This window comes from Streptomyces sp. NPDC050509 (genome assembly GCF_044457965.1).
Lineage (GTDB): Bacteria > Actinomycetota > Actinomycetes > Streptomycetales > Streptomycetaceae > Streptomyces.
Genome location: NZ_JBITHL010000007.1, coordinates 228,329 through 340,749, shown reverse-complemented (window position 1 = coordinate 340,749; position 112,421 = coordinate 228,329). Strand labels below are relative to the sequence as shown.

At 71.3% G+C, this 112,421-nt stretch carries 101 protein-coding genes, 1 tRNA gene and 2 pseudogenes (2 of these 104 running past the window's edge); 67 read left to right on the top strand and 37 right to left on the bottom strand.

The annotated features are described in order from the left end of the window. Positions 1–423, bottom strand: partial view of an NUDIX domain-containing protein gene (locus tag ACIBJC_RS21925; RefSeq protein WP_399294899.1) — the 5' portion only. The gene continues 150 nt to the left of window position 1, outside the view; the window shows 423 of its 573 coding nt (coding positions 1–423); the start codon lies at positions 421–423; its stop codon lies off the left edge, out of view. Positions 424–508: 85 nt separating this feature from the next. On the opposite strand from ACIBJC_RS21925, the gene ACIBJC_RS21920 reads away from it, so the two are divergent. From ACIBJC_RS21920 to ACIBJC_RS21900, 5 genes are all read left to right on the top strand, one after another. Further along, complete coding sequence (locus tag ACIBJC_RS21920) at positions 509–2,164, top strand: FAD-binding dehydrogenase (RefSeq protein WP_399294897.1); 1,656 nt, start codon at positions 509–511, stop codon at positions 2,162–2,164. A gap of 175 nt (positions 2,165–2,339) precedes the next feature. Then, positions 2,340–3,422: a hypothetical protein gene (locus ACIBJC_RS21915; RefSeq protein ID WP_399294895.1), complete on the top strand. Its 1,083-nt coding sequence runs from the start codon at positions 2,340–2,342 to the stop codon at positions 3,420–3,422. A 33-nt stretch (positions 3,423–3,455) separates the two neighbouring features. Beyond that, positions 3,456–4,997, top strand: a complete 1,542-nt coding sequence (locus ACIBJC_RS21910) for an APC family permease (protein ID WP_399294893.1) — start codon at positions 3,456–3,458, stop codon at positions 4,995–4,997. Positions 4,998–5,118: 121 nt separating this feature from the next. Then, positions 5,119–5,784, top strand: coding sequence for a molybdopterin-dependent oxidoreductase (locus ACIBJC_RS21905; protein WP_399295181.1), 666 nt, complete (start codon positions 5,119–5,121; stop codon positions 5,782–5,784). Continuing rightward, on the top strand, positions 5,726–6,397 hold the full coding sequence (locus ACIBJC_RS21900; protein WP_399294891.1) for a cytochrome b/b6 domain-containing protein: 672 nt from the start codon (positions 5,726–5,728) through the stop codon (positions 6,395–6,397). The genes ACIBJC_RS21905 and ACIBJC_RS21900 overlap by 59 nt, the downstream gene beginning before the upstream one ends. Before the next feature lie 76 nt (positions 6,398–6,473). Here the strand turns inward: ACIBJC_RS21900 and ACIBJC_RS21895 are convergent, their stop codons facing one another. Both ACIBJC_RS21895 and ACIBJC_RS21890 read right to left on the bottom strand, forming a co-directional pair. Then, on the bottom strand, positions 6,474–7,871 hold the full coding sequence (locus tag ACIBJC_RS21895) for a gluconate:H+ symporter (RefSeq protein ID WP_399295179.1): 1,398 nt from the start codon (positions 7,869–7,871) through the stop codon (positions 6,474–6,476). A 5-nt stretch (positions 7,872–7,876) separates the two neighbouring features. Beyond that, positions 7,877–8,413, bottom strand: coding sequence for a gluconokinase (locus ACIBJC_RS21890; RefSeq protein ID WP_399294889.1), 537 nt, complete (start codon positions 8,411–8,413; stop codon positions 7,877–7,879). A gap of 161 nt (positions 8,414–8,574) precedes the next feature. On the opposite strand from ACIBJC_RS21890, the gene ACIBJC_RS21885 reads away from it, so the two are divergent. The 3 genes from ACIBJC_RS21885 to ACIBJC_RS21875 all read left to right on the top strand — a co-directional run bounded on the left by ACIBJC_RS21885 (position 8,575) and on the right by ACIBJC_RS21875 (position 11,133). Next, the gene (locus tag ACIBJC_RS21885; RefSeq protein ID WP_399294887.1) at positions 8,575–9,276 is read left to right on the top strand and encodes a FadR/GntR family transcriptional regulator; all 702 of its coding nucleotides are present in this window, start codon (positions 8,575–8,577) and stop codon (positions 9,274–9,276) included. 142 nt (positions 9,277–9,418) lie between these two features. Next, complete coding sequence (locus ACIBJC_RS21880) at positions 9,419–10,504, top strand: S-(hydroxymethyl)mycothiol dehydrogenase (protein WP_399294885.1); 1,086 nt, start codon at positions 9,419–9,421, stop codon at positions 10,502–10,504. Continuing rightward, positions 10,504–11,133, top strand: coding sequence for an MBL fold metallo-hydrolase (locus ACIBJC_RS21875; RefSeq protein ID WP_399294883.1), 630 nt, complete (start codon positions 10,504–10,506; stop codon positions 11,131–11,133). Before ACIBJC_RS21880 ends, ACIBJC_RS21875 begins: the two co-directional genes overlap by 1 nt. 15 nt (positions 11,134–11,148) lie before the next feature. On the opposite strand, the gene ACIBJC_RS21870 is transcribed toward ACIBJC_RS21875, so the two are convergent. Beyond that, entirely contained in the window at positions 11,149–12,075 is a 927-nt protein-coding gene (locus tag ACIBJC_RS21870; RefSeq protein ID WP_399294881.1) for a pseudouridine synthase, read from the bottom strand. Between the two features lie 116 nt (positions 12,076–12,191). Between ACIBJC_RS21870 and ACIBJC_RS21865 the strand changes: the two genes are divergently transcribed. Then, on the top strand, positions 12,192–13,061 hold the full coding sequence (locus ACIBJC_RS21865) for a DMT family transporter (RefSeq protein ID WP_399294879.1): 870 nt from the start codon (positions 12,192–12,194) through the stop codon (positions 13,059–13,061). Positions 13,062–13,112: 51 nt separating this feature from the next. Here ACIBJC_RS21865 and ribA read toward each other — a convergent pair whose 3' ends face one another. After that, complete coding sequence (ribA, locus tag ACIBJC_RS21860) at positions 13,113–13,814, bottom strand: GTP cyclohydrolase II (RefSeq protein ID WP_399294877.1); 702 nt, start codon at positions 13,812–13,814, stop codon at positions 13,113–13,115. A gap of 159 nt (positions 13,815–13,973) precedes the next feature. On the opposite strand from ribA, the gene ACIBJC_RS21855 reads away from it, so the two are divergent. Together ACIBJC_RS21855 and ACIBJC_RS21850 are read left to right on the top strand one after the other, a co-directional pair. Then, positions 13,974–14,723, top strand: a complete 750-nt coding sequence (locus ACIBJC_RS21855; RefSeq protein WP_399294875.1) for a creatininase family protein — start codon at positions 13,974–13,976, stop codon at positions 14,721–14,723. Then, positions 14,720–15,790, top strand: coding sequence for a RibD family protein (locus tag ACIBJC_RS21850; RefSeq protein ID WP_399295177.1), 1,071 nt, complete (start codon positions 14,720–14,722; stop codon positions 15,788–15,790). Before ACIBJC_RS21855 ends, ACIBJC_RS21850 begins: the two co-directional genes overlap by 4 nt. Here the strand turns inward: ACIBJC_RS21850 and ACIBJC_RS21845 are convergent. The 5 genes and pseudogenes from ACIBJC_RS21845 to ACIBJC_RS21825 all read right to left on the bottom strand — a co-directional run. Continuing rightward, positions 15,716–16,525: pseudogene (locus ACIBJC_RS21845) on the bottom strand (lysylphosphatidylglycerol synthase transmembrane domain-containing protein); the annotation flags it as partial. The gene ACIBJC_RS21850 and the pseudogene ACIBJC_RS21845 overlap by 75 nt on opposite strands. 65 nt (positions 16,526–16,590) lie before the next feature. Next, positions 16,591–17,532 (bottom strand): methyltransferase domain-containing protein, encoded by a 942-nt coding sequence (locus ACIBJC_RS21840; RefSeq protein ID WP_399294873.1) that lies wholly within the window; start codon positions 17,530–17,532, stop codon positions 16,591–16,593. Then, complete coding sequence (locus tag ACIBJC_RS21835) at positions 17,460–18,656, bottom strand: glycosyltransferase family 4 protein (protein ID WP_399294871.1); 1,197 nt, start codon at positions 18,654–18,656, stop codon at positions 17,460–17,462. Before ACIBJC_RS21835 ends, ACIBJC_RS21840 begins: the two co-directional genes overlap by 73 nt. Next, a complete protein-coding gene (locus ACIBJC_RS21830; RefSeq protein ID WP_399294869.1) occupies positions 18,653–19,051 on the bottom strand; it encodes a 6-pyruvoyl trahydropterin synthase family protein in 399 nt (132 codons plus the stop codon). The genes ACIBJC_RS21835 and ACIBJC_RS21830 overlap by 4 nt, the downstream gene beginning before the upstream one ends. 221 nt (positions 19,052–19,272) lie before the next feature. Continuing rightward, a complete protein-coding gene (locus ACIBJC_RS21825) occupies positions 19,273–20,262 on the bottom strand; it encodes a zinc-binding alcohol dehydrogenase (RefSeq protein WP_399294867.1) in 990 nt (329 codons plus the stop codon). A 145-nt stretch (positions 20,263–20,407) separates the two neighbouring features. On the opposite strand from ACIBJC_RS21825, the gene ACIBJC_RS21820 reads away from it, so the two are divergent. Beyond that, positions 20,408–21,241, top strand: coding sequence for a CDP-alcohol phosphatidyltransferase family protein (locus ACIBJC_RS21820; protein ID WP_399295175.1), 834 nt, complete (start codon positions 20,408–20,410; stop codon positions 21,239–21,241). A gap of 34 nt (positions 21,242–21,275) precedes the next feature. Here the strand turns inward: ACIBJC_RS21820 and ACIBJC_RS21815 are convergent, their stop codons facing one another. Further along, a complete protein-coding gene (locus tag ACIBJC_RS21815) occupies positions 21,276–22,295 on the bottom strand; it encodes a DUF5954 family protein (RefSeq protein WP_399294865.1) in 1,020 nt (339 codons plus the stop codon). A gap of 220 nt (positions 22,296–22,515) precedes the next feature. Here ACIBJC_RS21815 and ACIBJC_RS21810 point away from each other — a divergent pair, with 220 nt between their 5' ends. The 5 genes from ACIBJC_RS21810 to ACIBJC_RS21790 all read left to right on the top strand — a co-directional run bounded on the left by ACIBJC_RS21810 (position 22,516) and on the right by ACIBJC_RS21790 (position 27,553). Continuing rightward, the gene (locus ACIBJC_RS21810; protein ID WP_399294863.1) at positions 22,516–23,862 is read left to right on the top strand and encodes an NAD(P)-binding domain-containing protein; all 1,347 of its coding nucleotides are present in this window, start codon (positions 22,516–22,518) and stop codon (positions 23,860–23,862) included. Next, positions 23,862–25,283 carry a TRAP transporter large permease subunit gene (locus tag ACIBJC_RS21805; protein WP_399294861.1) on the top strand — a complete coding sequence of 474 codons (1,422 nt, stop codon included), beginning with the start codon at positions 23,862–23,864 and terminating at the stop codon, positions 25,281–25,283. Before ACIBJC_RS21810 ends, ACIBJC_RS21805 begins: the two co-directional genes overlap by 1 nt. Positions 25,284–25,388: 105 nt before the next feature. Then, positions 25,389–25,694, top strand: a complete 306-nt coding sequence (locus tag ACIBJC_RS21800) for a hypothetical protein (RefSeq protein WP_399294859.1) — start codon at positions 25,389–25,391, stop codon at positions 25,692–25,694. After that, complete coding sequence (locus tag ACIBJC_RS21795; protein ID WP_399294857.1) at positions 25,687–26,670, top strand: cyclase family protein; 984 nt, start codon at positions 25,687–25,689, stop codon at positions 26,668–26,670. Before ACIBJC_RS21800 ends, ACIBJC_RS21795 begins: the two co-directional genes overlap by 8 nt. A gap of 145 nt (positions 26,671–26,815) precedes the next feature. Continuing rightward, positions 26,816–27,553: an IclR family transcriptional regulator gene (locus tag ACIBJC_RS21790; RefSeq protein WP_399294855.1), complete on the top strand. Its 738-nt coding sequence runs from the start codon at positions 26,816–26,818 to the stop codon at positions 27,551–27,553. 128 nt (positions 27,554–27,681) lie between these two features. On the opposite strand, the gene ACIBJC_RS21785 is transcribed toward ACIBJC_RS21790, so the two are convergent. Then, positions 27,682–27,766: transfer RNA gene (locus tag ACIBJC_RS21785), tRNA-Leu, on the bottom strand. Positions 27,767–27,963: 197 nt separating this feature from the next. Here ACIBJC_RS21785 and ACIBJC_RS21780 point away from each other — a divergent pair. From ACIBJC_RS21780 to ACIBJC_RS21770, 3 genes are all read left to right on the top strand, one after another. Further along, the gene (locus ACIBJC_RS21780) at positions 27,964–29,289 is read left to right on the top strand and encodes a M20/M25/M40 family metallo-hydrolase (protein ID WP_399294853.1); all 1,326 of its coding nucleotides are present in this window, start codon (positions 27,964–27,966) and stop codon (positions 29,287–29,289) included. Between the two features lie 142 nt (positions 29,290–29,431). Further along, positions 29,432–29,665, top strand: a complete 234-nt coding sequence (chpH, locus tag ACIBJC_RS21775; RefSeq protein ID WP_399294851.1) for a chaplin ChpH — start codon at positions 29,432–29,434, stop codon at positions 29,663–29,665. A gap of 138 nt (positions 29,666–29,803) precedes the next feature. Then, positions 29,804–30,634 (top strand): chaplin, encoded by an 831-nt coding sequence (locus tag ACIBJC_RS21770; RefSeq protein WP_399294849.1) that lies wholly within the window; start codon positions 29,804–29,806, stop codon positions 30,632–30,634. A 96-nt stretch (positions 30,635–30,730) separates the two neighbouring features. Here the strand turns inward: ACIBJC_RS21770 and ACIBJC_RS21765 are convergent, their stop codons facing one another. Next, entirely contained in the window at positions 30,731–30,919 is a 189-nt protein-coding gene (locus ACIBJC_RS21765; RefSeq protein ID WP_114625034.1) for a DUF5703 family protein, read from the bottom strand. A gap of 47 nt (positions 30,920–30,966) precedes the next feature. On the opposite strand from ACIBJC_RS21765, the gene ACIBJC_RS21760 reads away from it, so the two are divergent. Continuing rightward, positions 30,967–31,617, top strand: a complete 651-nt coding sequence (locus tag ACIBJC_RS21760; protein WP_399294847.1) for a hypothetical protein — start codon at positions 30,967–30,969, stop codon at positions 31,615–31,617. A gap of 52 nt (positions 31,618–31,669) precedes the next feature. Here the strand turns inward: ACIBJC_RS21760 and ACIBJC_RS21755 are convergent, their stop codons facing one another. Continuing rightward, positions 31,670–33,862 (bottom strand): helix-hairpin-helix domain-containing protein, encoded by a 2,193-nt coding sequence (locus ACIBJC_RS21755; protein ID WP_399295173.1) that lies wholly within the window; start codon positions 33,860–33,862, stop codon positions 31,670–31,672. Positions 33,863–33,897: 35 nt separating this feature from the next. After that, positions 33,898–34,881, bottom strand: coding sequence for an aldo/keto reductase (locus ACIBJC_RS21750; RefSeq protein ID WP_329824510.1), 984 nt, complete (start codon positions 34,879–34,881; stop codon positions 33,898–33,900). Positions 34,882–35,091: 210 nt separating this feature from the next. Between ACIBJC_RS21750 and ACIBJC_RS21745 the strand changes: the two genes are divergently transcribed. Both ACIBJC_RS21745 and ACIBJC_RS21740 read left to right on the top strand, forming a co-directional pair. Beyond that, positions 35,092–36,144: an LLM class F420-dependent oxidoreductase gene (locus ACIBJC_RS21745; RefSeq protein ID WP_399294844.1), complete on the top strand. Its 1,053-nt coding sequence runs from the start codon at positions 35,092–35,094 to the stop codon at positions 36,142–36,144. A 237-nt stretch (positions 36,145–36,381) separates the two neighbouring features. Then, positions 36,382–37,167 (top strand): ferritin-like domain-containing protein, encoded by a 786-nt coding sequence (locus ACIBJC_RS21740; protein ID WP_399294842.1) that lies wholly within the window; start codon positions 36,382–36,384, stop codon positions 37,165–37,167. A gap of 103 nt (positions 37,168–37,270) precedes the next feature. On the opposite strand, the gene corA is transcribed toward ACIBJC_RS21740, so the two are convergent. Continuing rightward, positions 37,271–38,263 (bottom strand): magnesium/cobalt transporter CorA, encoded by a 993-nt coding sequence (corA, locus tag ACIBJC_RS21735; RefSeq protein ID WP_399294840.1) that lies wholly within the window; start codon positions 38,261–38,263, stop codon positions 37,271–37,273. A gap of 85 nt (positions 38,264–38,348) precedes the next feature. Here corA and ACIBJC_RS21730 point away from each other — a divergent pair, with 85 nt between their 5' ends. From ACIBJC_RS21730 to mshC, 4 genes are all read left to right on the top strand, one after another. Further along, entirely contained in the window at positions 38,349–39,035 is a 687-nt protein-coding gene (locus ACIBJC_RS21730) for a histidine phosphatase family protein (protein ID WP_329824506.1), read from the top strand. A gap of 121 nt (positions 39,036–39,156) precedes the next feature. Next, the gene (locus ACIBJC_RS21725) at positions 39,157–39,747 is read left to right on the top strand and encodes a DUF3090 domain-containing protein (RefSeq protein WP_329824505.1); all 591 of its coding nucleotides are present in this window, start codon (positions 39,157–39,159) and stop codon (positions 39,745–39,747) included. Continuing rightward, positions 39,711–40,631: an SCO1664 family protein gene (locus ACIBJC_RS21720; RefSeq protein ID WP_399294837.1), complete on the top strand. Its 921-nt coding sequence runs from the start codon at positions 39,711–39,713 to the stop codon at positions 40,629–40,631. The genes ACIBJC_RS21725 and ACIBJC_RS21720 overlap by 37 nt, the downstream gene beginning before the upstream one ends. 137 nt (positions 40,632–40,768) lie before the next feature. Next, a complete protein-coding gene (mshC, locus tag ACIBJC_RS21715) occupies positions 40,769–41,998 on the top strand; it encodes a cysteine--1-D-myo-inosityl 2-amino-2-deoxy-alpha-D-glucopyranoside ligase (RefSeq protein ID WP_399294835.1) in 1,230 nt (409 codons plus the stop codon). A 91-nt stretch (positions 41,999–42,089) separates the two neighbouring features. Here the strand turns inward: mshC and ACIBJC_RS21710 are convergent, their stop codons facing one another. Further along, on the bottom strand, positions 42,090–43,172 hold the full coding sequence (locus ACIBJC_RS21710) for a PAC2 family protein (RefSeq protein WP_399294833.1): 1,083 nt from the start codon (positions 43,170–43,172) through the stop codon (positions 42,090–42,092). Between the two features lie 306 nt (positions 43,173–43,478). On the opposite strand from ACIBJC_RS21710, the gene ACIBJC_RS21705 reads away from it, so the two are divergent. The 5 genes from ACIBJC_RS21705 to ACIBJC_RS21685 are packed head-to-tail and all read left to right on the top strand — an operon-like array spanning position 43,479 to position 49,340. Then, positions 43,479–44,798 carry an enolase C-terminal domain-like protein gene (locus ACIBJC_RS21705; RefSeq protein ID WP_399294831.1) on the top strand — a complete coding sequence of 440 codons (1,320 nt, stop codon included), beginning with the start codon at positions 43,479–43,481 and terminating at the stop codon, positions 44,796–44,798. Beyond that, positions 44,795–45,571, top strand: a complete 777-nt coding sequence (locus ACIBJC_RS21700) for an SDR family NAD(P)-dependent oxidoreductase (protein ID WP_399294829.1) — start codon at positions 44,795–44,797, stop codon at positions 45,569–45,571. The genes ACIBJC_RS21705 and ACIBJC_RS21700 overlap by 4 nt, the downstream gene beginning before the upstream one ends. Before the next feature lie 48 nt (positions 45,572–45,619). Next, complete coding sequence (locus tag ACIBJC_RS21695) at positions 45,620–46,696, top strand: sugar ABC transporter substrate-binding protein (RefSeq protein ID WP_399294827.1); 1,077 nt, start codon at positions 45,620–45,622, stop codon at positions 46,694–46,696. Between the two features lie 2 nt (positions 46,697–46,698). Further along, positions 46,699–48,315 (top strand): sugar ABC transporter ATP-binding protein, encoded by a 1,617-nt coding sequence (locus tag ACIBJC_RS21690; protein ID WP_399294825.1) that lies wholly within the window; start codon positions 46,699–46,701, stop codon positions 48,313–48,315. Next, a complete protein-coding gene (locus ACIBJC_RS21685) occupies positions 48,312–49,340 on the top strand; it encodes an ABC transporter permease (protein WP_399294823.1) in 1,029 nt (342 codons plus the stop codon). Before ACIBJC_RS21690 ends, ACIBJC_RS21685 begins: the two co-directional genes overlap by 4 nt. 24 nt (positions 49,341–49,364) lie before the next feature. On the opposite strand, the gene ACIBJC_RS21680 is transcribed toward ACIBJC_RS21685, so the two are convergent. From ACIBJC_RS21680 to ACIBJC_RS21660, 5 genes are all read right to left on the bottom strand, one after another. Continuing rightward, positions 49,365–50,036, bottom strand: a complete 672-nt coding sequence (locus ACIBJC_RS21680) for a FadR/GntR family transcriptional regulator (RefSeq protein WP_399294821.1) — start codon at positions 50,034–50,036, stop codon at positions 49,365–49,367. A gap of 155 nt (positions 50,037–50,191) precedes the next feature. Then, on the bottom strand, positions 50,192–51,802 hold the full coding sequence (locus tag ACIBJC_RS21675; RefSeq protein WP_399294819.1) for an FAD-dependent oxidoreductase: 1,611 nt from the start codon (positions 51,800–51,802) through the stop codon (positions 50,192–50,194). Positions 51,803–51,856: 54 nt separating this feature from the next. Beyond that, the gene (gene glpK, locus ACIBJC_RS21670) at positions 51,857–53,404 is read right to left on the bottom strand and encodes a glycerol kinase GlpK (RefSeq protein ID WP_399294817.1); all 1,548 of its coding nucleotides are present in this window, start codon (positions 53,402–53,404) and stop codon (positions 51,857–51,859) included. A gap of 35 nt (positions 53,405–53,439) precedes the next feature. After that, entirely contained in the window at positions 53,440–54,231 is a 792-nt protein-coding gene (locus tag ACIBJC_RS21665; RefSeq protein WP_399294815.1) for an MIP/aquaporin family protein, read from the bottom strand. 226 nt (positions 54,232–54,457) lie between these two features. Then, positions 54,458–55,222 carry an IclR family transcriptional regulator gene (locus tag ACIBJC_RS21660; RefSeq protein ID WP_399294813.1) on the bottom strand — a complete coding sequence of 255 codons (765 nt, stop codon included), beginning with the start codon at positions 55,220–55,222 and terminating at the stop codon, positions 54,458–54,460. Between the two features lie 237 nt (positions 55,223–55,459). Here ACIBJC_RS21660 and metH point away from each other — a divergent pair, with 237 nt between their 5' ends. From metH to ACIBJC_RS21645, 3 genes are all read left to right on the top strand, one after another. Then, positions 55,460–58,969 (top strand): methionine synthase, encoded by a 3,510-nt coding sequence (metH, locus tag ACIBJC_RS21655; protein ID WP_399294811.1) that lies wholly within the window; start codon positions 55,460–55,462, stop codon positions 58,967–58,969. A 214-nt stretch (positions 58,970–59,183) separates the two neighbouring features. Next, positions 59,184–59,897, top strand: a complete 714-nt coding sequence (locus ACIBJC_RS21650) for an HAD family hydrolase (protein WP_399294809.1) — start codon at positions 59,184–59,186, stop codon at positions 59,895–59,897. Between the two features lie 492 nt (positions 59,898–60,389). Beyond that, the gene (locus ACIBJC_RS21645) at positions 60,390–61,988 is read left to right on the top strand and encodes an ABC transporter substrate-binding protein (protein ID WP_399294807.1); all 1,599 of its coding nucleotides are present in this window, start codon (positions 60,390–60,392) and stop codon (positions 61,986–61,988) included. 111 nt (positions 61,989–62,099) lie between these two features. Here the strand turns inward: ACIBJC_RS21645 and ACIBJC_RS21640 are convergent, their stop codons facing one another. Together ACIBJC_RS21640 and ACIBJC_RS21635 are read right to left on the bottom strand one after the other, a co-directional pair. Further along, positions 62,100–62,771 carry a response regulator transcription factor gene (locus ACIBJC_RS21640; protein WP_329824488.1) on the bottom strand — a complete coding sequence of 224 codons (672 nt, stop codon included), beginning with the start codon at positions 62,769–62,771 and terminating at the stop codon, positions 62,100–62,102. A gap of 54 nt (positions 62,772–62,825) precedes the next feature. Then, entirely contained in the window at positions 62,826–63,722 is an 897-nt protein-coding gene (locus ACIBJC_RS21635) for a RecB family exonuclease (RefSeq protein WP_399295171.1), read from the bottom strand. Positions 63,723–63,816: 94 nt separating this feature from the next. On the opposite strand from ACIBJC_RS21635, the gene ACIBJC_RS21630 reads away from it, so the two are divergent. From ACIBJC_RS21630 to ACIBJC_RS21620, 3 genes are all read left to right on the top strand, one after another. Beyond that, positions 63,817–65,025 (top strand): site-2 protease family protein, encoded by a 1,209-nt coding sequence (locus tag ACIBJC_RS21630; protein WP_329824660.1) that lies wholly within the window; start codon positions 63,817–63,819, stop codon positions 65,023–65,025. A 424-nt stretch (positions 65,026–65,449) separates the two neighbouring features. Beyond that, complete coding sequence (locus ACIBJC_RS21625) at positions 65,450–66,355, top strand: tRNA (adenine-N1)-methyltransferase (protein WP_329824487.1); 906 nt, start codon at positions 65,450–65,452, stop codon at positions 66,353–66,355. Positions 66,356–66,541: 186 nt separating this feature from the next. Next, on the top strand, positions 66,542–67,135 hold the full coding sequence (locus tag ACIBJC_RS21620) for a hypothetical protein (RefSeq protein WP_399294804.1): 594 nt from the start codon (positions 66,542–66,544) through the stop codon (positions 67,133–67,135). A gap of 33 nt (positions 67,136–67,168) precedes the next feature. Here the strand turns inward: ACIBJC_RS21620 and ACIBJC_RS21615 are convergent, their stop codons facing one another. Beyond that, positions 67,169–67,489, bottom strand: a complete 321-nt coding sequence (locus ACIBJC_RS21615) for a ferredoxin (RefSeq protein WP_329824485.1) — start codon at positions 67,487–67,489, stop codon at positions 67,169–67,171. 254 nt (positions 67,490–67,743) lie between these two features. On the opposite strand from ACIBJC_RS21615, the gene arc reads away from it, so the two are divergent. The 5 genes from arc (at position 67,744) to prcA (ending at position 73,521) form a co-directional block, all read left to right on the top strand. Beyond that, on the top strand, positions 67,744–69,510 hold the full coding sequence (gene arc / locus ACIBJC_RS21610; RefSeq protein WP_399294802.1) for a proteasome ATPase: 1,767 nt from the start codon (positions 67,744–67,746) through the stop codon (positions 69,508–69,510). A gap of 261 nt (positions 69,511–69,771) precedes the next feature. Continuing rightward, entirely contained in the window at positions 69,772–71,283 is a 1,512-nt protein-coding gene (gene dop, locus ACIBJC_RS21605; RefSeq protein WP_399294800.1) for a depupylase/deamidase Dop, read from the top strand. A 134-nt stretch (positions 71,284–71,417) separates the two neighbouring features. Further along, positions 71,418–71,636, top strand: coding sequence for a ubiquitin-like protein Pup (locus tag ACIBJC_RS21600; protein WP_030754525.1), 219 nt, complete (start codon positions 71,418–71,420; stop codon positions 71,634–71,636). 141 nt (positions 71,637–71,777) lie between these two features. Further along, on the top strand, positions 71,778–72,623 hold the full coding sequence (prcB, locus tag ACIBJC_RS21595; RefSeq protein WP_399294798.1) for a proteasome subunit beta: 846 nt from the start codon (positions 71,778–71,780) through the stop codon (positions 72,621–72,623). A gap of 52 nt (positions 72,624–72,675) precedes the next feature. Then, positions 72,676–73,521, top strand: a complete 846-nt coding sequence (gene prcA / locus ACIBJC_RS21590) for a proteasome subunit alpha (protein ID WP_399294796.1) — start codon at positions 72,676–72,678, stop codon at positions 73,519–73,521. A gap of 64 nt (positions 73,522–73,585) precedes the next feature. On the opposite strand, the gene ACIBJC_RS21585 is transcribed toward prcA, so the two are convergent. Next, positions 73,586–74,623 carry a LacI family DNA-binding transcriptional regulator gene (locus ACIBJC_RS21585; RefSeq protein WP_399294794.1) on the bottom strand — a complete coding sequence of 346 codons (1,038 nt, stop codon included), beginning with the start codon at positions 74,621–74,623 and terminating at the stop codon, positions 73,586–73,588. Between the two features lie 135 nt (positions 74,624–74,758). On the opposite strand from ACIBJC_RS21585, the gene ACIBJC_RS21580 reads away from it, so the two are divergent. The 11 genes from ACIBJC_RS21580 (at position 74,759) to ACIBJC_RS21530 (ending at position 86,000) form a co-directional block, all read left to right on the top strand. Then, entirely contained in the window at positions 74,759–76,033 is a 1,275-nt protein-coding gene (locus ACIBJC_RS21580; RefSeq protein ID WP_399294792.1) for an MFS transporter, read from the top strand. A 9-nt stretch (positions 76,034–76,042) separates the two neighbouring features. Further along, complete coding sequence (gene pafA / locus ACIBJC_RS21575; RefSeq protein WP_329824479.1) at positions 76,043–77,404, top strand: Pup--protein ligase; 1,362 nt, start codon at positions 76,043–76,045, stop codon at positions 77,402–77,404. Positions 77,405–77,533: 129 nt separating this feature from the next. Continuing rightward, positions 77,534–78,472 (top strand): FKBP-type peptidyl-prolyl cis-trans isomerase, encoded by a 939-nt coding sequence (locus ACIBJC_RS21570; RefSeq protein WP_399294790.1) that lies wholly within the window; start codon positions 77,534–77,536, stop codon positions 78,470–78,472. Between the two features lie 45 nt (positions 78,473–78,517). Continuing rightward, positions 78,518–78,889 carry an FKBP-type peptidyl-prolyl cis-trans isomerase gene (locus ACIBJC_RS21565; protein ID WP_399294788.1) on the top strand — a complete coding sequence of 124 codons (372 nt, stop codon included), beginning with the start codon at positions 78,518–78,520 and terminating at the stop codon, positions 78,887–78,889. A gap of 145 nt (positions 78,890–79,034) precedes the next feature. Continuing rightward, entirely contained in the window at positions 79,035–79,991 is a 957-nt protein-coding gene (locus ACIBJC_RS21560) for a helix-turn-helix transcriptional regulator (protein WP_399294786.1), read from the top strand. A 16-nt stretch (positions 79,992–80,007) separates the two neighbouring features. Beyond that, positions 80,008–80,961: a helix-turn-helix transcriptional regulator gene (locus tag ACIBJC_RS21555; protein ID WP_399294784.1), complete on the top strand. Its 954-nt coding sequence runs from the start codon at positions 80,008–80,010 to the stop codon at positions 80,959–80,961. A gap of 122 nt (positions 80,962–81,083) precedes the next feature. After that, positions 81,084–81,365 carry a hypothetical protein gene (locus ACIBJC_RS21550; protein ID WP_399294782.1) on the top strand — a complete coding sequence of 94 codons (282 nt, stop codon included), beginning with the start codon at positions 81,084–81,086 and terminating at the stop codon, positions 81,363–81,365. A gap of 4 nt (positions 81,366–81,369) precedes the next feature. Then, positions 81,370–81,567, top strand: coding sequence for a hypothetical protein (locus tag ACIBJC_RS21545; protein WP_399294780.1), 198 nt, complete (start codon positions 81,370–81,372; stop codon positions 81,565–81,567). A 213-nt stretch (positions 81,568–81,780) separates the two neighbouring features. Continuing rightward, entirely contained in the window at positions 81,781–82,071 is a 291-nt protein-coding gene (tatA, locus tag ACIBJC_RS21540; protein ID WP_329824472.1) for a Sec-independent protein translocase subunit TatA, read from the top strand. A gap of 63 nt (positions 82,072–82,134) precedes the next feature. Further along, positions 82,135–83,088 carry a twin-arginine translocase subunit TatC gene (gene tatC, locus ACIBJC_RS21535; RefSeq protein ID WP_399294777.1) on the top strand — a complete coding sequence of 318 codons (954 nt, stop codon included), beginning with the start codon at positions 82,135–82,137 and terminating at the stop codon, positions 83,086–83,088. An 83-nt stretch (positions 83,089–83,171) separates the two neighbouring features. Further along, positions 83,172–86,000 carry a DEAD/DEAH box helicase gene (locus tag ACIBJC_RS21530; RefSeq protein WP_399294775.1) on the top strand — a complete coding sequence of 943 codons (2,829 nt, stop codon included), beginning with the start codon at positions 83,172–83,174 and terminating at the stop codon, positions 85,998–86,000. Positions 86,001–86,128: 128 nt separating this feature from the next. Here the strand turns inward: ACIBJC_RS21530 and ACIBJC_RS21525 are convergent, their stop codons facing one another. Together ACIBJC_RS21525 and ACIBJC_RS21520 are read right to left on the bottom strand one after the other, a co-directional pair. Beyond that, complete coding sequence (locus ACIBJC_RS21525) at positions 86,129–86,782, bottom strand: fasciclin domain-containing protein (RefSeq protein ID WP_399294773.1); 654 nt, start codon at positions 86,780–86,782, stop codon at positions 86,129–86,131. A gap of 111 nt (positions 86,783–86,893) precedes the next feature. Further along, on the bottom strand, positions 86,894–88,516 hold the full coding sequence (locus tag ACIBJC_RS21520) for a sulfite oxidase (RefSeq protein ID WP_399294771.1): 1,623 nt from the start codon (positions 88,514–88,516) through the stop codon (positions 86,894–86,896). Between the two features lie 812 nt (positions 88,517–89,328). Here ACIBJC_RS21520 and ACIBJC_RS21515 point away from each other — a divergent pair. Both ACIBJC_RS21515 and ACIBJC_RS21510 read left to right on the top strand, forming a co-directional pair. Then, positions 89,329–90,063 (top strand): hypothetical protein, encoded by a 735-nt coding sequence (locus ACIBJC_RS21515; protein WP_399294769.1) that lies wholly within the window; start codon positions 89,329–89,331, stop codon positions 90,061–90,063. A gap of 201 nt (positions 90,064–90,264) precedes the next feature. Then, entirely contained in the window at positions 90,265–90,570 is a 306-nt protein-coding gene (locus ACIBJC_RS21510; RefSeq protein ID WP_399294767.1) for a hypothetical protein, read from the top strand. A gap of 39 nt (positions 90,571–90,609) precedes the next feature. On the opposite strand, the pseudogene ACIBJC_RS21505 reads toward ACIBJC_RS21510, so the two are convergent. Continuing rightward, a pseudogene (locus tag ACIBJC_RS21505) lies at positions 90,610–91,408 on the bottom strand (IS5 family transposase). 193 nt (positions 91,409–91,601) lie between these two features. Between ACIBJC_RS21505 and ACIBJC_RS21500 the strand changes: the two are divergent. The 5 genes from ACIBJC_RS21500 (at position 91,602) to ACIBJC_RS21480 (ending at position 97,177) form a co-directional block, all read left to right on the top strand. Then, entirely contained in the window at positions 91,602–92,876 is a 1,275-nt protein-coding gene (locus ACIBJC_RS21500) for an NAD(P)/FAD-dependent oxidoreductase (protein ID WP_399294765.1), read from the top strand. A 71-nt stretch (positions 92,877–92,947) separates the two neighbouring features. After that, positions 92,948–93,670, top strand: coding sequence for a DUF1365 domain-containing protein (locus ACIBJC_RS21495; RefSeq protein ID WP_399295169.1), 723 nt, complete (start codon positions 92,948–92,950; stop codon positions 93,668–93,670). Further along, positions 93,667–94,983 carry a class I SAM-dependent methyltransferase gene (locus ACIBJC_RS21490; protein WP_399294763.1) on the top strand — a complete coding sequence of 439 codons (1,317 nt, stop codon included), beginning with the start codon at positions 93,667–93,669 and terminating at the stop codon, positions 94,981–94,983. The genes ACIBJC_RS21495 and ACIBJC_RS21490 overlap by 4 nt, the downstream gene beginning before the upstream one ends. Next, the gene (locus ACIBJC_RS21485) at positions 94,980–96,344 is read left to right on the top strand and encodes a class I SAM-dependent methyltransferase (protein WP_399294761.1); all 1,365 of its coding nucleotides are present in this window, start codon (positions 94,980–94,982) and stop codon (positions 96,342–96,344) included. Before ACIBJC_RS21490 ends, ACIBJC_RS21485 begins: the two co-directional genes overlap by 4 nt. After that, positions 96,341–97,177, top strand: a complete 837-nt coding sequence (locus ACIBJC_RS21480; RefSeq protein WP_399294759.1) for a DUF1295 domain-containing protein — start codon at positions 96,341–96,343, stop codon at positions 97,175–97,177. The genes ACIBJC_RS21485 and ACIBJC_RS21480 overlap by 4 nt, the downstream gene beginning before the upstream one ends. A 71-nt stretch (positions 97,178–97,248) precedes the next feature. Here the strand turns inward: ACIBJC_RS21480 and ACIBJC_RS21475 are convergent, their stop codons facing one another. The 4 genes from ACIBJC_RS21475 to ACIBJC_RS21460 all read right to left on the bottom strand — a co-directional run bounded on the left by ACIBJC_RS21475 (position 97,249) and on the right by ACIBJC_RS21460 (position 100,684). Further along, complete coding sequence (locus ACIBJC_RS21475; RefSeq protein WP_399294757.1) at positions 97,249–98,004, bottom strand: anti-sigma factor domain-containing protein; 756 nt, start codon at positions 98,002–98,004, stop codon at positions 97,249–97,251. After that, positions 98,001–98,585: a sigma-70 family RNA polymerase sigma factor gene (locus ACIBJC_RS21470; RefSeq protein ID WP_399294755.1), complete on the bottom strand. Its 585-nt coding sequence runs from the start codon at positions 98,583–98,585 to the stop codon at positions 98,001–98,003. The genes ACIBJC_RS21475 and ACIBJC_RS21470 overlap by 4 nt, the downstream gene beginning before the upstream one ends. 292 nt (positions 98,586–98,877) lie before the next feature. Continuing rightward, positions 98,878–99,726 (bottom strand): siderophore-interacting protein, encoded by an 849-nt coding sequence (locus tag ACIBJC_RS21465; protein WP_399294753.1) that lies wholly within the window; start codon positions 99,724–99,726, stop codon positions 98,878–98,880. A gap of 52 nt (positions 99,727–99,778) precedes the next feature. Beyond that, positions 99,779–100,684, bottom strand: coding sequence for a 5'-3' exonuclease H3TH domain-containing protein (locus ACIBJC_RS21460; protein WP_399295167.1), 906 nt, complete (start codon positions 100,682–100,684; stop codon positions 99,779–99,781). Between the two features lie 354 nt (positions 100,685–101,038). On the opposite strand from ACIBJC_RS21460, the gene ACIBJC_RS21455 reads away from it, so the two are divergent. The 3 genes from ACIBJC_RS21455 (at position 101,039) to ACIBJC_RS21445 (ending at position 105,464) form a co-directional block, all read left to right on the top strand. After that, positions 101,039–102,142, top strand: a complete 1,104-nt coding sequence (locus tag ACIBJC_RS21455) for a glycine betaine/L-proline ABC transporter ATP-binding protein (RefSeq protein WP_399294751.1) — start codon at positions 101,039–101,041, stop codon at positions 102,140–102,142. Continuing rightward, the gene (locus tag ACIBJC_RS21450) at positions 102,135–104,753 is read left to right on the top strand and encodes an ABC transporter permease/substrate binding protein (RefSeq protein ID WP_399294749.1); all 2,619 of its coding nucleotides are present in this window, start codon (positions 102,135–102,137) and stop codon (positions 104,751–104,753) included. The genes ACIBJC_RS21455 and ACIBJC_RS21450 overlap by 8 nt, the downstream gene beginning before the upstream one ends. 165 nt (positions 104,754–104,918) lie before the next feature. Beyond that, entirely contained in the window at positions 104,919–105,464 is a 546-nt protein-coding gene (locus ACIBJC_RS21445; protein ID WP_329824457.1) for a helix-turn-helix domain-containing protein, read from the top strand. 21 nt (positions 105,465–105,485) lie between these two features. Here ACIBJC_RS21445 and ACIBJC_RS21440 read toward each other — a convergent pair whose 3' ends face one another. Continuing rightward, complete coding sequence (locus tag ACIBJC_RS21440; protein ID WP_399294746.1) at positions 105,486–106,649, bottom strand: TDT family transporter; 1,164 nt, start codon at positions 106,647–106,649, stop codon at positions 105,486–105,488. A 70-nt stretch (positions 106,650–106,719) separates the two neighbouring features. Here ACIBJC_RS21440 and ACIBJC_RS21435 point away from each other — a divergent pair, with 70 nt between their 5' ends. Beyond that, the gene (locus ACIBJC_RS21435; RefSeq protein ID WP_399294745.1) at positions 106,720–107,667 is read left to right on the top strand and encodes a LysR family transcriptional regulator; all 948 of its coding nucleotides are present in this window, start codon (positions 106,720–106,722) and stop codon (positions 107,665–107,667) included. Here ACIBJC_RS21435 and ACIBJC_RS21430 read toward each other — a convergent pair. The 3 genes from ACIBJC_RS21430 to ACIBJC_RS21420 all read right to left on the bottom strand — a co-directional run bounded on the left by ACIBJC_RS21430 (position 107,623) and on the right by ACIBJC_RS21420 (position 110,811). After that, a complete protein-coding gene (locus tag ACIBJC_RS21430; protein ID WP_399294743.1) occupies positions 107,623–108,387 on the bottom strand; it encodes a gamma-glutamyl-gamma-aminobutyrate hydrolase family protein in 765 nt (254 codons plus the stop codon). The genes ACIBJC_RS21435 and ACIBJC_RS21430 overlap by 45 nt on opposite strands. Before the next feature lie 60 nt (positions 108,388–108,447). Beyond that, positions 108,448–109,917, bottom strand: a complete 1,470-nt coding sequence (gene eat / locus ACIBJC_RS21425; RefSeq protein ID WP_399294741.1) for an ethanolamine permease — start codon at positions 109,915–109,917, stop codon at positions 108,448–108,450. 162 nt (positions 109,918–110,079) lie between these two features. Continuing rightward, positions 110,080–110,811, bottom strand: coding sequence for a FadR/GntR family transcriptional regulator (locus ACIBJC_RS21420; RefSeq protein ID WP_399294739.1), 732 nt, complete (start codon positions 110,809–110,811; stop codon positions 110,080–110,082). Positions 110,812–110,910: 99 nt separating this feature from the next. Here ACIBJC_RS21420 and ACIBJC_RS21415 point away from each other — a divergent pair, with 99 nt between their 5' ends. Then, positions 110,911–112,275, top strand: coding sequence for a glutamine synthetase family protein (locus ACIBJC_RS21415; RefSeq protein WP_399294737.1), 1,365 nt, complete (start codon positions 110,911–110,913; stop codon positions 112,273–112,275). 13 nt (positions 112,276–112,288) lie between these two features. Beyond that, positions 112,289–112,421, top strand: partial view of an aldehyde dehydrogenase family protein gene (locus ACIBJC_RS21410; RefSeq protein WP_399294735.1) — the start only. Its footprint extends 1,253 nt past the window's final position; only the first 133 of its 1,386 coding nucleotides appear in the window; its start codon is at positions 112,289–112,291; the stop codon falls past the right edge of the window.

Genomic DNA, 112,421 nt, shown 5'->3' with positions numbered 1-112,421 from the left:
GACGAAGGCGTGCCAGGCGATCTCCTCCACCTGGGGGCGCACCGGCAGCGCGCAGACCACCTCGTACACCCGCGACCACGAGCGGAACCCGCCGGGCTCCGCGGACACGTAGCGGAACGAGAAGAGCGGTACGGGTCGGTCGAGCCCCGACACCCCCAGCTCCTCCTCCGCCTCGCGCAGCGCCGCCTCGTCGTAGCCCTCGCCCGCGCCGACGACCCCGCCCACGAACATGTCGTACATCGAGGGGAAGGCCAGCTTGACCGGCGTCCTGCGGTGGACGAAGACCCGGCCCTCCAGGTCGCGTACGAACACGAAGACGGAGCGGTGGGTCAGCCCCTTCGCGTACGCCTCACCGCGCGGCGCCTGCCCGATGACGTGGTCGTTCTCGTCGACTATGTCCAGGATCTCGTCTGCGGCACTCATGGCGTCCATCCAACCAGTTGACTCGTTACTCGCCCGTACGGAAGATCGGACCACTCACCCGCCCGGCCCGTGAAGGATGGAAACCATGGCGTACGACGCCGATGTGATCGTGATCGGGGCCGGCCTCGCCGGCCTGGTCGCCACCGCCGAACTGGTGGACGCGGGCCGCTCCGTCATCGTCCTCGACCAGGAGCCCGAGCGGTCCATCGGCGGACAGGCGCACTGGTCCTTCGGCGGGCTGTTCTTCGTCGACTCGCCCGAACAGCGCAGGCTCCGCGTCAAGGACAGCCGCGACCTCGCCCTCCAGGACTGGCTCGGCACGGCCGGGTTCGACCGTCCCGAGGACCACTGGCCGCGCAAGTGGGCCGAGGCGTACGTCGACTTCGCGGCGGGCGAGAAGCGCGCCTGGCTGCACGGGCAGGGCATGCGGTTCTTCCCGGTGGTGGGCTGGGCGGAGCGCGGCGGGTACGACGCGACCGGCCACGGCAACTCCGTACCGCGCTTCCACATCACCTGGGGCACCGGACCCGGCGTCGTGGAGCCCTTCGAGCGGCGGGTGCGCGAGGGCGTCGCGAAGGGCCTGGTGACCTTCCGCTTCCGCCACCGGGTCACCGGGCTCTCCACGACGGCCGGCGCCGTGGACACCGTGACCGGCGAGACCCTGGAGCCCAGCGACGCCGCCCGCGGCACCGCGAGCAGCCGTATCGTCACCGGCGCCTTCTCGCTGCGCGCCCAGGCCGTGATCGTCACCTCGGGCGGCATCGGCGGCAACCACGACCTGGTCCGCGCCCAGTGGCCCGAGCGGCTGGGCACCCCGCCGCGGAAGATGCTTTCCGGGGTGCCCGCGCACGTCGACGGGCTGATGCTCGGCATCGCGGAGGCGGCCGGCGCGCACCACATCAACCGCGACCGGATGTGGCACTACACCGAGGGCATCGAGAACTGGAACCCGATCTGGGCCCGGCACGGCATCCGCATCCTGCCGGGCCCCTCCTCGCTCTGGCTGGACGCGCGCGGCAAACGGCTGCCCGTGCCGCTCTTCCCCGGCTTCGACACGCTCGGCACACTGGAGCACATCATGCGCTCCGGCCACGACCACACCTGGTTCGTGCTCGACCGGCGCATCATCGGCAAGGAGTTCGCGCTCTCGGGCTCCGAGCAGAACCCGGACCTCACCGGCAGGTCCGTCCGCGATGTGCTCGGGCGGGCCCGCGCCGATGTCCCGGGCCCGGTACGGGCGTTCATGGACAAGGGCGCCGACTTCGTCGTCGAGAAGGACCTGAGCGCCCTCGTGCGCGGCATGAACGCGCTCACCGAGGAGCCGCTGATCGACGAGGCCGCGCTGCGCCGTGAGATCACCGCGCGCGACCGCGAGATCGCCAACCCCTTCACCAAGGACCTCCAGGTCACGGCGGTCCGGGGCGCCCGGAAGTATCTCGGCGACCGGCTGATCCGTACGGCGGCCCCGCACCGCATCCTCGATCCGGAGGCGGGCCCGCTCATCGCCGTACGGCTGAACATCCTGACCCGCAAGTCGCTCGGCGGCCTGGAGACCGACCTGTCCTCGCGCGTGCTCACCGCCGGGGGCGATCCGCTGCCCGGTGTGTACGCGGCGGGCGAGGCGGCCGGGTTCGGCGGCGGCGGGGTGCACGGCTACCGCTCGCTGGAGGGCACCTTCCTGGGCGGCTGCATCTTCTCGGGGCGTACGGCGGGCCGGGCGGCGGCCCGCGCCCTCGGCTGACCTCCACGCTCTCGGCCGATCCCCACGTCCGAAGGTGGCTTGTCGACGCCAACAGGGCTGCCCTGTAGGCCAGTTGACGGGGCTGTGTAACAAATACGCTCTTGACGCGGAGCGTTACCTCCGATTGGCTGTGCGCGATCATCGCTCGAACATGTGCCCTGGAGGATTACGCGGAATGCCCCCGCCTCCGCCACCCCTGGGCCGTTCCCGAAGACGGGCCCAACGGAACTTACGCTCCGCCCAGTTCTTCGATCCGGCCCTCGATGACGCCGAACTGGGCGCCGTAAGAGATCAGTTGGCCCAAGGCCGCTGGTCCGAAGCTCGCACCCTGCTCGCCGCCACCGGCGACGACTGGGACCGGCGAGGCCACCGCGTCATCGTGCTCGCCCAGGCCGCGGGCGCCGCCACCTGGGCCGGGGACTGGCTCCTCGCCGAACCCGACAGCGCCGACGCGGCCACCCTGCTCGCCTGCGCCGACGTCCTCGACGTACTCCACGGCAAGGACGGCGGAAAGGACGGCGGCCGGAACAACGCCAGCGACGACGGCAAGGCCCGGGACAGCAAAGCCCGCGACAGCAAAGCCCGCGACGGCAAGGCCCGGGACAGCAAGGACCGGGCGAAGGAACAACGCGCCAGGGACGCCTGCCGCGAAGCGGTACGGCGGGCCCCCGCGGACCCCACCCCCTGGCTCGGCCTGCTGCTCCTCGCCCGTACCCTCGGCACCGAGGAAGAGACCTCCCGCTTCTTCGACGAGGTCAGGACCCGCCACCCCGACCACCATCACGCGCACCACCTGATGGCGGCCCGGCTCGCGGAACGCCACACCGAACCCGGCCACGAAGCCTTCCACGAGGTCTACGACTTCGCGTCCTGGGCCGCCGAACAGGCCCCCGCGGACTCGCCGCTCTCGGTCCTCCCCGTCGTCGCCCACGCCGAGCGCTACCGCGTGCTCGCCGCCGCCGGGCGTGAACCCGCCGACCCCGCGGCCTCGGGGCACTGGACCGGACGGCGCGCCCGCCAGGTGCTCAAGGGCGCGTTCGACTGGTGGCTGGAGTGGGAGGGCGAGGAACATCCGCGCAACCGCGTGGACCTGAACTTCCTCGCCCACGCCCTGTTCCACGACGGGCGCCTCGCCGAGGCCGCGGCGCTCTTCCACCGCATCGGCCGCCACATCACCCCGGCGCCCTGGTCCTACCCGGACCAGGACCCCCACCCCGCGTTCCTCGCCGCGCGCGACACCGCGCTCGGCTCCGCCTGAATCCCACCTGAACTCCGAGAGGACACCCCTGTCATGTCGACGGGCAGACCGAGCAGCACCGCTGAGATCAACACGTACAAAGGGCAGGAGCGCGCACTGCGCGCCAACCGGCTCGGCACGGTGGGCCTGCTGCTCTCCGTGCTCGCCGCGAGCGCGCCGATGCTGGTCGTCGCCGGCGTCATGCCCACCGTCTTCGGTGTCATGGGAATCGTCGGCCAGCCCCTGCTCTACGTGATCCTCGGTATCGTCCTGGTGCTGTTCACCTTCGGGTACGCGGAGATGAGCCGGCACGTCCACAACGCCGGTGCCTTCTACGCGTACATCGCCCGCGGCCTCGGCCCGACCGCGGGCGCCGGCGCCTCCCTCCTCGCGCTCGTCGCGTACAGCGCCATGCAGTTCGCCGTCTACGGCCTGCTCGGATTCGAGGTCTCCGGGCTCTTCGCCACCTATCTGGACCTCTCCGTGCCCTGGTGGGTCCCGGCCCTCGGCGCCGCCGCGGTCGTCGGGTACCTCGGCTGGCTGAAGATCGACCTCAACGCCAAGGTCCTCGGGGTGCTGCTGGCCGTCGAGTGCGTCCTCGTGGTCATCTTCGACGTCGCCACCCTCGCCTCCCCGGGCCCCGAGGGCCTGTCCTTCGCGGCCTTCGACCCCGGCACGCTCACGGGCGCCGGCTTCGGCACCGCCCTCTGCTTCTGCGTCGCCGCCTTCGTCGGCTGCGAACAGGCCCCCGTGTACGCGGAGGAGACCAGCCGCCCCCAGGTCGTCGTCTCCCGCGTGATGTTCCTGGCCGTCGGCTACGCCTCGCTGTTCCTGGCCTTCAGCGCCTGGGCCCTGACCGTCGCCGCGGGACCGGGCTCCATCGTGAAGACCTCGGCGGAACAGGGCCCCGGACTGCTCTTCGGACTCACCGAGGCCCGGCTCGGTGCCACCTTCACCGATGTCCTGCACGTCCTGTTCGTGACGGGCATGTTCGCCGCGCTGCTCAGCTTCCACAACGTCGTCGCCCGCTACGCCTTCGCGATGGGCCGCGAGGGCCTGCTGCCCGCGACCTTCGGCCGTACCACCCGGGCCAGCGGAGCGCCCGCCTCCGGCTCCGTCCTCCAGTCGCTGATCTCCGTGGCCGCGATCGCCGCCTTCGCCCTCACCGACGACAAGCCGACCGGCGACCCGACCGCGCCGGTGCTGCGCCTGTTCACCTGGATGGGCAGCGTCGGCGCGCTCGGCATCATCACCCTGATGGCCCTCGCCTCCTGCGCCGTCATCGCCTTCTTCGTCAAGCGCGGCGCCGGGCGCGCCCACGCCCCGCGTCTGGTCTCCTCCGGGCTGGCCATCGTCCTGCTCCTGGCGATCGCCTTCTACACCGTCAAGGACTTCGGCGTCCTGATCGACGCGGGCCCCGGCTCCTCGCTGAGCTGGATCCTGCCCGCGATCATCGGCGTCGCACTGGTCGCCGGACTGGTGTACGGAGTGGTCCTGCGCTCCGTCAAGCCGGAGGTACACGCCAGGATCGGGCTCGGGAACGAGGCGTTCCAGTTGGAGAAGGCCGCCGAGTCCGCGCAGACGGCCTCCGTGTGAGATCCGGCGTATGACGCCCGCGGCCCTGGTTTCCCGGGGCCGCGGGTGTTCTCCTCGGAGGGTGACCGATCAACGACACGAGCCGGAGGGCACCCCGGTCGGGCGGCGCCTGGTCCTCTCCATGCTCGGCCTGGGCGCCGCCGGACTCGTCGCGGCGCCCGCCCTCCAGCGCGGACTCGAAGGGTTCCTCGGCGCCGCCGCCGACAAGGACCCGACCGGGCTGACCGGACTGCTGCCCAACGGCGGCGGCTTCCGCTACTACTCGGTCACGGCCTCCGTACCGAGAAAAGGCCCGGACACCTACCAGTTGAGGATCGACGGACTGGTCGACCGGCCCGCCACGTACACCCTCGACGCGCTGCGCGCACTGCCGCAGACCCGGATCGTCCGCGACGTGCAGTGCGTCACCGGCTGGCGCGTCCCGCACACCCCGTTCGGCGGCGTACGGCTCGCGCACCTCCTCGACGCGGCCGGGGTACGCCCGGAGGCCAAGGCGGTCCGCTTCACCTGCTTCGACGGCGCGTACAGCGAGAGCCTCACGCTCCAGCAGGCCCGCCGCGCCGATGTCCTGGTCGCGCTCTCGATGCGCGACCGGCCGATCGGGCACGCGCACGGCGGCCCGGTCCGGCTCTACGTGGCGCCGATGTACTTCTACAAGTCGGCGAAATGGCTCTCCGGGATCTCCGTCACCTCCGACGTACGGCCCGGCTACTGGGAGGAGCGCGGCTATGACGTCGACGCCTGGGTCGGCCGGTCCAACGGCCGCGACGACACCCCCACCGTCTGATCCCGGCGTCCCCGCCGGACCGGACCGGCGGCGCTTCACCCCGGCCGAACGCTGGGTGCACCGCACCACGGGCGCGCTGATGCTGGTCTGCGTGGCGAGCGCCGCCTGCCTCTACCTACCGCAGCTCGCCGAACTCGTCGGCCGCCGGCTGTTCGTCGTCACCGTCCACGAGTGGTCGGGGCTGCTGCTCCCGGTGCCCGCACTGCTCGGGCTCGCCTCGCGCGCCTTCCGCGCCGATCTGGGCCGGCTCAACCGTTTCCTGCCGTACGACAGGGAGTGGCTGCGCGCGGTACGGCGCCGCGACCGGCGCCCCGAAGCCCGCCCGGCGGGCAAGTTCAACGCCGGGCAGAAGCTCTACGCGGGATGGATCGCGGGCGCCGTGCTGGTGATGCTCGGCACCGGGCTGCTCATGTGGTTCACCGGGCTCGTCCCGATCGTGTGGCGCACCAGCGCCACCTTCCTCCACGACTGGCTGGCCCTGGCCATCGGCGCCGTACTCGTCGGGCACCTGGTGAGGGCGTACGGGGATCCGCAGGCCCGGCGCGGGATGCGCACCGGGTCGGTGGAACGCCGGTGGGCGGAGCGGGAGCACCCCCACTGGAAAGAGGAGTGAACCCGCCCCGCCCGTCCTGCCCGTCCTGCCCTCAGGGCTGCTTCACGGCTCGGCCCGCCGCCCGGACGATCGCCGCCTAGACGATCAGCGACAGCAGCAGCACGGAGCCGAGACCGACCACCGAGATGATCGTCTCCATCACCGACCACGTCTTCAGCGTCTGCCCCACGCTCATCCCGAAGTACTCCTTCACCAGCCAGAACCCGGCGTCGTTCACATGGCTGAAGAAGACCGAGCCCGCGCCGATCGCCAGCACCAGCAGCGCGGCGTGCGCCGTGGACATGTCCGCGGCCAGCGGCGCCACCAGTCCGGCGGCCGAGATGGTCGCCACCGTCGCCGAGCCGGTGGCCAGCCGGATCGCGACGGCGATCAGCCAGCCCAGCAGCAGCGCGGGGATCGACCAGTCCTTGGAGAGGTCCAGGATCATCTGGCCCACCCCGGAGTCGACCAGCGTCTGCTTGAAGCCGCCGCCCGCGCCGACGATCATCAGCACGCCCGCGATCGGGCCCAGCGACTTCTCCACGGTGGTGGAGATCCGGCCCTTGGTGAACCCGGCCGCGCGGCCCAGCGTGAAGATCCCCACCAGCACGGCGGCCAGCAGTGCGATCAGCGGGGAGCCGACCACGTCCGCGATCCGCTGGACGGTGTGCTCCGGGTCGTCCACGACGATGTCGACGAGCGCCTTGGCCAGCATCATCACCACGGGCAGCAGCACGGTGGCGACGGTCGCGCCGAAGCTGGGGCGCTTCGCCGGATCGTCCGAGGTGCGCTCCGGGATCATCGACTCGGGCGCCGGGAGGTCCACCCAGCGGGCCGCGTAACGCGAGAACAGCGGGCCCGCGATGATCACGGTCGGGATCGCGACGACCACACCCAGCGCCAGCGTGACGCCGAGGTCGGCGCCGATCGCGTCGATCGCGACCAGCGGCCCGGGGTGCGGCGGGATCAGCCCGTGCATCACGGAGAGCCCGGCCAGCGCCGGGATGCCGATCCGCATCAGGGAGTAGTTGCCGCGCTTGGCGACGAGCAGCACCACCGGGATCAGCAGCACGATGCCGACCTCGAAGAAGAGCGGCAGCCCGATCACCGAGGCGATCAGGACCATCGCCCAGGGCATCGCCCGCCCGCTCGTCCTGGCGAGGATCGTGTCGACGATCTGATCCGCGCCGCCGGAGTCCGCGAGCAGCTTGCCGAGGATCGCGCCGAGCGCGATCAGTACGCCCACCCCGGCCACCGTGGAGCCGAGACCGGTGGAGAAGCTGGTGATGACCTTGTCCAGCGGTGCGCCCGCGAAGGCGCCGAGCGCCAGCGAGCCGATGGTCAGGGCCAGGAACGCGTGCAGTTTGAAGAGGGTGATGAGCAGGACGATGACGGCTATGCCGGCGAGGACGGCAAGGCCCAACTGCGCGTTGCCCGCAGAGGTGATGGGCTCGGCGGCGTTCGCTGCCAGTGTCTCGACCCTGAGACCGGTCACGGGTATCACGAGTTACGTCCTTCGGCTTTTGAGCAGCTTTCGAGCCGGCGCAGCGCGGCGACGGCCCGTTCGGTGATGTCCTCGGGGGTGCCCGTCACGTCGACGGTCACCCCTGCCTCGTCGGCCCCCAGGTTCTCCAGCGCCGCGTACTGCGAGTCGAGCAGCGCGGTCGGCATGAAGTGCCCCTTGCGCTCGGACATCCGCTGTTCGACGAGGGAGCGCTCGCCGACGAGATGGAGGAAGAGGGCGCCGGGGGCGGCGGCCCGCAGCCGGTCGCGGTAGGCGCGCTTGAGCGCGGAGCTGCTGGCCACCCCGCCGAGCCCGGCCCGGTCGTGGGCCCACGCTCCGATGGCGTCCAGCCAGGGCCACCGGTCGGCGTCCTCCAGCGGGATGCCGGCGGACATCTTGGCGATGTTCTCCGGCGGATGGAAGTCGTCGCCCTCGGCGTACGGGACGCCCAGCGCGGCGGCGAGCAGGGGACCGACCGTGGTCTTGCCGGTCCCTGCCACGCCCATCACCACGACGACGTGGGGGGTGTTCATCTCATGCCTCGCTGTCTTCTTCGACATCGGTCCTGCGGGTCCTGCGCGGACGCGGACATCCGCCCGTCGCGCCACTGAAACCTATTAGTACGACATATTCAAGAGGCTGTGATGTAAACGTCGTACTTTTTACTCGGCCCGCGTCCCCGTAGGCTGACCCCATGACCACAGAAGGCCGGGGGCTGCATACCCGTGTGCTGGACACCCTCGGTCTCGCGATCACGGCGGGCGAGTACCCCCCGGGCGGCGTCGTGCGTACGGACGAGGTCGCCCACCGTTTCGACGTGTCACGGACCGTCGTCAGGGAAGTGGTCCGCGTCCTCGAATCCATGCACCTGGTGGAGTCCCGGCGCCGCGTCGGTGTGACCGTACGGCCCACCGAGGAGTGGAACGTCTACGATCCGCGCGTCATCCGCTGGCGCCTCGCCGGACCCGACCGCCCCCGCCAGCTCCGCTCGCTGACCACGCTGCGCTCGGCGGTCGAACCGGTCGCGGCCGGTCTCGCCGCCCGGTACGCCACGCCCGAGCAGTGCGCCGCCCTCACCGAGCAGGCGCTCGGCATGGTCGCCACCTCGCGCGGGGGCCGGCTGGGGGAGTACCTGGTGCACGACATCGCCTTCCACCGGGTGGTGCTCAACGCGTCGGGCAACGAGATGTTCGCCCGGCTCGGTGACGTGGTCGCCGAGGTCCTCACCGGACGCACGCGCCATCAGGTGATGTTCGACGATCCCGACCCCGCCGCCGTCACCCTGCACGTGGGGGTCGCGGAGGCGGTACGGGAGGGCGACTCTGCCCGTGCCGAGGAACTGACCAAGGAGATCGCCGTCGGCGCCCTCGAAGAACTGGACCTTCTGGCGCCCTGACGAGCCACCACAGGACCGTCCGTCACTCCGGAACGTCCTCGCACGGGATAGTGGGGGAGGGAACGGAGAGCGCTTGGGGCGCCTCCGGTTCCCGGGTAGGTCATCGGTAGGTCATCAAGCATGACGAAAGGCAGGTCCTGGCATGGCGCAGCAGGTGCAAGGGGTCATCGCGCCCGGCAAGAACGAGCCGGTACGGGTCGAGACGATCGTCGTACCCGACCCCGGCCCCGGCGAGGCCGTGGTACAGGTGCAGGCGTGCGGTGTCTGCCACACCGATCTGCACTACAAGCAGGGCGGGATCAACGACGAGTTCCCCTTCCTCCTCGGCCACGAGGCCGCCGGTGTGGTGGAGTCGGTCGGCGACGGTGTCACGGAGGTCGCCCCCGGTGACTTCGTGATCCTCAACTGGCGTGCGGTGTGCGGTACGTGCCGGGCGTGCCGGCGTGGCCGCCCCCAGTACTGCTTCGACACGCACAACGCCCGGCAGAGGATGACGCTGACCGACGGCACGGAACTCTCCCCGGCGCTGGGCATCGGCGCCTTCGCCGAGAAGACGCTGGTCGCGGCCGGCCAGTGCACCAAGGTCGACCCGACGGTCTCCCCGGCCGTCGCGGGTCTCCTCGGCTGCGGTGTGATGGCGGGCATCGGCGCCGCGATCAACACCGGTCAGGTCGGACGCGGCGACTCCGTCGCGGTCATCGGCTGCGGCGGCGTCGGTGACGCGGCGATCGTCGGCGCGCGGCTCGCGGGCGCCGCCCGGATCATCGCCGTCGACATCGATGACCGCAAGCTGGCGACGGCGGTCTCGATGGGCGCCACCCACACCGTCAACTCCCGTACCCACGACGCCGTCGAGACGATCCGCGAGCTGACCGGCGGCAACGGCGCTGACGTCGTCATCGAGGCGGTCGGCCGCCCGGAGACGTACCGGCAGGCGTTCTACGCCCGCGACCTGGCGGGCACCGTCGTCCTGGTCGGTGTCCCCACCCCCGAGATGAAGCTCGAACTGCCGCTGCTCGACGTGTTCGGCCGCGGCGGGGCCCTCAAGTCGTCCTGGTACGGCGACTGTCTGCCCTCCCGCGACTTCCCGATGCTCGTCGACCTCCACCAGCAGGGCCGGATCGACCTCGCCGCGTTCGTCACCGAGACCATCGGCCTGGACGACGTGGAGAAGGCGTTCGAGCGGATGCACGAGGGTGACGTCCTGCGCTCGGTGGTGGTCTTCTGATGACCGTACGCATCGACCATCTCGTCACCTCCGGCACCTTCGCGCTCGACGGCGGCACCTGGGACGTCGACAACAACGTCTGGATCGTCGGCGACGACTCCGAGGCGATCGTCATCGACGCCGCCCATGACGCCGCCGCCATCGAGGCCGCGCTGAACGGCCGTACGCTGCGCGCGATCGTCTGCACCCACGCGCACAACGACCACATCGACGCGGCCCCCGCGCTCGCCGCCGCCACCGGCGCGCCCGTGCTGCTGCACCCCGACGACCTGCCGCTCTGGAAGCAGACCTTCCCCGAGCAACTGCCGGACGGCGAACTGACCGACGGCGCCACGATCGCCGTCGCCGGCACCACCCTGACCGTGCTCCACACCCCGGGCCACGCGCCCGGCGCGGTCTGCCTGTACGCCCCCGAGCTGGCGACGGTCTTCACCGGCGACACGCTCTTCCAGGGCGGCCCCGGCGCCACCGGACGGTCGTTCTCGCACTTCCCGACCATCATCGACTCGATCCGCGACCGGCTCCTCACCCTGCCGCCCGGGACGGCGGTACGGACCGGCCACGGCGACCCGACGACCATCGGCGCCGAAGCCCCCCAACTGGCCGACTGGATCCGGCGCGGCCACTGAGGCGGGCGGGATCCGTCAGAGCGGACGCAGCCGCAGCCGGCTCTCGAACCGGTGCGGCTCGCCCGTCACCGGATCGGTGAACTCCAGCACCCTGGCGAGGAGTTGCAGTGGCCGGCCGTAGTCGTCGTCGGCAGGCTCCTGGACGACCGGATAGACCGGGTCGTCCAGGAGCGGCAGCCCCAGACCGCACATGTGGACCCGGAGCTGATGGGTACGGCCGGTGACCGGCAGCAGCCGGTAGCGGCCGTACCCGCCCCGGTGCTCCAGCAGTTCGATCCGGCTCTCCGCGTTGGGCACGCCCGCCACCTCCCGCGCGGCGATCACCCCGCGCTCCTTCTCGATCCGGCCGCGCACCGTGACGGGCAGCGCCACCGCCGGGTCGTACGGCGCCACTCCCTCGTACTCCTTGCGCACCAGCCGGTCCCGGAACATCGTCTGGTACGCGCCCCGGTCCCCGGCCCGTACGACGAAGAGCACGAGCCCCGCCGTCAGCCGGTCGAGACGGTGCGCGGGCTGGAGCTCCGGCAGCCCCAGCTCGCGCCGCAGCCGCGCCTGCGCGGTCTCGGTGACATGCCGCCCGCGCGGGGTGGTGGCCAGGAAGTGCGGCTTGTCCGCGACGACGATCCGCTCGTCCCGGTGGACCACCCCGACCTCGAAGGGCACCCGCTCCTCGGGGGCGAAGTCCCGGTGGAACCAGACGTACCGCCCGGCGGTGTACGGCTCGGCGGTCCCGACAGGCCCGTCCTCCCCGACGAACCGCCCCTCCCGCACCATCGCCCCGACGCGCTCCACACCGACGGCGTCCCCGAACCGCGCCACGAGATGGTCCCGTACGGTCGCCCACCGCCCGTCCGGATCAGGGGGCAGCCGCAGCCGTACGGGGTCGACGCCGTCCCGCTGGGGGAGGGGCGAGCGCGGCGGGGCGGAATGTCTGCGGGGCACGGGCCGACAGCGTACCGGGGCCGGCACCGCCGCCGTGTCCCTCGTTCGGCCCCGGACCTGCGGCGCAGCGCCGGGATGAGAACAGATCCGGTGGGCGGCGCCCGCATGATGGGCCGGTGATCAGTGTCCTGTTCGCCGTCCTGACCGCGGTCAGCAACGGCTCCGCGGCGGTGCTCCAGCGCCGTGCCGCGGCCACCGTCCCCGACTCCCAGGCGATGCGTCTCTCGCTGATCGGACGGCTTCTGCGCAAGCCGGTCTGGCTGGCGGGGATCGGTCTGGTGCTGGTGGCCGCCGTCTGCCAGGCGGTGGCGCTCGCGACCGGGCCGATCGCCGTGGTCCAGCCGATCTTCGTCATCGAACTGCCCGCCACCCTGCTGATCGCGGGCCGTCTCTTCAAGGTCCGGCTGCCCCGCCCCGTCTGGTACGGGGCCGCCGCCGTCACCTGCGGCCTGGCCCTGGGGCTGGCCGCCGCGGCCCCCGGCGGCGGCTCGGAGAGCGTCCACGGGACCGCCTGGATCATGGCGCTGCTGCTCACGGGGGTCTTCGAGGCGCTGGTCATCCTCTGGGCGCTGCGGCTGCGCGGCAACGCGCGCGCCGCGCTGCTCGGGCTCGCCGCCGCCTGTGGGTACGCGCTGACCGCCGCCCTGATGAAGGACGCGGTGGCCCGCCTCGACCAGGGCGGGGCCGGCGCGCTGTTCGCCTCCTGGCAGCTCTACGCCATGGCCGTCGCCGGGGTGGGCGCGCTCTTCCTGCTCCAGAACGCCCTTCAGGCAGGCTCGCTGGCCGCCTCCCAGCCGATGCTCACCCTGGGCGACGCGCTGATCAGCATCGCGTACGGGGTGACCCTCTTCGGCGAGAGCGTGCGCACCGGCTGGTGGCTGCTGCCCGAACTCGCCGCGATCGGCCTGATCGCGGCGGGCTGTGTCGCACTGGCCCGCTCCCCGCTGGCCGGGGGAGGACCGCCGCCCCGGCGCCGCGTCCACTGACCGGGGCGGCGCGGGGACGGCGGGGCGGGGACGGCGCTGACGCGGCGTCGCTCAGCCGGACAGGTCGGCGGAGGCGGCGGACGCGGCGTTCGCGGGGACACCCTCCCGCACGAGGCCGTCCAGATGCGGCAGATGGTGGTCCAGCCGCTCCCGCTTGGTCCGCAGATACGAGAGGTTCTCCTCGCACGGCGCTATCAGCAGCGGAACCTGCTCCGCGACCTTGACGCCGTGCCGCAGCAACGCCTCGCTCTTGCGCGGGTTGTTCGACAGCAGCCGTACCGAACGCACCCCCAGATCGAGCAGCATGTCCGCCGCCACCTGATAGTCCCGGGCGTCGGCCGGCAGTCCGAGGGCGAGGTTCGCCTCGACCGTGTCCAGGCCCTCCGCCTGGAGCTGCATCGCCCGCAACTTCGCCAACAGGCCGATTCCGCGCCCCTCGTGGCCCTGGAGATAGATGAGTACGCCGCGCCCCTCGCGCACGATGGCGTCCAGCGCCGCACCGAGCTGCTCACCGCACTCGCAGTGCTTGGATCCGAAGGCGTCCCCGGTCAGACACTCCGAATGCACACGGGTAAGGGCTCCGTCGCCCGCGACATCGCCGTATATCAGGGCTATTTGTTCGTCCCCGCGATTACGGTCCAGGTAGCCGACTGCGAGAAAGTCTCCGTGCACGGTGGACAGCCGTACTTTCGCCGCTCGTTCGACACCTGATGAACGAGTACTTTCGAGGCACACGCCATCACTGTCTGTCATGCCTCAATCATATCCGCTGAACCGCTCCCGGTGTACGGAAAGAAAGATAAAAGGGCATCAACTGACGGTCGTCTTCATCACGTTCGGACGATCACCACGCCATTGCCGCGTAGTCTGCTCCCGTCGGCACGCACACGGAAAGAGAGAGGACCGGAAAACATGAACGGTTCGGGAACGCCACCGGTGACGCCCGGTCTGCTGCCCCGGGAGACGACGCGGGACGTACGGGACGCGCGGCCCAGGGTCGCCGTCCTTCCCGTCGGCAGCTTCGAGCAACACGGCGCGTACCTCCCGCTGGTGACCGACACGGTCGTGGCCTGCGTCATCGCCCGCGAGATAGCCGCCGCGCACCCGGTCCACCTGCTCCCGCCGATCACGGTCTCCTGCTCGCACGAACACGCCGACTGGCCCGGGACCGTGAGCATTTCCGCCGCCACGCTCCACGCCGTCGTCCGGGACATCGCGGGATCGCTGCGCCGGTCCGGAATGAAATCCCTGATTCTGGTGAACGCGCACGGCGGAAATTACGTACTGCGCAACGTGGTTCAGGAATCCGCCGGCAGCGGAACGCGCATGGCGCTTTTCCCCGGCTCGGCCGACTGGGACGCGGCAAGGAGCAGGGCGGGGGTGGAGACCTCCTCGCACAGCGATATGCACGCGGGCGAAGTCGAGACATCCATCCTGCTGCACGCGCATCCCGAACTCGTACGGCCCGGTTATGAGACCGCTGATTGCGTCGCCGACGACCGGAGGCATCTCCTCACGCTCGGCCTGGCCGCCTATACGGAGTCCGGCGTCATAGGCCGGCCGTCGAGGGCGTCCGCCGGGAAGGGAAAGGAACTCCTGGCCGGACTGGTCGACTCCTTCGACGACTACCTCTCCCTTCTCACCCGCCAGGAGTCCCGATGACCGGCCGCCGCTCCACCGAACCGCCACCGCCGCGCACGGAGTTGGACACGGACGAGGCGTGGGAGCTGCTCCGTACGGTCAGGACCGGGGCGGACGCCGAGGCCGCCGGTCTCGTCAGGGACGCCGAGGGCCGGCCGCGCTGGAACCGGGACGCCTCGCCCGGGGCGCGGGAGCTGGCCGACCGCTATCTGCCGCTGTGCCTGGCCGGACCGCGCCTCACCTTCGCCCAGCTCGGCCAGAGCCTGGACGGCTTCATCGCGACCCGTACGGGAGACGCCGACTACGTCACCGGCGAGGAGGACCGCCGTCATCTCCACCGCCTGCGCGCGCTCGCCGACGCGGTGGTCGTCGGAGCCGGTACGGCCGTCGCGGACGACCCCCAGCTGACGGTGCGCGCCTGCACCGGGGCCCACCCCGTACGGGTCGTCCTCGACCCGCACCGCCGGGTACCGCCGCATCGCAAGGTGTTCACCGACGGGTCAGCCCCCACCCTGTGGGTGGTGAGCGCCGGCCGCGAGGGCGGGCACACCCCGGCGGACGGCGACCTCGGCGGCCACGACCTCGACGGGCACGGCTTCGACGGAGCCGGGGTGGAGGTGCTGACCCTTCCGGACAGTGCCGCGTTCGCCCCCGGCAACCTGGTGCGCGTGCTGGCGCGGCGCGGCCTGGGCCGGGTGCTGATCGAGGGCGGCGGCGTCACCGTCTCCCGCTTCCTGCACGAACGCGCCCTGCACCGGCTCTACGTCACGGTCGCGCCCGTCCTGCTCGGCGACGGCGTCCCCGGGCTCCGCTTCGCCGGTACGCCGGTGATGCGCGACGCCCTGCGCCCCCCGACCCGGCGCGCCGCCCTCGGCGAGGACACCCTCTTCGAGCTCGACCTGGGGACGCCGCACCCCGGCCCACCACTGGACGGCGAGCACCCCGAGTCCTGGCAGACTCGCGGCGAGCGAGAGCACCCCGTACACCACGGCGACGGTCAGCCCCTGGGCCGCGCCGAGACCGGCGGCCCCGAAGGCCCAGGCGGTGGCGCCCTCCCGGGGCCCCCAGCCGCCGACGTTCAGCGGTAGCGCCATCGCGAGCAGCGCCAGCACCATCAGGGGCAGCAGCTCGGCCGCGGGCGCCGTCACCCCCGCGGCCCGGGCGGCCAGCAGGAACGTGGCGAGGAACCCGGCCGGCACCACGACCGACGCCAGCACCACCCCCGGCCAGCTCCGCCGGGCGAGCAGCCCGAGCCGCACCTCGGCGAGCGCGGCCCGCACCGCACGGCGCCGCCGCGAGACGGCGGGCGCCGTGCGCAGCCGCCCGGCGGCCACGGCCACCAGGGCGGCGAGCGCGACCAGCACCGTCAGGGCGGCCGGCGTCCCGAGCGTGTCCAGCACGGCCCGGCGGGCCGCCGCCGGAGCCGCGGACGGCCACCAGACCAGCAGCGTCACCCCGAACGCGACCAGCACGACCTGGCCCGCGACCCGTTCCAGGACGACCGCGCGGACGCCCAGGCCGACATCGCCGGCGCTCCGCCCGTGCCGTACCGCACGGTGCACATCGCCGAGGACCCCGCCGGGCAGCGCCGCGTTCAGGAAAAGGGCGCGGTAGTAGTCCGCGACGGCGCCGCGCAGCGGCAGCCGGATCCCCAGACCGCGGGCGACCAGACACCAGCGCCAGGCGCTGAACACGGTGGTGACCAGGCCCAGTCCGACGGCGGCCAGCAGCGTGGGCCCGTCGATCCCGCGCACCCCGTCCAGCAGCGGACCGGTGCCGAGCTGCCACAGCAGCACCCCGAGGATGGCCACCCCGGCGACCATCCCGAGCCGCCCCCGCAGAGGCCCTGTGCTCCTCGGCGTGCGCGGGGGCCCGGTACCCCGCGCCGTCACGTGGCGCCGCCCGTCCGGGGCAGCGCCAGCAGATCACTGTGGTGCACGACCACCCGCAACACGCCCGCCTCGCACTGCTCCAGACGGCGCCGCAGATACTCCTCGGCGCGCGGCGCGAGATCCGGCCGCTGCTCACAGGCCGCGCCGACCCAGCCCCGTAGCCATTCGGCCGTGAGCGCCGACTCGGCGGCGCCGAGCCGCCACGGGCTGGCGTGCACCCGTACGGTCGCCCCGCACCGCGCGAAGGCCGCGGCGGCCACCGCGACGGCGTCGGGCCCCAGCATGCTCCGGCCGTGCTCGGCCCGCCGCTGGTGCGCGTTGAACGCCTCGGCCAGCTCCGCGTCGAGCGGATCGGCCGGGCTCAGCTCGACCCGCCCCACCACGGAGAGCGCCAGCAGCGCCGGGCAGCCCGCGCCGGCACAGGCGGCGGCGAGCGCGTCCACCTCCTCGCGGGTGAGCACGTCCAGCAGCGCGGAGGCCGTCACCAGCGAGGCGCCGGCCAGGCCGTCCGCCGTCAGCTCCGCGAGGTCGCGCCGCTCGGTGGCGACCGTGACCCGGCTGCCGTCGGCGGAGGTACGGGGCGTCCGCGCCGCGGCCAGCTCCAGCAGCTCGGGGTCGTGGTCGTGCAGGATCCAGCGCTGCGCTCCGGCCAGCTTGGGGGCGAGCCAGCGCCCCATGGAGCCGGTGCCGCACCCCAGATCGTGGATAACCAGGGCCCGTTCGCCGTTTCCGGCGGGCCCTGGCAGTCTGCCGCGCAGCGCGTCGAGGAGTTCCGTCGCACGGGCGGCGCCGTCCGGGCCCTCCCGCAGCTCCAGCCACGCGGGGGCGTAGCGGGTCGCTTCCGAACGCGGAGCTTCTGAGGTGGTCACGCGGCCCTCCCGGTTTCCTGACGGAGCTGTTCCAGCGCACCGGCCAGACTCCGTGATGTCGTTGCCCACCCGTCCAGGGCGGTACGCCGTCCCCGTGCGGCGGCCGTCAGCGTCCGCCGTGTGTCCGGCTCACCGAGCCAGCCGCGCAGCGCCGCCGTGAGCGCCGCCGGGTCGTCCGGCGTGACGAGAACGCCCGGTACGGTGCCGTCCGGCGCCCGCCCGACGGCCTCGGGGACCCCGCCCACCTCCGTCGCCAGGACGGGCACGCCCCGCGCCAGTGCCTCGGTCACCGCCATGCCGTACGTCTCGGCGTCCGAGGCGAGCACCAGCAGATCGGCGGCGGCGTACCGGCCGGCCAGCTCCTCGCCGTCCAGCGGGCCGGTCAGCCGCACCCGGTCGCCCAGTCCGTGCCGCTCGATCAGCTCCCGCAGCCCGGCGACATACCCCGGATCCTGGTCGAGCCCGCCCGCGCAGACACAGCTCCACGGCAGGTCACCGAGGGCCGCCAGGGCCTCCACCAGCCGGTGCTGTCCCTTGCGCGGGGAGACGGTGGCCACGCACAGCAGCCGCGAGCCGTCCCCCGATCCGGTCGCCAGGGGCGCGATGTCGGCGCCGGGCGTGGCGACATGGACCCGTTCCGGGGCCAGTCCGTGGTGGTGTACGAGCCGCCGCGCCGCCCAGTCGCTGGTGGCCACGACCACGGGCACCGCGCGCAGCGTCCGGCGCTCGCGGTCGTCGAGATCCGCCGCCTCGCCGGGCGTGAGCCCCGTCTCGTCGGCCAGCGGCAGATGCACCAGTACCGCCAGCCGCAGCCGCGCGGCCTCGGGGGCGATCACGCCGGGGACGCCGCAGGCGACGATCCCGTCGAGCAGGACGACCGCGCCGTCGGCGAACGCGGCCAGCAGCCGCGCCAGTTCGGTACGGGCCGCGTCCCCGGGCCGGGGCCAGGTGCCCGCCACGGTGTGTTCATGGACCCGCCAGCCCGCGCCGGGCAGCTCCCGGCAGACCCGGCGGTCGTACGTGTTGCCGCCGCTGGGCGCGGCCGGATCGTCGATGCCACCGGGCATGACGAGATGCACCGTACGCGCGGAACGCTCCCCGGACACCGGCGGGACGGCGTCGGGCGCGGTGGCATCGACGGTGGTGGCGACGGCCGCGGTGGCGTCGGCGGTGGTGGCGTCGGCACCCCTCACAGGGCGCGCTCGTAACTCGCCCACGCGACATGCGACTCGTGCAGGGTGACCTGGATGGCCGCCAGACCGCGGGCCCCCTCGCCGAGCGCCCCGGCGTGCACCCGCTCCGCGAGCCGGTCCGCGATGACCTGGGCCAGGACCTCGGTGGAGGTGTTGACCCCGGCCAGGGAGGGTTCCTCGTCGAGGTTGCGGTAGGTCAGCTCACCGACCACACCGCCCAGTTCCCGGGTGGCCAGGCCGATGTCGACCACGATGCTGTCGGCGTCCAGCTCGGCGCGGCGGAAGGTGGCGTCCACGAGGAACGTCGCTCCGTGCAGGCGCTGCGCGGGTCCGAAGACCTCGCCGCGCAGACTGTGGGCGATCATGATGTGGTCGCGGACGGTGATGCTGAACAACGGATGACCCTCCAGGTGCGGCACGTCTGGCCTCGGCCCCGGCACGCGAGGCCGGGGCATGGTGTGTAGTACGGCCGATCCGGCCGTCCTGTTCAGACGAGTTCAAGCCATGTCCACCCCCGCGTACCGGCCACCGCCACCCGCCAGGCCGCCCCACCGCCGCCGGCCGCGCGCGTCCGTCACACCAACGCGTCCGTCGCGTCCGTCACACCGGCACGCCGTCACACCGGCGCGTCCGGCCCGTACACCACGCGGTGGCAGAGCCCCGGCAGTTCCCCGGCGGCGATCTCCGGCAGTACCTGCGGCAGTTCCTCGAAGCCGCACTCGCCGGTGACCAGCGCGTCGAAGGCGGGCTCGGCCAGCAGCTCCAGGGAGAGCGCCAGCCGGTCGGCGAAGCTCCGCCGGGCGCTGCGCGCCGGGGACACCGTGCCGACCTGGCTGCCGCGCAGGGTCAGCCGCCGCGAGTGGAACGCCTCGCCCAGCGGCAGTGCGACCCGCCGGTCCCCGTACCAGCTCAGCTCCACCACGGTGCCCTCCGGGGCGAGCAGTTCCAGCGAGCGCGCGAGCCCCGCCTCGGTGGCGCTCGCGTGGACGACCAGGTCGCAGTCGCCCAGCGCGTCCCCGGGGAGCGCGAAGCCGGCCCCGAGCGCCTCGGCGATCGGGGCCCGCGCGGGCTCCGCGTCGACCAACTGGACGCGGACGCCCGGGTAGCGGGCCAGCAGCGCGGCCACGGAGCAGCCGATCATGCCGCCGCCGACCACCGCGACCCGGTCCCCGATCAGCGGCGCCGCGTCCCACAGGGCGTTCACCGCGGTCTCCACCGTCCCGGCCAGAATGGCCCGCCCGGCGGGCACGTCGTCCGGTACGGGGGTCACCGCGCTCGCCGGGACCACGTACCGCGTCTGGTGCGGGTAGAGGCAGAAGACCGTACGCCCCAGCAGCTCGGGCGGGCCCTCCTCGACCAGGCCCACGTTGAGATAGCCGTACTTGACGGGCCCGGGGAACTCACCGTCCTGGAACGGCGCCCGCATCGCGGTGTGCTGACTGCGCGGCACTCCGCCGCGGAAGACCAGGGTCTCCGTACCCCGGCTCACACCGGAGCAGAGCGTACGCACCAGGACGTCGCCGTCGCCGGGCTCCGGCAGGGTGACCTCCCGTATCTCGCCGTGGCCGGGTGAGCGGAGCCAGAAGGCGCGTGCGGCACGCTTCATCGGTGTCCTCCTGAACGCTGGGGTGACGGTTCACGTTCTTAGTTCACGAGGCCGCGCTCGGTACGCGGCGCCAATCGACTCTGTCACACGGCCGGAGGGTGCAACGGTGGCCCTGAACGACACGTACCACCTGAACAAGTACCGCCTGAACAACACGTACGACCTGAACGAGACCGGCGCCACCCGGCTGTTGCGACGCACGGGACTGCTCCGCCAGGAGACCGCCGTGGGCGCGGGCGCCCAACTCCTCCTGCTGGCCCTGATCGGCACGGTGACCGGGCTGGGGCCCGCGGGCTGGCTGGCGGGCCTGGCGTTCACGGCGGGCACCTGGGCCGTGCTCACCCGCGCGCTCTCCCGCACCTGGCCGGGCCCCTTCGGACCGGCCAACGGCGTCACGCTCGCACGGGCGACGCTCGTCGGCGCGGTGACCGCGCTGGTCGCGGACTCCTTCACGCACCGGGCCCCCGTCGCGCTCCTGGTCACGCTCACCACGGTGGCGCTGATCCTGGACGCCGTCGACGGCCAGGTCGCCCGGCGCACCGGCTCCGTCTCCTCTCTCGGAGCCCGCTTCGACATGGAGGTCGACGCCTTCCTGATCCTGGTGCTGAGCGTGTACGTCGCCCTGTCGCTGGGCACCTGGGTGCTGCTGATCGGCGCGATGCGGTACGTCTTCGTCGCGGCGGCCCGGGTCCTCCCGTGGCTGAACGGCGCGCTCCCGCCGAGCATGGCCCGCAAGACGGTGGCCGCGCTCCAGGGCATCGCCCTCCTGGTGGCGACCACCGGATTCCTCCCGCACCTGCCCGCGCTCGCCGTGGTCCTGCTCGCACTGGCGCTGCTGACCTGGTCCTTCACCCGTGACGTCGGCTGGCTGTGGCGCTCGGGCCGCGACCGGCGGACGACGGCGGCCACCCCGCCCGCCGTCGCGCCGCGCGCCCTGGTCGGCGCCGTACGGACCCCGCCGCCCGCACCGGGGGAGTAGCGACCGGGCGGCGGGCGCACAGGGTTCGCCGCCGTCAGTCGTCGTAGTGCAGGGTCCCGTCCTCGTCCATGGTCGGGTGCATCTTCGAGGGTTCGTCCACATCCCGGTCCGACGGGCGGGGCGGCTCCGGTCCGTCCGGGCCGGTACGCAGCAGCCGTTCGATACGGCAGACACGGAACACCACGTCGTCCACGCGCGCCTCGTCGGCCCGGCCGGCGGCCCGGAACCTCTCGGCGGCCCGCGCGTACGCGGCCTTCGTCGGGTCGTCGAACTGGTACAGGAGCGGCCAGGTTGTCGCCATCCCGTGGTACAGCAGCCGCCGTGCGTCGTGCGGCGTGGGCATGAAGGCGCCCCGGGGCCGCCACCCCCTCTCGTCCTGTTCGGTCACCCCGAAGCCCACGGGCAGCATCACGATCTCGGGATGCGTGGTGACCGCCCGCCGCGAATCCTCCCGTACATCGTCGGGGAAGCGCGCGCCGGAGTACGCGAACTCCCGCAGCCCCAGCCGCAGAGCCGCCGCCGAGGGGCCGGTGTCGCCGTACCCGGGATCCAGGACGAAGCCGGGGTCCGGTGACGCGATGGTGTCCGTGCCGGTCCAGGAGAGATCGGCCGGCTCCCGGTCCGTCGGCCGGGGCGGCTCCAGACCGTCCTGCCCGCTCCGGGCGAACTCGTCCCCCCGTACGACCCGGTAGCGCACCCCGAGTACCTCCAGCTCGTTCACCGGCTCCCGTTCGAGAACCGCGACCGCCGCCAGCAACTCCCGCCGCTCCGCGCGGTCGTCGGTGTCGTCCTTGGCCCGGAACCAGAGAAACGAGTGGAGCGCGTCCCGCGCCTGCTGGGGCGTCCCATCGGTCGCCTCCTGGATCAGCCGCCAGCGTCCGTCGGTCCGGGGATCCCGCGCGGCCACCCCGAAGACCGGCCCGCGCAGCGCGAGATACGGATAGCGCTGTGCCGCGTCGACGGCATCGGCCTCGGCCACCCATGCGGCGGGATCGTCGCGCTCCACCAGCCCCGTGTGGAGCCGGTCCAATTGTCGCTTCCAGTCATCAGCCATGCGCACATTGTGGTCGCCGGGGTGCCCGGATCGGTCCCGAACCCTTCACATCACCCGAACTGCGGGCGGAAGGCGATCGGTCCGTGCTCCGGGAGGAGCCGCACGTCGCGCTCCCGGCGCCGGAGGCCGTGCGTGATCCATTGACACTCGTTCCACTGTCTGCCAATACTCTCCACGCAGCGGTAGTGCTTACCACTGTGTGGAACTGCAAGGAGGCAGTATGCGAGCGTCGGTATTGGGCCTCGGCGAGGCCGGGTCGCTGTACTCGGCCGGACTGGTCGAGCGGGGCTGGACGGTGACGGGGTACGACCCGGCCGACAACGTCACCCCGGACGGGGTGAGGCGGGCGGGAACCCCGGAGGCCGCAGTGCGCGACGCCGACGTGGTGCTGAGCCTGGTCGGCGGCCGGGCCGCCGAGCCCGCTGCGCAATCGGTGGCCGCGTTCCTGGCGCGGGGGTCGGTCTACGCCGACATGAACACCACGGATCCCGCCGCCAAGCGCCGGATCGCCGCGTCGGTCGGCGATGACCGGTTCGCCGACGTGTCGGTCATCGGATCCGTACCGGAGTACGGCGCGGCCACCGCCGTGGTGATCAGTGGCGCCGGTTCGCCGCCGGCCGCGCGGCTCTTCGCCGCTCTGGGCGCGCGGGTGGAGGACATCGCCGGTGCGCCCGGGGACGCTTCCGCGCGCAAACTGCTGCGGAGTACGTTCATGAAGGGACTGGGCGCGCTGATCGTCGAGTCGTCGGCCGCGGGTCGCGCGGCGGGTGCCGAGGAATGGGTGCGTACGCAGATCGTGAACGAGCTCGCGGGCGGAGAGGCCGCCCTGGACCGGCTGTACGAGGGCACGCTGCGCCATGCGGCCCGGCGGGCCGGGGAGTCCGCGGCGGCGGCCGAACTGCTCGACTCCCTGGGCCGGCGCCCGGTCATGACCCGCGCCGCGGCCGAGGCCCACCAGGCCCTCGCCGACGCCGCGCTGATGCCGGACGAGGAGCTGCTCGCCGGGTTCTCGGGCCTCGCGGTGGCGAACATCGGCGACGCCCGGGACCGGATGGGCATGCTCGACGGAGGCATCCGCGCGCTGTGGAAGGGCGCCCGGCTGGTCGGCCGCGCCCGGACGGTGTGGGTGCGCAGCGGCGACAACCAGGCCCTCCACCGGGCGATCCGGATCTCCCGCCCCGGCGACGTCCTGGTCGTCAACGGCCAAGGGGACACCACCCGGGCGCTGCTCGGGGAGCTGATGGCCGAGCGCGCCAAGCGCCGCGGTGTGGTCGGGATCGTCGTGGACGGAGCCCTGCGCGACATCGGGGAGCTGGAGGCGATCGGGTTCGCGGCCTGGGCGCGGGCCGTCACGCCCGCGGGACCGTACAAGAACGGTCCCGGCCAGGTCGATGTGCCGGTCGCGGTCGGCGGGGTGGTCGTCCGTCCCGGTGACCTCGTGGTGGCCGACGATGACGGTGTGATCGTCGTACCGGCCGCCGAGGCGGCCGCCAGCCTGCTGGGCGGGCGCGCCGTGGCGACCGACGAGGCACGGCGCCGGGCCGCGATCCTCGCCGGGACCGCGTGATGGCCGGGGTGTGGGCGCTGCTCGCGTTCGTCGGCGTCATCGTCGTGTGGAACGCGGTGTTCAAGCGCAACATCGGCGAGGCGATGATCGTCGGCTTCCTGGCGGTCTGCGGCTTCGTCCTCGTCGCCGGCACCGAGCACGGCGGGTCGGGCCGGCAGGCGATCCGGGAAGCCGTCCTGGAGTCGATGCAGGAGGAGGTCACCTTCGCCGGTCTGGCCTTCGTGTTCATGTCCTACGTGCTGACCCGGACACCGGTTCTGGACAAGCTGATCGACCTGCTCAACTCCGTCCTCGGCCGGTTGCGCGGCGGGCCGGTCTACACCGCGACCGTGGCCGGCGGGATCTTCGGCGCCATCGCCCACGTCGGCGCCGCGGTCACCGCAGCCGTCGGATCGGTGACCGTCCCCTGGATGAAGCGGTCGGGCGTCAAGCCGGAGCTGGCGGCCACCGTGGTGGCCGGCGGAGCCGGGATGGGCGTCAGCTTCCCCTTCTCCGCGACGATGTTCATCCTGGTCGGCGGACTGGCCGCACAGGGGGTCATGCAGCCGGACGAGATCGTCCGCCCCCTGGCCCTGGCCGGCCTGTGGTGCCTGGGCTACCGGCTGGTGCTCGCGTACTTCCTGGTCCGCCGCAACGGCATCGCCCCCATCGCCCCGGAGGACCGGGTCCCGTTCGGACTCAGCCTGCGCAACGGCTGGACGTCCCTGCTGCTCTTCCTCCCGATCCTCGTACCGCTGCTGCTCACCCGGGGCCCGCTCGCCGGCGCGCTGGGCGACCACTCCGGGGTCGGCGACGTACTGAAGAAGCCCGTCGAACTCGCCGACGGCACACTGCTCGCGGCCCAGCCGTACACCATGCCCGACGTGATCAGCCTGATCACCTGGATACCGGTCCTGATGATCGCCCTGGTGCTCTTCCTGGGGCGCAGGCACCTGCCCCGCACCGCCGCGGGCTGGTGGCGGACGATCGGCGGGGCCGCGCCCTCGTTCGGTGTCATCGGCGTCACGATCGTGGCCGCCTTCTCCGCCTCCAACCTCCTCGGCGACCTGGGCCTGGCCAGTCAGCTCCAGACCGTCCTGGCGGGACTCGACGCACCGGGCTGGATCATGGCCATCGCCATCGGGGTGATCATCGTGGCCATCGCCATCCCGCTCACCGCCAGCGCCACGATGGCCGCGGTCGGACCGGTCGCGGTCGTGGCCCTCGCCAACGCCGGGATCCCGGCCCCGGTCGCGGCGGCGGCCGTCCTGATCTTCGCCTCCACCGAGGGGGCCTCCCCGCCGTCGGGCGCGCCGATCTACGTGGCCGCGGGCATCGCCCGCGTCGACCCGGTGAAGACCTTCCTCCCCCTGCTGAAGTACTACTGTCTGCCGATTCTCGGCATGGGAGTCCTCATCGCCGTCGGCGCTCTCCCCGTCTGACCCTCCCCGAACCGCAAACACCTCACGTACCGCACGCACCTCATGTACCGCAAGCGCCTCATGTACCGCAAGCACCGCTCGCACCACAAGCACCAAGGAGCACTGATGAGTTCGACGATGAACTCGCCGGCCCCCGCACCGGCCCCGGCCCGCACGACGCACCTGACGACCTTCCTGTTCGCCGTCGCCGTGGTGTTCTTCCTCCTCGCCGGTGCGGCGATCGTCCTCGGCCAGATCGTGACACTCGCCGCCGGCGACGCCACCGCCGCCCGGAGCTGGGCCACCGAACTGGCCCCCTACGCCTTCGGCGGCGCGTCCGTCGCCGGACTGCTCTCCTTCGCCCTCTCCTACCGCCACCGCGGCGACGGCCACGGGGAGCCGGACGGGGACGGGGAGCGAGACCGTGACTGAACCCGACGGCCGGGACGTGCCCGCGTACGCCGCGCTGCGCGCGCACGTCCCGCCCGGCTCCAGTTGGGGGGTCTTCGCGCGGGATCCCGAGCGCGGGACCGCCAACTTCGCGGGCGCCGCACAGGTCAGGGACGCCGCCTCGGCCGTCGACCGGGGCGCGGTGTTCAGCCTCGACCACGCCCTGGACGCCTTCGACCCGCCGATGGCGCGGGCCCGCTCGGCGCCACGCCACGAACTGCTCGCCGCCCACGCAGAGGCCCGCGACGACGTCCTGCGTGACTTCTACCCCCAGGCCACCTCCCAGCTCGACGGCCTGCGCCACCGCCGCGCCTCCGGCCACGGCTTCTACAACGGCGTCCCCGACGGGGACATCCGCGCCGGGCACCCGGCGCTCGGGATCCAGCGGTGGGCCGAGAACCCCATCGTGGGCCGAGGCGTACTGGTGGACGTCGAACGTCAACTGGCCGCCGAGGGAACACCCCCCGACCACCGCGCGGGACCGGCCCTGGACATCGGCGTCCTCGACCGCGCCCTGGACGCCCAGGGCGCCACGGTCCGACCCGGTGACCTCGTGCTCGTACACACCGGCTGGGCACGCTGGTTCCTCGACGCCGGCCCCGGACCGCGCGCCGAGGTCCGCGACGCCCGCCGGGCCACCGGCTTCCGGCAGAGCCTCGATCTCCCCCGCTGGCTCTGGGACCACCGGGTCGCCCTGTTCGCCACGGACACCTTCGCGGTCGAGGTGCTGCCCGTCGTCGCGGACAGCCCGTTCCACGACAGCGCGCCCGAGGACGCCGGGATGATGCACCAGGAGCTGATCGCCAAACTGGGCGTCCCGCTCGGCGAGCTGTGGAACCTCACCGCCCTGGCCGAGGACAGCCGCCGAACCGGCCGCTGGGACGCCCTCGTCGTGGTCAAACCCCTGCATCTCGTCGGTGGCGTCGGATCGCCGCCGAACGCCACGGCGATCCGCTGACTGTCGATCCGCCGCCCGTGTGACGGGAGCGGGCGGCTCCCGGAACGCGGGCACCTTCACCACTGTGTGGGAAGATGCGGAAAAGCCGCGGACAAGAGGAGGCGTCCCCCCGCCCATGGAGCCGGCCAGGACCCCAGCGACCAGCATGCGCTCTCTCGAACGGGCCATCGACGTCCTCGAAGTGCTCGACACGAGCCACCACGCCCTGCGGCTGAGCGACATCGCGCGCCGGGCGGGACTTCCCGTCGCCACCACCCAGCGCATCCTCACCGTGCTGGAGGCGCGCGGCCGGGTTGAGCGCGACGCCACCGGCTACCGCCCCGGGGTCGGTCTGATCTTCGGGGCGCACGCCTATCTGACGAGCAGCCCGCTGCTCGTCGCCGCCCGTCCCGTCCTCCAGGACCTCGCCGCCGAGACCGGTCTGACCGCGTCGCTGTTCAAACGCATCGGCTGGGTACGGGTGGTGCTCGCCCGCGTCGACGGCGCCCGCCCGCTCCGCTACGAACTGCCCATCGGTGAAAGGCTGCCGCTGCACCTCGGCGCGGGCAAGGCCCTCGCCGCCGGCATGGACGCCGACGAACTCGGCCGGTTCCTCGACCAGCTCACCGACCCCGCCGCCGCGGACGCCGCCCCGTTCGACCGCGACGGCTTCCTCTCCGACCTCAAGCGGATCCGCGACCTCGGCTACTCCCAGGCACGCGGCGAACGCGAACCCGGCATGGCCTCCGTCGCCGCCCCCGTCCCCGACCCTGAACCGGGCAGCCCGGCGACGGCCGCGGTCCAGGTCTCCGGCAACCAGGAGGACATCCCGGCCGAACGCGTCGAACAACTCGGCATCGAGGTGCGCCGCGCAGCCTTCGCCATCGGCCGCCGCGCGTTCTGACGCGTACGGACGGGCCGTGGGCGGACGGGCCGTGGGCGGCCCCGCACACAGAAGAACTCCCAGCCCGGACGAGTCCGTGCTGGGAGTTCTGTGAAGCCGACCAGGGTATTTCCGTGAAATACCCTGAGTGTCCGAGGGGGGACTTGAACCCCCACGCCCGATAAAGGGCACTAGCACCTCAAGCTAGCGCGTCTGCCATTCCGCCACCCGGACAAGGTGTCTGCCGGGAGGCCCTGGGCCGTTCCGACGTGGAAAACCATAGCAAACATTCGACGGTGCCCGATCACGCCCCGATCCGTGTGACGGGCGTGTGACGGGCCGGGTCCGCCCTTGGGTGAGGGGGCCCGGCGCGGGAGGATGGGGAGGACCACCAGCGAGAACCACCAGCGACGACCGTGGGAGTGAGCAGCGTGAGCGAGCCGAACGCGGGCAGGACCGTATCGGGCGAGGACGAGGTCGTCGACCTCTGCCGGGATCTGATCCGGATCGACACCAGCAACTACGGGGACCACTCGGGCCCCGGGGAGCGGGCCGCCGCGGAGTACGTCGCGGAGAAGCTCGCCGAGGTGGGGCTCGAACCGAAGATCATCGAGTCCCACCCGGGCCGTGCCTCCACCGTGGCCAGGATCGAGGGCGAGGACCCGTCGCGGCCCGCCCTGCTCATCCACGGTCACACCGACGTCGTGCCGGCCAACGCCGAGGACTGGACGTACGACCCGTTCGGGGGCGAGATCGCGGACGGCTGCGTGTGGGGCCGGGGCGCCGTCGATATGAAGGACATGGACGCGATGACCCTCGCGGTCGTACGCGACCGCATGCGCAGCGGACGCAAGCCCCCGCGCGACATCGTGCTGGCCTTCCTCGCCGACGAGGAGGCGGGCGGCACGTACGGCGCGCGCCACCTCGTCGACCACCATCCCGGTCTCTTCGAGGGCGTCACGGAGGCGATCAGCGAGGTCGGCGGCTTCTCCTTCACCGTCAACGAGAACCTGCGCCTCTACCTCGTCGAGACGGCCCAGAAGGGCATGCACTGGATGCGGCTGACCGTGGACGGCACCGCGGGCCACGGTTCGATGACCAACAACGACAACGCGATCACCGAGCTGTGCGAGGCCGTGGGCCGGCTCGGCCGCCACCAGTGGCCGGTACGGGTGACCAAGACCGTACGGTCCTTCCTGGACGAGCTGTCCGACGCGCTCGGCACCCCGCTCGACCCGGAGGACATGGAGGCCACGCTCGCCAAGCTCGGCGGCATCGCGAAGATGATCGGCGCCACCCTGCGCAACTCCGCGGCCCCCACCATGCTCGGCGCCGGCTACAAGGTGAACGTCATCCCCGGCCAGGCGACCGCCCATGTCGACGGCCGGTTCCTGCCGGGGTACGAGGAGGAGTTCCTCGCGGACCTCGACCGGATCCTCGGCCCGCGCGTGCGGCGCGAGGACGTGCACGGCGACAAGGCGCTGGAGACCAGCTTCGACGGGAACCTGGTGGACGCCATGCAGAGCGCGCTCTCGGCGGAGGACCCGATCGCGCGGGCCGTGCCGTACATGCTCTCCGGTGGTACCGACGCCAAGTCCTTCGACGACCTCGGGATCCGCGGCTTCGGCTTCGCCCCGCTCAAGCTGCCGCCGGAGCTGGACTTCGCCGGGATGTTCCACGGGGTGGACGAGCGGGTACCGGTGGATGGTCTGACATTCGGTGTGCGGGTACTCGACCGGTTCATCGACCAGAGCTGACTGGCCGAGCGGAAAATCGTCCGCGTGTGCGCCATCGACTGAGAAGAGTGAATGCGCTCATAGGCTCGTAGCCTCATTACTTCCCCTTCGTTACAGGTGTGCGGTCCGCGGCTGGGACCGCGTTTGCCAACAAGGAGGAATAATGATCAAGAAGGTCGTTGCTGCTGCGGCAGTCACTGGTGGTCTGGTGCTCGCGGGTGCGGGCATGGCCGTCGCCGACGCGGGCGCGCAGGGTGCCGCCATCGGTTCCCCCGGTGTGCTCTCGGGCAACGTGGTGCAGGTTCCGCTCCACGTTCCGGTGAACGTGTGCGGTAACACGGTCGACGTGATCGGGCTGCTGAACCCCGCCTTCGGCAACGTGTGCGTCAACAAGTGACGTTGTATCTCTCACCCGTGAGGGTCTGAGCCCGAGCGGCCCCGGAGCGCGTGCCATGCGCTCCGGGGCCGCTGGGCATCCTGCCCCGGCACCGATGCCCAGGGCAGTCCCGCAAGGCAGAAGGCAGGGATCGAAGCTATGAGACAGGTCACGCGCAAGGGCCTGATCACCGTGGTGGCGGCGGGCGGAGTGCTCGCGCTCGGCGGTGGCTACGCACAGGCGGACGCGGGGGCGGGCGGCGCGGCCGTCGGTTCCCCGGGCGTGCTGTCGGGGAACAACGTGCAGGTTCCGGTGCATGTGCCGGTCAACGTGTGCGGCAACACCGTGGATGTCGTCGGGGTGCTCAACCCGGCCTTCGGCAACAAGTGCGGCAACTTCTCGGGCAAGCCGTCCGGCGGCCACGGCAGTGGACACGGCGGCGGGTACGGGGACGACGGCGGCTACGGCGGGGGCGCGCACGCGGGCGGGGGCTCGCACACCGGCGGATCGCACCCCGGAGCCACCCACACCGAGCCGTCCGGCGGCTCCCACGCGGGAGGCGGCGCGATCGACTCCCCCGGAGTCGGCTCCGGCAACTCCGTCGAGGTACCGATCGATGTCCCCGTGAACGTGTGCGGGAACAGCGTCGACCTGATCGGGCTGCTCAACCCGACCTTCGGCAACAACTGCGCCAACGGCTCGGTTCCCACCCGCCCCGGCCCGGAGCACCCCGAGAAGCCGGTCACTCCGGTCACCCCGGGTACGCCGGTCACCCCGGGTACGCCGGGCCCTCCCACCGAGGAACGGGCGATCCCCCCGGCCCCGAGCACCCCTGAGACGCAGCCGGTCTCCCGGACCACCGAGCAGACCGAGGGCACCGAGGTCCTCGCCTCGACCGGAGCCGGCGGGCTCGGGATCGCGATCCCGGCGGGCGCCGGACTGCTGCTCGCGGGCACGATCCTGTACCGCCGCGCCCGTTCCGCGGCCTAGGCACGCGGCAGGCCCGTAGGGCCCGTACCCACGCGTACGGGCGGGACCGGGCAGGCCGGGGCGGGCCTCGCAGCAGCGGGGCCCGCTCCGTCATGTTCACCAGGTGGCGCGCACCTGACGAATGATGCGCCGGCGCAGCCGCACCCTGCGGCTGCCGTCCCGGTGCAGGCTCAGGCGGTCCAGTTCCCAGTGCCCGTACTCGGCATGATCGGTGAGCAGACGGGCCGCATCCTTGCGGGAGACCCCGCGCGGCACGTACACGTCGACAAATTCGTATTCCGGCATCGCATCTATTGTGCGGGCAGAGGCCTGGTACGGATAGCGTCTGCACTATGTCTGATGCTGCGCAGCCCACCGCTGCCGAGGTACGCGCCGCCGCCGAGGCGGTGAAGGTAGCCCTGGACCGCCACCTCGCGGCGGTCGAACATCGCACGGGTGAGGACGACCCGGCCGTCTCCGAAGCGTTCAACGCCCTCGCCGTCGCGGCCGAGGTCTACGACGAGCGGCTCTACAACCGGTACGACGAGGTCACCCCGTTCGAGATCCCGGACCCGGACGATTCCCTGCCCCCGTACAACGGTCCCGAGGAGCCGAACGCCCTCAGCGTGCTGATCCGGCGCGACTACGCGGTGGTGGAGCCGCAGCGGCTGCTCGCACAGGCACAGCGCATCGCCGACGTCGAGGGTGACACCGACACCGGAGGGGTCGTGGGCGGCAGTGTGCACGCGGCGCTCGGTGTGCTCTTCGGCGAGTACGAACCGGACGAGATCGCCTCCCGGCACAAGGAGTTCGGCCTGGAGGAGGGCGACTCCACCCTCTGGGTCTCGGCCACGGACGACCTCCCGGAACCGGGGGAGTGGCTCTCCGCCCCCTTCGACCAGGCCGACCCCCAGCAGGTGGTCTGCCGCTTCGACGTCAGCGCGGTCTTCGACGAGGACGATCTGGACGCGGACCTGGACGACCTGGAGGAACAGGACGCCTGACCCACCGGCCCCGCCGCCGCCCCGCACGGGGCGGCGGCGGACGCCCCGGGTGTCAGCTCGGCTGTGCCGCCGGGGCCAGGAGCGTTTCCAACTGGCCGCGCAGCCGGGTGGTGCGGTCCTGGGAGGGGATGTCCGACACCGCCTTCGGGAGAGCCTGGTCGACCCCGTGGACCACGGAGAGATGACGGTCCCCGCGGCTGAAGGCCGTGTAGACCCAGGGGCGGCTCAGGCCCTGCGCGGCGTCGCCGGGAAGGACCACGACCGCGGCGGGCCAGCGCATCCCCGCCGCCTGGTGCGCGGTGAGCGCCCAGCCGTGGCGTACGGCGTGCTCCACCCGGTCCTTGGGCACGACGACCGCCGCGCCCCCGCACTCCAGCCGCAGCCCCTCGGCGTCGGCGGAGACCACCGCGCCCTGGAGCGTTCTGCCGGGGGAGGGGACGTACGCGACCCGGTCCCCCGGGTCGAAGCCGCCGAACCGGCCGGGGCCGGGGTTGAGTCGCTGCTTGAGCGCCGCGTTCAGCGCGCGGGTGCCGGCCGAGCCGCCGTGGCCCACCGTGATCACCTGCGTCTGCCCGGCCTCCGTACCGAAGGCGCGCGGCACGGACTCGGCGACGAGCTGGACCGTACGGTGCACCGCCTCGCCCGCGTCCCGCACGGGAACGATCACGACCTCCTTGCCGGGCGCCGCCACCTGGTTCAGCTCGCCGATGCCGATCCCCGAGACCAACTCCCCGATCGGGCCCGGGTCGGGCGTACGGGAGCTGATCCGCGGGCACACCCCGGCCGCCAGCAGATCGGCGAAGACCCGGCCCGCGCCCGCCGACCAGAGCACCCCCGGATCGCCGCTGAGCACCAGCCGTCCGCCGTCCGCCAGCGACTCCACCAGCACCGCGGCCGTCTCCACGTCGAGCTGCGGCGCGTCCAGGACCACCAGGAGATCGAGCGCGAACAGGCCGTCCGCGTCCCGCCCCGGGCCCTGCGCGCCGGTGAGCAGCCCGGCGACCGTGACCGCCTCCACGTCGGGCGCCAGCCGGTCGCGGCCGTTCTCGCTGTGGACCGCGACGACCGCGCGCACCCCGAGCGCGCGGGCCGCCACGGCCAGTGCGACCGGCTCGGCGCGCGCCGCCTCCCCGCCCGAGTGCAGGACGAGCCCGTGCCCCGCCACCGCGCGGATCAGCTCGGCCGCCGAGGGCGACGGGGCGCCCGCCGCGGCCTCCTCCCAGGAGGCGTCCTGCCCGGTCCTCGCCAGCCGCGCGAGGCCGTCGGCGAGACTGTCCTCCGCCAGCGCGTACCGGTCGAGCCCCAGCAGCACCGGGACCGGCTCGGCGGCCGGCTCCCCGCCCGCGTCGGCCTCGTCGGGTTCGTCGGGGTCGCTCCCCGCCGGCTCCTCGGCCTCCAGGGACTCGTCCGCGTCCTCCTCCGGGAACCTCAGCACCACGGAGTCCTCCACCGCGTGCCGTACGGCCCCGTCCGGGTCGGGCACGGAGTGACCGGCCAGCGCGCTCCGTACCGCCGACGCCTCCAGCGCGGTGTGCCCCTGGAGGGCGGCGCGCTCCAGCAGCCAGCTCACCAGGGCGGCGGCCCTGCGCTCGTCACCGGGGCCGCAGGCGGCCCCCAGGAGCGCCCGCGCGAACCCGTCGGCCTGCTCGGGCCGCACCCCGGGCACGGCGAGCAACTGCCAGGGGTTCTCCCGCAGCAGCTCCGGGGCCTGCTCCCCGAGCGCCTCGGCGACCTGGCCCGCCAGCGCCTCGGGCGCGCCGCCCTCCGTGAGCACCGCCCGCACGGCGGACACGGTCCCGGGAGCCGCGGCGCGCGGCTCCTGAGCCTGCGACTCCATCCGTGGCGGCTGTGGCTGCGGCTGTGCCGGGGTCCGGAGGCGGTCAGGGGCGGCGGCGGGCGCCGCCGTACGGAGCAGCGCCGGATCGACCGGCTCGCCGCTCTCCATGGCCCGTACGGCCGCGAGCAGGTCGGCGGCCTGCCCGCTCAGCTTCGCCCCGGCGGCGATGGGCCCGGCCTTCTCCGCCTTCCGCTGCTCGATCCGCTCCCGCAGCTCCCGCTGCGCGGCCAGCTCGGCCTGTGCCTCGGAGACCGCGGCGGCTTCGGCGGCCTCGGCGGCGGAGGCCTCGGCGGCGTCCGCCTTGGGTGCGTCGGCCTCGGTCGCGGAGTCGGCGGCGGCACCCGTATCGGTCGCGGCGGCCTCGCCGTCCGACTCCGTACCGCTCTCGGCGGCAGCGGCGTCGGCCATGGGCCCGGCCTCCTCGGCGGGGTCGCGGTCCGTACTCACAGCGTGCTCCAGTCCTGGTCGGGATAGCGGTGCACGGGCGCCGACACATCGTCGAGCGCCTGGCAGATCTCGTCAGGAAGACTAAGGCTCTCCACTGACAGAGCGGCCGTGAGCTGCTGCGCGTTGCGCGCGCCGATGATCGGCGCCACCACGCCCGGCCGGTCCCTGACCCACGCCAGCGCCACTTCCAGTGTCGTCGTCGCGAGCCCTTCCGCGGCTGTCGCGACCGCGTCCACGATCCGGCCCGCCGCCTCGTCGAGATAGGGCTCGACGAACGGCGCCATCTGCTCGGACGCGCCCCGCGAATCGCTCGGCGTGCTGTGCCGGTACTTGCCCGTGAGCACCCCGCGGCCGAGCGGCGACGACGGCAGCAGCCCCACGCCCAGATCGACCGCGGCGGGCAGCACCTCGCGCTCCACCCCGCGCTGGAGCAGCGAGTACTCCATCTGGGTGCTGGCCAGCCGGGTCCGTATCCCGGGTGAGGCGAGCTGCCAGGTGGCGGCCTTGGCGAGCTGCCAGCCGCAGTAGTTCGACACCCCCGCGTACCGCGCGCGGCCCGTGCTGACCGCGATGTCCAGCGCGTGCAGGGTCTCCTCCAGCGGGGTGTCGCTGTCGAAGGCGTGTATCTGCCAGAGATCCACGTAGTCCGTGCCGAGCCGCTCCAGCGACTCGTCCAGCGCGGCGAGCAGATGCCCGCGCGACCCGTCGAAGCGGCGGTACGGATCGGGCACGCTGCCGGCCTTCGTCGCGATGATCAGATCCCGGCGCGGGACCAGCCGCTCGACGAGCTGGCCCAGCAGATATTCGGCCTCCCCGCCGCCGTACACGTCCGCCGTGTCGACCAGCGTTCCGCCCGCCTCCCAGAAGACCTTCAACTGATCGGCGGCGTCATGCTCGTCGGTGTCCCGGCCCCAGGTCAGGGTGCCGAGCCCGATCCGGGACACACGCAGGCCGGTACGGCCGAGATGCCTCTGCTCCATGCGGCTTGAGATTACTGGCCATGGCCCCACGCGGAGAGAGCCTGTGGACAAGCCGCCCCCTGACGGATCCCCGTGTCGCGCGCTAGAGTCCCCGGAACAGGGACGTTACTCATCGGTAATCGCTGGTCGGTCGCCGCCCGTCGTGCACCGGCGACGGACGCGCCGACCGGCCACCGGCCACCGGTGATCGCAATCGGCAAAGGAGTGGTTATGCGGCTCGGCATCAACCTCGGCTACTGGGGCGCGGGGATGGACAGCGACAACCTCGCGGTCGCGCAGGAGGCAGACCGGCTCGGCTACGACGTCTGCTGGGCCGCCGAGGCGTACGGCTCCGACGCCCCGACCGTACTGAGCTGGGTCGCCGCGCAGACGGAGTCCATCGACGTCGGCTCCGCCATCCTCCAGATCCCCGCGCGGCAGCCCGCGATGACCGCCATGACAGCGGCCACCCTCGACTCCCTCTCCGGCGGCCGGTTCCGGCTCGGCCTCGGCGTCTCGGGACCGCAGGTCTCCGAGGGCTGGTACGGCGTGAAGTTCGACAAGCCCCTCGCCCGCACCCGCGAGTACGTCGAGATCGTCCGCAAGGCCATGACCCGCGAACGGCTCGCCTACGAGGGCGAGCACTGGACGCTGCCCCTGCCCGGCGGCCCCGGCAAGCCCCTCAAGCTGACCGTGCACCCGGAGCGCGAGCACATCCCGCTCTACATCGCCGCGATCGGCCCCAGGAACCTGGAACAGACCGGTGAGATCGCCGACGGAGCGCTGCTGATCTTCCCCTCCGCCGAGCACCTGGAGGACACGGCGATCCGCCCGCTCCGGGCGGGCCGCGAGAAGGCGGGCCTCACCATGGACGGTTTCGACGTCTGCCCCACCGTGCCGATCGCCGTCGGCGACGACGTCAACGCCCTGGCCGACGTCTTCCGCCCCTACACGGCCCTCTACGTGGGCGGCATGGGCAGCCGCAAGCAGAACTTCTACAACCAGCTCGCGCGGCGCATGGGGTACGAGAAGGAGGCCACCGAGATCCAGGACAAGTACCTCTCCGGCGACAAGGACGGCGCGGCGGCGGCCGTACCGCACGAGCTGATCGACTCGACCACGCTGCTCGGCCCCGTCGAGCGGATCGCCGACCGGATGAGCGCCTACGCCGCCGCGGGCGTCACCACGCTGACCCTCTCCCCGGCCGGCTTCACCCTCGACGAGCGGATCACGGCGCTGCGCGTCGGCACCCAGGCCCTGGAGCGCGCCGGTCTCGTCTCGTAGGCCGGACGAGAGGCCGCGGGGCGAAGTCCGCGGCCGTGGTGGGGGCTCGGAGGTCTTCCCCGCCACGGCCGTCGCCTACTACAACGCGGCCACGCGCGCCCGGTTACGCGACGGGCGCGCCGTCACGCTCCTTCTTCCGGCTCAGCCTTTCGGCTCAGCGGGGTGCCGCTGCTGTTGCCGCACTTCGCGCGCGCCCGTTGACTCGTTTGGGCGGACGCCTGCAAGGAGGTGGCAGTGATGCTCTCGGCCCGAAGCCTGTTCCAGGAGATCCTGGACGACGATCGTTCCTTCCGGCTGTTCTGCTCCATCGCGGCCAGCGGCGAGGCCCAGGGCGGCTGGGAGAACGGCCGGATCGCGGCCCTGGTGCCCGAGTCCCTGCGGTACCTCGCCCCGAAGATCACCCGCCACGGCGCCGACGAGGACAAGCACGGCCGGATCTTCCACGCCCTCCTGAAGAAGCGCGGTCTCGAACCGGCCGAGGTCCCGCCCGAGGCCGACTACACCATGCTGCTGGAGGGGCGCGGGATCGGACTCACCCATACGAAGCTGCGCCGTGACGAGACGCTGACCGAGGACGACATCCTCGTGTACCTCGCCCACAGCCGGGTCACCGAACAGCGGGCCGCCGACCAGATGGAGATGCTGGTCAGGTACTTCGGTGACCACCCCGAGGTCGGCAAGGCCGTCAGGATGATCCGCGCCGACGAGGACAACCATCTCGCCTACTGCCACGAGGAACTGCTCTGGCTGGCCCGGCGGGGCCACGGCCGCGCCATCCAGCGCGCCCTGCGGGAGTGCGCCCTCGCGGAGATTCAGGTCTACCGCGAGGTGAGTCTCGCGGTGATGGACCGGATGGGCCGGCTGCTCGGCTGGCCGGCGCCGAAGGCCGCACTGCTCGCCGTCGGCATCCACGCCGTGTACGGGTACGAACGGCTCGTCGGCTGGCGCCGGATGGCCGGCCTCACGATGCCGGAGCGCCGCGACCCGCTGGGCGGCCCCGTGACGCCCGCACCGGCCTTCTGAGCGGCTTACGGGACCGTGGGCGGCCCCGGACACGGTCAGGCCCCCGGACATGGTCAGGGGCGCGGACATGGTCAGGGGCGCGGGCGCCCGCGCCCCTGACCGGTCAGAGCCAGCCGCGCCGCTTGAACTGCCGGTGCAGTCCGACGACCGCCACCGCCATCAGGGCGATCACCGTCGGGTACGCCCACACGTACTTCAGCTCCGGCATGTGCTTGAAGTTCATGCCGTAGATGCCCGCGACCATCGTCGGTACGGCGGCCATGGCGGCCCACGCCGAGATCTTCCGCATGTCGTCGTTCTGCCGTACGCCCATCTGCGCCAGATGCGCGGAGAGGATGTCGGTCAGCAGCCGGTCCAACCCCTCCACCTGCTCGTTCACATGCAGCAGATGGTCGTTGACGTCCCGGAAGAACGGCTGCGCGTGCTCGTGGACGAACGGCACGCCCGCGCCCGCCAGCCGCGCCACGGGGGCCGCCAGCGGTCCGGTGGCCCGGCGGAACTCCAGTACCTGCCGCTTGAAGTTGTAGATCCGCGCCGCGGTCGGCGCCGAGGAGCCCGAGTCCGGGGCGAAGACCTCCGCCTCCAGTTCCTCCAGGTCCAACTGGAGTTCGTCGGCGACCTCCACGTAGTGGTCGACGATCGCGTCGCTCACCGCGTACAGCACGGCGGTGGGGCCGTGCTTGAGGACCTCGGGTTCGGCTTCGAGCCGTCTGCGTACGGCCGCCAGCGGGGCGCCCTCGCCGTGCCGCACCGTCACCACGAAGGAGTCGCCTATGAAGACCATCAGCTCACCGGTGGTGACGGTGTCGCCCTCCGGCTCGTACACCACCGGCTTGAGCACCACGAAGAGGGAGTCGTCGTAGACCTCCAGCTTGGGACGCTGGTGTGCGTGGAGCGCGTCCTCCACCGCCAGGGGGTGCAGCCCGAACTCGCTGCTCACCATGGCGAACTCCTTCTCCGTCGCCTCGTGCAGCCCGAGCCAGAGGAACGCGTCCCCTTCGGCGCGCGCCTCGTCGAGGGCGTCGGAGAAGTCGGCGGGCCCGTCGGTGCGGCGTCCGCCGCGGTAGATGGCGCAGTCCACGATCACGGCGGGCATTCTTCCCTTTTCTGACGACGGCCGCATCCCCTCGGCCCTCGGGCGGCCCGGTGCGCTGTCGTACCGACCGCCTACCCTTGCGGACATGGCCACGTTGATCCTCGTACGTCATGGACGGTCCACCGCCAACACCGCGGGGCTGCTCGCCGGCTGGACGCCCGGCATCGCCCTGGACGAGCGGGGCGCCGAGCAGGCCGCCGCGCTGCCCGGGCGGCTCGGGGGCATCCCGCTCGCCGCCGTCGTCAGCAGCCCGCTGCAACGGTGCCGGGAGACCCTTCAGCCGCTGCTGGACGCCCGTCCCGGGCTCGCGGTACGGACCGACGACCGGATCGGCGAGTGCCACTACGGCGACTGGTCGGGGCGCAAGCTGGCCGAGCTGGCCGACGAGCCGCTGATGACGGTCGTGCAGCAGCACCCCTCCGCCGCCGTGTTCCCCGGCGGTGAGTCGATGGCCGCGATGCAGGCGCGCGCCGTCGAGGCGGTCCGGGAGTGGAACGCGCGGATCGACGAGGAGCACGGCGAGGACGCCGTCTTTCTGATGTGCTCGCACGGGGACATCATCAAGGCGCTCGTGGCGGACGCCCTCGGGATGCATCTCGACCTTTTTCAGCGGATCCATGTGGATCCGTGCTCGCTGACCGCCGTCCGTTACACCCGGTTGCGCCCGTTTGTGCTGCGCCTCGGCGACACCGGCGATCTCGCCGGACTGGCGCCGCGCGGGAGCGCGAGCGGCGGCGACGGCGTGGTGGGGGGCGGCGCGGGAGCACCGTGATCGCTCCGCGCAGTAGGGTGGACGGGCCGTCCGAGCGATCCGGGCGGCCCTTCCGGACCTCCGGTCCGCCCCATGCCGTTCCCCCATTGCCTTTTCCGACGATTTCCAAGGGAGACAGGACGTGTCCCGTCAGGTGTTCCTCTACGACCCACCGGACCGTTTCGTGGCCGGTACGGTCGGGCTGCCTGGGCGCCGTACGTTCTTCCTCCAGGCGTCCGGCGCGGGGCGCGTGACCAGCGTCGCCCTGGAGAAGACGCAGGTGGCCGCACTCGCCGAGCGGATCGACGAACTGCTGGACGAGGTGGTCCGCCGCACCGGCGGCAACGCCCCCGTACCGGCCATGGCGCCCTCGGAGATCAGCGACTCCGCCCCGCTCGACGCCCCCGTGGAGGAGGAGTTCCGGGTCGGCACAATGGCGCTGGCCTGGGACGGCGACGAGCAGCGCATGATCGTCGAGGCGCAGGCGCTCGTCGAGCTGGACGCCGACACCGACGAGGATCTGGCCGAGGCCGAGGAGCGGCTGCTCCAGGACGAGGAGAACGGCCCGCCGATGCTCCGGGTCCGGCTCTCCGGCGCCCAGGCCAGGGCCTTCGCCAAGCGCGCCCTGGACGTGGTCAACGCGGGCCGGCCGCCGTGTCCGCTGTGCAGCCTGCCGCTCGACCCGGAAGGACACGTATGCCCGCGCCAGAACGGATACCGGCGGGACGCGTGAGCGCGCCCCCGGCCGGTCCGGCCGCCCCGGCGAAGGCCGACCAGGGTCCGGACGGACAGGCGCCGGACGGACACGGTCCGTCCGACAAGGACCTGATCGCCCACGGGGAACTGACCGTACGCGGCCGGATCCGCGAGGCGTCCAACGCCGTGCTGTACTGCTCCGTCTCGCACGAGGGGCGTACGGCCCACTGCGTCTACAAGCCCGTCGCGGGGGAGCAGCCCCTGTGGGACTTCCCCGACGGGACGCTCGCGCAGCGCGAGGTGGCCGCGTACGAGGTCTCCGAGGTGACCGGGTGGGGGCTCGTCCCACCGACGGTCCTGCGCGAAGGGCCGTACGGCGAGGGCATGTGCCAGCTCTGGATCGAGCCGGCCGAGGACGACGGCGGCGAGGGCGAGGCACCGCCGCTGCTGGCCCTCGTCGAGGACGACGAGCCCGGCGACGGCTGGAAGGCCGTCGGGTCCGCCGAGGTGGGCGAGGGCAGGACCGCCCTGCTGGTGCACGCCGACGACGCACGGCTGCGGCGCCTCGCCGTGCTCGACGCGGTGATCAACAACGGTGACCGCAAGGGCGGCCATCTGCTGCCCGCGCCCGGCGGACGGCTCTACGCCATCGACCACGGCGTCACCTTCAACGTGGACGACAAGCTGCGCACCCTGCTGTGGGGCTGGGCCGGTGAGCCCCTGACCGAGGAGGCGCTGGACGTGCTCGCCCGGCTGGCGGACGCCCTCGCGGACGGCGCGCCCCTCGCCACCCGGCTGGCCGAACTCATCACCCCGGCCGAGACCGACGCCGTACGGTCCAGAATCCGTGAGCTGCGCCACACAGGCCGTCACCCCGAGCCGTCGGGTCAGTGGCCCGCGATCCCCTGGCCGCCCGTGTGACACCGGGGACGGCGCCCCGGGACGGCCCGCGCCCCTCTCCGTGGAGCACGCGGGGACGGATCGCGCAAGAGCGCCCAACCGGCCAACGGCGCGTATCCGGTTCGTATCCGGAAGTTCCGTCCGGTTACGCTCATGACATGCATGCCTGGCCCGCTTCCGAGGTCCCCGCCCTGCCTGGCAAGGGCCGCGACCTCAGGATTCATGACACGTCGACCGATGGCCGAGTCACGCTTGAGCCCGGTCCCGTCGCCCGTATCTACGTCTGCGGCATCACGCCGTACGACGCGACCCACATGGGTCACGCGGCGACCTACAACGCGTTCGACCTCGTGCAGCGCGTGTGGCTCGACACGAAGCGGCAGGTCCACTACGTCCAGAACGTGACCGATGTCGACGATCCGCTGCTGGAGCGGGCGCAGCGCGACGGAGAGGACTGGGTCGGGCTCGCGGAGCGCGAGACGGCGCTCTTCCGGGAGGACATGACCGCCCTGCGGATGCTGCCGCCCCAGCACTACATCGGCGCCGTCGAGGCGATACCGGGCATCGTGCCCCTGGTGGAACGGCTGCGCGACGCCGGCGCGGCATACGAACTCGAAGGCGACGTCTACTTCTCCGTGGCGGCCGATCCGCACTTCGGCGAGGTCTCCCGGCTGGACGCCGAGGCGATGCGGCTGCTGTCGGCCGAGCGCGGCGGCGACCCGGACCGGCCGGGCAAGAAGAACCCCCTCGACCCGATCCTCTGGCTGGCGGCCCGCCCCGGCGAGCCGAGCTGGGACGGCGGCTCCCTGGGCCGCGGCCGGCCCGGCTGGCACATCGAGTGCGTGGCCATCGCCCTCGACCATCTCGGCATGGGCTTCGACGTCCAGGGCGGCGGCAGCGATCTCGCCTTCCCGCACCACGAGATGGGCGCCTCGCACGCGCAGGCCCTCACCGGCGAGCACCCGTTCGCCCGGGCCTATGTGCACGCCGGCATGGTCGCCCTGGACGGCGAGAAGATGTCCAAGTCCAAGGGCAACCTGGTCTTCGTCTCGGCGCTGCGCCGCGACGGCGTGGACCCGGCGGCGATCCGGCTCGCGCTGCTCGCACACCACTACCGCTCCGACTGGGAGTGGACGGACCAGGTCCTCCAGGACGCCGTCGACCGCCTCGCGCGCTGGCGGGCCGCGGTGTCGCGGCCCGACGGGCCTTCGGCCGAGGCGCTGGTCGAAGAGGTCCGCGAGGCACTGGCCGACGATCTGGACGCACCCACCGCCCTCGCGGCCGTCGACCGCTGGGCGGCGCTCCAGGACGCCACGGGCGGTACGGACGAGGGGGCGCCCGGCGTGGTGTCCCGTACGGTCGACGCCCTTCTGGGCGTCGCGCTCTGACACGTCGTACCGCGAGGGAGGGCGGCGCCGGTCGGCGCCGCCCTCCCTCGCTCTGTCACGCGGTCCGCTCTGTCACCAGGTCGGGCGGCGGTCAGTCCTCGGACGAATCGTCGTCGTCGCCCTGTTCCCGTTCCTGCGCCGGGCCTTGACCCTGGTCCTGGTCCTGGTCCTGTCCCCGGTCCTGCCCCGGTGCGGAAGGCCCCGTGTCCTTGTCCGTACCGGCCCCGCCGCGCGGCGGTCGCTGCGGACGGGTGCGGCCACCGGACGCGTCCCGGAGGAATGACGGCCCGTCACTGCTCTCCGTGGCATGGCCGCCCGGCGCCTGGCCGAGGCCGCCGTCCCGGCGCCGCAGATACCGCTCGAACTCCCGGGCGATGGCCTCGCCGGAGGCCTCCGGAAGCTCCGCGGTGTCCCGCGCCTCCTCCAGCGACTGGACGTACTCCGCCACCTCGCTGTCCTCGGAGGCCAGTTGGTCCACGCCGAGCTGCCAGGCCCGGGCGTCCTCGGACAGTTCGCCCAGCGGGATCCGCAGACCGATCAGGTCCTCCAGGCGGTTGAGGAGCGCCAGCGTCGCCTTGGGGTTGGGCGGCTGCGACACGTAGTGCGGTACGGCGGCCCACAGGCTCACCGCCGGCACGCCCGCGTGCGTGCACGCCTCCTGGAGGATGCCGACGATGCCGGTCGGCCCCTCGTACCGCGTCTCCTCCAGATCCATCGTCCTGGCCAGGTCCGCGTCCGAGGTGACCCCGCTGACCGGCACCGGCCGGGTGTGCGGGGTGTCGCCGAGCAGCGCGCCCAGGATGACCACCATCTCCACGCCCAGCTCGTGGGCGAAGCCCAGCAGCTCGTTGCAGAACGAGCGCCAGCGCATGGACGGCTCGATGCCGCGGACCAGTACCAGGTCACGGGGTTTCTCGCCGCCGACACGCACCACGGAGAGCCGGGTGGTCGGCCAGGTGATCTTGCGCAGGCCGCCCTCCAGGAAGACCGTGGGCCGGTTGACCTGGAAGTCGTAGTAGTCCTCGGCGTCGAGCGCCGCGAACACCTCGCCCTTCCACTCCCGGTCCAGATGACCCACCGCTGTGGAGGCGGCGTCGCCCGCGTCGTTCCAGCCCTCGAACGCGGCCACCATGACCGGGTCGATCAGCTCGGGAACCCCCTCGAGCTCGATCACCCAGTGCCTCCTTCCGAAGTTACCTCTTGTACGCACCAACCTTACGGCTTCACCTGTGCCCGCCCGCAGCCCTGTGCACGCTCCGCGCACGGCCGGGTGAACCTGGGGTCTTTCGTCTGGATCTTGCCGGATCCGGTGGAAAGCCCCTGCCCGCACCGGGACATGGTGCCGAGAGCGTATCCATTTCCCTCTCGATTCATCCGAGCTGTGGCCGTGAATTGACGCGGGGCTCTGGACGGACGTGCCTCCAGGGCGCTATACATCGGATGACTGAAGAGATCCGATGTTCTTCTCAAAGGGGCGTGCATGAGCCAGACCGTCACGGGGTTCGAGGTACACGACATCCGGTTCCCCACCTCGGAACAGCTCGACGGCTCCGATGCCATGAACCCCGACCCCGACTACTCGGCCGCCTACGTGGTGCTGCGTACCCAGGACGGCACCGAGGGACACGGCTTCTGCTTCACCATCGGGCGCGGCAACGACGTCACCGCCGCCGCCATCGAGGCGCTGCGGCCCTATCTCACCGGCAGACCGGCGCCGCTCACCGCGGCAGACCTCGCCGCCCTCTACTTCGAGCTGACCCACGACTCCCAACTGCGCTGGCTCGGCCCTGAGAAGGGCGTCATGCACATGGCCGCGGGCGCCGTCGTCAACGCCGCCTGGGACCTGGCCGCCAAGAGCGCGAACCTGCCCGTCTGGGAGTTCCTCGCCGCGATGACCCCCGAGGAACTGGTCTCGCTCGTCGACTTCCGCTACCTCACCGACGCCCTCACCACGGAGGACGCGCTGGCCATCCTGCGCGCCGCCGAGCCCGGCCGCGCCGAGCGGGCCGCCCTGCTCCGTACCGACGGCTACCCCGCCTACACCACGTCGCCCGGCTGGCTCGGCTACTCCGACACCAAACTGGTCACCCTCGCGGAACAGGCCGTCGCCGACGGGTTCGAGCAGATCAAGCTCAAGGTCGGCGGCGATCTGGCCGACGACGTCCGGCGCATGAAGCTGGCCCGCGCGGCCGTCGGCCCCGCCATCCGGATCGCCGTCGACGCCAACCAGCGCTGGGACGTGCCCGAGGCGCTGCGCTGGATGTCCGCCCTCGCCCCGTACGACCCGCACTGGATCGAGGAGCCCACCAGCCCCGACGACATCCTCGGCCACGCCGCCGTACGGGCGGGCCAGCCGGTCAAGGTGGCCACCGGCGAACACGTCGCCAACCGGGTCGTCTTCAAACAGCTCCTCCAGGCCGGCGCCGTCGACTATGTCCAGATCGACGCGGCCCGTGTCGCCGGCGTCAACGAGAACCTGGCGATCCTGCTGCTCGCCGCCAAGTACGGCGTCCCCGTCTGCCCGCACGCCGGCGGCGTCGGCCTCTGCGAACTCGTCCAGCACCTCGCGATGTTCGACTACGTCGCCGTCTCCGGCAGCCAGGAGGGCCGGGTCATCGAGTACGTCGACCACCTCCACGAACACTTCGCCGACCCCGTGGTGATCGTCTCCGGACGGTACGCCGCCCCCGCCGCGCCCGGCTTCTCCGCCCGGATGCTCCCCGAGTCGATCGCCGCGCACCGCTACCCGGAGGGACCCGTCTGGCAGGCCCGCCGCACCACCGAGGAGGTCACCTCATGACGGCCGTACGCGACTTCGAGGGGCTCTGCGCCCTGGTGACCGGCGGCGCTTCGGGCATCGGCGCGGCCGTCGCGACCCTGCTCCTGGAGCGCGGCGCCCGGGTCGCCGTACTGGACCGGGAGACGGCCGGGGCACCCGCGGGGACCCTGCCCCTGACGGCCGACGTCACCGACGACGCGGCTGTGAAGGCGGCGGTCGACGCGGCGGCGGCGGAGTTCGGCGCCCTGCACACCCTCGTCTCCAACGCGGGGATCGGCGCCGTCGGCACCGTCGAGGACAACCCCGACGACGAGTGGGGGCGCGTCCTCGACGTCAACGTCCTCGGGATGGTCCGTACGGCCCGGCACGCCCTGCCCCATCTGCGCCGCGCGGTCCCCGGCCGGCCCGGCGCGGTCTCCATCACCCACACCTGCTCCATCGCCGCCACGGCGGGGCTGCCCCAGCGTGCCCTGTACTCCGCGAGCAAGGGCGCGGTCCTCTCGCTGACCCTGGCGATGGCCGCCGACCACGTACGGGAGGGCATCCGCGTCAACTGCGTGAACCCCGGTACCGCCGACACACCCTGGGTCGGCCGGCTCCTCGACCAGGCCCAGGACCCCGCGGCCGAGCGCGCCGCCCTCGAAGCGCGCCAGCCCACGGGACGGCTGGTCGGCGCGGACGAGGTCGCCGCGGCGGTCGCCTACCTCGCGGGACCGGCCGCGGCGGCCGTCACCGGAACGGCGCTCGCGGTCGACGGCGGAATGCAGGGACTCCGCCTGCGCCCCGCCCCCTGAGAACAGCGCATCCCGCACGCACACCGACGTGACAAGGACGGGACTTCCATGCCGGGACACACCGTGGGGCGCTCCCCACTCCGCAGACCCCGTACGGCCACCACCTCGGCCTGCGCCTTATTACTTGTCGCGGTGGCGGCCCTGACGGGCTGCAATCGCGACCAGGAGGCAGGAAAGGGGAGCGGCGGCGCGGTCGGCATCGATCTGCCGCGCAGCGACAGCGACTTCTGGAACTCGTACCAGCAGTACATCGAGAAGGGCGTCAAGGCCGGTGAGGTCCGCGCGCTCCCGCTGACCAACTCGCAGAACGACATCGGGAAGCTCGTCTCCAACGTCCAGGTCTTCACCGACCAGGGCGCCAAGGCCGTCGTCATGGCCCCGCAGGACACCGGAGCGATCGCCGAGACGCTGCGGACGCTCGCCGAGAAGAAGATCCCCGTCATCAGCGTCGACACCCGCCCCGACCAGGGCGAGGTGTACATGGTCGTACGGGCCGACAACCGCGCGTACGGAGAGAAGGCCTGCCAGTTCCTGGGCGAGCGGCTGAAGGGCAAGGGCAAGGTCGCGGAGTTCCAGGGCGACCTGGCCTCGATCAACGGCCGGGACCGCTCCGAGGCGTTCAAGAGCTGCATGGCCCAGAAGTTCCCCGGCATCCGGGTCTTCGAGCTGGCCACCGACTGGAAGGGCGATGTCGCCTCCGCCAAGCTCCAGTCCACCCTCGCCGCCCACCCCGACCTGGGCGGCATCTACATGCAGGCCGGCGGCGTCTTCCTCCAGCCCACCCTGGCGCTGCTCGAACAGAAGAAGCTGCTCAAGGCGCCGGACGCGCCCGGACACATCGCGATCGTCTCCAACGACGGCATCCCCGAGGAACTGGACGCCATCCGCGCCGGGAAGATCGACGCCACGGTCTCCCAGCCCGCCGACCTGTACGCGTCCTACGCGCTCCACTGGGCGAAGGAAGCGATCGCGGGCAGGACACCCAAGGCCGGGCCGACCGACCACGGCTCCACCGTCATCAAGATTCCCGGCGGCTTCGAGGACCAGCTCCCCGCGCCCCTGGTGACCAAGGAGAACGTGGACGACCCGAAGCTGTGGGCCAATCAGCTCGACGCGGGGGAGTAGCCGTGGCACCGGCAAGCGCATCCCCCGAAGCCACCGGGACGGCGGCGCCGCCCGCCGTACGGGCCGAGGGCATCGTCAAACGCTTCGGGCCCACCGTCGCGCTCGACGGGGTCGGCATCACGGTCGCCCCCGGCGAGTCGCACGCCCTGGTCGGCCGCAACGGCGCGGGCAAGTCCACCCTGGTCGGCGTCCTGACCGGGGCGCACCGGGCCGACGCGGGCGAGGTGCGCTTCGGCGGCACGCCCGCGCCCGCCGCAGGGGACACCGCCGCGTGGCGGACCAGGGTCGCCTGCGTCCACCAGAGACCGATGATCGTGCCCGATCTGACCGTCGCCGAGAACCTCTTCCTCAACCACTACGGCCTGGGCGGACCCGGCTCCGGAACCGCCGGACGCCGCCTCATCGACTGGCGCGGACTGCGCCGCCGCGCCCGGGACCTGCTCGCGGAGTACGGCGTCGAGGCCGACCCGGACGCCCGCGCCAAGGATCTCCCGGTCGAACAGCGGCAGTTCGTCGAGATCGCGCGGGCGCTCTCCTTCGGCGCCCGGCTGATCATCCTGGACGAGCCCACCGCACAGCTCGACGCCCGCGGCATCCAGCGGCTCTTCGTCAAACTCCGCGAACTGCGCGGCCAGGGGGTGGCGTTCCTCTTCATCTCCCACCACCTCCAGGAGGTGTACGACCTGTGCGCCACCGTCACCGTCTACCGGGACGCGCGCCATGTCCTGACCGCCCCGGTCGCCTCCCTCGCCCGTACGGACCTGGTGGCCGCGATGACGGGGGACGCCGCGCGCACGGCCGCCGCCCGGCACGCCCGGCGCCCGGACGCACCGGACCCGGCGGCCCGGCCGCCCGTACTGGAGGTCAGGGGACTGGCCATCGCCGGGGAGTTCGGGCCGCTGGACCTCTCCGTACACCCCGGTGAGGTGCTCGGCGTCGCGGGCGCCGCGGCCGGCGGCACCACCGCGCTCGGCGAGACCCTGGCGGGGATGCGGGCGCCGACCGCGGGGCGGATCGCCGTACACGGCCGTACAGTACGGTCGGGCAGCGTCCCGGACGCGCTGGACGCCGGCATCGGCTACATCCCCGAGGACCGGCACCAGCAGGGCCTGATCCCCGACCGCAGCGTCGCGGAGAACGCCACGCTCACGGTCACCGGCAGGCTCGGCCCGTGGGGGACCGTACTGCCGGCGCGGACCAGGGAGTTCGCCCAGTCCATGATCGACTCACTGGACATCAGGACGCGCGGCCCCGGACAGCCGGTCTCCGGCCTGTCGGGCGGCAACCAGCAGAAGGTCGTCGTCGCCCGCGCCCTGGCGCGCGGCCCCGGGGCGCTGATCGCCGTACGCCCCACGGCCGGTGTCGACGTCAAGTCCAAGGACGCGCTCCTCGGTGTGGTGCGCCGGGTGGCCGACGAGGGCCGCGCCGCCGTGATCATCTCCGACGAGCTGGACGATCTGCGGGTGTGCGACCGGGTGCTCGCGGTGTTCCACGGGCGGGTGGTGGCCTCGTTCGGGAGCGACTGGACCGACCGGGAACTGGTGGCGGCCATGGAAGGCGTGCACGGGACGGACAACGGCGCCGCGGACCGTACGGACGACAAGGGGGAGCGGGCATGACGCAGACCGTACGGACCGGGGCGGTGGCGCCCGTCGAGGAGACCGGTCCGCTCCACCGGCTCCGGATCATCCGCTGGAGCGACTTCTCGCTCGTGCCGGTGATCCTGGTGCTGATGGTGATCGGCTTCATCGTCTCGCCGGTCTTCCTCACCTCCGGCAACCTGATCAGCGTCGTCCAGCAGTCCTCGGAGCTGAGCCTGCTGGTGCTCGGCCAGGCACTGATCCTGATCTGCGGCCGGATGGACCTGTCGCTGGAGTCGACGATCGGGATCGCGCCCGTCCTCGCGATGTGGCTGGTGCTCCCCTCGGAGGGCGGCCGGTTCGCCGGGCTCGACCTGCTGCCCGTCTGGGCGGCCGTACCGGTCTGTCTGCTGGTCGGGATGGCCATCGGCGGGATCAACGGCTTCCTCATGCTGAAGCTGCGCGTCAACGGCTTCATCGCCACGCTCGGCATGCTCACCATGCTGCGCGGGCTCCACATCGGGATCACCGAGGGCAAGTCGATCACCGAGGTGCCGGAGTCCTTCCGGTACCTCGGCAAGACCGACTGGCTGGGCGCCCCGGCCGCCGTCTGGATCTGTCTGGCGCTCTTCGCCGTGGGCGGCGCGGCGCTGGCCTGGCTGCGCCACGGGCGGGCGCTGTACGCGATCGGCGGCAACCCGGAGGCGGCGCGTGCCGCCGGGATCCGGGTGGACCGCGTCACCTGGGTCGTGCTGGCGATCGGCGGGCTGCTGGCGGCGTTCGCCGGCATCCTCTACACCGGTCACTACGGTTCGGTCGCGGCCACCCAGGGCAACGGCTGGATCTTCCAGGTCTTCGCGGCGGCGGTCATCGGCGGCATCAGCCTCCGGGGCGGGCGCGGCACGCTCTTCGGCGCGCTGACGGGGGTGCTCACCCTTCAGCTCGTGGTCAATGTGATGACGCTCGGGGGTGTGCCGGCGCTCTGGAACCAGTTCCTGAACGGCGCCATCATCATCGTCGCCCTGGTCATCTCGCGCTTCGCGAGCGGCGAGAAGCAGGACTGAACCGCCCCTCGCATCCGGGCGGCGTCAGAGCGTCGACCTGAGCCACATCTCCACGCTCGCGATATGCACCGTGGCCCAGGACCTGGCCGCCTCGGCGTCCCGGTCGCGCAGCGCCGAGAGGATCGCCCGGTGCTCGTGGAGCGTACGGCTGACGGCGTCCTCCTGGGTCAGCCCGCGCCAGATCCTGGCCCGGGTGGTGGGCCCGGAGAGCCCGTCCAGCAGGGAGCAGAGCACCGCGTTGCCGGACTGCCGCACGATCCCGTGGTGGAACTCCAGGTCGGCGGCGACCAGTTCCTCCACCGAGGGCTCCGGGCCGAGCGCGTCGAGCTGGGCGTCGAGCGCGTCCAGCGCCTCCTCGGTGATCCGGGTGCTCGCCATCGCGGTGGCGGCCGGTTCGAGTATCCGGCGGACGGCGAGGAATTCCAGCACGGTGTCGTCCCGGTGGAAGTCCACCACGAAGCTGAGCGCCTCCAGCAGAAGCTGGGGGGCCAGGCTGGTCACGTACGTACCGTCGCCCTGCCGCACGTCGAGGATGCGGATGAGCGACAGCGCGCGTACCGCCTCGCGCAGGGAGTTGCGCGAGAGCCCCAGCTCGGCGGCGAGCTCGCTCTCCTTGGGCAGCCGGTCGCCCGGGCGCAGCGCGCCGGAGACGATCATCCCCTTGATCCGCTCGATGGCCTCGTCGGTGACAGCCATGGGCACCCCTCCATACATCCGATGTATCGGCCCCCATTATGCGTCCCTTGACGCCCGGACGGCGCATGAAAAGGGACGCACCCGGGAAGGATGCGTCCCTCTCTCGTCCACGCGTCGTACGTATGTGCTGATGTGTGGCTGTGTCGCTGTACGGCTCAGTCCCGCTTGCCCAGCAGGTCCTCCACCCGGGCGCGGACCTCGTCCGTGTCCAGGCCCCGGATCGTCAGCGTCGTACGCCGGCGCAGTACGTCGTCGACCGTCTCGGCCCATTCGTGGTCCCGGGCGTAGACGACCTGCGCCCAGATCTCCGGGGCGTCCGGGTGGATCCGCTCGGCCAGCTCCGGGTACTCGTTCGCCAGCCGCACGATGTCGAAGGCGAGCGAGCCGTAGTGGGTGGCGAGATGGCGCGCGGTGTCCACGGCCATCGAGGGGCCCGTACCGCCGCCGTCGATCAGCAGCCGGTGCGCGACCGCGTTCGGGTTGGCGATGCCGGGCAGCGGGAGCTTCTTCGGCAGGTGCGAGATCGGCTCCATGCCCTCGCCGAGCGGATGGCCCGGCAGGGTCGCCAGCTTGTGCATCACCGTACGGCCGATGTGGCGGAAGGTGGTCCACTTGCCGCCCGCGACCGACAGCATGCCGCCGCGGCCCTCGGTCACGACCGTCTCGCGCTTCGCCTTGGAGGTGTCGCCGGGGCCGCCGGGCAGCACGCGCAGGCCCGCGAAGGAGTACGTGATCAGATCGCGCGAGAGCTGCTGGTCGCGGACCGAGAACGCCGCCTCGTCCAGGATCTGGTGGATGTCCTTCTCGTTGACCGAGACGTCCTCGGGCTCGCCCTCGTACTCCTCGTCCGTCGTACCGAGCAGCAGCATGTCCTCCCAGGGGAGGGCGAAGGTGATGCGGTACTTGTCGATGGGGGTCGCCAGCGCGGCCTTCCAGGGGGAGGTCCGCTTGAGGACCAAGTGCGCGCCCTTGGAGAGCCGGATGGAGGGCGCCGCGTCCGGGTTCTCCATCTTCCGCAGGTGGTCGACCCAGGGGCCGGTCGCGTTGAGGACCAGCCGGGCGTCGACGCCGAACTCCGTACCGTCGGTCCTGTCGCGCAGCTCGGCGCCGGTGACCCGGCCCTGGGTGAAGCGCAGCCCGGTGACGGTGGCGTGGTTGAGGACGGTGGCGCCGGAGTCGACGGCGGCGCGGACGGTCATCAGCGCCATCCGCGCGTCGTTCATCTGGTCGTCGCCGTACACGGCCACGGCCTTGAGGTTGTCCGTACGCAGCTCGGGCACGGCCTGGCGGGCCTTGGCCGGGCTGATCACATGGCCGACGCCGTCGCCGAACGCGGAGAGCGCGGAGTAGGCGAAGACGCCGGCGCCGAGCTTGGCCGCGCCGTGCGGGCCGCCCTTGTAGACGGGCAGGTAGAAGGTGAGCGGGTTGGCCAGGTGCGGCGCCACCTGCCGGGACACCGCCCGCCGCTCGAAGTGGTTCTCCGCGACCAGCTTCACCGCGCCGGTCTGGAGGTAGCGCAGACCGCCGTGGAGGAGCTTGGAGGAGGCGGACGAGGTGGCGCCGGCGAAGTCGCCGCCGTCCACCAGGGCCACCCGCAGTCCCGACTGGGAGGCATGCCAGGCGGTGGAGATGCCCAGAATGCCGCCGCCTATCACCAGGAGGTCGTACGTCGCGTTGGACAGTTGTTCCCGGGTTTCGGCACGGCTCGGCAGGGAACCGCCGGCCGGGTGCGTCCCCAGGGCGGGGACGCTGTGCGGGGTGCTCATTCGTAACTCCTCTTCAGCTCATCCCGGCTTCTCGCGCCGGTGGCTGTTGGTCGGTCAGCTTGCGTCGTCGACGTCGAGCCAGCCCTTGGTCCGCTCGACGGCCTTGAGCCAGCTCTTGTACTCGCGGTCACGGGTGGCCGCGTCCATCCGGGGCGTCCACTCGGCGGCCCGGCGCCAGTTGGCGCGCAGCGCGTCGGTGTCCGGCCAGAAGCCCACGGCCAGTCCTGCGGCGTAGGCGGCGCCGAGGCAGGTGGTCTCGGCGACCATCGGGCGCACCACGGGTGCGTCCAGGACGTCGGAGAGCGTCTGCATCAGCAGGTTGTTGGAGGTCATGCCGCCGTCGACCTTGAGCGACGTCAGCTCGACGCCGGAGTCCTTGGTCATGGCGTCGCTGATCTCCCGGGTCTGCCACGCCGTGGCCTCCAGCACCGCGCGGGCGATGTGCGCCTTGGTGACGTAGCCGGTGAGACCGGCGATGACACCGCGGGCGTCGGGGCGCCAGTGCGGGGCGAAGAGCCCGGAGAAGGCGGGCACGAAGTACGCGCCGCCGTTGTCCTCGACCGAGGACGCCAGGGTCTCGATCTCGGCCGCGGACTTGATCAGGCCCATCTGGTCGCGCATCCACTGCACCAGCGAGCCGGTGACGGCGATGGAGCCCTCCAGGGCGTACACCGCGGGCTCGTCCCCGATGCGGTAGCCGACCGTGGTCAGCAGGCCGTTGTACGAGTTGACGGGCTTGTTGGCGGTGTTCATCAGCATGAAGGTGCCGGTGCCGTACGTGGACTTGGCCTCGCCCTCGGCGAAACAGGTCTGGCCGAAGAGGGCCGCCTGCTGGTCACCGAGCGCGGAGGCGACCGGGATGCCGTCCAGGACGCCGCCCTTGGCGTGTCCGTACACCTCGGCGGAGGAGCGGATCTCCGGCAGGATCGCGGCCGGGACCTTCATCGACTCCAGGATCTTGGCGTCCCACTTGAGGGTGTGCAGGTTCATCAGCATCGTGCGGGAGGCGTTGGTGACGTCGGTGACGTGCACACCGCCGTCGGTGCCGCCGGTCAGATTCCAGATGACCCAGGAGTCCATGGTGCCGAAGAGGATGTCGCCGCGCTCGGCGCGCTCGCGCAGCCCCTTGACGTTGTCCAGCAGCCAGCGCGCCTTCGGCCCCGCGAAGTAGCTGGCCAGCGGGAGCCCGGTCTCGCGGCGGAAGCGGTCCTGGCCGACGTTGCGGCCCAGCTCGCGACAGAGCGCGTCGGTACGGGTGTCCTGCCAGACGATGGCGTTGTGGACGGGCTCGCCGGTGTTCTTGTCCCACAGCAGCGTGGTCTCGCGCTGGTTGGTGATGCCGATGGCCTTGACGTCGGCGGAGGTGATCCCGGCCTTCTCGACGGCGCGGGCCACGACCTCCTGGACGTTGGTCCAGATCTCGGTGGCGTTGTGTTCCACCCAGCCCGGCTTCGGGAAGATCTGCTCGTGTTCCTTCTGGTCGACGGAGACGATCCGGCCGTCCCGGTCGAAGACGATGCAGCGGCTCGACGTGGTGCCCTGGTCGATGGCGGCGATGAACGGGCCGGTGCCGTGGGAGGAGGTGGTGTTGGTGTCACTCACGGTGTCTGCTCCTGCTCGGTTCGAAGGGGGGTGGCTCACGCGAGGGCCAGGTTGTAGTACCCGCCGGCCAGCGCGGCGCCGATCAGCGGGGCGACGACCGGTATCCAGGCGTAGCTCCAGTCCGAGCCCCCCTTGTTGGGCAGGGGCAGGAGCGCGTGCACGATACGGGGACCGAGGTCACGGGCCGGGTTGATGGCGTACCCCGTCGGGCCGCCGAGCGAGAGACCGATGGCGACCACGACGAACGAGGTGATCAGCACACCGAGGGTGCCGAGCCCGTTGCCCGAGTCGTTGAGGCCCTGGGTGAGGATCGCGATGACCAGCACAAATGTGGCGATGATCTCCGTCAGCATGTTCTGCGCCACATTGCGGACCTCGGGGCCCGTGGAGAAGACGCCGAGCACGGGGCCGGCCTTGGGGGCCGACTTCTGGTCGACGAGCCCTTCTACCGAAGGCTGTGCGGCGAGGATCTCCGGGTCGGTGAGATGGGCCTTGAACTGGCCCAGGTACGTCACCCAGACGAGGAAGGCACCGATCATCGCGCCCAGCATCTGGGAGCCGATGTAGAGCGGTACGTCGCTCCACTTGATGCCACCCTCGATCGCGAGGCCGAGGGTGACGGCCGGGTTGAGCAGGGCCCCGGAGAGCGGCGCGGAGAGATAGGCGCCGACCATGACGGCGAAGCCCCAGCCGAAGCTGATGGCGACCCATCCCGCGTTCTGCGCCTTGGAGCGCTTGAGAGTGACTGCGGCGACCACGCCGCCACCGAGCAGGATCAACAGGGCGGTACCTGTGACCTCGCCTATGAAGATGTCGTAGTTGGACACCCGAGACTCCTTCGTCCAGGGGGAGGCAAACCTCCGGTTCGCACCAGTGGTCCGCGCCTTCGAATGAGGGCGTTACCCGCCGGTGGCGCTGTCACACACTAACTCGTATTACCGGTAAGTGTTCGACAATGCCGACCGATGAACGGCAGTTTTCTCCTTCGGGCAACGTGCCGTCAAGGGTGCTGTGGCCGAAACCTCGCTCTATACCGATGATCGGGCATCTCGCTCAGAACCGCCCGGCGCCGATGTCCCGCGAAACGGCGCGGGCGCACTCGCGCACCGCCGTCACCAGCTCCGACCGCACTTCTCCCGCGGGACAGATCCGTTCCACCGCGCCGGTGATCGCGATCGCCCCGACCGGCATCCTGCGCCGGTCGTGGATGGGCGCCGCCACCGCCGCCACGCCCTCCCAGGTCTCCTCGACGTCGGCGGCCCAGCCGCGCGCCCTGGTCAGATCGAGCACCGCCTCGAACTCCGCCAGACCGGTGATCGTCCGGGGGGTGAAGGCCGTCCGTTCGCTCTCCACGGCCTCGCTGTGCGCCACCGGGTCGTACGCCGAGATCACCTTGCCCAGCGCCGTGGAGTGCATCGGCTGCATGGCCCCCACCTCCAGGACCTGCCGGCTGTCGTCCGGGCGGAAGACGTGGTGGACGATGAGCACGCCCTGCTGGTGCACGACCCCGAGATGGACGCTCTCGCCGCTGGAACGGGCCAGGTCGTCCGTCCAGACCAGGGCGCGGGCCCGCAGCTCGTGCACGTCCAGATAGCTGTTCCCGAGCCGCAGCAGCTCGGCGCCGAGCTGGTAGCGCCCCGACGCGGCGTCCTGCTCGACGAACCCCTCCGCCTGCAGCGTGCGCAGGATCCCGTGCGCCGTCCCCTTGGCCAGCCCCACGGAGGAGGCGATGTCGGACAGGCCGAGCCGCCGCTCGCCACCTGCGAGCAGCCTCAGCATCGCCGCCGCCCGTTCCAGCGACTGGATGTTCTTCGCCATCGGACCCGGACCTCCACTACGTTCGACAATGCTGAACACTATCGGTCGATGCCGACCTTTTCTCTTCGTCGAGAGGATCTGTCAAGACCCGGCGCGCCGAATGTTGCAGAGGACAGGATGCCGTCCGTCCGCTGGGACGCCGCACCGTGACGAGGCGCGCCCGGCTACGCTGGCCGGGTGTGCCTGCCATCAGCACACGCAGAAGCCGACAGCCGTCGCAGCCCCGGGAGTACTTACATGGCCTCGTCGCCGACCCCCACCACCGACAGCCGGACCCGCACCGACGCCCTCCGAAAGGCGCTCGCCACCCGTGTGGTGGTGGCCGACGGTGCGATGGGCACGATGCTCCAGGCACAGGATCCGACGATGGAGGACTTCCAGGATCTGGAAGGCTGCAACGAGATCCTCAACGTGACACGCCCGGACATCGTCCGCTCCGTCCACGAGGAGTACTTCGCGGTCGGTGTCGACTGCGTGGAGACCAACACGTTCGGTACGAACTACGCCGCGCTGGCCGAGTACGACATCCCCGAGCGCGTCTTCGAGCTCGCCGAGTCCGGCGCGAGGATCGCCCGTGAGGTGGCCGACGAGTTCACCGCCTCGACCGGACAGCAGCGCTGGGTCCTCGGCTCCATGGGCCCCGGCACCAAGCTGCCCACCCTCGGGCACGCCCCGTACCTCACGCTCCGCGACGCCTACCAGCAGAACGCCGAGGGCCTGATCTCCGGCGGCGCCGACGCCCTGCTCGTGGAGACCACCCAGGACCTGCTCCAGACCAAGGCAGCCGTCCTCGGTGCCCGCCGCGCCCTGAAGGTCACCGGCGCCGACCTGCCGATCATCTGCTCCGTGACGGTGGAGACGACCGGCACGATGCTGCTCGGCTCCGAGATCGGCGCGGCCCTGACCGCGCTGGAACCGCTCGGCATCGACATGATCGGGCTGAACTGCGCCACCGGTCCCGCCGAGATGAGCGAGCACCTGCGCTACCTCGCCCGGCACTCCCGCATCCCGCTCTCCTGCATGCCCAACGCCGGCCTCCCGGTCCTCGGCAAGAACGGGGCCCACTACCCGCTGTCGCCCGGCGAGCTGGCCGACGCGCAGGAGAACTTCGTCCGCGAGTACGGGATGTCCCTGGTCGGCGGCTGCTGCGGTACGACACCGGAGCACCTGCGCCAGGTCGTCGAGCGGGTACGGGGCGCCGCCCTCACCGAGCGCACCCCGCGCCCCGAGCCGGGCGCCGCCTCGCTCTACCAGACCGTCCCCTTCCGCCAGGACGCCTCGTACCTCGCCATCGGCGAGCGGACCAACGCCAACGGGTCGAAGAAGTTCCGCGAAGCCATGCTGGAGGGCCGCTGGGACGACTGCGTGGAGATGGCCCGCGACCAGATCCGCGAGGGCGCCCACCTGCTCGACCTCTGCGTCGACTACGTCGGCCGGGACGGCGTCGCCGACATGGCCGAGCTGGCCGGCCGCTTCGCGACCGCCTCCACCCTGCCGATCGTGCTGGACTCCACCGAACTGCCCGTGCTCCGGGCCGGCCTGGAGAAGCTCGGCGGGCGCGCCGTCATCAACTCGGTCAACTACGAGGACGGCGACGGCCCCGAGTCGCGCTTCACCAAGGTCACCGAGCTGGCGGTCGAGCACGGCGCCGCGCTGATCGCGCTCACCATCGACGAGGAGGGCCAGGCCCGTACCGTCGAGCACAAGGTCGCCATCGCCGAACGCCTGATCACCGACCTCACCACCACGTGGGGCGTGCACGAGTCGGACATCCTCATCGACTGCCTCACCTTCACCATCTGCACCGGCCAGGAGGAGTCACGGGGCGACGGCATCGCCACCATCGAGGCCATCCGCGAGCTGAAGAGCCGTCACCCCGACGTCCAGACCACCCTGGGCCTGTCGAACATCTCCTTCGGCCTCAACCCGGCCGCCCGTATCGTGCTCAACTCCGTCTTCCTGGACGAGTGCGTCAAGGCCGGTCTGGACTCCGCGATCGTCCACGCCTCGAAGATCCTGCCCATCGCCCGGCTGGACGAGGAGCAGGTCAAGGTCGCCCACGACCTGATTTACGACCGTCGTGCCGAGGGGTACGACCCGCTCCAGCGGCTCATGGAGCTGTTCGAGGGCGTCAACACCAAGTCCATGAAGGACGGCCGGGCCGAGGAACTCCTCGCCCTGCCGCTGGACGAGCGTCTCCAGCGCCGCATCATCGACGGTGAGAAGAACGGCCTGGAGGCCGACCTGAACGAGGCGCTGGAGACCCGGCCGGCGCTCGACATCGTCAACGACACGCTCCTGGAGGGCATGAAGGTCGTCGGTGAGCTGTTCGGCTCCGGCCAGATGCAGTTGCCGTTCGTCCTCCAGTCCGCCGAGGTCATGAAGACGGCGGTGGCGCATCTGGAGCCGCACATGGAGAAGACGGACGACGACGGCAAGGGCACCATCGTGCTCGCCACCGTCCGCGGCGACGTCCACGACATCGGCAAGAACCTCGTCGACATCATCCTCTCCAACAACGGCTACAACGTGGTCAACCTGGGCATCAAGCAGCCCGTCGCCGCGATCCTGGACGCCGCCGAGGAGCACCGGGCCGATGTCATCGGCATGTCCGGGCTGCTGGTGAAGTCGACCGTGATCATGAAGGAGAACCTGGAGGAGCTGAACCAGCGCAGGATGGCCGCCGACTACCCGGTCATCCTCGGCGGCGCGGCGCTCACCCGGGCCTACGTCGAGCAGGACCTGCACGAGATCTACGAGGGCGAGGTCCGCTACGCGCGGGACGCGTTCGAGGGCCTGCGCCTGATGGACGCGCTGATCGCCGTCAAGCGCGGCGTCCCCGGCGCCACGCTCCCCGAGCTGAAGCAGCGCCGCGTCAAGGCGACCACGAACACCGTGGTGGAGGAGCGCCCCGTGGAGGGCGCGGCCCGCTCGGACGTCTCCGTCGACAACCCCGTGCCCACGCCGCCGTTCTGGGGCACCCGCGTCGTCAAGGGCATCCAGCTCAAGGAGTACGCCTCCTGGCTGGACGAGGGCGCGCTCTTCAAGGGGCAGTGGGGGCTGAAGGAGGCCCGCAAGGGCGGCCCCAGCTACGAGGAACTGGTCGAGAGCGAGGGCCGGCCCCATCTGCGCGGCTGGCTGGACCAGTTGCAGACCGGGAACCTGCTGGAGGCGGCCGTCGTCTACGGCTACTTCCCCTGCGTCTCCAAGGGCGACGACCTCATCCTGCTCGGTGAGGACGGCTCCGAGCGCACCCGCTTCACCTTCCCGCGCCAGCGCCGCGGCCGACGGCTCTGCCTGGCGGACTTCTTCCGCCCGGAGGAGTCCGGCGAGACGGACGTGGTCGGCCTCCAGGTCGTCACCGTCGGCTCGAAGATCGGCGGCGCGACCGCGGAGCTGTTCGAGGCCAACTCCTACCGCGACTACCTCGAACTGCACGGGCTCTCCGTCCAGCTCGCCGAGGCGCTCGCCGAGTACTGGCACGCCCGGGTCCGCTCCGAGCTGGGCTTCGCCGGCGAGGACCCGGCCGAGGTCGAGGACATGTTCGCCCTGAAGTACCGGGGCGCGCGCTTCTCGCTCGGTTACGGTGCCTGCCCGGACCTGGAGGACCGCGCGAAGATCGCGGAGCTGCTGGAGCCCGAGCGGATCGGCGTAGAGCTCTCGGAGGAGTTCCAGCTCCACCCCGAGCAGTCCACCGACGCCATCGTCATCCACCACCCCGAGGCGAAGTACTTCAACGCGCGCTGAGCCCGTCGGCCGCTGAGCCCGTGGGCCGCTGAGCCCGTGGGCCCGCGCCGGACCCCGCTTCCTCCCCGCCCGCCCCGGCCGGGGGAAACCGGGCGGCGCGGGGTCCGGACGAGTCGTACACTTGTCGGTCCAGCGCAGGCCGGTCGCCTGTCCCGGCGGGAATCCCCCGTGGGGAAGGTGACCGGCCTTCTCGTCCCTCACGGAGGTGTGCCGGATGACCAGTACGGTCCCCGCGTCCTTGACCCGAACGGCCGAGGGCTCCGCCCTTCAGGCCGTCCTTCTCGACATGGACGGCACCCTGGTCGACACCGAGGGGTTCTGGTGGGACGCGGAGGTCGAGGTCTTCAAGGACCTCGGACACGTCCTCGACGAGGCCTGGCGCGATGTGGTGGTCGGCGGGCCCATGAGCCGCAGCGCGGGCTTCCTGATCGAGGCCACCGGCGCCGACATCACCCTCCCCGAGCTGACCGTCCGGCTCAACGACGCCTTCGAGGACCTCATCGGGCGCGGCGTCCCGCTGATGCCGGGCGCGCGCCGGCTGCTCACCGAACTGGCCGCGCACGAGGTGCCCGCCGCCCTGGTCTCCGCCTCGCACCGGCGCATCATCGACCGCGTCCTGATCTCGCTGGGACCGGAGTTCTTCGCCCTCACCGTCGCGGGCGACGAGGTGCCCCGTACGAAGCCGCACCCCGACCCGTATCTTCTCGCCGCGCGCGGTCTGGGCGCCGATCCGGCGCGGTGCGCGGTCATCGAGGACACCGCCACCGGAGTGGCCGCCGCCGAGGCCGCCGGATGCCGGGTCGTGGCCGTACCGTCCGTGGCACCGATCGCCCCGGCCGACGGGAGAACCGTCGTGGGCTCCCTCGAAGAGGTGGACCTGGTATTCCTGCGTGCTCTGATGACACACGGAGACCGTCCGGTGTACTGAGCGTCGCCATGAAATGCGCCACGGGAACTGTCGGCATTGGCCTGGATATTTTCCGTCACTTCACGTGGCGCATTCATGATCCCCGTAAAAGGGTGGGGGAGTGACCTTTATCACCTGCGCACTCATCGACAGCGGCGGAAGGTGCTGATCCATGGCCGTCCCTGCTGGGACTGCCTGTGCGCATGTGTCCTGCTTTGGGGCGGCCCGGAAGAAAGGCGCCCCCGCCCGGATATCGACGCGCCGCTATTTCCGATCACTGTCCGATTGCGATTCCGATCGGCCCGCGTCCGGCATTACCGGCGCGTCCGACTAATCTCATCGCGAGCACTTCGCCGTATCAACGACGTGTCCCCGACGGCCACCAAGTCGCCATGTACACAGGACCGATCGCCCTGTATCCCGGCCCGATCGCACTGCCCCGACCGGGTGGAACGCGGCGGAGTCTCGTCAGCACCGCTGTATCTCAGTGCCGGATGAGGGAGTACGTCCAGGATGAACCGCAAGACTTTGGCGCTGTCGGCCGCGCTCGGCCTGCTTGTGCCCGTGCTCGCCGGTTGCGGGGGCTCGGACGGTGGCTCCGGCGGCGGGGATGCCATTGTCGTGGGCACCACGGACCAGTACATCGCCACCAAGGACGGCCCCGCGCCCCTGGACCCGGCCTTCGCCTACGACACCGGTACCTGGAACGTCCTGCGCCAGGTCGTCCAGACGCTGGTCTCCGTCCCGCGCGGCGGCGGCCAGCCGGTACCTGACGCGGCGTCCGAGTGCGGCTTCACGGACCGTGCGAACGAGAGCTACCGCTGCACGCTGCGCGAGGGGCTCAAGTTCCCCGGGGGCGACGCGATCACCGCCGACGACGTGAAGTTCTCCATCCAGCGCGCCCTGGACATGAAGGGCGAGAACGGTGTCGGCACGCTGCTGGGCAACATCGACACGATGGAGTCCGACGGCGCCCGGCGGATCGTCTTCCACCTCAAGTCGCCCGACGCGACCTTCCCCTACAAGCTCACCACCCCGGTGGCCGGCATCCTCAGCGCCAAGGACTACCCGGCGAAGAAGGTCAGGACCGGCTTCGAGCTCAGCGGATCGGGCCCGTACACCCTGAAGACCGAGGTCAAGGGCGACGCGGTCGTCAAGGCCATCTTCACCAAGAACCCGGACTACAAGGGCAACGTCAAGCTCCAGAACGACAAGGTCGAGCTGCGGCCCTTCAAGACCCCCGACGACATGGGCAAGGCGCTCGACGCGGGGGACATCGACGTGATGACCCGCGCCATGTCGCCCGAGCAGGTCGAGGCACTGATCGAGAAGCCCCGGGAGGACATCCAGCTCACCGAGATGCCCGGGCTGGAGATCCGCTACCTCGTATTCAACACCGAGACCCCGCTCGTCAAGGAGAAGGCGGTACGCCAGGCGATGGCGTACACCGTCAACCGCGGTCAGCTCGTGACCAAGGCGTACGGCGCCATGGCCGAGCCGCTGTACTCGCTCGTCCCGTCGTCCGTGGCCACCCACACGAACCCGTTCTTCAACAAGTACGGCGACGGGGACCTCACCAAGGCGGCGCAGCTCCTGGAGGAGGCGGGCATCACCACGCCGGTGAAGCTGACGCTGGACTACACCACCGACCACTACGGCTCGGCCACGCAGAAGGAGTTCGAGACCCTCCGGGACCAGCTCAACGCCAGCAAGCTCTTCGATGTCGACATCAAGGGCACCGAGTGGTCGGAGTTCCGGCCGAACGGGCGGAAGGGCGAGTACACCGTCTATGGGATGGGCTGGTTCCCCGACTTCCCGGACCCGGACACCTACGTCGGTCCCTTCTTCGACCAGCCCAACTTCCTGAACAACCCGTACGACAACGTCAAGATCCGCACCAAACTCCTCCCGGAGTCGCGGAAGCAGGCCGACCGCAGCGCGGCCAGCAAGGCGTTCGGTGAGATGCAGAACCTCGTCGCCGAGGAGGTCCCCATGCTGCCGCTCTGGCAGGGCAAGCAGTACGTGGCGTCCAAGAGCGAGATCTCCGGAGTGGAGTGGGCGGTCAACTCCTCCGCCGAACTGCACCTGTGGGAGCTCGGCCACGGAAACTGAGCCACCGCACGCCGTCGTACGGAGGAGGGCCCCCGGGACATCCCGGGGGCCCTCCTCCGTCCATCACCCGTCAGGAGGCGTGCGACGGGCGCTCCCACGGCCGCTGCTGGGCTACTGGGCGCCGGGGCGCACCAGCCCGCTCTCGTACGCGTACACCGCCGCCTGCACCCGGTCACGCAGGCTCAGCTTCGTCAGCACATGCCCCACATGGGTCTTGACCGTCGTCTCGCTGACGAACAGGTCCGCCGCGATCTCCGCGTTGGACAGCCCACGCGCCACCAGCTTCAGCACCTCGACCTCCCGCTCGGTCAGCGTGTGCAGCGTGTCGGGGACCGGCTCCTCACCCGACGGAAGATGGTCCGCGTACTTGTCGAGCAGCCGGCGCGTGATGCTCGGCGCGAGCATCGCCTCGCCCGCCGCGACCACCCGGATGGCCTGCACCAGCTCATTGGCGGGCGCGTCCTTCAGCAGGAAGCCACTGGCGCCCGCGCGCAGCGCCTCCACCACGTACTCGTCGAGGTCGAACGTCGTCAGGACCAGCACCTTCGCCGGACCGTCCCGGCCGGGTCCGGTGATCTGGCGGGTCGCCTCCACCCCGTCCATCCGCGGCATCCGGATGTCCATCAGGACCACATCGGGCTGGAGCGCACGGACCTGGTCGATGGCCTGGAGGCCGTCCCCGGCCTCACCGACGACCGCGATGTCCTGCTCGGCCTCCAGGATCATCCGGAAACCGGTACGCAGCAGTGGCTGGTCGTCGACCAGTAGGACGCGGACAGTCACGGGGCAACTCCTTCAATAGACAGCCCCATTCTGCCCTGACGGCCCCGCCCCGGGTCAGCCGGGCGCCGGTGCCTCCACGGGGGTCTCCACCGGCCTCACACTCAGCGGATAGACCGGAGGCGTGCCGCCGAACTCAGGACACACCGCCCGGTGGTCGCACCAGCCGCAGAGCTTCGTGGGCCTGGGCCGCCAGTCGCCGGTCGCCGTGGCCAGCTCGATCGCCTCCCAGAGCGCCAGCAGCTTACGCTCCACCCGCTCCAGATCCGCCTCCACCGGGTCGTACGTCACGACCTCGCCGCTGCCCAGGTAGACGAGCTGGAGCCGGCGCGGCAGCACCCCTTTCAGCCGCCGCACCACCAGGGCGTAGAACGTCATCTGGAACAGCGCGCCCTCCGCGTACTCCGGACGCGGCGCCTTGCCCGTCTTGTAGTCGACGATCCGCACCTCGCCGGTCGGCGCGACATCCACCCGGTCGATCACCCCGCGCAGCCGCAGCCCCGACTCCAGCTCCGTCTCCACGAACAGCTCACGCTCCGCGGGCTCCAGGCGCGTCGGGTCCTCCAGTGAGAACCACCGCTCCACCAGCCGCTCCGCCTGCCCCAGCCACGCCGCCAGCCGCTCGCCCTCCGCGTCCTGAGCGAACAGCTCGCCCAGCTCGGGCCTGGCCGTCAGCAGCCGGTCCCACTGACCGGGCACCAGCGCCTTCGCCCGCGGCGCCGTACGCTCCACGGCCGGCGCGTCGAAGAGGCGCTCCAGCACCGCGTGCACCAGAGTGCCGCGCGTGGCCGCCTCGCTCGGCTTCTCCGGCAGCTTGTCGATCACCCGGAATCTGTACAGCAGCGGGCACTGCATGAAGTCGCTCGCACGCGACGGCGACAGCGAAGTGGGCGGCTTGCTCGTACTCATGACGCAGACCCTACGGCCCGCCACTGACAGCGAGCCGAATACCATCGACCACAGAGCCACTCGCACCGCATCATCGAGCGAGCGACGCTGCCGACGAAGGGAACCCGTGAAAGAGGACGACGAGAGCGGCGAGGGCAGGATGCCGCAGCCCGGCAAGGGGGACACGGGCCCCGGTGGCAAGCCGCCGCGCCGTGAAGACCCCGGCGGTGGCATTCTCATGGGCCGCCCCTTCGGCGTGCCCGTCTACGTCGCCCCGAGCTGGTTCCTGGTGGCCGCGCTCATCACCTGGATCTTCGGCGGCCAGCTCGAACGGGTCCTGCCGGAACTGGGCAACCTGCGGTATCTGGTCTCCCTGTTCTTCGCGGTCGCCTTCTACGCCTCCGTACTCGTCCACGAACTGGCCCACACCGTCGCGGCGCTCCGCTTCAAGCTGCCCGTGCGCCGGATCCAGCTCCAGTTCTTCGGCGGCGTCTCCGAGATCGAGAAGGAGTCCGAGACACCCGGCCGCGAGTTCGTCCTCGCGTTCGTCGGGCCGCTCCTCTCACTGGTCCTCGCGGGCCTCTTCTACCTCGGCCTGCTGGCCGTCGAGGCCCGCACGGTCCCCGGCGTCCTGCTCGCGGGACTGATGATCTCCAACCTGATCGTCGCCGTCTTCAACCTGCTGCCCGGCCTCCCGCTGGACGGCGGCCGGATGCTGCGCGCGGTCGTCTGGAAGATCACCGGAAAGCCCATGAGCGGCACCATCGCCGCCGCCTGGGTCGGCCGCGCGCTCGCGGTCACGGTCCTCATCGGCCTCCCGCTCCTCACCCGTACGGGTGCACTCGGCACCTCCGCCGCGAACGTCAGCGGCATGGAGACGGTCATGGACGCGCTGCTCGCCGCGATCCTCGCCGCGATCATCTGGACCGGCGCGGGCAACAGCCTGCGCATGGCCAGGCTCCGCGAACACCTCCCCGAACTCCAGGCCCGCGCGCTCACCCGCCGCGCCGTCCCGGTCGAATCCGCCACCCCGCTCTCCGAGGCGCTGCGCCGCGCCAACGAGGCGGGCGCCCGCGCCCTGGTGGTCGTGGACGGCCACGGCGACCCCACGGCCCTCGTACGGGAGTCCGCGATCGTCGGCGTCCCGCAGCACCGCCGCCCCTGGGTCGCGGTGAGCGGCCTCGCCCAGGACCTCACAGAGGGCATGAAGGTCCCGGCGGACCTCGCGGGAGAGGCGCTCCTGGAACGCCTCAGGGCGAGCCCGGCGACGGAGTACCTGGTCCTGGAGGAGACGGGCGAGATCTACGGAGTCCTCTCCACGGCCGACGTGGAACGAGCCTTCGTCTCCGCCATGGCCCGGCCCAGCTAGTTTTTGAGGCTCGGTTCGCCTCCGGGGCGCCTCTTTTTTGGGGCTCGGTTCGCCTCCGGGCGCTGAAAGCCACTGTCGACGGTCGACCGTGCTCGCCCCCTCGTTCCTCGGGGGCTGCGCGCGCTCTCCCTTACGACAGCGGCGCGCCCTTCGGCTCACTCGCCGGCTTGGCGCGCAGACAGGCCGACGATTCCGGCACCGCACCACCTGGCGGGCCCGCGCTCGATCGGGAGCGGCGCCACAGCCATAGGCCCGCCTCCCCGACCCTGCGGCGAGTGAGCCAAAGGGGCGCGTCGGCGCCGTAAGGGCGAGCGCGCGCAGGTTCGTGAGGAACGAGCGAACCGAGCACGGTCAACCGTCGGCGCCGACTTAAAGCGCCCCGGCGGCGAACCGAGCCCCCAAAAAGAGGGGCTAAGCTTCGAACATGTCCGAACCGACCGGTGCCGCCCGACGTCGCGGCCCCTTCAAGGTCGGGGACCAGGTTCAGCTCACCGACCCCAAGGGACGCCACTACACCTTCACGCTCGAAGCCGGGAAGAATTTCCACACCCATAAAGGGTCCTTCCCGCACGACGAGCTGATCGGTGCTCCCGAGGGCAGTGTTGTCCGTACCACGGGGAACGTCGCCTATCTCGCGCTGCGCCCCCTGCTCCCCGACTATGTCCTGTCCATGCCCCGCGGTGCCGCCGTGGTCTATCCGAAGGACGCCGGCCAGATCCTGGCCTTCGCCGACATCTTTCCCGGCGCCCGCGTCGTCGAGGCGGGGGTGGGTTCCGGCTCGCTCAGCAGCTTTCTGCTGCGGGTCATCGGCGACCAGGGCATGCTGCACTCGTACGAGCGCCGTGAGGACTTCGCCGAGATCGCGCAGCAGAACGTGGAGCGCTACTTCGGCGAGCCGCATCCCGCCTGGACGCTGACGGTCGGTGACCTTCAGGACAATCTGTCGGACACGGATGTCGACCGCGTCATTCTGGACATGCTCGCCCCGTGGGAGTGCGTGGAGGCCGTCTCCAAGGCGCTGGTTCCCGGCGGCATCCTGTGTGCCTATGTCGCGACGACGACGCAACTCGCGCGTACGGTCGAGACGATCAGGGAGTTCGGCACGTTCAACGAGCCGGCCGCCTGGGAGTCGATGATCCGTAACTGGCATGTGGAGGGGCTGGCGGTCCGGCCGGACCACCGGATGATCGGGCACACCGGCTTCCTGGTGACCGCTCGCCGGCTCGCGGATGGTGTGGAGCCGCCGCTGCGCCGCCGCCGTCCCGCCAAGGGCGCGTACGGCGACGACTACAGCGGCCCGGGCAGCGCGAGCGGCGGAGCCGCCCGCTAGGCCCTGCTCTGTGTACGACGCTGCCGCCGCCCGGTTCCCGTTCCGAACGGGCAACTGGGCGGCGGCATCTTTACGTTGGGCTTACGCACCCCGCTGTTCCGTCGCCCTGTGACGTGTGGCACGATGCTGACTCCCTCACACATCGTTGGTTACTCACCGGCACCGCCTTCACAGGAGACACTCCGCGTGCAGATCTCCGACGCTCCGGACCTCGCGCATACCCGGCCCCGGCCGATCCACTGGCTCTCGACGGCCACCGCGATGGCGGCTGTCGTGGCGCTGGCGGGGCTGCTCCAGCCGGGGCCCGCCACCGCCTCCCAGACGGACCCGCAGGGCCTGAGAAACGCCTCGGGGCCCGCCGCCGCGGCTCCGCTGCCCGCCCCCGACCCCGCCGATGCCGACTTTCCCCTGGAATGCGGGGCGGTGCGCTCGGTCGTGGCCCAGAAGGCCACCGGGGATCTCGACGGGGACGGCAGCCCGGAGACCGTGGCGGTGGTCCGCTGCGACGCGGGCCTGGGTACTCCGCCGAGCGGGGTGTACGTGCTGACCAGGGCGGAGGGGGATGCGCCCCGGGTCGTGGCCACCCTGGTGGACCCGGGGGAGAAGTGGACCGTCGGGCCCGACCTCACCGTAAATGACGGTGTGATCCTGGCCACCCTGTTCGGCTACTCGGAGCCTTCCGTGCCGCGCTGCTGCCCCGACGAGGAGGAGCATGTCTCCTGGCAGTGGAAAAATGGCGCGTTCCTGCGCACCGAACTGCCTGAGGCGCGCAGTAGCTGACCGGTCGCTCCGGGTGCCCGGAGCCGTACGGGATCAGGCCGCGTCCGGCCCGTACACCTCGACCTGGTCCGCCACCCGGCGTACATGGATGCAGTCGCCGGGGCATTCTTTGGCCGAATCCACCACATCGGTCAGGAGCGGCAGCGGTACGCGTGTGGTCGCGCCGGGCGACTGGAGCAGCTCGTCGTCCGCGCTCTTCACGTAGGCCAGGCCGTCGATGTCCAGCTCGAAGACGTCCGGCGCGTACTGGGCACAGATCCCGTCGCCGGTGCAGAGGTCCTGGTCGATCCAGACCTCCAGCGGCTCACCGGTCTCGGTGACGCCTTCGGTGGGAGCCTCCTGCTGCACGGTCATCTCTCCTGCCGTTTTTCTGCGCCGGACGGCACGTGACGGGGTAAGTCGCGCCAGCCCTGACGGGTGTTGAACACGTCGACGATACAACCGGCCGCTTTCCGATGTCCCTGGGTGGGTATTCCCCTGGCGTGAGGGAGAGCGCAAGGGTGAAGATCGGTACCACCCCGACAGTCTTTGTGATCTAGGGGTTTCAATCATCACCCACCCAGGTAGGGTCAGGAAGCGTCCAGCTCCCCTTGGAGGAGGTGAGGACCGTGGCAGCCCACGACGACGACATCAACCGCGGCATCCGGCCCGGGCGGGGGTCCGAAGACCCAGCCGGCCAGGTTGCCTATCTCGAGCAGGAAATCGCCGTCCTGCGACGTAAGCTCGCCGACTCTCCGCGGCATACGAGAATTCTCGAAGAGCGGATCGTCGAGTTGCAGACGAACCTGGCGGGTGTGTCCGCGCAGAACGAGCGGCTCGCCAATACGCTGCGTGAGGCCCGCGACCAGATCGTGGCCCTCAAGGAAGAGGTCGACCGGCTGGCACAGCCGCCCGCCGGTTTCGGTGTCTTCCTGCACAGCAATGAGGACGGCACGGCCGACATTTTCACCGGTGGCCGAAAGCTCCGGGTGAATGTCAGTCCCGGCGTCGAGCTCGATGAGCTGCGGCGTGGCCAGGAAGTCATGCTCAACGAGGCGCTCAACGTGGTCGAGGCCATGGAATTCGAGCGTGCCGGGGACATCGTCACCCTCAAGGAGATCCTTGAGGACGGCGAGCGCGCCCTGGTGGTCGGGCACACCGACGAGGAACGGGTGGTGCGGCTCGCCGAGCCGCTTCTGGACATCACCATCCGCCCCGGCGACGCCCTGCTTCTCGAACCGCGCTCCGGCTACGTCTATGAAGTGGTTCCCAAGAGCGAGGTCGAGGAGCTGGTCCTCGAAGAGGTCCCCGACGTCGACTACACCAAGATCGGCGGTCTGGGCGGCCAGATCGAGATGATCAGGGACGCGGTCGAGCTTCCGTACCTCCACCCGGACCTCTTCAAGGAGCACGAACTGAGGCCGCCGAAGGGCATCCTGCTCTACGGTCCGCCCGGTTGCGGCAAGACGCTGATCGCCAAGGCGGTGGCCAACTCCCTCGCGAAGAAGGTCGCCGAGGTGACCGGGCGTCCGGCGGGGAAGAGCTACTTCCTCAACATCAAGGGTCCCGAGCTCCTCAACAAGTACGTCGGTGAGACCGAGCGCCACATCCGCCTGGTCTTCCAGCGTGCCCGGGAGAAGGCGAGCGAGGGTACCCCCGTCATCGTCTTCTTCGACGAGATGGAATCCCTCTTCCGCACCCGTGGGTCCGGTGTCAGCTCCGACGTGGAGAACACCATCGTTCCGCAGCTCCTCGCCGAGATCGACGGGGTGGAGGGCCTGGAGAACGTCATCGTCATCGGCGCCTCCAACCGCGAGGACATGATCGACCCCGCGATCCTGCGGCCCGGCCGGCTCGATGTGAAGATCAAGATCGAGCGTCCGGACGCGGAGGCGGCGAAGGACATCTTCGCGAAGTACCTGACCGCCACACTGCCGCTGCACGTGGACGACATCTCCGAGCACAACGGCTCGAAGGAGGCCGCGGCCCACGGGATGATCCAGTCCGTCGTGGAGCAGATGTACGCGGAGTCCGAGGAGAACCGCTTCCTGGAGGTCACGTACGCCAACGGCGACAAGGAAGTCCTCTACTTCAAGGACTTCAACTCCGGCGCGATGATCCAGAACATCGTGGACCGGGCCAAGAAGATGGCCATCAAGGCCTTCCTCGACCACGACCAGAAGGGCCTTCGGGTCTCCCATCTCCTCCAGGCGTGCGTGGACGAGTTCAAGGAGAACGAGGACCTGCCGAACACCACCAACCCGGACGACTGGGCCCGTATCTCCGGTAAGAAGGGCGAGCGGATCGTCTTCATCCGCACCCTGGTGACCGGAAAGCAGGGCGCGGACACCGGACGCTCGATCGACACGGTGGCGAACACCGGTCAGTACCTGTAGAGCGCGGACCGGCTGCGGATGCCTCGAAGGGCGTCCGCAGCCGGTTGCTTTCCCCGTACCTCCCACCACACCCGCACACCGGGCCAACCACCACACCAGGCCAATGAAGAAAATGATCTCCCCGTCGGCGCGGAGGCGTTCTAGGCTCGTTCGTACCGCCACGTCGCGCAGTGCGGGACCGGGCACCGCACACGCGTCGGAGAGACAGCGGTACTTGAGCGCCGCTCCCGGAGGGGAGCGCCGCCGGGCAAGGAGGGCCGCATGACCGTACGGCGAGTAATGGGCATCGAGACGGAGTACGGCATCTCCGTCCCGGGCCACCCGAACGCCAATGCCATGCTCACCTCGTCCCAGATCGTCAACGCCTACGCGGCGGCGATGCACCGGGCGCGGCGCGCCCGCTGGGACTTCGAGGAGGAGAATCCGCTCCGGGACGCCCGTGGCTTCGACCTCGCCCGCGAGACGGCGGACTCCAGCCAGCTCACCGACGAGGACATCGGCCTGGCCAATGTGATCCTCACGAACGGCGCGCGGCTCTACGTGGACCACGCCCATCCGGAGTACAGCTCTCCCGAGATCACCAACCCGCGGGACGCCGTCCTGTGGGACAAGGCCGGCGAGCGCATCATGGCGGAGGCCGCCGAGCGCGCGGCGCTGCTGCCCGGCGCCCAGCCCATCCATCTGTACAAGAACAACACCGACAACAAGGGCGCGTCCTACGGCACGCACGAGAACTACCTGATGAAGCGGGAGACCCCGTTCTCGGACATCGTGCGCCACCTCACGCCGTTCTTCGTCTCCCGGCAGGTCGTCACGGGCGCGGGCCGGGTCGGGATCGGCCAGGACGGCCACGAGCACGGCTTCCAGATCAGCCAGCGCGCCGACTACTTCGAGGTCGAGGTGGGGCTGGAGACGACCCTCAAGCGCCCGATCATCAACACCCGGGACGAACCGCACTCGGACGCCGAGAAGTACCGCCGGCTGCATGTGATCATCGGCGACGCGAACCTCTCGGAGATCTCCACCTATCTCAAGCTGGGCACGACCTCGCTGGTCCTCTCCATGATCGAGGACGGCTTCATCAATGTCGACCTGGCCGTGGACCAGCCGGTCCGTACGCTGCACCAGGTCTCGCACGACCCCACCCTCGGCCAACTGGTCACGCTCCGCAGCGGCCGGACACTCACCGCGGTCCAGCTCCAGATGGAGTACTACGAGCTGGCGAGAAAGTACGTCGAGGAGCGGTACGGGGCCGACGCCGACGAGCAGACCAAGGACGTGCTGGGCCGTTGGGAGGACACGCTCAACCGGCTGGAGAACGATCCGATGAGCCTCTCCGGCGAGCTGGACTGGATCACCAAGCGTGAGGTCCTGGAGGGCTACCGCCGCAGGGACGGCCTGGACTGGGACGCGGCACGGCTGCACCTCGTGGACCTCCAGTACGCCGACGTACGGCCCGAGAAGGGCCTGTACAACCGTCTGGCGGCCCGCGGCAAGATGCGGCGCCTGCTGGACGACCAGGATGTCGAACGGGCCAGGACCAAGCCTCCTGAGGACACCAGGGCGTACTTCCGGGGCCGCTGTCTGGAGCAGTACGCCGACGACGTGGCCGCCGCCTCCTGGGACTCGGTCATCTTCGACCTGCCCGGCCGTGACTCGCTGCAGCGGGTGCCCACACTGGAGCCGCTGCGGGGCACGCGCAACCACGTCAAGGAGCTGCTCGACCGCTGCCGTACGGCGGAGGAGCTGGTCCAGGTGCTGTCCGGAGGCTGAAACGGTCCCGGTGGGGGAATGATCAGAGTGGTCCCCATGCGTTGGCACAAGTGCGGGGCCGATGTCCGACCCTCCTTGTAGGGTCGGATCTTGTAGGTCACATCCAGCGGGGCGAACCGAGCGGGGTGAGGGTTATGGCGACCAAGGACACCGGCGGCGGACAGCAGAAGGCGACGCGTTCCACGGAGGAGACCGAGGAGCAGGCGCAGGAAGCGCAGGCATCCGAGGACCTCAAGGAGCGCCAGGAGAAGCTGTCGGACGACGTGGACTCCGTCCTCGACGAGATCGACGACGTGCTCGAAGAGAATGCCGAGGACTTCGTGCGGTCCTTCGTCCAAAAGGGCGGTCAGTAGGCTTCGTTGTCCGTCCCCGGGGCCTCCGGCGAAAGCCGGTCGCACCGGGGCGGATGACCGGCGACGGCGCGGGTAAGGTCCGTGCACAGATCTAAGGTCGGCCCGGTCCGAGCGGGCCGCCGCCCATCCGGAAGGAAACGTGTGGAAGCCAACCCTCGTACCACCGGGCGTCTGCCGGCAGCCTTCCTGACGCCCGGCTCGTCCTCGTTCATGGATTTCCTCTCCCACCAGTCGCCGGACATCCTGCCCGGCAAGCGCGTCCTGCCGCCCGTGCAGGGCGCCGTCGAGGCACCGCACGGCACGACGATCGTCGCCGTGACCTTTCCCGGTGGCGTGATCCTCGCCGGTGACCGGCGGGCGGTCATGGGGAACATGATCGCGCAGCGTGACATCGAGAAGGTCTTCCCGGCCGACGAGTACTCGGCCGTGGGCATCGCGGGCACCGCCGGGCTCGCCGTGGAGATGGTCAAGCTCTTCCAGCTCGAACTGGAGCACTTCGAGAAGGTCGAAGGGGCGCAGCTCTCGCTGGAGGGCAAGGCCAACCGGCTCTCCACGATGATCCGCGGCAATCTCGCCATGGCGATGCAGGGCCTGGCCGTCGTCCCGATCTTCGCGGGGTGGGACGTGGACCGCGCGAAGGGGCGCATCTTCTCGTACGACGTGACGGGCGGCCGTTCCGAGGAGCGGGGCTACGCGTCCACGGGCTCCGGTTCCGTCTTCGCCCGCGGGTCGATGAAGAAGCTCTACCACGAGGATCTGACGGAGCAGCAGGCGTGCACCCTGGTCGTCCAGGCGCTGTACGACGCGGCGGACGACGACTCCGCGACAGGCGGCCCCGACGTGGCCCGGCGGATCTATCCGATCGTCACCGTCATCACCGAAGAAGGCTTCCGGAGGATGGCCGACGACGAATCCGCCGAGATCGCCCGGTCGATCCTGGAGCGCCGACTCGAACAGCCCGACGGCCCGCGCGCCGCGCTGCTCTGACTCCGCTCTCTTCTGAACAAACATGTCACTGACAGAAAGGGACGGATAGCCGGTGTCGACGCCGTTCTATGTCTCACCCCAGCAGGCCATGGCCGACCGGGCGGAATACGCCCGCAAGGGCATCGCCCGCGGTCGCAGCCTGGTAGTGCTCCAGTACGCCGACGGCATTGTCTTCGTCGGCGAGAACCCGTCCCGAGCGCTCCACAAGTTCAGCGAGATCTACGACCGGATCGGCTTCGCCGCCGCCGGCAAGTACAACGAGTACGAGAATCTGCGCATCGGCGGCGTCCGCTACGCGGATCTGCGCGGATACACCTATGACCGTGACGATGTGACGGCCCGTGGTCTCGCCAACGTCTATGCCCAGACACTCGGCACGATCTTCTCCAGCTCCGCCGAGAAGCCCTACGAGGTCGAGCTGGTCGTCGCCGAGGTGGGCGCCACGGCGGACGGGGACCAGATCTACCGGCTGCCGCACGACGGTTCGATCGTCGACGAGCACGGCTCGGTCGCGGTCGGCGGCAGTTCCGAGCAGATCAGCACCTTCCTCGACCAGCGGCACAGCGACGGCATGTCGCTCGCCGAGGCGCTGAAGCTGGCCGTACAGGCGCTGTCCCGGGACACCAACGGCGGCGAGCGGGAGATCCCCGCCGAGCGGCTGGAAGTCGCCGTCCTGGACCGTACGAGACCACAGCAGCGCAAGTTCAAGCGGATCGTCGGCCGGCAGCTCTCGCGCCTGCTGGAGGCGGACGGAGCGGCCTCGACCCCGACCGATGCCCCGTCGGACACCGAGGAGCCGGACGGCGCGACCCCGGTCCCGGCGGACGGCGCCCCGGACACGGACGCCTCCGACAAGCCCGATGCCTCCGACAAGCCGGACGGCACCGGCAAGAAGTAACCGTTCCGTCCCTGCCCCGGACCGCTCACGCGCTCCGGGGCACGAGCGTGCCGGGGCCCGGGGCTCAGTGCCCGTCGGCGGTCGGTGGCGCCGGAGCCGTGGAGCCCCGGACCACCAGGGTGACCGGCAGGTCGCCGGTCTCCGGACGCTGCCCGTCCAGGACGCGCAGCAGCGCCGCCATCCCGCGCCGCCCCACCTGCTCCGCGGGCAGCCGTACGGTGGTCAGCTCCGGCTCCACCGCCCTCGCCAGGGCCAGATCGTCGAAGCCGGTGACGGAGATGTCCTCGGGGACGCGCAGTCCGAGCCGCCGTACCGCCTTGCAGGCCCCCGCCGCCAGGACGTCGCCGTCGCAGACCAGGGCCGTGGGGCGGGGCCCCAGCGCCGTGAGGGCGCGCTCGGCGGCCTCCCGGCCCGCGTCGACCTCCAGGGGCGCGGAGACCGTCGTCACGACCGCGTCCGGCACGTTCCCCACCGCCGCGGCGATGGCCTCGGCGCGTACCCGGAAGGTCCAGGAGTCGACGGCGGACGCGAGATGGACCAGCCGCCGGTGGCCGATGCCGAGAAGATGCTCCGTCACCCGGCGCATGCCGTCGGCGATGTCGACATTCACCCGGGCGGCGGCGCCCGGCGCCGCGGGATCGCTGTCGAGCATCACCAGCGGCAGATCCGCGCCGTCCGTGCCGCTGATCGCGTCGAGCGCGGCGGTCGCCATCGAGGAGGCGATCACCCCGTCCAGCGCGGCCCGCGCCGAGGCGAAGGGGTCCCTGGCGGGGCCCATCCCCTCGGGCGAGGGGTACAGGACGACCCCGAAGCCGTGCTCGGCGGCGACCTCGGCCGCGCCGGTGTAGACCCGTGCGAAGAAATCGTTGGTGAGCGCGGGGACGACCAGGAGCGCCGTCCTGGTCGTCCCCATGCGCAGATTGCGGGCGGCGAGATTGGGCCGGTAGCCGAGTTCGCGGGACGCCTCCCTGACGACGCCGGCGGTCCGCTCCGAGACCCTGCCCCGCCACTTGTCGCCGAGGACCAGGGAGACGGTGGCCTGGGACACGCCAGCGGCCCGGGCCACGTCCCTGCTGGTGGGCCTGGCCGAGTGCTCTGTCATGACTGCCGTTCTCCGACGCGGGCGGGAATCGCGGTGGACCCGCGCACTGCGCACATGGTACGTATGAGCCCAGACGTTATACGTAAAACCCGGCGTGCCGGGAAACGGGGAACAGGGAAGCGGGGAGAGGCGGCCATGGCCGACGGAGCCACCGGGTACGCAGACATCATCAAGGCGCCGCATGCCGCGCGGCTGCTCACCGGCACGCTCGTGGGGCGGCTGCCGAACGCCACGGCCCCCATCGCCATCGTCCTGCTCGTCCGGGCGGGCGGCGGCAGCTACAGCCTCGCCGGAGTCCTCGCGGCGGTCTACGGCATCAGCAACGCGGTGGGGCAGCCGCTCCTCGGCCGCGCCGTCGACCTGTACGGCCAGCCCCGGATCCAGCTCCCCGCCGCCCTCGTGTCGGCCCTGGGCGCCGTCCTGCTCGTCGTCGCGGGCACCGGCGACGACGGCCCGGTCCTCGCGTACGCCGCCGTGGCGGTCGCCGGGCTGTTCACCCCGCCGCTGGAAGGCGGACTGCGGGCGCTGTGGCCCAGCGTCCTGGGCGGCGAGGAGCGGGTGCACCGGGCGTACGCGATGGACGCGATCGCCCAGGAGATCATGTTCACGGTCGGGCCGCTGCTGGTCACCCTGCTGGTCGCGCTCTGGTCCCCGGCCGCCGCACTGCTCGTCATCAACGCGATCGGCGTGCTCGGTGCGCTCTCCGTCGTCCTGTCCGAGCCCTCCCGCGCCTGGCGCTCCGCACCCCGCGAGGCGCACTGGCTCGGCGCCCTGCGCTCGCCGGGACTGCTCGCCCTGCTGGGCGCGTTCCTCTTCATCGGGATGGCCCTCGGCTCCATCACCGTCGCGGGGGTCGCGTACGCCGACGACCAGGGCCGCGAGTCGGTCTACGGCTGGCTGATGGCCGCCCTGGGCCTGGGCGCGCTGGTGGGCGGACTCGTGTACGGCGCCCGCCGGTGGACGAACACCCCCGAACGCCGGCTGCTCTCCATCACCGCCCTGCTCGCCCTCTGCTACCTGCCGCTGATGCTCACCCCCGGCGTCCTCGCCATGACCGCGCTCGCCGCCCTCTCCGGTGTCTTCCTGGCCCCCGCGATCGCCTGCGCCTTCGTCGTCGTGGACCGGCACGCGCCGCGCGGCACCGTCACCGAGGCGTTCTCGTGGCTCGTGACGACCTTCGGCGTCGGCGCCGCGCTCGGAACGGCCGCGGCGGGCCCGGCCGTCGAGATCGGCGGTACGTCCATCAGCTTCGGGGTGGCGGGGGCCGCGGGCACCGCCGCGCTGCTGGTCCTGCTGGCCACACAGCGGGTCCTCGCACGTCCCGGCGGTGCGCCCGACGACACCGTCCCGACGGAAAATGATCCAAGCGGTGCGGTCGAACCCGGTTTCAGCTCAGGTCATCAGGCGTAATGTTCAGACATGGACCGCCGCATTTTCGGGCTGGAGAACGAGTACGGCGTCACGTGCACGTTCAGGGGACAGCGCCGACTGTCACCTGACGAAGTGGCGCGCTACCTCTTCCGCCGTGTTGTGTCATGGGGCCGCAGCAGCAATGTCTTCCTGCGGAACGGCGCCCGCCTCTACCTCGACGTGGGATCGCATCCGGAATACGCGACACCCGAATGCGACAACGTGACCGAACTGGTCACGCATGACAAGGCCGGCGAGCGCATTCTCGAAGGTCTGCTCGTCGACGCCGAACGCCGCCTGCACGAGGAGGGAATCGCGGGCGACGTCTATCTCTTCAAGAACAACACCGACTCGGCGGGAAACTCCTACGGCTGCCACGAGAATTACCTCGTCGCCCGCCACGGGGAGTTCTCCCGGCTCGCGGACATTCTCATCCCCTTCCTCGTCACCCGTCAGCTCCTCTGCGGCGCGGGCAAGGTGCTCCAGACCCCGCGGGGCGCCGTCTACTGCGTCAGCCAGCGCGCCGAGCACATCTGGGAGGGCGTCAGCTCCGCGACGACCCGCTCCCGTCCGATCATCAACACCCGGGACGAGCCGCACGCCGACGCGGAGCGCTACCGCCGGCTCCATGTCATCGTCGGCGACTCGAACATGTCCGAGACGACCATGCTGCTCAAGGTCGGCGCCACCGATCTCGTGCTGCGCATGATCGAGGCGGGCACGGTGATGCGCGACCTCACCCTGGAGAACCCGATCAGGGCGATCCGCGAGGTAAGCCACGACCTCACCGGGCAGCGCAAGGTCCGCCTGGCGAGCGGCCGGGAGGCCTCCGCCCTTGAGGTCCAGCGGGAGTACTACGAGAAGGCCGTGGACTTCGTGGACCGCCGGGGCATCCGCACCGGCACCGTGGAGCAGGTCCTCGAACTGTGGGGCCGTACGCTCGACGCGATCGAGGCCGAGGATCTCGACCGGATCGGCACGGAGATCGACTGGGTCATGAAGTACCAGCTCATCGAGCGGTACCGGGCCAAGCACAACATGACCATGTCGCATCCCCGGGTCGCGCAGATAGACCTCGCCTACCACGACATCCACCGTCGCCGCGGGCTCTATTACCTGCTGGAGAAGAAGGGGCAGGCCGCCCGTATCTGCAACGACATGAAGATCTTCGAAGGCAAGTCCGTGCCTCCGCAGACCACCAGGGCCCGACTGCGCGGCGATTTCATCCGCCGCGCCCAGGAGCAGCGCAGGGACTTCACGGTCGACTGGGTGCATCTCAAGCTCAATGACCAGGCACAGCGCACGGTGCTCTGCAAAGACCCGTTCCGGTCGGTGGACGAACGGGTGGAAAAGCTCATCGCCGGTATGTGAGCGTTTCCGTCAACCGGTGGCTGACATGCATGGGTGGAATGCGGCGCGGGCCCCGTACGTATCGCGTACGGGGCCCCTGCCACGCCCTACAGTGGGCAGCTACTGTGCCGTCTGAGATCTGAGGAACACGTGCGCCGACTTGCCGGCCTGATCGTCGTCCCCTTGCTGCTGTTGTCGACAGTGGCGTGCGGTGGCGACGGAGGCTCCGACTCCACCTCGTCCAAGAACGGACTCCCCGCGATCAGCGAGGGCGCCAAGTTCGGACAGAAGCCGACCCTCGACAAGGGGGAGGGGGATCCGCCGAAGAAGCTGACGGTCGATGTCCTCAAGGAGGGTGACGGCGCGAAGGTCGAGAAGGGCGACGCGGTCCAGGTCAACTACCTGGGCCAGGCCTGGAACTCGACCAAGCCCTTCGACAACAGCTTCGACCGGAAGCAGCCGTTCGACCTGACGCTCGGCGCCGGCATGGTCATCAAGGGCTGGGACCAGGGCCTCGAAGGCCAGAAGGTCGGCAGCCGCGTCGAGCTGGGGATCCCCCCGGAGCTTGGCTACGGCGCGCAGGGACAGGGCGACATCAAGCCCAACTCCACGCTGGTCTTCGTCGTCGACATCCTGAAGGCCACCAAGGTGCCCTCCTCCGCCAAGGGCACCGCGGTCCCGCAGGACGACAAGGCGCTGCCGCAGGTCGGCACCAACGACGACGGCAAGGAACCGAAGGTCACGATCCCCAAGGGGACCGACCCGCCGAAGAAGCTGGTCTCCGACTACGTGCTGGAGAGCAAGGGCGATGTCGTCAAGGACTCCGACACCGTCGTACTGAACTACTCGGCGTACCTCTGGAAGGACGCCAAGCAGTTCGACAGCACGTACAAGACCGGCCGCACCACGACGTTCCCGCTGCCGCAGCTCACGCTGAAGGGCCTCAAGACGGGCATCGTCGACAAGAAGGTGGGCAGCAGGGTCCTCATCGTGATCCCGCCGGACCAGGCCTTCGGCAACCAGGAGCAGCAGGGGATCCCGAAGAACTCCACGCTGGTCTTCGCCGTGGACATCCTCGCGAAGGTGTAAGACTGTCCCGGTTGTACCGTTCATCATTTAGAGGAGCAGTTTCACGTGAGCATCGAGAAGCCCGAGATCGACTTCCCGGGTGGCGAGCCGCCGGCCGACCTGGAGATCAAGGACATCTGGGAGGGTGACGGCGAGGTCGCCACGGCGGGCGCCAACGTCAAGGTCCACTACGTCGGCGTGGCCTTCTCCACCGGCGAGGAGTTCGACGCCTCCTGGAACCGCGGCGCTCCGCTTCCGTTCACGCTCGGCGCCGGCCAGGTCATCGCGGGCTGGGACAAGGGCGTGCAGGGCATGAGGGTCGGCGGACGCCGCCAGCTCACCATCCCGCCGCACCTCGCGTACGGCGACCGCGGCGCGGGCCGCGCCATCGCCCCGGGCGAGACGCTGATCTTCGTCTGCGATCTGGTCTCCGTCTGATTTCTGATACGGAACGGTCCGGTCCGATCCGGGCGCACCGAGGGTCCATGCCGTACGGCATGGACCCTCGGCTTTGCCGCGACACCCCGGGACGGTACGGTCAGCGGGCGGAGGCGGCACGATCAACGAGGGGTGCGAGGCGTCGATGGCCATTGCCAAGGCCGAGCGGCTGATGAATCTGGCGCTGTGTCTGCTCGGGACCCGGCGGCCGCTCAGCAAGCGCGAACTGCGTGGCTCCATCGAGGCGTACCTGGAAGCCGGCACCGACGAATCCTTCAACCGGATGTTCGAGCGGGACAAGGACGACCTCCGGGAACTCGGCCTGGTCATCGAGACGGTGGAGAACCTCGACGGCGAGACCGGCTACCTGGCCCGACGCGACAGCAACCGGCTGCCCCCCATCACCCTCGACGCCGAGGAGGCCGCGGCCCTCGGCCTGGCCGCCAAGGTCTGGCAGCAGGCGCGGCTGGCCGGCGCGGCGAGCGGCGCCCTCCAGAAGCTGCGCGCCGCCGGGATGCCCGAGGCCGAGGACAGTTACGAGGCCCACCACGGCGCCCTCGAACCCCGTATCCCCGTCCACGAGGCCGCCTTCGAGCCGCTGATGCTCGCCTGCCGCGACCGGCGCCCCGTCTCCTTCGACTACCGCAAGGCCAACGCGGCCCGCGCCGAACAGCGCCAGGTCGAACCGTGGACGCTGGAGTGCTGGCGTGGACACTGGTACCTGGCCGGCTGGGACCGCGACCGCGGCGCCGAGCGGGTCTTCCGGCTCTCCCGGATCTCCGGCCGGGTCCGCTCACGCGTCGGCACGTTCGGCGCGCCCGTACCGGACGTGGTGACCGTGCGCGAGACCGTGGAGAGCTGGGCGGGGGAGACCGCGACGCGCTCCGCGCTGATCAGACTCCGCTCCGGCTGCGGCTACCCGCTGCGCTCCCGGGCGCTGTCCACACGGGAACTGGCCGACGGCTGGGACGAGCTGGAGATCCCGTACGGACACGGCCTGGACGCCTGGCTGGTGGAGTTCGGCCCGGACGTGGTCGTACTGGAGCCCGCGGATCTGCGGGCCGACGTCCTGGACCGGCTGCGCGCCGTGGCCAAGGGCTGAGAGGGGCTCGTACACCGTGGCAGCCAACGCGATCGACCAGACCCGGCGGATGCTCTCGCTGGTGACCTATCTGCGGGAGCGCCCCGGCGCCCATGTCGGCGACGTGGCCCGCGCGTTCGGGATCAGCGAGGACGAGCTGATCTCCGACCTCGACGTCCTGCCCATGTGCGGTACGAGCTTCCGCGGCGGGGACCTGCTGGACATCGACACCGACGGCGACCGCATCTGGTGGCACAACCCGGACGATGTCGCCGAGCCGCTGCGGCTCGCCGCCGACGAGGCGACGGCGCTGCTCGTCGCGGCCCGTGCGGTCGCCACCCTGCCGGGGCTGCGCGAGGGCGACCGGCAGGCGCTGCTGCGCGCCACCGCCAAACTGGAGACGGCGGCCGGTGAGGTCGCGGGCGCCAGCTCCCGGCTCTCGGTGACCTTCGAGTCCGAGGGCGGCGTGTTCGCCGAGGTCGACCGGGCCATCTCCGAGCGGCGCAGGCTGTGGCTGCGGTACTACTCCCCGGCGCGGGACGAGCTGACGGAGCGCGAGGTCGACCCCATCCGGCTCTTCGCCGTGGGCCACACCTACATGGAGGCCTGGTGCCGGCTCTCCGAGGCGCGGCGTACGTTCCGGCTCGACCGGGTGGCCGAGATCCGGCTGCTGGACGCCCCGGCCGCGCCCCCGGAGCTGGAGCTGCGGGATCTGTCGGAGGGGCTGGTGCAGCCGTCGGCCGAGGACCCCGAGGTGATCGTCGAGGTGGGCCCCGGCGGCCGGTGGGTCGCCGAGTACTACCCGCACGACAGCGCGGTGGAGCTGCCCGACGGAGGGCTGCGGATCACGCTGCGGGCCCCGGTGCCGGCCTCGCTGCGGCGGCTCGCGCTGCGGCTCGGCGGTGACGGACGGATCGTCGCCCCGCCGGAGCTGGCGGACAGCGCGCGGCGGGCCGCCGCCGAGGCGCTGGCGGCGTACGAGATCCACTGACCCGGCGCGGGGCGGCGCCGACCGGCTTGTACGGCGGGGGAGCGGCCCCGCCGGGCCGGTGACCGACCGGGCCGGACCGAACGGGCGAGAGCGAACGGCTGAGGACAAGGAGAAAGGGAAATATGTCGGCAATGTCTGGGTCGTCTGGTTTTTCGACGGTGGTCCCGGTCCTCTTCAAAGCGGCCTGTCCCGAGTGCCGGGCCGCCTTCGAACTGTCGGCGGGCGCGCTGCGCCTGGCGGTCGGGGCCAGCCGGCGCACCACCTTCTACTCCTTCGTCTGCCCCGAGTGCGAGGCCCCGGTCCGCAAGCCCGCGGGTGAACGCATCGTCGAACTCCTCACAGGCGGCGGGGTGCGGACGATGCGTCTGCACTCCACGCTTCAGGACCTGCCGGGAACGGTCTGACACCATGCTCTGGCCCATGATCGCCATCGCCCTGGGTTTCCTCGGGACCGCCGTGCTCGGCGTCCTGGCCGTCAGGGTCTTCCTCGAAGCGCGGCGGCTCGCCCGCCAGGTCGCCGCCACCACGGAGCGGATCAACCTCGCCGCCGAGGACCTGGAACGGTCCGCGACGCGGCTCGCCGCCACCGGTGACGCACTGAGGTAGTCCACACGCCCCCTGCTCAGCGCGGGTCCGGAGAGGTACGCTGCACGTCGTGGCCCGGGCAGCGAGGCGTGGGGCCGCGCGCTTGACGTACGCACGGGGATTGCTCTGTGTTCACCCCCGCGCGTTACGATCGCTGGGCAACCTGTCGGACACAAGTCCGGCCCTATCCACGCAGGCCCGTTCCGTGCCGCCTCGGTGAGAAGGTAAAGACTTATGCTGTTCGGAAAGATCGGTGCCCCCGAGATCATTCTCATCCTCGTCGTGGTCATCCTCCTGTTCGGCGCGAAGAAGCTTCCCGACATGGCGCGTTCGCTCGGCAAGTCGGCCCGCATTCTCAAGAGCGAGGCCAAGGCCATGAAGTCCGAGGGACAGCAGACCGCCCCGGCCGAGCCTCCGAACGACCCCGCTCAGGACCAGACCGCGCCCCGTACGATCCAGGCGTTCCCCGGCGATGTGACGAACGCGCGCCCGGTGAACGAGCCGACGGACTCGACCAAGCGCTGACACCACCTGGGCCGGAGCGGGCACTGCCACGAGGCAGCCCGCCGCACGAGATGAGGACGTGGGTTGCTGAAGTCCGCCCGCAAGAAGGAGACGGACCCCGAGGGGCGGATGCCGCTGGTGGAGCATCTGCGCGAGCTGCGCAACCGGCTCGTCAAGGCGCTCATCGGCATCGTCGTCGTGACCATCGTCGCGGCCTTCTCCTACAAGGAGATCATCGAGTTCTTCACCGACCCGGTGCTGAAGTCGGTCGGATGTTCCGTGAGCTTCACCGAGCTCACCGAGCGGGACGGGGGCACCTGCGCCCGGATCGTCCTCAACGGTCTGGTGACGCCCTTCACCCTCGCCCTCAAGGTCTCCCTGACGGCCGGTGTCGTCCTGGCCTCGCCGATCTGGCTCTACCAGCTCTGGGCGTTCATCGCGCCGGGGCTCCACAGGAACGAGAAGAAGTACTCCCTCGGCTTCGTCGCCGCGGGGTTCCCGCTCTTCCTGGCCGGTGGCTTCTTCGCGTACAAGACGCTGCCCACCATGGCGAGGGTCCTCCTCGACTTCTCGCCCGCCAACCTGGACAACCAGCTCCCGCTCGACGATCTGCTCGACCTGATCACCCGCATGGTGGTCGTCTTCGGCCTCTCCTTCGAGCTGCCGCTCCTCCTCGTGATGCTCAACTTCGGCGGGGTGCTCACCGGTAAGCGGATGGCCGGCTGGTGGCGCGGCATGATCATGGGCATCACGGTCTTCGCGGCGGTCGCCACCCCGAGCACCGACCCGGTCAGCATGCTCGGCCTGGCCGTACCGATCTGGGTGCTGTACTTCTTCGCCACGGGGATCTCCTTGATCAACGACCGCCGTAAGGCGGCGCGCGACGCGGCGGGCCCCGGCGACGACGAGGCGTCGGACCTGGACCTGACGCCCGAGGCCATCGGTGAGATCGAACCCGTCTCGACGCGGCCCGCGCTCCCGGAACAGTCGGACGGCGCCCGGAACAACCGGGTGAACGGGTACGACGACATCACCTGACCGGCGCGGGCGGAGCGGTGCCGCCCAAGGACGATTAAAGATCGGGCTGACTGTCGGAGGGGGCGGGTAGGCTCGACCGCAAGATGACAGAGGACCTCTCACCAGCCGAGCGCTACGCCGCTGCCCGGATCCGCGCCGCAGAACGGGCCACGGCGCTCGCGCCCTTCCGCGAGATGTACGAATTCGGTCTGGACCCCTTCCAGATCGAGGCATGCCAGGCCCTGGAGGCGGGGAAGGGCGTGCTCGTCGCGGCGCCCACCGGCTCGGGCAAGACGATCGTCGGCGAGTTCGCCGTGCACCTCGCCCTGGCCGAGGGCCGTAAATGCTTCTACACGACCCCGATCAAGGCGCTCTCCAACCAGAAGTACGCCGACCTCGCCAAGCGGTACGGGGCCGACAAGGTCGGCCTGCTCACCGGTGACAACAGTGTGAACGCGGACGCGCCGGTGGTCGTCATGACCACCGAGGTCCTGCGCAACATGCTCTACGCGAACTCCCGGGCGCTCATCGGCCTCGGCTATGTGGTGATGGACGAGGTCCACTACCTCTCCGACCGCTTCCGCGGCGCCGTCTGGGAAGAGGTGATCATCCACCTCCCCGCCTCCGTCACCCTCGTCTCGCTCTCGGCCACCGTGTCGAACGCGGAGGAGTTCGGTGACTGGCTGGACACCGTACGGGGCGACACCGAAGTGATCGTCTCCGAGCAGCGGCCCGTACCGCTGTGGCAGCACGTGATGGCCGGCCGCCGGATGTACGACCTCTTCGAGGAGGAGACCGACCACGGTGGCCGGGGCATCGCCAAGCGCGAGGTCAGCCCGGACCTCGTCCGGCTGGCCCGGATGGAGAACCAGCGCACGTACAACCCGCGCGACCGCCGCCGCGGCAAGATGGTCCGTGAGGCGGACCGGGAGCGCGAGCGCCGCCAGCGCAGCCGTATCTGGACCCCGGGCCGGCCCGAGGTCATCGAGCGGCTGGACGCGGAGGGGCTGCTCCCCGCGATCACCTTCATCTTCAGCCGGGCCGGCTGCGCGGCCGCCGTACAGCAGTGCATGTACGCGGGCCTGCGGCTCAACACCGACGAGGCGCGCCGCCGGGTCCGGGAGATCGTCGAGGAGCGTACGGCCTCCATCCCCGGCGAGGACCTGCACGTCCTCGGCTACTACGAGTTCCTGGAGGGCCTGGAGCGGGGCATCGCCGCGCACCACGCGGGCATGCTGCCCACCTTCAAGGAGATCGTGGAGGAGCTGTTCGTCCGCGGCCTGGTCAAGGCCGTCTTCGCCACGGAGACGCTGGCTCTCGGCATCAACATGCCCGCCAGGTCCGTGGTGCTGGAGAAGCTCGTCAAGTGGAACGGCGAACAGCACGCCGACATCACCCCCGGCGAGTACACCCAGCTCACCGGGCGGGCCGGGCGCCGCGGCATCGACGTCGAGGGCCACGCGGTGGTGCTCTGGCAGCGCGGCATGGACCCGGGCGCGCTCGCCGGGCTCGCCGGGACCCGTACGTATCCGCTGCGCTCCAGCTTCCGGCCCTCGTACAACATGGCCGTCAACCTCGTGCAGCAGTTCGGCCGGCACCGGTCGCGCGAGCTGCTGGAGACCTCCTTCGCCCAGTTCCAGGCCGACCGGTCCGTCGTCGGGATCTCCCGGCAGGTCCAGCGCAACGAGGAGGGCCTGGAGGGGTACCGGGCGGGCATGACCTGTCACCTCGGGGACTTCGAGGAGTACGCGCGGATGCGCCGCGACCTCAAGGACCGCGAGACGGAGCTGGCCAAGCAGGGCGTCGCGCAGCGCAGGGCCGCCGCGGCCTCCTCGCTGGAGCGGCTCAAGCCGGGCGACGTCATCCATGTCCCGACGGGCAAGTTCGCCGGCCTCGCGCTCGTGCTGGAGCCGGGGCTGCCCGCGGGGCGAGCCAACGGGCACCGCGGTTTCGACTACCAGGAAGGCCCGCGTCCGCTCGTCCTGACCGCCGAGCGCCAGGTCAAGCGGCTGGCGGCGATGGACTTCCCGGTGCCCGTGGAGGCGCTGGAGCGGATGCGGATCCCCAAGTCGTTCAACGCGCGCTCGCCGCAGTCGCGCCGCGATCTGGCGTCCGCGCTGCGCACGAAGGCCGGACACATCGTGCCCGAGCGGCACCGCAAGCAGCGGGCGGAGGCCGCCGACGACCGGGAGATCTCCCGGCTCCGTACGGAGCTGCGCGCCCATCCCTGCCACGGCTGCGACGAGCGCGAGGACCACGCCCGCTGGGCCGAGCGCTACCACCGGCTCCAGCGGGACACCCGCCAGTTGGAGCGCAGGATCGAGGGCCGGACGAACACCATCGCCCGCACCTTCGACCGGATCGTCGCGCTCCTGACCGAGCTGGACTACCTGCGCGCCGACGAGGTCACCGAGCACGGCAAGCGGCTGGCCAGGCTCTACGGCGAGCTGGACCTCCTCGCCAGCGAGTGCCTGCGGGACAGGGTCTGGGAGGGGCTCTCCCCGGCCGAGCTGGCCGCCTGCGTCTCCGCCCTGGTCTACGAGGCCCGGCAGGCCGACGACGCGGTGGCGCCGAAGCTCCCCGCGGGCGACGCGAAGGCCGCGCTGGGCGAGATGGTCCGTATCTGGGGCCGGCTCGACGCGCTGGAGGAAGACCTGAAGATCAGCCAGACGGAGGGCGTGGGCCAGCGCGAGCCGGACCTCGGCTTCGCCTGGCCGGTCCACATGTGGGCCTCCGGCAAGGGGCTCGACGAGGTGCTGCGCGAGGCGGAGATGCCGGCCGGTGACTTCGTGCGCTGGTGCAAGCAGGTCATCGACGTCCTCGGCCAGATCGCGGCGGCGGCCCCCCGGGAGGACAGCACGGTCGCGAAGAACGCCCGCAAGGCGGTCGACGCGGTGCGGCGCGGAGTGGTGGCGTACAGCTCGGTCGGCTGAGACCGGGGCGCCCGAGCGGGCCCGCGCTCCCTCCGGGGAGCGCGGGCCCGCGCCGTTTCCGTCGATCGCCAGGAACGCCGATGGACGGTAACGCCGGTCGGCAGGAAGCCCGGTCGACGGGAATCAGGTCACATCTTCGGCATCAGGACCGTGTCGACGATGTACACGGTGGCGTTGTTGGTCGGGACATTGCCGCAGACGACCTTCGCCGAGTCGTTCACCGTGTAGGACTCGCCCGAGCCGGCCGTGGTCAGCGTGGACTTCTCCAGGGTCGGGAAGGTGCCGCTCTCCAGCGCCTTCGGGGGCAGCTTCTCGCCCACGACGTGGTACGTGAGGATCTTGGTCAGGGTGGCCTTGTCGGCGAGGACCTTGTCCAGGTCGGCCTTCGGGATCTTGGCGAACGCCTCGTTGGTCGGCGCGAAGACGGTGATGTCCTTGGCACTGTTCAGGGTGTCGACCAGACCGGCCTTCTTCACCGCGGTGACCAGGGTGGAGAGGTCGGGGTTGTTCGACGCGGCGGTCGCCACCGGGTCCTTCGACATGCCGTCGAAGGAGCCCGCGCCGCTCTTCGGCACCGAGGCGCACGCCGTACCGAAGGGCTGGTCGCCCGTGCCCGCCGCGTTGTCCGCCGGGGTCTCGGCCGTCTCGGTGGCGGCGGAGGACGCCGCATCCGACGACGTGGTGTCCTTGCTGTCGTCGCTGGAGCAGGCCGTGAGGGCGAGCGGGAGTACGGCGGCGCCGACGAGGGCGATGGCGGCGCGCTGGAAGCGGGTGGCGTTCATGGTGAATCTCCTTGGAAAGGCGGTGCTCGCCGGAATGCGGGCACAGGGGGGTAGGGACATGGGGAAATGGCTTGTGTGATGACGGTGCGACGAGGGCGCGGGCAGCGGCGGTCAGGTGACCGAGACGACCACCGAGTGCCAGCCGGTCGCCCCGTTGGGGACGGTGCCGACGCGCTGACTGGTCTGCGTGTATCCGTCCTTGTCGGTGGCGCGGACCTCAAGGGTGTGGTTGCCGGTGGTGGCGGGCCACTCCCAGACCCACTGGCGCCAGGTGTCCCGGGTGTCCTCGGCCGCCAGCCGCGCCGGGTGCCAGGCGCCGCCGTCGACCCGTACCTCCACCCGGGCGATACCCCGGTGCTGGGCCCAGGCGACCCCGGCGACCGGGACCGTGCCGGGTTTCGGGCTGGCGAAGGGGCGCGGGGTGTCGATCCGTGACTCGGTCTTGATCGGCGCCTCCTGCGACCAGCTCCGCTTCACCCAGTACGCGTCGTAGTCGGCGAACGTGGTCAGCTCCAGGTCCTGGAGCCACTTGCAGGCCGATACGTAGCCGTACAGCCCCGGCACCACCATCCGGACCGGGAAGCCGTGGTCGAAGGGGAGCGGCTCGCCGTTCATCCCGACGGCGAGCAGCGCGTCCCGGCCGTCCATGACCGTCTCGACCGGGGAGCCGATGGTCATGCCGTCCACCGAGCGGGCCACGAGCTGGTCGGCGGGCCCGCCCTTCGAGGGCGGCCGTACGCCCGCCTCGCGCAGCAGGTCCGCCAGCCGTACGCCGATCCAGCGGGCGTTGCCCACGTACGGGCCGCCCACCTCGTTGGACACACAGGTCAGCGTGATGTCCCGCTCGATCAGTTCGCGCCTGAGCAGATCGTCGAAGGTGACGGTGAGGGGCCGGGCGACCCCCTTGCCGTGGATCCTCAGCCGCCAGCCCGTGGCATCGATCCGCGGCACCACCAGCGCCGTGTCCACCCGGTAGAAGTCCTTGTTGGGTGTCGTGAACGAGCTGAGACCGCGGATCCTGAGGTCCGCGCCCGCCGGCACGGGACGGGCCGGGGAGGCCGGCGACGGCAGGACGATGTCCTTGCGTGAGGCGACGGCGCCGGCCGACCCCGAGGCGTTGAGCCGGACCCCGAGCGCGCCCGCCCCGGCCGATGCCGCCACCGCGGCCGTCGCGGCGACCACGAAGCGGCGCCGGTCGAAGGTGCCGCCCGTCCCGCCCGCCGCGGGGGACGAGCGGGGTGTGAGCCTGCCGGCCAGCAGATACAGCACCCCGCAGGCCACCAGCGCCCCCACGAGCGAGGGCAGGGCGTCGGTGGGGCCGCCGCCGGGACGGCTCGCCGCCGCCACCGCGCCGATCACCCCGAAGACCAGAACCGCCGCGGAACCCGCCCGCCGGTGGTGCAGCGCGAACACGCCGACCACCATGGCGAGGAGCGCGAGGACGATCAGGATGCCTAGCTGGAGCACCAGCTTGTCGTTGGTCCCGAAGTTCCGTACGGCGAAGTCCTTGAGCCACGGGGGAGTGCGGTCGATGAACGCGCCGCCCACCGCCGTCACGGGGCTCGCCTCCGGGCGTACCGCCGCCGCGGCCAGCTCCGCCACTGCGAGCGCGGAGAAGCCCGCGATCAGTCCGGCGAGCGCGCCGAGGCCGCGGTGCAGCAGGCGCGCTGTCGGACCGTCGTGCTGACGGGCCTCTGGTTCCGGCACTTTCCGATCTTCGCTCACACCGGCCATTCGGCACCGGAAGCAAGGCGGATTGGTCGGGCACCCGAAGGAATGAAAAAAAGTACCGCCGACGGCAGGACAGGCCCCCGGACAGCTGAGAAGTCATCTCATTTGGCTGGGTAGGCTGTGCAGACGGCCGTCACCATCGACGGCGTCCTCATCCGCGGCGCCGTCGTCGTCGGCCACGAGGATGTCTCCGGGGTGGGGACGCGACGGCCCAGACATGGAACCGCGAACACCGGTGGGCACAGGCCCGCGAGCAGCAGACCGCCCCAGCCGAGGTCGCGACCCGTTTTCTACCGGGACCGCCGCCTGGTGGCACGTGAGTGGTTTTCCCGGGCAGCCGCGTTGTCCCTGTTCTCGTCGGGCTTCGGGATCGGTTGCCCGGAGAGCGCGGCGACCAGCCGGCCGGTCCTCGTCGGCGGGTAGCACCGTGGGGCAGGGGCGGCCAGGTGCTTGAGAAGACGGCTGAGAGGGCCGTCGGCTGCGGGCATACGTCCTGCGGTCCGATGGCGTACCGGCCGGTGCATCCGTGTTCCGCGATCGGTCGACGATGACGTGCGCCGAGAGGTTCTGTGGTGGTTCGCCCGCAGACGCAAGGCCATCAACGTCAGTGCGGCCGCTCGGGACTGTGATGTAGACGCATCGTCAAGGAGCGTGGACTCTCCGCTAACGACGTTCCGCCCGACGCCACAGCAATATCGATTCCGTCAACACATCGAATCCGCAATCCCAGAACACCGCGACATGCAAAGCGGAAAAAGTCACCCCTTTAGCGACTGCGGCAGTCGAATCCGGAACCTGACGAAGGATCACCTCACTTGAAACTGGCCAGAATCCTCACTGTCCTCGCTCTCAGCGCGACTCTCGGTTTTAGTGCCACCGCAACGGCCACCGCCGGCACCGGCAGCTCTCCGGCTCCCCGCGCCACCGAAAACACAGGTTCTGAAGACGCGGCCGACCGCGCTCGCACCGCCAAGGCGCGCAAGGGCCCCATCATGGCGACGTACAAAGGCAAGAAGTTCGACATGGCTGACGGGTGGGGCGACGCAAAGGTCTGTTCCGAATATCCCGATCTCACCGTGAAGTGCTTCGCTACCGACGCGGAGGCCCAGGCCGACGTCGCCGCCTACGCCAAGAAGGATCCCCGAGCCCTGCCGAAGGCCCCCAAGGGGCGCTCCGCCACGATTCAGCCAGCGGCACCGGCATCCATGGCTTCAACGGCCAGTGGTGACGGAGCAGTCCCCCTCGCCGCCTCCTGCTCCTTCGGCTGGACGTGCCTCGGCGAGCACCAAAACCTGGGGGGCCGCAAGCTCCAGTGGTCCGCCAACGGCACCAAGACTCTCGCGACATGGGGATTCCGAGACGAGGCCACCTCGACCTGCAACAACGACGAGACCGGTGGTATGGGCATAGTCGACTACCGCACCAACTGGCCCGACCAGGAGCTCATCACAATCCTCGGCACTTGCTACACGAGCCTCCACGAACTGAGCTACCCCCCGCTGTGGGGTGCCGGCACTTGGAACGACCGCGCTGACGAAGTATGGATGTGATGACTACCCAACAGCGCTGCCCCCGCACTGAGCATTATGGCGCGGGGGTATACCCGTACGCCGCAAACGACGGAGGCCCCATGCGTGCGCACACCACGCTATTCGCCCTCCCCGCAGGCCTGCTGTTGACCACCGCTTGCATCGGCGAAGCCATTTCCGCCGTATCCGTCCCTGACAGCCTCCCGTCGTAACCCTCCGACGATGAGCCGGCCAACCAGGACGCAGCCAAGCGGTTCACCAAGGCATCCGCAACAGACGGGGCCCCTCCCTCTGGAAGTCACCCACATCATCGATACCGTCGTTGGTGACCGGCCGTACACCTATTTCGTCACCACCGCCGAGGGCACCCCGAGCAATCAGGACATCTCAGCGCTCATCGATGAGTGGACCTCATGGCCCGATAAGAGCACCGAGACCAGCATGGTCGGTGTCTACGGTGCCGACGGCTCCCGTATCGGCTCCGCAACCATCGACTCCGCAGCCAAGGTGAACAGTCCTCGCGGCTGACGTCCTACCGAAGATTGACCTGTCGGTTGAGAAGTCATCTCATTTGGTGAGTCGGCTGTAGCAGATCAGGGTGCAGGCGATGGCGGCGAAGGCGAGGAAGTGTTCGGCTTGCGTTCGTAGCGGCGGTGGAGTCTGCGGCAGCCGGCGAGCCACGCCACGGACCGCTCCACGACCCAGCGGTGACGGCCCAGGCGGGCGGAGGATTCAATGCCGCGTCGGGCCAGGCGGTGCGTGATACCCCGCGCACGGAGCCATTGCCGCAGGTGGCGGTAGTCGTGCCCCGTGTCGCCGTGCAGCTTGCCGGGCTTGCGGCGGCGCGGCCCGCGTCGCGAGCGGATCGGCGGGATACCCCGCACGAGCGGCTCCAGGCCCTGACTGTCGTGCATGTTCGCACCCGATATACCGACTGGCAATGGCAGACCGGTGTGCTCGGTGATCAAGTGGATCTTCGACCCGTACTTACCCCGGTCCACAGGATTCGGACCCGTCAGCTCCCCCTTTTCATCGCCCTCATGTTCACGGGGTCGATCGCGCACCGCGACCAGTCCAACTCGCCACGGGATCCGGGCTCGTCGAGCACCAAGCGGTGGAGCCTGGCCCACACCCGGGCCTTCGGCCACTCGGTGAAACGCCGGTGAGCCGTCGCGCCGGACGGCCCGAACGACGCAGTCGGCAACTGCTGCCACGTGCGGCCCGAGGTCGCCACGAAGACGATCGCGGCCGGCACTTCGCGGTCACCGTGCCGACGCCGGCCCCCGCCCTGAGGCCGCGTTGACGCCTCCGGAACCACCCGCTGGAACAGCTCCCACAGCTCATCCGGCACCAGCCGCTCAACAATCCTCGCCACGACTGACAGCCCACCCAGCCAAATGAGATGACTTCCAAGGCCCGTCGGAAAGATCGCGCCGCTCACCAATCCCCGGCTCGCGCCGCCTCGAATGCCCAGCGAGAGAGGGCCTGCGCGCAGCACCTGGGCGCGGGGCCCGGATCGCCGGACATGGGCGATCGCCGCACCAGGGTGAGGGAGCAGCATGAGTGGGGAACGTCCGCGTACCGCCGTGGTGGGCGGCGGAGTGGCGGGGCTGACCGCCGCGTACGTCCTGCGGAACGCGCACGAGGTGTCGCTGTACGAGGCGGACGACCGGCTCGGCGGCCACGCGCACACCCATGACGTCCCGTCGGCCGACGGCCGGGTGCACCACGTCGACTCCGGCTTCATCGTGCACAACGCGCGCACCTACCCGTATCTGCTGAGGCTCTTCGGCGAGCTGGGCGTGGAAACGCGGGAATCCGAGATGAGCATGTCCGTCCGCTGCGACGGCTGCGGACTGGAGTACGCCGGCGCCCGCGGCGCCGCGGGCCTCTTCGCCCAGCCGCGCAACGCGCTCAGCCCGCGCTATCTGCGGCTGCTCGCCGAGGTCCCCCGTTTCCACCGGGCGGCCCGCCGGCTCCTCGCCTCGGACGACACCGCTCGGGACGACAGGACCCTCGGAGAGTTCATCTCCGCGGGACGCTTCTCGCCGTACTTCCTCTCCCACTTCCTGACCCCGCTGGTCTCCTGCGTCTGGTCCTGCGACGCGCGGACCGCGATGCGCTACCCCGCCCGGTATCTCTTCCGCTTCCTGGCGCACCACGGTCTGCTGACGATCTCGGGATCGCCGGTCTGGCGGACAGTCGCCGGCGGTTCGCGCGCCTATGTCGACCTCATCGGAAAACGGCTGGCCACCGTCCACACCGCCACCCCGGTACGGTCCGTACGCCGCCACGCGGACGGCGTCGGGATCACCGCCGAGGACGGCACCGTCGGGCGGTACGACGCGGTGGTCATCGCCGTCCACCCGGACCAGGCGCTGCGGCTGCTCGCCGACGCCACCGAGGACGAGCGCCGGGTGCTCGGGGCGTTCCCGTACTCCCGTAACGCCACGCAGTTGCACACCGACACCGGTGTGCTGCCGCGCGGCGCGGGCGCCCGCGCCGCCTGGAACTACCTGATGCCCGCCTGCGACGCGGGCGCCGACGCCGTACGGGTCAGCTACGACATGAACCGGCTCCAGCGGCTCGACGCCCCCGAGACGTATGTGGTCACCCTGAACGGCGCGGACCGGGTCGACCAGGACCAGGTCCTCGCCCGCATGGTCTACGAACACCCGGTCTACACCCCCGAGTCGGTCGCGGCCCAGCGCGAACTGCCCGCGCTCAGCGGCCCGGTCACCGCGTACGCGGGCGCTTACCACGGCTGGGGGTTCCACGAGGACGGCTGCCGCTCGGGCGTGGCGGCGGCCGAGGCCCTGGGGGTGGTGTGGTGACCACCGGACCCGGTGCGCCCGCCACCCCGCCGACCTCCGTCGCGCCCGCCTCCGCTGTGCCCGCCTCCGTCGTGCCCGCGCTCTACACCTGCGACGTCCGCCATGTCAGGACCGCTCCCCGCCGCCACACCCTGGGGCTGCGCACCTACATGTGGCTGATCGACCCCGACCGGCCACCGCGGCTGCCCCGGCCGCTGCGCCCCCTCGCCCGCTTCGACGCGCGCGACCACTTCGGCGGGACCCGGCCCACCATCCGCGCCGGGCTGACGGCGTTCCTCGCCGCCCAGGGCATCGACCTGGCCGACGGCCGGGTGACGATGCTCGCCCACGCGCGGGTCTTCGGGCATGTCTTCAACCCGCTCAGCCTCTTCTGGTGCCACCGGACCGACGGCACACCGCTGTGCGTCGTCGCCGAGGTCCACAACACCTACGGGGAGCGGCACTGCTACCTGCTGCGCCCGGACGCCACCGGACGGGCCACCGTGGACAAGGAGTTCTACGTCTCGCCGTTCTTCCCGGTCGACGGCGGCTACACCATGCGCCTGCCCGAACCCGACGAGCGGCTGCGCCTGACGGTACGTCTGAAGCGCCCCGAGGGGAGCCCGTTCACCGCGACCGTACGGGGCGAGCGCCGCCCCGCCACCCCCCGGACCCTGGTGCGCGCCGCGCTGCGCCACCCCTGGTCCACCGCCGTCGTCTCCGCCGGCATCCGGCTGCACGGCATCCGCCTCCGCCTGCGCGGACTGCCCGTCCAGCCCCGTCCCCGTCACCAGCCCCAGGAGGGTCTTCAGTGAGCGTGTCCGTCTCCCCGGCTTCCTCGGCGTCCCCCGGCGCTCCCGGGTCCCCCCGTCCCGCCGCTGCGTGGACACCCGCCGCGCCCGCCGTTCCCGACCCGTCGCGCTGGCCCGACGTCGCGCGGCTGCCGCGCGGCTCGTGGCTCCGTACGGCCGTGACGGAACGGCTCGTCCGGCGGGCCTTCGGCCAACTCCCTCTGTGCGTGCGGTTCGACGGGGGCGGGACGATCGGCCTCGGCGGCCCGCTGATGGAGATCCACGACGCCACGGCGTTCCACCGCCGGATCGGCGCCGGCGGACTGATCGGCTTCGGCGAGTCCTACATGGCGGGCGAGTGGGAGGCCCCCGACCTGGTCGGTGTGCTGACCGTACTGGCCGAACGCCTCGCCGAACTCGTCCCCCGGCCGCTCCAGCGGCTCCGCGCGGCCTGGGCACCCCGGCAGCCCGCAGCCCAGCGCAACACCCCCGAGGGCTCGCGCGACAACATCAGCCGCCACTACGACCTCTCGAACGACCTCTTCGCGCTCTTCCTCGACGAGACCCTCTCGTACTCCTCGGCCCTCTTCCGCGGCTTCCCCGCCGACCGCTCGCTGCTGGCCGCCGCCCAGCACCGCAAGATCGACCGGCTGCTGGACGAGGCGGGGGTCGGCCCCGGCACCTCGCTGCTGGAGATCGGGACCGGCTGGGGCGAACTGGCCCTGCGCGCGGCGGCCCGGGGCGCCCGGGTGCGTACCGTCACCCTCTCCGGGGAACAGTGCGAACTGGCCCGCGTCCGGATCCGCGAGGCCGGTTTCGAGGACCGAGTCTCCGTCGAGCTGTGCGACTACCGGCTGGTGGACGGCGTGTTCGACGCCATCGTCAGCGTCGAGATGGTCGAGGCCGTCGGCGCGGAGTTCTGGCCCGAGTACTTCACGACCCTGGACCGGCTCCTCGTCCCCGGCGGCCGGATCGCCCTCCAGGCCATCACCATGCCGCACGACCGGATGCTCGCCACCCGGCACACCCACACCTGGATCCAGAAGTACATCTTTCCCGGCGGCTTCTGCCCCTCCGTCGAGGCGATCGAACAGATCACCGCCGACCGCACCGCCCTGCGCGTGGCCGACCGCGACGGCTTCGGCGCGCACTACGCCGAGACGCTGCGCCTGTGGCGCGAACGCTTCACCGAACAGGCCGCACGGGTCGACGCGCTCGGCTTCGACGCCGTCTTCCGCCGCCTGTGGACCTTCTACCTCGCCTACTCGGAGGCGGGCTTCCGCTCCGGCTACCTCGACGTGCAGCAGATGCTGCTGACCAAGGAGACCTCCCGATGACCTCCACCCGGAAGGCCCCCCTCCCGGTGCCCGCCCCGCCCACCGGCGCTGCCCCGCCCACCGGCGCAGCCCCGCGCCTCCACGCCCTCGCCGGTCAGCTCCTCGGCGGCCCGCTCCCGCTGCGGCTGCGCGCCTGGGACGGCTCCGTCGCCGGGCCCGAGGGCACGCCCGTCGTGCTGATCCGCAACCGCCGCGCCCTGCGCCGACTGCTCTGGCAGCCCGACGAACTCGGCCTCGCCCAGGCGTACATCACCGCTGAGCTGGACATCGAGGGGGATCTCGCCGACGGGCTGCGCACCCTCGGCAGCGCCGTACGCGACCGCGGCCCGCGCCCGTCCCGGCTCACCGTCGGCGACCGCGTCAGGGCCGCCCGTACCGCCCTGCGCCTCGGCGCGGTCGGGGTGCGCCCGCCCGCGCCCGCCGCGCAGGCCCGGCTCACCGGCTCCGCGCACAGCAGGGCCAGGGACCGGGCCGCGATCAGCCACCACTACGACCTCTCCAACGACTTCTACGCGCTGCTGCTCGACGAGACCATGGCGTACTCCTGCGGCTACTGGACCGGCGACGGACCCGGTTACGGGGCCGCCGACGCCCAGCGCGACAAGCTGGAACTGATCTGCCGCAAGCTCGCGCTGACCCCCGGCGCGCGGCTGCTCGACATCGGCTGCGGCTGGGGATCGCTCACCCTGTACGCGGCCGAGGAGTTCAAGGCCCGGGTCACCGCCGTCACGCTCGCCGCCGAACAGGCCGAGTACGTCAGGGCCGAGGTCGGGAAGCGGGGTCTGGAGGAGCTGGTCGAGGTACGGCTGTGCGACTACCGCGACATCGAGGGCGGCGGCTACGACGCCGTGTCCAGCGTTGAGATGGGCGAGCACGTCGGCGACGCCGAGTACCCCGCCTTCACCGCCCTGCTGCACGCGAGGGCCAGGCCGGGCGGCCGGGTCCTCGTCCAGCAGATGTCGCGCTCCGCCACGGCCCCCGGCGGCGGCGCCTTCATCGAGTCGTACATCGCCCCCGACATGCACATGCGCCCGCTGGGCGACACCGTGTCGCTGCTGGAGGGGGCGGGCCTGGAGGTACGGGCCGTGGAGGCGATGCGCGAGCACTACGTCCGGACGATCCGGGCCTGGCACCGCACGCTGGAGGAGCGCTGGGACGAATTCGCCGCGCTGGTCGGTCCGCAGACCGCCCGGGTCTGGCGGCTCTACCTGGCCGGCTCCGCGCTCGCGTTCGAGGAGCGCCGGATGGGCGTCGACCAGATCCTCGCCGTACGGCCGACGGCCACGGGGGAGAGCGGGATGCCAGCGGGCGGGCGGCCCGGCGCGCTCCGGGAGTGGTACCGGGACGGTGTGCCGCGGTGAACGGCTACCCGTGGGCAGAGTTCGGGGAGGGGGTCGGCGCCGCCGCGGCGGCGGCCCTCGCCGTCATGCTCGTCACGTTCGCGCTCGCCCTCGTCAAGGGGATGCACCGGATCGTGGACATCGCCTGGGGCCTCGCGTTCACGGCCGTCGCGCTCGTCTCGTACGCCATGTCGGCCGGTGACGGCGGCGACGGAACGCGCCGGCTGCTGGTCACCGTCCTGACCGCGGTGTGGGGGCTGCGCCTGGCCGCCCATATCGCCGCGCGCGGCCGGGGCCACGGGGAGGACGCGCGGTACGAGGCGATGCTCGCCCGGGCGTCCGGCAACCGGAATCTCCACGCCCTGCGCATGGTCTACCTGCTCCAGGGCGCCCTGGTCGTGCTGGTCGCGCTGCCGGTACTGGCCGCGCCGTACGTGGCGGGCCCGCTCGGCCCGGTCGCGTACGCGGGCTGCGCGCTCTGGCTGGTCGGGCTCCTCTTCGAGGCGGTCGGGGACCGGCAGCTCGCCCGGTTCAAGGCGGATCCCGCGCACCGGGGCCGCATCATGGACCGGGGGCTGTGGAGCTGGACCCGGCACCCCAACTACTTCGGGGACTTCTGCGTCTGGTGGGGGCTCTTCCTGATCGTCTGCGACGATCCGGCGGTGGCCGCGGCGACCGTGGCCGGCCCGCTGGTGATGAGCCTGCTGCTGACCAGGGGCAGCGGGAAGCGCCTGCTGGAACGTCATATGGCGGACCGTCCCGGCTTCGCCGAGTACACCGCCCGTACGAGTGGTTTCTTCCCGCTGCCGCCGAAGCCGGGCCGGTCAGGGAAGGGGCGTGGGCTGACCGGTTGACCGGCCGCAGTGGATCGGGCGGAGCCGCGGGCCACGGCCCACGGCCCACGGTCCCGCCCGATCCAGGGTCCTCAAGCGGCCGGGAAGTTCATCAGGGCCAGCGGGGTGGAGGTGGGCTGCTCGGAACCGCCCGCCGGTTCCACCGTGATGCCCATGCCGGACGCCCCGTCCACCGGCCCGTCCATCAGTACGGAGGCGGAGCCGGTCACGGGATCCAGCAGCCCCGCGGCGCGCATCGTGCCGCCGTCGTTGTACCAGAGCTCGTAGACCTTGCCGCTGGGCGGTTTCGGCATCCCGGAGGCGACGAACGCCGCCCGGTCCCGTGCCCGGGAGACGATCACGCTCCCGGTCGCGCCGTTCGTCAGGCCGCCCGTGGCGACCTTGGCGTCCGGGGCCGCGAGCACGGCGGCCAGGTCCTCGGAGTGCCGCTGCGCCGCCCGCGCCTCCTGGCGTGCGTCCCGTGCCTCCTGGTTCTGCCAGACCGCGACCCCGCCGAGCCCCGCCACGGCGGCCAGACACGCGGCCAGAGCGAAGCGGGAGAGGGCGCGGCCACGGCCGGTGCCGCCGGAGCGGGCCTGACGGTGGGTCACCTTCGGCGGGTCCTGGCGCTCGGTGGCGATCCGGCGGAGCACCTGCTCCTTGAACGCGGGCGGCGGGGTCACGGCCACGGCCCGGCCCAGGCGGGCGGCGGTCGCCGAGAGTTCCCGTACCTCCTGGGAGCACGCGTGGCACGCCTCCAGATGACGTTCGAACTCGGCGCGCTCCTCCGGGGCCAGGGCGTGCAGCGCGTACGCGCCGGTCAGCGTGTGGAGATCCGCAGTGGTCATGCGTTCACCCCCAAGCAGTCGCGCAGCCGGATGAGCCCGTCGCGCAATCGGGTCTTGACCGTGCCCAGCGGGACCGAGAGCAACTCGGCGACTTCCCGGTAGGCCAGGCCCTGGTAGTACGCCAGTGTGACGGACTGGCGCTGGAGTTCGGTGAGAGTCCGCAGACAGCGGCGCACCTGCTCCCGTTCGAGACTGGCCTCCACCTGCTCGGTGACCTCGTCGAAGGCGGGCGTACGGTCGAGCAGCGCGGCCCGGTGCTCCCGGTCGCTGGACGCCTGCGCCGAGCGCACCCGGTCCACCGCGCGCCGGTGCGCGAGAGTCATGACCCAGGTCATGGCGCTGCCGCGGGACGGCTGGAAACGGGTGGCCGTCCGCCAGACCTCCAGCAGGACCTCCTGCGCCACCTCCTCCGACTGGGCCGGATCGCGCAGCACGCTGCGCACCAGGCCCAGTACGGGGCCGCAGACCTGGTCGTACACCCGGGAGAACGCCTCCTGGTCGCCCCTGGCCACCTGGCTCAGCAATTCCTGAAGATCGGGCCCCGCCGAAGCGGGGCCGCCGATGTGTACGGCTTCTTTCACGCGGCTTTCCTCCACGGTGCGCACATGCGTTCGAGCTTCCATTCGTGCTGGTCGGCGAGTGGTCCGAACAGACTCCAGCATGGATTCGGAGCCGGGATACCCCCGGATTGGTCCGTCCCGCACCGAAGTGGCTGCCGGGACATGTCCCGGCAGCCACTTCAAGAAGGTCGTCGAACTGGGCGTACCAGAAGTCCGTCCAGGACGGGATGCGCCTGCAGGAGACGACAACGGGTCCCGGTACGGGCGGACCGCCCGTACCGGGACCCGTTGTCGGAGCCCGGCGGTTTGTGGGTCAGGCCGCGGGCCGCTGCTCCTGCTCCTTCTCCACCTGCTCGTTCCACTCGCGCTTGACGGCGCGCCACGCCTCGTCGGTCTGGCCGAGCCGCCAGTACCCCGAGATCGACAGCCGCTCGCGCGGTATGTTCCGCTCCAGCCGCAGGTGGCGGCGCAGCTCCTTCACGAAACCCGCCTCGCCGTGGACGAAGGCCAGGACATCGCCGGGCGGGAAGTCGAGCGCGCGCACGGCGGCGGTCAGCGCCTCGCCCACCGGGCGGGAGCCGCGGTGCAGCCAGGTGATCCCGACCCCGTCCGGTGTCGCGATCTTCTGCTCCTCCTCGGGGCCCGAGATCTCCACGAACGCGTGCACCACGGCCCCGGGTGCCACCCGCTCCAGTGAGGCGGCGATCGCCGGCAGCGCGCTCTCGTCGCCCACCAGCAGATGCCAGTCGGCGGCCGGGTCCGGCGCGTAGAGACCGCCGGGCCCCAGCAGTCGTACCGTCTCGCCCGGCTGTGCGCGCGCCGCCCACGGGCCGGCCAGCCCCTCGTCGCCGTGGACCACGAAGTCGATGGTCAGCTCAAGGGTGGCCGGGTCCCAGGCGCGCACCGTGTACGTACGGTTCAGGGGCCACTGGTCGCGGGGGAACTCCGCCCGGATCCGGTCCATGTTGAACGGCTCCGGGTAGCTCACGCCGTCCGGGGTGAAGAGCACCTTGACGTAGTGGTCCGTGAACTCCCCGGCCCGCACCGAGGCCAGCCCCTCGCCACCCAGGACGACACGCACCATGTGCGGGGTGATCCATTCGGTGCGCAGGACCTGTCCCTCATGGACCTTCGGTGCTTGGCGGGCCGGCTGTTCTGCCACGGCGGTCTCCCTCGACTCCACGACGCTTAGGCTTACCTAAGTAAGCTAACACTCACCGTGGAAGTGTGGCGAGCAGACGCCGCAGGGCCCCGCCCAGACCCCACCGCGTGGCCAGCGCGTCGACCATGGCCGGATCGCGCGGTCCCGCGGGCAGCGCCGGGTCGAACTCCGGCAGCGGGACGTCCCCGGCGACCCGGACCACCGTGGGCGCGACCGCCACGTACTCCCGGGCCCCGTCCAGCCGCTTGCGCTGCGACGGGGTGAGCCGGGAGGACGGGTCGTCGACCGCCGCCATGATCCCGGCGAGATCGCCGTAGGCGTCCAGCAGCTTGGCCGCGGTCTTCTCGCCGATTCCTGGTACGCCGGGCAGCCCGTCGCTCGGGTCGCCGCGCAGCAGCGCCAGATCGACATATCCGGCGCCGTCCACCCCGTACTTCTCGCGCAGCGCCGCCTCGTCCATGAGCTGCAGCGTCCCCACGCCCTTGACCGGGTAGAGCACCCGTACGCCCCGGGAGTCGTCGATGAGCTGGAAGAGGTCCCGGTCGCCCGTGACGATGTCGACGGGGCCCGCGGCGCGGCCCGCGAGCGTGCCGATCACGTCGTCCGCCTCGTACCCCGCGACGCCGATCCGCGCGATGCCCAGCGCGTCGAGGACCGCCTCGATCACCGGGACCTGCGGGCCCAGGGTGTCCGGGGTCTCCTCCTCGTCGGGCCCCTCGGGGCGCTCCTGGGCCACCCGGTGCGCCTTGTACGAGGGGATCAGCTCCACCCGCCAGGCGGGCCGCCAGTCGGCGTCCATGCAGGCGACCAGGTCGTCCGGATGGTGGTCCTGGACCAGCCGGGCGATGAAGTCGAGCAGACCGCGCACCGCGTTGACCGGCGTGCCGTCCGGGGCCCGTACGGAGTCGGGGACCCCGAAGTAGGCGCGGAAGTAGAGGGAGGCGGTGTCCAGGAGCATCAGGCGTCGTGTCACACCCCCGATGATGCCCTGTACCACTGACAGTGCCGGTTCGCACCGGTCCGTGACCGGGCGGCCGGGGGCGAAAGGGGGTTTTGCGCCGATCCGCTTGTGATCTTGTGTGACCTGTGTCACTTAATTGTTTGCCTTGTGTAAGGACGGGCAGGCGCGCTCCCGGAGCCAGCCAGAGGGCGATTTCACGCATCGTCCCCGGTGGACGGACCGAATCCGCCCGCTCCACGGCCCGCCCGCGGGGGTGACGGGCCGTTTTTCCGTTCAAACCGTGAGGTGTATGTGACCAGGCTGCAAGCCGATCACCTGTACAAGGTATTCGGCAGACGACCGGACGAAGCCGTGACGAAGCTCAAGAACGGTACGGACCGTGACGAGCTCCGCGCCGACGGTACGACCGCAGCGGTGATCGACGCCTCGTTCTCGGTCGAGCCCGGCCAGATCTTCGTGGTGATGGGTCTCTCGGGATCCGGCAAGTCCACGCTGCTGCGCATGCTGAACGGACTCCTGGAGCCCACCTCGGGCCAGGTGCTCTTCGACGGCCAGGACCTGACCGCCCTGCCCCCCGCCGAACTGCGTCACGTCCGTTCCACCAAGATCAGCATGGTCTTCCAGCACTTCGCGCTCTTCCCGCACCGCAGCGTTCTGGAGAACGCCGGATACGGACTCGAAGTGCAGGGTGTGCCCCGCGAGGAGCGCGAGAAGCGCGCCGCCGCGGCCCTGGAGATGACCGGTCTGGGCGGCTGGGAGAAGTCCTGGCCCGACGAGCTGTCCGGCGGCATGCAGCAGCGTGTCGGCCTTGCCCGCGCGCTCGCCACCGACGCCGATCTGCTGCTGATGGACGAGTCCTTCAGCGCGCTCGACCCGCTGATCCGCCGCGACATGCAGGATCAGCTCCTCGAACTCCAGAAACGGCTCAAGAAGACCATCGTGTTCATCACCCACGACCTCAACGAGGCCATGCGCCTCGGCGACCGGATCGCGGTCATGCGCGACGGGGAGATCGTCCAGCTCGGCAGCGCCGAGGACATCCTCGTCACCCCGGCCAACGACTACGTCGCCTCCTTCACCCAGGACGTCGACCGCTCCCGGGTGCTCACCGCCGGCGCCATCATGGCCGACCCGGAGACCGCCTTCGGCACCGTCACGGACGGCGGCAAGGAACTGCGCGGCGCCCAGGACATCCTGGACGCCGCGCCCGCCACCGTCACCGAGTCCACCCCCATCATCGAGCTGTTCACCCCCTGCTCGACCAGCGAGGTGGCCGTCGCCGTCGTCGACGACGAGGGCACCCTCGTCGGTGTCGTCCCGCGCGCGCGGCTGCTCGCCGTCCTCGGCGAGCCGATGACGCCCGCCGACGCGCTCGCCCCGGTCACCACGGACAAGAACGTCAAGTCCGCGGTCGCCAAGGGCACCGGTACGGACAAGGCGGTCGCCAGTGCCTAGGCTGCCCCTCGGTGACTGGGTCGACAGCGCTGTCGACTTCCTCCAGAACCACTTCGCCTGGCTGTTCGACGCGATCGGCTGGGTCGTCTCCCACCTGTACGACGCCATCAACGCCGTACTCTCCGCGCCGGAGCCGCTGCTCCTCGCGGGGATCTTCGCCGTACTCGCCTGGTGGATGCGGAGCCTCAGCGCCGGTCTCCTCGCCTTCGTCGGCTTCGCGCTCATCGACTCGATGGAGCTGTGGGCCGAGGCGATGGAGACGCTCTCGCTGGTGCTGGTCGCGACCATCGTGGTGCTGGCCATCGCGATGCCGCTCGGCATCTGGGCGGCGCGCTCCAAGACGGTCAGTTCGCTGATCCGCCCGGTGCTCGACCTGATGCAGACCATGCCCGCCATGGTCTACCTGATCCCCGGTGTCGTCTTCTTCGGCATCGGCGCGGTCCCCGGCATCATCGCCACGATCATCTTCGCCCTGCCGCCCGGCGTCCGGATGACCGAGCTGGGTATCCGGCAGGTCGACGCGGAGCTGGTCGAGGCCGCCGAGGCGTTCGGTACCACGCCCCGTAACACCCTGCTGCGGGTCCAGCTCCCGCTGGCCCTCCAGACGATCATGGCGGGCATCAACCAGGTCATCATGCTGGGCCTGTCCATGGTGGTCATCGCCGGCATGGTCGGCGGTGGCGGGCTCGGTGGCGCCGTCTACCGCGCGCTCGGCAACATCGACGTCGGCCTCGGCTTCGAGGCGGGCCTCTCCGTCGTGATCCTCGCCGTCTACCTGGACCGGATCACCGGCGCGCTCAGCCTCCAGGTCTCCCCGGTCGGCCGCCGCATCCTGGCCAAGGCCAAGGAGGCCGCCGGCGGTCTGAAGATCTGGCAGCACCGTCCGCAGCCCGTCGTCGCGATCGCGGGCGTGCTCGTCCTCGCGCTCGTCGCGGGCGGCATCGGCCTCTTCGGCGGCTCCTCGTCGTCCACCTCGAACGAGGCGGGCAACGTCGGCCAGGGCAAGAAGATCAGCATGGGGTACATCCCCTGGGACGAGGGCATCGCCTCCACGTTCCTGTGGAAGGAACTGCTGGAGCAGCGCGGCTACGAGGTCGACGCACGGCAGTACGAGGCGGGATCGCTCTACACCGGCCAGGCCAACGGCCAGATAGACATCCAGACCGACTCCTGGCTGCCGGTCACCCACGCCTCCTACTGGGCCAAGTACAAGGACGACCTGGAGGACATGGGGGCCTGGTACGACAAGACCTCCCTGGAGCTCTCCGTTCCCTCGTACGTGAAGGGCGTCAACTCCCTGGCCGACCTCAAGGGCAAGAGCTCCACGTTCAAGGGCCGCATCATCGGCATCGAGCCGAGCGCGGGCGAGATGGGCCTTCTCAAGGACAAGGTCCTCAAGGCGTACGGCCTCGACAAGGAGTACAAGCTGGTCGACGGCTCCACCTCGGGCATGCTCGCGGAGCTGAAGCGCGCGTACGCCAAGAAGGAGCCCGTCGTCGTGGTGCTCTGGTCGCCGCACTGGGCGTACAACACGTACGACCTCACCAAGCTGGCCGACCCGAAGAAGGCGTTCGGCGCGGAGAGCGACGGCGTCCACACGCTGGCCCGCAAGGGCTTCTCCGAGGACGACCCGCAGGTCGGCTCCTGGCTCAAGAACTTCAAGATGAACGAGGAGCAGCTCACCAGCCTTGAGGCCGAGATCCAGAAGGCCGGCCAGGGCAAGGAGCAGGACGCCGTACGGACCTGGCTCAAGGCCAACCCCGGTCTCGCCGAGAAGTGGACCCCGGTGGAGAAGGCGGGCACGTCCGGCAAAGGAGAGACCGAGCGCGCCCTGAACATCGCGTGGTTCCCGTGGGAGGAGGACATCGCCGCCACGTACCTGTGGAAGGCGGTCCTGGAGGAGCGCGGCTACAAGGTCAACCTGAAGCAGTTCGAACTCGGCCCGATGTACGAGGCGATGTCCCGGGGCCAGATCGACGTCCAGTTCGACGCGTGGCTGCCGAACGCGCAGAAACGGTACTGGGACAAGTACAAGAACGACCTCACCCAGCTCGGCTCCTGGTACGGGCCCACCACCCGTGAGGTCGCCGTTCCCTCGTACGTGAAGGGCGTCGAGTCCCTGGACGACCTGAAGGGCCGCGGCGACGATTTCCAGGGCCGGATCGTCGGGATCGAGCCCGGCACCGAGCAGATGAACGTCCTCAAGGAGGACGTTGTGCCCGGGTACGGCCTCGACGGGGAGTACAAGGTCGTCGACAGCTCCACGCCCGGCATGCTCGCGGAGCTGAAGCGCGCGTACGCCAAGAAGGAGCCGATCGCGGTCTCCCTGTGGAGCCCGCACTGGGCCTACAAGGAGTACGAGCTGACCAAGCTCAAGGACCCGAAGAAGACCTTCGGTGACGGTGACCGGCTCACCACCGTCGCGCACAAGAGCTTCACCGGGAACTATCCGCAGCTCACGAAGTGGTTCAAGAACTTCAAGCTGAGCGAGGAGCAGCTCTCCGGCCTGGAGAACGAGATCCAGAAGGCCGGTACGGGCCACGAGGAGGAAGCCGTGAAGACCTGGATGGGCGAGAATCCGGGCATCGCGGACAAGATGGCCCCGGTGTAGCCGGAAGGCATCACCGAGGTTGACCCGGAAGGGTGGGTGTCGCACCGCGCGACACCCACCCTTCCGGCGTTTCCGTTCCGTCTCTGCCGCGCGCATCATGGAGGACAGCTCTTGCAGGGCCGTCAACTCTGAGAGGATGACGATCCGGTCGGGAGGGAGCCAGTCATGGACGACAAGGAAGCGCTCAGGGTGGGCGCCGCCGTCCGCAGGCGGCGCAGGTCCCTCGGCCTGACCCTGGCGGCGGTCGCGGGCCGTAGCGGGCTGTCCGTGCCCTTCCTCAGCCAGATCGAGAACGAACGGGCCAGGCCGAGCACCCGCTCGCTCGACCGGGTCGCGGAGGCCCTGGAGACCACCCCCGCGCAGCTCCACGCCGCAGCCGACTCCGCCCGTACGGTCGATGTCGTCCGGGCGGCGGAGCCCGGCCCCGGCGTACGGCGCGTGGTGCGCGGCGGGCACCAGCTCAACGCCAAGGAGTTCACCGGCGAGCAGGACACCGGCCGGGAGTACATGCACCGTAACGACGAGGTCATGTACATCGCCGACGGCGCCGCCGAGGTGGAGGCGGAGGGCCGCGCCTACCGGCTGGAGCGCGGCGACACGCTGTACCTCTCCGGTGGCGTACGGCACCGGTGGCGCGCCACCGAACCCGGCACCCGCATCCTGGTCGTCGCCGTCGCGGAGGACGTCGACGCCACCTTCGACCGGCGCTGACGCCCCGGACGGCGTACGGGGTCACACGGCCCGCACCGGCTCCGGCGCGGGCGTCCGGGGCGCACCACCCGGCAGGGCTCCGCCGAGCAGCCCGCGCACCGTGCACCACGCGGCGACCGCCCACGCCGTCACCAGCAGCGCGAACAGTCCCACGGCCAGCCACGAGAGCGCCGCCAGCCCGGTGTGGCGCGCCAGCCCCGCCGCACCCGTCACGCAGGTGCCGACCGGGAAGGTGAAGGCCCACCACGTCATCGTGAACCGCATCCCGCGCCGGGCGGCCCGTACCACCAGCGCCGCCGCGAGCGCCAGCCACAGCAGCGCGAACCCCATCACCGGCACCCCGTACACCACGGCGAACGCGGACAGCGCGTCCGCGTACGGGGCGCCGACCGCCGAGGGCGCCACGTCCGCGAGCCGGCCCACGGCGGTGGTCGACTGGCCCAGCGGGCCGAGCACCAGGAAGAGCGCCGGGGTCAGCGCGAGCGGCAGCGGACCGTGCACCACCAGCCGGGCGAAGACCAGCGGCAGCAGCATCAGTGTGGCCAGCAGACTCAGCCCGAACAGCGCGTAGCAGCCGTACAGCAGCGCCGCACGCCCCTGACCCGCCGGCAGGTACGGCACCAGCGACGGGCCCACCGCCGCCGAGACCATCGGGGCGACCACCGGCAGCAGCCACACCGGCGACGCGTCAGCGGCGGCCGGACGGTGGCGCCCGACCATCAGGTACGGGATCCCCACCGCGACCGCGAGGCCGAGCAGCGTCCCCGCGCCGAACAGCACCGCGTCCACGGCGAGCGCCGCCCGCTCGCCCAGCACGTCGCGGCCCACGGCGAGCGTCGCGGCGCCGACGGCCAGCAGCGCCATCGCGAGACAGCCGTAAAACGGTGCCACGGCCGGGTCGAGGAGATGGGCGCGCGCCTGGTCGCGGTGGTGCAGCCAGTGGCCGGCGCGGGCGGTCAGGAGCGCGGCGAGCGCCACCGCCGACAGCGCCCACACCGCCACCCAGACCGCCTGTGGCACCGGCAGGGCCGCCGGGAGGGCGGCGCCCGCGGTCGCGACGATCGCCGTGCCCATCACCGTCGCGTACCAGTTGGGCCCGAGATGGCGCAGCGCGGGGCGCCGGGCACCGGGCGGGAGCCCGCCGACGGAACGGTCGGGACGGACGGGGTGCGCGAGGACGGCCATACGCCCAGCGTCCCGCCCGGCCCCGGCCCCCACCAGCCCCGCTCTCCCTATGGGGACATAACCTGGACTTATGTCCGAGGATCCGCTCGCCGCCCCGCTCTCGCACCGGGTGCCCGACCTCGGCGCGCTGGAGCTGCTGCTCGCCGTCGCCCGGCTGGGCAGCCTCGGCGGGGCCGCCCGGGAGGTGGGCATCAGCCAGCCCGCCGCGAGCAGCCGGATCCGGGCGATGGAGCGGCAGCTCGGGGTGGCGCTGGTCGACCGCTCGCCGCGCGGTTCGCGGCTGACCGACGCGGGCACCCTGGTCACCGACTGGGCCCGGCGGGTCATGGAGGCCGCCGAGGCCTTCGACGCGGGCGCGCAGGCCCTGCGGGACCGCAGGGACTCCCGGCTGCGCGTCGCCGCCAGCATGACGATCGCCGAGTATCTGCTGCCGCGCTGGCTGATAGCGCTGCGCCGGGCACGTCCCGACACCGCCGTCTCGCTGCACGCGGGCAACTCCGTCGCCGTCGCCGAGCGACTGCTGAGCCGTGAGGCGGATCTCGGCTTCGTGGAGGGGCTGGCCACGCCCGAGGGGCTGGACTCCGTGGTCATCGGCCATGACCGGCTGCTGGTGGTCACGGCGCCCGGTCATCCGTGGGCCCGCCGCCGGAACCCGCTCGAACCGGCCGAGCTGGCCGGGACGCCGCTGATCCTGCGGGAGCCGGGCTCCGGTACCCGCCAGGTGCTGGACGCGGGGCTGAGCGCGTACGGAGGCCCGGCCAGGCCGCTGCTCGAACTGGCCTCCACCACCGCGCTGAAGGCCGCCGCCGTCAGCGGGGAGGGCCCCTGCGTGCTGAGCGAGCTGGCGGTCGGCGAGGAACTGGCCGCGCGCCGGCTGGTCCGGGTGCCGGTGGCGGGCCTACGGCTCCGCCGTGACCTGCGGGCGGTCTGGCCGACCGGTGCCCGCCCGGCCGGGCCCGCGCGCGACCTGCTGTCACTGACGCGCGGCGCCGCCCCCGACCCGCCCGTCGGGCTCTGAGGCGGCCTGGAGCGAGGCGGCCCGCACCGCGGCGCCCCGGTCCGAGGCGGCCCGGACCAGCCAGGACATCACGCGGGTGTCCTCGCCCATCTCGGGGTGCCACTGGACGCCCAGGACCGGCCGCGGATCCGGCAGCTCGACCGCCTCGACCGTGCCGTCGGCGGCGAACGCCGAGACCGTCAGCCCCGCACCGAGCCGGTCCACCGTCTGGTGGTGGTGCGTCGGTACGGCGAACTCCTCCGGCACCAGTTCCCCGTAACGGGTGAACGGCACCGGCTTCACCGCGTGGGAGCCGAAGGAGCCGACGACCGGGGAGCTGTGCCCGTCCACGTGCTGGACGAGCGTCCCGCCCAGCGCCACGTTGAGGAGCTGCATGCCCCGGCAGATCCCCAGCAGCGGGGTGCCGGAGGCCAGCGCCGCCTCGATCAGGGCCAGCTCCCACGCGTCCCGCTCCAGGGCGGGCGGCCCGGTGCGGGGGTCGGTCTCGGCCCCGTACCGCACGGGCTGTACGTCGGGGCCACCCGCGATCACCACCCCGTCGAGCCGGGCCACCACCGAGGCCGCCGCCTCCGGGTCGTCCGGCGGGAGCATCACGGCCGTACCGCCGGAGCGCTGGACGAGCCGGGGGTAGCCGGCGGGCAGCAGGGCCGCCGGGAGCTCCCAGACGCCCCAGGCGGTGGACTCCTCCAGATAGGTGCTGATGCCGATGAGCGGCTTCACTGTGCCTCCATGCGGGTGGTTCGCGTGCGGGTGGTACGGGTGCGGGTGGTACGGGTGCTGTCAGCCGCGTTCGAGTTCGGCCTCGGCGGCGGCGAGCGCCGCGAACTCCTCCTCGGGGGCCGCAGCGACGAGCCGGTGCCGACTGTAGAAGGTGAAGTAGGCGAGGGCGACGACATAGACGCCCAGCGCGATGAACGCGGCGTCCTTGTCCACCAGGAACGTCGCCACCAGCGCGGACAGCGCGAGCACGAAGGCGATGCCCGAGGTCAGCATGCCGCCGGGCGTCCGGTACGGGCGGGGCAGACCGGGCTCCCGGCGGCGCAGCACGAGGTGCGAGAGGGCCATCAGCGCGTACGAGATGGTGGCGCCGAACACCGCCACGTTGAGCATCCGCCCGCCGTCGCCGGTGCCCGCCGCGAGCGCGAACCCGATCGCGCCGGGGATCAGCAGACCCAGATAGGGGGCTTTGCGGCTGCTGGTGAGGGAGAGGAATCGTGGCAGGTATCCGGCGCGGGAGAGCGCGAAGAGCTGCCGGGACCCGGCGTAGATGAGCGAGAAGAAGGAGGCGACGAGACCGGCGAGACCCGCGTAGTTCACGAACCGGCCGAGGGGGGTCGGCTCGCCGTCCCCCTGGAGCGCGACCACCAGCGGGTTGCCCGCCTCCTGGATGGCCGCCGAGCCCCGGGCGCCCGTCGCGGCGAAGAAGGTGAGCAGGGCGAGCAGTACCAGTACACCCATGGAGATCGACAGCGCCTTGGGCATCGAACGCACCGGGTCCTTGGCCTCCTCGGCGGCCAGCGGCACCCCCTCGACCCCCAGGAAGAACCACATGCCGAACGGGAAGGCCGCCCAGATGCCCAGCACGCCGTACGGCAGCCAGGAGGTCGAGCCGAAGGCGTCCGGGTCGGCGGGGATGTCGTTGAGACCACCGGCGTCGAACTCGGTGAACGCGCCGACCGCGAAGATCAGCAGCGCCGCCACGGCGACGGCGGTCACGACGAGGCTGAAGCGCAGCGCCTCACCGACACCCCAGAGATGGATTCCGATGAAGATCACGAAGCAGGCCAGATAGACCGGCCAGCCGGCCGTCAGACCGAAGAGATGGAGGGACTCGACATACTCACCGATGAAGATGGAGATCGCGGCCGGCGCCAGGATGTACTCGATGAGGATGGCCGTTCCGGTGAGAAAGCCGCCCCAGGTGCCCAGCGCGCGCCGGGCGAAGCCGTAACCGCCGCCCGCCGTGGGCAGGATGGCGGACAGTTCGGCGAGCGAGAAGACCAGACAGGCGTACATCACGCCCATGAGGAGGGTGGCGATGGCCAGACCGCCGAAGCCGCCCTCGGAGAGGCCGATGTTCCATCCCGAGAAGTCCCCGGAGACGACGTAGGCGACGCCCAGACCGGTGAGCAGCAGCCAGCCCGCGCTGCCCCGGCGCAGCGCGCGCCGCTGGAGGTAGTCGGTCTCCGGGGGAGCGGCGCCGTCCGCCACGCCGGCCGGTGGGGTGCGCGAGTCCGTGCCTTCGGACATGATCCGCTCCTGCCTCGGGGTAATGGTGTGGGGGCATACCATTGTCGTCGCGACGACCGCGCGCAAGACCCGTGCGTTAAACGGCTGTTACGGATCGGCCCCGGCGCCGGATCGCGCGGCGGACCGCGAGGTGGCCGGAGGGTGGCCGTGGCCCGCGGACGCTCAGGCCAGGAAGCCCCGCAGCAGCGCCGCCGTACCGCCGCAGTGCTCGCGCGCGATCTCGCGCGCCCCGTCCGCGTCCCCGTCCAGCACCGCCCCGACCAGGGCCGTGTGCTGCCGCTGCGAGTGCTCCAGGTTCCGTACCAGCAGCGGGATGCAGTCCAGCAGATCGTTCACCCCCGCCCGCACGGCCGCGTACTGCGCGGTCAGCGTGGCGGACCCGGCGAGCTCGGCGAGCGTGAGATGCAGCAGCGTGTCCAGCCTGCGGTACTCCGCGAGCGGCGCCTCGTGCGTCGCGGCCAGCGCCGCACGCAGCCGCTCCGCCTGCTCGCCGGTCAGCCCGTGCGCCGCGCACAGCCCCGCAGCGCCGACCTCCAGCACCTCGCGGAAGCGCAGCACGTCCTCGATGTCCACGGCCGCCACGCGCCGCCGCAGCTCCTCCTCGGCGCCCAGCGCGGGCGCGTCGGGACGGGGGCGTACGAACGTTCCGCCGTACCGGCCGCGCCGGCTCTCCAGCAGCCCCTGGTCCTGGAGGACCTTGAGCGCCTCGCGCAGGGTGACCCGGCTGATCCCCAGCCGGTCCGCCAGCTCCCGCTCGGCGGGCAGCCGTTCCCCGGCCGCGACCAGCCCCAGCCTGACGACCTGGAGGATCTGCTCCAGCGCCTCCTCGAACCCGTTCCCGGCCCGCACGGGCCGCAGAACCGGAGTGAGCGGGTCCGCGTCGGACGGGTCCATCGGCTCGTTCCTCCTCGCCACGTCGCCGTTGCCCCTTCCCAACCAAAGGTCTTCAGGCATACCTTATGCCTTCCGGCTGACCGAAGGAGGAGCAATCCCGTGGCAGACCGCACACCCCCGCTCTCCATCGAGGAACTGCGCGTCCTCGTCGAGAGCGGCGAGATCGACACAGTTGTCCTGGCCTTCCCCGACATGCAGGGCCGGCTCCAGGGCAAGCGGTTCGCCGCGCCCTTCTTCCTCGACGACGTCCTGGAGAACGGCACGGAGGGCTGCAACTACCTCCTCGCCGTCGACACCGACATGAACACCGTCGACGGATACGCGATGTCCTCCTGGGAACGCGGCTACGGCGACTTCGCCATGCGCCCCGACCTCTCCACCCTGCGCCGCGTCCCCTGGAACGAGGGCACGGCGATGCTCGTCGCCGACCTCGCCTGGCACGACGGCTCACCCGTCGTCGCCGCGCCCCGCCAGATCCTCCGCCGCCAACTGGAACGCCTCGCCGGCCACGGCTACACGGCGCACGTCGGCACGGAGCTGGAATTCATCGTCTTCAAGGACACCTTCGAAGAGGCCTGGGACAGCGGCTACCGCGGCCTGACCCCCGCCAACCAGTACAACGTCGACTACTCCGTCCTCGGCACCGGACGCGTCGAACCCCTGCTGCGCCGCATCCGCAACGAGATGGCCACCGCGGGACTCACCGTCGAGTCGGCCAAGGGCGAGTGCAACCCCGGCCAGCACGAGATCGCCTTCAAGTACGACGAGGCCCTCGTCACCTGCGACCAGCACGCCATCTACAAGACCGGCGCCAAGGAGATCGCCTCCCAGGAAGGCGTCTCGCTCACCTTCATGGCGAAGTTCAACGAGCGCGAGGGCAACTCCTGCCACATCCATCTCTCGCTCCAGGACGAGCACGGCACCAACGCCATGGCCGGGGACGGACCCGGCTCCATGTCCCCCCTGATGCGCCACTTCCTGGCCGGACAACTCGCCGCGCTGCGCGACTTCTCCCTGCTGTACGCGCCCACCATCAACGCGTACAAACGCTTCCAGCCCGGCTCGTTCGCCCCCACCGCCGTCGCCTGGGGCTACGACAACCGCACCTGTTCGCTGCGCGTCGTCGGCCACGGCCGCTCGCTGCGCTTCGAGAACCGGCTGCCCGGCGGGGACGTCAACCCGCACCTCGCCGTCGCCGGACTCGTCGCGGCGGGGATCCACGGCATCGAGAACGAACTCGAACTCCCCGAGGCGTGCGCCGGAAACGCCTACGCGGCCGAGTACCCCCACGTCCCCACCACCCTCGCCGAGGCCGCCGCGCTCTGGGAGAACAGCCCCATCGCCCGCGCCGCCTTCGGTGAGGAGGTGGTGGCGCACTACAGCAACATGGCGCGCGTCGAGGTGGACGCCTTCAACGCCGCGGTGACCGACTGGGAGCTTCGCCGCTCCTTCGAACGTCTGTGAGGAACGACCACCCGTGAGGAACGACGTGCAGGAACACCACGCCGTACACCAGATCCTCAACCCCGCCACCGGGGAGACCATCGCGGCGATCGGCGCGACCACCGTCGAACAGGTCGACACGGCGGTACGGCGCGCCGCCGCCGCCC

What these genes read in the sequence shown, in the direction of transcription:
- ACIBJC_RS21700 (WP_399294829.1), top strand. Translation starts at nt 44,795, where the DNA reads ATGACGGCCGTACGCGACTTCGAGGGGCTCTGCGCCCTGGTGACCGGC.
- ACIBJC_RS21800 (WP_399294859.1), top strand. Translation starts at nt 25,389, where the DNA reads ATGAGTTCGACGATGAACTCGCCGGCCCCCGCACCGGCCCCGGCCCGC.
- mshC (WP_399294835.1), top strand. Translation starts at nt 40,769, where the DNA reads ATGCATGCCTGGCCCGCTTCCGAGGTCCCCGCCCTGCCTGGCAAGGGC.
- ACIBJC_RS21905 (WP_399295181.1), top strand. Translation starts at nt 5,119, where the DNA reads ATGCTCGGCCTGGGCGCCGCCGGACTCGTCGCGGCGCCCGCCCTCCAG.
- ACIBJC_RS21790 (WP_399294855.1), top strand. Translation starts at nt 26,816, where the DNA reads ATGCGCTCTCTCGAACGGGCCATCGACGTCCTCGAAGTGCTCGACACG.
- ACIBJC_RS21695 (WP_399294827.1), top strand. Translation starts at nt 45,620, where the DNA reads ATGCCGGGACACACCGTGGGGCGCTCCCCACTCCGCAGACCCCGTACG.
- ACIBJC_RS21765 (WP_114625034.1), bottom strand. Translation starts at nt 30,919, where the DNA reads ATGCCGGAATACGAATTTGTCGACGTGTACGTGCCGCGCGGGGTCTCC.
- ribA (WP_399294877.1), bottom strand. Translation starts at nt 13,814, where the DNA reads ATGACAGACAGTGATGGCGTGTGCCTCGAAAGTACTCGTTCATCAGGT.
- corA (WP_399294840.1), bottom strand. Translation starts at nt 38,263, where the DNA reads ATGCCCGCCGTGATCGTGGACTGCGCCATCTACCGCGGCGGACGCCGC.
- ACIBJC_RS21435 (WP_399294745.1), top strand. Translation starts at nt 106,720, where the DNA reads ATGTCCGAGGATCCGCTCGCCGCCCCGCTCTCGCACCGGGTGCCCGAC.
- ACIBJC_RS21630 (WP_329824660.1), top strand. Translation starts at nt 63,817, where the DNA reads ATGCCGCAGCCCGGCAAGGGGGACACGGGCCCCGGTGGCAAGCCGCCG.
- ACIBJC_RS21745 (WP_399294844.1), top strand. Translation starts at nt 35,092, where the DNA reads ATGCGGCTCGGCATCAACCTCGGCTACTGGGGCGCGGGGATGGACAGC.
- pafA (WP_329824479.1), top strand. Translation starts at nt 76,043, where the DNA reads ATGGACCGCCGCATTTTCGGGCTGGAGAACGAGTACGGCGTCACGTGC.
- eat (WP_399294741.1), bottom strand. Translation starts at nt 109,917, where the DNA reads ATGTCCGAAGGCACGGACTCGCGCACCCCACCGGCCGGCGTGGCGGAC.
- ACIBJC_RS21445 (WP_329824457.1), top strand. Translation starts at nt 104,919, where the DNA reads ATGGACGACAAGGAAGCGCTCAGGGTGGGCGCCGCCGTCCGCAGGCGG.
- ACIBJC_RS21900 (WP_399294891.1), top strand. Translation starts at nt 5,726, where the DNA reads ATGACGTCGACGCCTGGGTCGGCCGGTCCAACGGCCGCGACGACACCC.
- ACIBJC_RS21645 (WP_399294807.1), top strand. Translation starts at nt 60,390, where the DNA reads ATGAACCGCAAGACTTTGGCGCTGTCGGCCGCGCTCGGCCTGCTTGTG.
- ACIBJC_RS21730 (WP_329824506.1), top strand. Translation starts at nt 38,349, where the DNA reads ATGGCCACGTTGATCCTCGTACGTCATGGACGGTCCACCGCCAACACC.
- ACIBJC_RS21910 (WP_399294893.1), top strand. Translation starts at nt 3,456, where the DNA reads ATGTCGACGGGCAGACCGAGCAGCACCGCTGAGATCAACACGTACAAA.
- ACIBJC_RS21475 (WP_399294757.1), bottom strand. Translation starts at nt 98,004, where the DNA reads ATGACCACTGCGGATCTCCACACGCTGACCGGCGCGTACGCGCTGCAC.
- ACIBJC_RS21810 (WP_399294863.1), top strand. Translation starts at nt 22,516, where the DNA reads ATGCGAGCGTCGGTATTGGGCCTCGGCGAGGCCGGGTCGCTGTACTCG.
- ACIBJC_RS21440 (WP_399294746.1), bottom strand. Translation starts at nt 106,649, where the DNA reads ATGGCCGTCCTCGCGCACCCCGTCCGTCCCGACCGTTCCGTCGGCGGG.
- ACIBJC_RS21635 (WP_399295171.1), bottom strand. Translation starts at nt 63,722, where the DNA reads ATGGTATTCGGCTCGCTGTCAGTGGCGGGCCGTAGGGTCTGCGTCATG.
- chpH (WP_399294851.1), top strand. Translation starts at nt 29,432, where the DNA reads ATGATCAAGAAGGTCGTTGCTGCTGCGGCAGTCACTGGTGGTCTGGTG.
- ACIBJC_RS21750 (WP_329824510.1), bottom strand. Translation starts at nt 34,881, where the DNA reads ATGGAGCAGAGGCATCTCGGCCGTACCGGCCTGCGTGTGTCCCGGATC.
- ACIBJC_RS21705 (WP_399294831.1), top strand. Translation starts at nt 43,479, where the DNA reads ATGAGCCAGACCGTCACGGGGTTCGAGGTACACGACATCCGGTTCCCC.
- ACIBJC_RS21625 (WP_329824487.1), top strand. Translation starts at nt 65,450, where the DNA reads ATGTCCGAACCGACCGGTGCCGCCCGACGTCGCGGCCCCTTCAAGGTC.
- ACIBJC_RS21880 (WP_399294885.1), top strand. Translation starts at nt 9,419, where the DNA reads ATGGCGCAGCAGGTGCAAGGGGTCATCGCGCCCGGCAAGAACGAGCCG.
- ACIBJC_RS21890 (WP_399294889.1), bottom strand. Translation starts at nt 8,413, where the DNA reads ATGAACACCCCCCACGTCGTCGTGGTGATGGGCGTGGCAGGGACCGGC.
- ACIBJC_RS21650 (WP_399294809.1), top strand. Translation starts at nt 59,184, where the DNA reads ATGACCAGTACGGTCCCCGCGTCCTTGACCCGAACGGCCGAGGGCTCC.
- ACIBJC_RS21915 (WP_399294895.1), top strand. Translation starts at nt 2,340, where the DNA reads ATGCCCCCGCCTCCGCCACCCCTGGGCCGTTCCCGAAGACGGGCCCAA.
- ACIBJC_RS21755 (WP_399295173.1), bottom strand. Translation starts at nt 33,862, where the DNA reads ATGGCCGACGCCGCTGCCGCCGAGAGCGGTACGGAGTCGGACGGCGAG.
- ACIBJC_RS21615 (WP_329824485.1), bottom strand. Translation starts at nt 67,489, where the DNA reads ATGACCGTGCAGCAGGAGGCTCCCACCGAAGGCGTCACCGAGACCGGT.
- dop (WP_399294800.1), top strand. Translation starts at nt 69,772, where the DNA reads ATGACCGTACGGCGAGTAATGGGCATCGAGACGGAGTACGGCATCTCC.
- ACIBJC_RS21525 (WP_399294773.1), bottom strand. Translation starts at nt 86,782, where the DNA reads ATGAACGCCACCCGCTTCCAGCGCGCCGCCATCGCCCTCGTCGGCGCC.
- ACIBJC_RS21485 (WP_399294761.1), top strand. Translation starts at nt 94,980, where the DNA reads ATGACCTCCACCCGGAAGGCCCCCCTCCCGGTGCCCGCCCCGCCCACC.
- ACIBJC_RS21550 (WP_399294782.1), top strand. Translation starts at nt 81,084, where the DNA reads ATGTCGGCAATGTCTGGGTCGTCTGGTTTTTCGACGGTGGTCCCGGTC.
- ACIBJC_RS21580 (WP_399294792.1), top strand. Translation starts at nt 74,759, where the DNA reads ATGGCCGACGGAGCCACCGGGTACGCAGACATCATCAAGGCGCCGCAT.
- ACIBJC_RS21510 (WP_399294767.1), top strand. Translation starts at nt 90,265, where the DNA reads ATGAGCCGGCCAACCAGGACGCAGCCAAGCGGTTCACCAAGGCATCCG.
- ACIBJC_RS21850 (WP_399295177.1), top strand. Translation starts at nt 14,720, where the DNA reads ATGACCGGCCGCCGCTCCACCGAACCGCCACCGCCGCGCACGGAGTTG.
- ACIBJC_RS21680 (WP_399294821.1), bottom strand. Translation starts at nt 50,036, where the DNA reads ATGGCTGTCACCGACGAGGCCATCGAGCGGATCAAGGGGATGATCGTC.
- ACIBJC_RS21685 (WP_399294823.1), top strand. Translation starts at nt 48,312, where the DNA reads ATGACGCAGACCGTACGGACCGGGGCGGTGGCGCCCGTCGAGGAGACC.
- ACIBJC_RS21500 (WP_399294765.1), top strand. Translation starts at nt 91,602, where the DNA reads ATGAGTGGGGAACGTCCGCGTACCGCCGTGGTGGGCGGCGGAGTGGCG.
- ACIBJC_RS21770 (WP_399294849.1), top strand. Translation starts at nt 29,804, where the DNA reads ATGAGACAGGTCACGCGCAAGGGCCTGATCACCGTGGTGGCGGCGGGC.
- ACIBJC_RS21825 (WP_399294867.1), bottom strand. Translation starts at nt 20,262, where the DNA reads ATGAAGCGTGCCGCACGCGCCTTCTGGCTCCGCTCACCCGGCCACGGC.
- ACIBJC_RS21805 (WP_399294861.1), top strand. Translation starts at nt 23,862, where the DNA reads ATGGCCGGGGTGTGGGCGCTGCTCGCGTTCGTCGGCGTCATCGTCGTG.
- ACIBJC_RS21660 (WP_399294813.1), bottom strand. Translation starts at nt 55,222, where the DNA reads ATGGCGAAGAACATCCAGTCGCTGGAACGGGCGGCGGCGATGCTGAGG.
- ACIBJC_RS21600 (WP_030754525.1), top strand. Translation starts at nt 71,418, where the DNA reads ATGGCGACCAAGGACACCGGCGGCGGACAGCAGAAGGCGACGCGTTCC.
- ACIBJC_RS21740 (WP_399294842.1), top strand. Translation starts at nt 36,382, where the DNA reads ATGCTCTCGGCCCGAAGCCTGTTCCAGGAGATCCTGGACGACGATCGT.
- ACIBJC_RS21885 (WP_399294887.1), top strand. Translation starts at nt 8,575, where the DNA reads ATGACCACAGAAGGCCGGGGGCTGCATACCCGTGTGCTGGACACCCTC.
- metH (WP_399294811.1), top strand. Translation starts at nt 55,460, where the DNA reads ATGGCCTCGTCGCCGACCCCCACCACCGACAGCCGGACCCGCACCGAC.
- ACIBJC_RS21720 (WP_399294837.1), top strand. Translation starts at nt 39,711, where the DNA reads ATGCCCGCGCCAGAACGGATACCGGCGGGACGCGTGAGCGCGCCCCCG.
- ACIBJC_RS21675 (WP_399294819.1), bottom strand. Translation starts at nt 51,802, where the DNA reads ATGAGCACCCCGCACAGCGTCCCCGCCCTGGGGACGCACCCGGCCGGC.
- ACIBJC_RS21855 (WP_399294875.1), top strand. Translation starts at nt 13,974, where the DNA reads ATGAACGGTTCGGGAACGCCACCGGTGACGCCCGGTCTGCTGCCCCGG.
- ACIBJC_RS21815 (WP_399294865.1), bottom strand. Translation starts at nt 22,295, where the DNA reads ATGGCTGATGACTGGAAGCGACAATTGGACCGGCTCCACACGGGGCTG.
- ACIBJC_RS21875 (WP_399294883.1), top strand. Translation starts at nt 10,504, where the DNA reads ATGACCGTACGCATCGACCATCTCGTCACCTCCGGCACCTTCGCGCTC.
- ACIBJC_RS21560 (WP_399294786.1), top strand. Translation starts at nt 79,035, where the DNA reads ATGGCCATTGCCAAGGCCGAGCGGCTGATGAATCTGGCGCTGTGTCTG.
- ACIBJC_RS21520 (WP_399294771.1), bottom strand. Translation starts at nt 88,516, where the DNA reads ATGGCCGGTGTGAGCGAAGATCGGAAAGTGCCGGAACCAGAGGCCCGT.
- tatA (WP_329824472.1), top strand. Translation starts at nt 81,781, where the DNA reads ATGCTGTTCGGAAAGATCGGTGCCCCCGAGATCATTCTCATCCTCGTC.
- ACIBJC_RS21420 (WP_399294739.1), bottom strand. Translation starts at nt 110,811, where the DNA reads ATGGACCCGTCCGACGCGGACCCGCTCACTCCGGTTCTGCGGCCCGTG.
- ACIBJC_RS21585 (WP_399294794.1), bottom strand. Translation starts at nt 74,623, where the DNA reads ATGACAGAGCACTCGGCCAGGCCCACCAGCAGGGACGTGGCCCGGGCC.
- ACIBJC_RS21460 (WP_399295167.1), bottom strand. Translation starts at nt 100,684, where the DNA reads ATGCTCCTGGACACCGCCTCCCTCTACTTCCGCGCCTACTTCGGGGTC.
- ACIBJC_RS21545 (WP_399294780.1), top strand. Translation starts at nt 81,370, where the DNA reads ATGCTCTGGCCCATGATCGCCATCGCCCTGGGTTTCCTCGGGACCGCC.
- ACIBJC_RS21920 (WP_399294897.1), top strand. Translation starts at nt 509, where the DNA reads ATGGCGTACGACGCCGATGTGATCGTGATCGGGGCCGGCCTCGCCGGC.
- ACIBJC_RS21530 (WP_399294775.1), top strand. Translation starts at nt 83,172, where the DNA reads ATGACAGAGGACCTCTCACCAGCCGAGCGCTACGCCGCTGCCCGGATC.
- ACIBJC_RS21760 (WP_399294847.1), top strand. Translation starts at nt 30,967, where the DNA reads ATGTCTGATGCTGCGCAGCCCACCGCTGCCGAGGTACGCGCCGCCGCC.